70 protein-coding genes, 3 tRNA genes, 9 pseudogenes and 1 other annotated feature are annotated in these 90,769 nt (G+C 64.7%); of the genes and pseudogenes, 37 read left to right on the top strand and 45 right to left on the bottom strand.

Annotation, left to right across the window (positions count from 1 at the left end; genetic code table 11):
* The 4 genes and pseudogenes from ASF60_RS24935 to ASF60_RS23610 all read left to right on the top strand — a co-directional run.
* Positions 1-1,678: pseudogene (locus ASF60_RS24935) on the top strand (hypothetical protein); the annotation flags it as partial.
* A gap of 1,206 nt (positions 1,679-2,884) precedes the next feature.
* Entirely contained in the window at positions 2,885-3,100 is a 216-nt protein-coding gene (locus tag ASF60_RS11350; protein WP_156634023.1) for a hypothetical protein, read from the top strand.
* Between the two features lie 379 nt (positions 3,101-3,479).
* Entirely contained in the window at positions 3,480-3,935 is a 456-nt protein-coding gene (locus ASF60_RS24395; RefSeq protein WP_156634021.1) for a hypothetical protein, read from the top strand.
* Between the two features lie 1,494 nt (positions 3,936-5,429).
* Positions 5,430-6,641, top strand: a complete 1,212-nt coding sequence (locus ASF60_RS23610) for an HNH endonuclease signature motif containing protein (RefSeq protein WP_082507887.1) — start codon at positions 5,430-5,432, stop codon at positions 6,639-6,641.
* Positions 6,642-7,130: 489 nt separating this feature from the next.
* Here the strand turns inward: ASF60_RS23610 and ASF60_RS25610 are convergent, their stop codons facing one another.
* A complete protein-coding gene (locus ASF60_RS25610; RefSeq protein WP_056184479.1) occupies positions 7,131-7,331 on the bottom strand; it encodes a hypothetical protein in 201 nt (66 codons plus the stop codon).
* A gap of 47 nt (positions 7,332-7,378) precedes the next feature.
* On the opposite strand from ASF60_RS25610, the pseudogene ASF60_RS23605 reads away from it, so the two are divergent.
* From ASF60_RS23605 to ASF60_RS23595, 4 genes and pseudogenes are all read left to right on the top strand, one after another.
* Positions 7,379-7,845, top strand: a pseudogene (locus tag ASF60_RS23605) (IS5 family transposase); the annotation flags it as partial.
* Between the two features lie 79 nt (positions 7,846-7,924).
* A pseudogene (locus tag ASF60_RS23600) lies at positions 7,925-8,046 on the top strand (transposase); the annotation flags it as partial.
* Between the two features lie 30 nt (positions 8,047-8,076).
* Positions 8,077-9,179, top strand: a protein-coding gene (locus ASF60_RS11325) for an IS3 family transposase (protein WP_156634031.1) whose coding sequence is annotated in 2 segments (ribosomal slippage) — positions 8,077-8,338 and positions 8,338-9,179 — 1,104 coding nt in all. Because the reading frame shifts where the segments join, the coding sequence is not laid out codon by codon here.
* 614 nt (positions 9,180-9,793) lie between these two features.
* Positions 9,794-10,588 (top strand): ABC transporter permease, encoded by a 795-nt coding sequence (locus ASF60_RS23595; protein ID WP_082507885.1) that lies wholly within the window; start codon positions 9,794-9,796, stop codon positions 10,586-10,588.
* A 436-nt stretch (positions 10,589-11,024) separates the two neighbouring features.
* Here the strand turns inward: ASF60_RS23595 and ASF60_RS11320 are convergent.
* Both ASF60_RS11320 and ASF60_RS11315 read right to left on the bottom strand, forming a co-directional pair.
* Positions 11,025-12,006, bottom strand: a pseudogene (locus ASF60_RS11320) (IS110 family transposase).
* Positions 11,948-12,061, bottom strand: a sequence feature (AL1L pseudoknot). (Overlaps the previous pseudogene by 59 nt.)
* Positions 11,996-12,342: pseudogene (locus tag ASF60_RS11315) on the bottom strand (transposase); the annotation flags it as partial. (Overlaps the previous feature by 66 nt.) The pseudogenes ASF60_RS11315 and ASF60_RS11320, both read right to left, overlap by 11 nt.
* Between ASF60_RS11315 and ASF60_RS26155 the strand changes: the two are divergent.
* Positions 12,299-12,567 (top strand): annotated as a pseudogene (locus ASF60_RS26155) (transposase); the annotation flags it as partial. The pseudogenes ASF60_RS11315 and ASF60_RS26155 sit on opposite strands and share 44 nt — an antisense overlap.
* A 28-nt stretch (positions 12,568-12,595) precedes the next feature.
* On the opposite strand, the gene ASF60_RS11310 reads toward ASF60_RS26155, so the two are convergent.
* Positions 12,596-13,666 carry an IS630 family transposase gene (locus ASF60_RS11310; RefSeq protein WP_056184476.1) on the bottom strand — a complete coding sequence of 357 codons (1,071 nt, stop codon included), beginning with the start codon at positions 13,664-13,666 and terminating at the stop codon, positions 12,596-12,598.
* An 81-nt stretch (positions 13,667-13,747) separates the two neighbouring features.
* On the bottom strand, positions 13,748-15,343 hold the full coding sequence (locus tag ASF60_RS24385; protein WP_156634019.1) for a hypothetical protein: 1,596 nt from the start codon (positions 15,341-15,343) through the stop codon (positions 13,748-13,750).
* A gap of 500 nt (positions 15,344-15,843) precedes the next feature.
* On the opposite strand from ASF60_RS24385, the gene ASF60_RS23585 reads away from it, so the two are divergent.
* The gene (locus tag ASF60_RS23585) at positions 15,844-17,706 is read left to right on the top strand and encodes a polysaccharide pyruvyl transferase family protein (protein WP_082507884.1); all 1,863 of its coding nucleotides are present in this window, start codon (positions 15,844-15,846) and stop codon (positions 17,704-17,706) included.
* A 30-nt stretch (positions 17,707-17,736) separates the two neighbouring features.
* Here the strand turns inward: ASF60_RS23585 and ASF60_RS25600 are convergent.
* Positions 17,737-17,886, bottom strand: a pseudogene (locus tag ASF60_RS25600) (IS110 family transposase); the annotation flags it as partial.
* A gap of 213 nt (positions 17,887-18,099) precedes the next feature.
* On the opposite strand from ASF60_RS25600, the gene ASF60_RS26150 reads away from it, so the two are divergent.
* From ASF60_RS26150 to ASF60_RS23570, 8 genes and pseudogenes are all read left to right on the top strand, one after another.
* Entirely contained in the window at positions 18,100-18,405 is a 306-nt protein-coding gene (locus ASF60_RS26150) for a transposase (protein WP_082507883.1), read from the top strand.
* Positions 18,402-18,758, top strand: a complete 357-nt coding sequence (gene tnpB, locus ASF60_RS11305) for an IS66 family insertion sequence element accessory protein TnpB (protein ID WP_056184474.1) — start codon at positions 18,402-18,404, stop codon at positions 18,756-18,758. Before ASF60_RS26150 ends, tnpB begins: the two co-directional genes overlap by 4 nt.
* A gap of 137 nt (positions 18,759-18,895) precedes the next feature.
* Positions 18,896-19,803 (top strand): annotated as a pseudogene (locus ASF60_RS11300) (IS5 family transposase).
* Positions 19,800-20,138, top strand: a complete 339-nt coding sequence (locus tag ASF60_RS11295) for a hypothetical protein (protein ID WP_056184472.1) — start codon at positions 19,800-19,802, stop codon at positions 20,136-20,138. The pseudogene ASF60_RS11300 and the gene ASF60_RS11295 overlap by 4 nt, the downstream one beginning before the upstream one ends.
* Before the next feature lie 229 nt (positions 20,139-20,367).
* Positions 20,368-21,225 carry a hypothetical protein gene (locus tag ASF60_RS24380; protein WP_156634017.1) on the top strand — a complete coding sequence of 286 codons (858 nt, stop codon included), beginning with the start codon at positions 20,368-20,370 and terminating at the stop codon, positions 21,223-21,225.
* A 3-nt stretch (positions 21,226-21,228) separates the two neighbouring features.
* Entirely contained in the window at positions 21,229-23,202 is a 1,974-nt protein-coding gene (locus ASF60_RS23575) for a class I SAM-dependent methyltransferase (protein ID WP_082507882.1), read from the top strand.
* A gap of 3 nt (positions 23,203-23,205) precedes the next feature.
* Positions 23,206-24,075, top strand: a complete 870-nt coding sequence (locus ASF60_RS24375; protein WP_156634016.1) for a glycosyltransferase family protein — start codon at positions 23,206-23,208, stop codon at positions 24,073-24,075.
* A 16-nt stretch (positions 24,076-24,091) separates the two neighbouring features.
* Positions 24,092-24,865, top strand: coding sequence for a glycosyltransferase (locus ASF60_RS23570; RefSeq protein ID WP_082507881.1), 774 nt, complete (start codon positions 24,092-24,094; stop codon positions 24,863-24,865).
* A 315-nt stretch (positions 24,866-25,180) separates the two neighbouring features.
* On the opposite strand, the pseudogene ASF60_RS23565 reads toward ASF60_RS23570, so the two are convergent.
* Together ASF60_RS23565 and ASF60_RS11280 are read right to left on the bottom strand one after the other, a co-directional pair.
* Positions 25,181-26,175 (bottom strand): annotated as a pseudogene (locus ASF60_RS23565) (IS630 family transposase).
* 118 nt (positions 26,176-26,293) lie between these two features.
* Complete coding sequence (locus ASF60_RS11280; RefSeq protein ID WP_082507880.1) at positions 26,294-29,596, bottom strand: glycosyltransferase; 3,303 nt, start codon at positions 29,594-29,596, stop codon at positions 26,294-26,296.
* 569 nt (positions 29,597-30,165) lie between these two features.
* On the opposite strand from ASF60_RS11280, the gene ASF60_RS11275 reads away from it, so the two are divergent.
* The 9 genes from ASF60_RS11275 to ASF60_RS11235 all read left to right on the top strand — a co-directional run bounded on the left by ASF60_RS11275 (position 30,166) and on the right by ASF60_RS11235 (position 41,188).
* Positions 30,166-31,263, top strand: coding sequence for a hypothetical protein (locus ASF60_RS11275; RefSeq protein WP_056184464.1), 1,098 nt, complete (start codon positions 30,166-30,168; stop codon positions 31,261-31,263).
* A gap of 443 nt (positions 31,264-31,706) precedes the next feature.
* The gene (locus ASF60_RS11270) at positions 31,707-32,573 is read left to right on the top strand and encodes a carbohydrate-binding domain-containing protein (RefSeq protein WP_156634012.1); all 867 of its coding nucleotides are present in this window, start codon (positions 31,707-31,709) and stop codon (positions 32,571-32,573) included.
* A 336-nt stretch (positions 32,574-32,909) separates the two neighbouring features.
* Positions 32,910-33,158, top strand: coding sequence for a hypothetical protein (locus ASF60_RS11265; protein WP_056184460.1), 249 nt, complete (start codon positions 32,910-32,912; stop codon positions 33,156-33,158).
* Between the two features lie 489 nt (positions 33,159-33,647).
* Entirely contained in the window at positions 33,648-34,511 is an 864-nt protein-coding gene (locus tag ASF60_RS11260) for an outer membrane protein (RefSeq protein WP_056184458.1), read from the top strand.
* Between the two features lie 107 nt (positions 34,512-34,618).
* Entirely contained in the window at positions 34,619-35,611 is a 993-nt protein-coding gene (locus ASF60_RS11255; protein WP_056184456.1) for a catalase family peroxidase, read from the top strand.
* 275 nt (positions 35,612-35,886) lie between these two features.
* The gene (nhaA, locus tag ASF60_RS11250) at positions 35,887-37,128 is read left to right on the top strand and encodes a Na+/H+ antiporter NhaA (RefSeq protein ID WP_056184454.1); all 1,242 of its coding nucleotides are present in this window, start codon (positions 35,887-35,889) and stop codon (positions 37,126-37,128) included.
* Positions 37,129-37,246: 118 nt separating this feature from the next.
* Entirely contained in the window at positions 37,247-37,945 is a 699-nt protein-coding gene (locus ASF60_RS11245) for a TRAP transporter small permease subunit (protein WP_082507878.1), read from the top strand.
* A 189-nt stretch (positions 37,946-38,134) separates the two neighbouring features.
* A complete protein-coding gene (locus ASF60_RS11240) occupies positions 38,135-40,018 on the top strand; it encodes a TRAP transporter large permease (protein ID WP_056184452.1) in 1,884 nt (627 codons plus the stop codon).
* A 78-nt stretch (positions 40,019-40,096) separates the two neighbouring features.
* Entirely contained in the window at positions 40,097-41,188 is a 1,092-nt protein-coding gene (locus tag ASF60_RS11235; RefSeq protein ID WP_056184449.1) for a TRAP transporter substrate-binding protein, read from the top strand.
* A 67-nt stretch (positions 41,189-41,255) separates the two neighbouring features.
* On the opposite strand, the gene ASF60_RS11230 is transcribed toward ASF60_RS11235, so the two are convergent.
* The 4 genes from ASF60_RS11230 to ASF60_RS11215 form a co-directional block, all read right to left on the bottom strand.
* Positions 41,256-41,636, bottom strand: a complete 381-nt coding sequence (locus ASF60_RS11230; RefSeq protein WP_056184507.1) for a nitrile hydratase accessory protein — start codon at positions 41,634-41,636, stop codon at positions 41,256-41,258.
* Between the two features lie 14 nt (positions 41,637-41,650).
* Positions 41,651-42,328 carry a nitrile hydratase subunit beta gene (gene nthB, locus ASF60_RS11225; RefSeq protein ID WP_056184447.1) on the bottom strand — a complete coding sequence of 226 codons (678 nt, stop codon included), beginning with the start codon at positions 42,326-42,328 and terminating at the stop codon, positions 41,651-41,653.
* The gene (gene nthA, locus ASF60_RS11220) at positions 42,325-42,987 is read right to left on the bottom strand and encodes a nitrile hydratase subunit alpha (protein ID WP_056184444.1); all 663 of its coding nucleotides are present in this window, start codon (positions 42,985-42,987) and stop codon (positions 42,325-42,327) included. The genes nthB and nthA overlap by 4 nt, the downstream gene beginning before the upstream one ends.
* A 173-nt stretch (positions 42,988-43,160) precedes the next feature.
* Complete coding sequence (locus ASF60_RS11215) at positions 43,161-43,829, bottom strand: sigma-70 family RNA polymerase sigma factor (RefSeq protein WP_056184443.1); 669 nt, start codon at positions 43,827-43,829, stop codon at positions 43,161-43,163.
* Between the two features lie 281 nt (positions 43,830-44,110).
* On the opposite strand from ASF60_RS11215, the gene ASF60_RS11210 reads away from it, so the two are divergent.
* Positions 44,111-44,329, top strand: coding sequence for a hypothetical protein (locus tag ASF60_RS11210; protein ID WP_200940953.1), 219 nt, complete (start codon positions 44,111-44,113; stop codon positions 44,327-44,329).
* Between the two features lie 85 nt (positions 44,330-44,414).
* Here the strand turns inward: ASF60_RS11210 and ASF60_RS11205 are convergent, their stop codons facing one another.
* Entirely contained in the window at positions 44,415-44,738 is a 324-nt protein-coding gene (locus ASF60_RS11205; RefSeq protein ID WP_056184440.1) for a helix-turn-helix domain-containing protein, read from the bottom strand.
* A gap of 460 nt (positions 44,739-45,198) precedes the next feature.
* On the opposite strand from ASF60_RS11205, the gene ASF60_RS11200 reads away from it, so the two are divergent.
* Genes ASF60_RS11200 through ASF60_RS24370 form a run of 3 tightly spaced genes read left to right on the top strand, consistent with a single transcriptional unit; the run spans position 45,199 to position 51,648 of the window.
* Complete coding sequence (locus tag ASF60_RS11200; RefSeq protein WP_056184438.1) at positions 45,199-46,965, top strand: type I secretion system permease/ATPase; 1,767 nt, start codon at positions 45,199-45,201, stop codon at positions 46,963-46,965.
* Between the two features lie 18 nt (positions 46,966-46,983).
* The gene (locus ASF60_RS11195) at positions 46,984-48,330 is read left to right on the top strand and encodes an HlyD family type I secretion periplasmic adaptor subunit (RefSeq protein WP_056184502.1); all 1,347 of its coding nucleotides are present in this window, start codon (positions 46,984-46,986) and stop codon (positions 48,328-48,330) included.
* A gap of 39 nt (positions 48,331-48,369) precedes the next feature.
* On the top strand, positions 48,370-51,648 hold the full coding sequence (locus ASF60_RS24370; RefSeq protein ID WP_056184435.1) for a hypothetical protein: 3,279 nt from the start codon (positions 48,370-48,372) through the stop codon (positions 51,646-51,648).
* Between the two features lie 69 nt (positions 51,649-51,717).
* On the opposite strand, the gene ASF60_RS24365 is transcribed toward ASF60_RS24370, so the two are convergent.
* A complete protein-coding gene (locus ASF60_RS24365) occupies positions 51,718-52,128 on the bottom strand; it encodes a sigma factor (protein WP_244478396.1) in 411 nt (136 codons plus the stop codon).
* A gap of 390 nt (positions 52,129-52,518) precedes the next feature.
* Here ASF60_RS24365 and ASF60_RS11180 point away from each other — a divergent pair, with 390 nt between their 5' ends.
* Positions 52,519-53,040 (top strand): DUF1993 domain-containing protein, encoded by a 522-nt coding sequence (locus ASF60_RS11180; RefSeq protein WP_056184429.1) that lies wholly within the window; start codon positions 52,519-52,521, stop codon positions 53,038-53,040.
* Here the strand turns inward: ASF60_RS11180 and ASF60_RS11175 are convergent.
* From ASF60_RS11175 to xseA, 12 genes are all read right to left on the bottom strand, one after another.
* Positions 52,950-53,675 carry a hypothetical protein gene (locus ASF60_RS11175; RefSeq protein ID WP_056184427.1) on the bottom strand — a complete coding sequence of 242 codons (726 nt, stop codon included), beginning with the start codon at positions 53,673-53,675 and terminating at the stop codon, positions 52,950-52,952. The genes ASF60_RS11180 and ASF60_RS11175 overlap by 91 nt on opposite strands.
* A 289-nt stretch (positions 53,676-53,964) precedes the next feature.
* Positions 53,965-54,041, bottom strand: a tRNA-Met gene (locus ASF60_RS11170).
* 111 nt (positions 54,042-54,152) lie between these two features.
* Positions 54,153-55,394, bottom strand: a complete 1,242-nt coding sequence (trpB, locus tag ASF60_RS11165) for a tryptophan synthase subunit beta (protein ID WP_056184499.1) — start codon at positions 55,392-55,394, stop codon at positions 54,153-54,155.
* A gap of 199 nt (positions 55,395-55,593) precedes the next feature.
* The gene (locus ASF60_RS11160) at positions 55,594-56,238 is read right to left on the bottom strand and encodes a phosphoribosylanthranilate isomerase (protein ID WP_056184425.1); all 645 of its coding nucleotides are present in this window, start codon (positions 56,236-56,238) and stop codon (positions 55,594-55,596) included.
* Positions 56,239-56,263: 25 nt separating this feature from the next.
* Complete coding sequence (locus ASF60_RS11155) at positions 56,264-56,638, bottom strand: LapA family protein (RefSeq protein WP_056184423.1); 375 nt, start codon at positions 56,636-56,638, stop codon at positions 56,264-56,266.
* 37 nt (positions 56,639-56,675) lie between these two features.
* Positions 56,676-56,987, bottom strand: a complete 312-nt coding sequence (gene ihfB, locus ASF60_RS11150) for an integration host factor subunit beta (RefSeq protein ID WP_055959108.1) — start codon at positions 56,985-56,987, stop codon at positions 56,676-56,678.
* A gap of 46 nt (positions 56,988-57,033) precedes the next feature.
* Positions 57,034-58,017 (bottom strand): signal peptide peptidase SppA, encoded by a 984-nt coding sequence (sppA, locus tag ASF60_RS11145; RefSeq protein ID WP_056184420.1) that lies wholly within the window; start codon positions 58,015-58,017, stop codon positions 57,034-57,036.
* Between the two features lie 407 nt (positions 58,018-58,424).
* The gene (gene rpsA / locus ASF60_RS11140; RefSeq protein ID WP_056184418.1) at positions 58,425-60,155 is read right to left on the bottom strand and encodes a 30S ribosomal protein S1; all 1,731 of its coding nucleotides are present in this window, start codon (positions 60,153-60,155) and stop codon (positions 58,425-58,427) included.
* A 339-nt stretch (positions 60,156-60,494) separates the two neighbouring features.
* On the bottom strand, positions 60,495-61,205 hold the full coding sequence (locus ASF60_RS11135) for a DUF1013 domain-containing protein (protein WP_056184416.1): 711 nt from the start codon (positions 61,203-61,205) through the stop codon (positions 60,495-60,497).
* Between the two features lie 224 nt (positions 61,206-61,429).
* Complete coding sequence (locus ASF60_RS11130) at positions 61,430-62,374, bottom strand: ribose-phosphate pyrophosphokinase (protein ID WP_056097113.1); 945 nt, start codon at positions 62,372-62,374, stop codon at positions 61,430-61,432.
* A 148-nt stretch (positions 62,375-62,522) separates the two neighbouring features.
* Positions 62,523-62,750: a DUF4170 domain-containing protein gene (locus ASF60_RS11125; protein WP_056184414.1), complete on the bottom strand. Its 228-nt coding sequence runs from the start codon at positions 62,748-62,750 to the stop codon at positions 62,523-62,525.
* Positions 62,751-62,997: 247 nt separating this feature from the next.
* The gene (gene xseA, locus ASF60_RS11120; protein WP_056184498.1) at positions 62,998-64,722 is read right to left on the bottom strand and encodes an exodeoxyribonuclease VII large subunit; all 1,725 of its coding nucleotides are present in this window, start codon (positions 64,720-64,722) and stop codon (positions 62,998-63,000) included.
* A gap of 461 nt (positions 64,723-65,183) precedes the next feature.
* Here xseA and purD point away from each other — a divergent pair, with 461 nt between their 5' ends.
* A complete protein-coding gene (gene purD, locus ASF60_RS11115; RefSeq protein WP_056184412.1) occupies positions 65,184-66,467 on the top strand; it encodes a phosphoribosylamine--glycine ligase in 1,284 nt (427 codons plus the stop codon).
* Positions 66,468-66,477: 10 nt separating this feature from the next.
* Here purD and rsgA read toward each other — a convergent pair whose 3' ends face one another.
* From rsgA to ASF60_RS11085, 6 genes are all read right to left on the bottom strand, one after another.
* Positions 66,478-67,476, bottom strand: coding sequence for a ribosome small subunit-dependent GTPase A (rsgA, locus tag ASF60_RS11110; RefSeq protein WP_056184411.1), 999 nt, complete (start codon positions 67,474-67,476; stop codon positions 66,478-66,480).
* Between the two features lie 7 nt (positions 67,477-67,483).
* Complete coding sequence (locus ASF60_RS11105) at positions 67,484-70,216, bottom strand: valine--tRNA ligase (RefSeq protein WP_056184409.1); 2,733 nt, start codon at positions 70,214-70,216, stop codon at positions 67,484-67,486.
* A 106-nt stretch (positions 70,217-70,322) separates the two neighbouring features.
* Positions 70,323-70,940 carry a PopZ family protein gene (locus ASF60_RS11100; RefSeq protein WP_082507875.1) on the bottom strand — a complete coding sequence of 206 codons (618 nt, stop codon included), beginning with the start codon at positions 70,938-70,940 and terminating at the stop codon, positions 70,323-70,325.
* Between the two features lie 179 nt (positions 70,941-71,119).
* The gene (locus ASF60_RS11095) at positions 71,120-72,487 is read right to left on the bottom strand and encodes a TolC family outer membrane protein (RefSeq protein ID WP_056184405.1); all 1,368 of its coding nucleotides are present in this window, start codon (positions 72,485-72,487) and stop codon (positions 71,120-71,122) included.
* A gap of 295 nt (positions 72,488-72,782) precedes the next feature.
* The gene (locus ASF60_RS11090; RefSeq protein ID WP_056184403.1) at positions 72,783-73,433 is read right to left on the bottom strand and encodes a protein-L-isoaspartate O-methyltransferase family protein; all 651 of its coding nucleotides are present in this window, start codon (positions 73,431-73,433) and stop codon (positions 72,783-72,785) included.
* A gap of 330 nt (positions 73,434-73,763) precedes the next feature.
* A tRNA-Cys gene (locus ASF60_RS11085) sits at positions 73,764-73,837 on the bottom strand.
* Between the two features lie 369 nt (positions 73,838-74,206).
* Here ASF60_RS11085 and ASF60_RS11080 point away from each other — a divergent pair.
* A tRNA-Asn gene (locus ASF60_RS11080) sits at positions 74,207-74,282 on the top strand.
* Positions 74,283-74,527: 245 nt separating this feature from the next.
* On the opposite strand, the gene ASF60_RS11075 is transcribed toward ASF60_RS11080, so the two are convergent.
* From ASF60_RS11075 to ASF60_RS11015, 13 genes are all read right to left on the bottom strand, one after another.
* Positions 74,528-75,169: a DedA family protein gene (locus tag ASF60_RS11075; protein WP_056184401.1), complete on the bottom strand. Its 642-nt coding sequence runs from the start codon at positions 75,167-75,169 to the stop codon at positions 74,528-74,530.
* Between the two features lie 189 nt (positions 75,170-75,358).
* Positions 75,359-75,547, bottom strand: a complete 189-nt coding sequence (locus ASF60_RS11070; protein WP_056184399.1) for a hypothetical protein — start codon at positions 75,545-75,547, stop codon at positions 75,359-75,361.
* Between the two features lie 184 nt (positions 75,548-75,731).
* Positions 75,732-75,932, bottom strand: coding sequence for a hypothetical protein (locus ASF60_RS11065; protein ID WP_056184397.1), 201 nt, complete (start codon positions 75,930-75,932; stop codon positions 75,732-75,734).
* Between the two features lie 202 nt (positions 75,933-76,134).
* Positions 76,135-77,256 carry a branched-chain amino acid ABC transporter substrate-binding protein gene (locus ASF60_RS11060; RefSeq protein WP_056184395.1) on the bottom strand — a complete coding sequence of 374 codons (1,122 nt, stop codon included), beginning with the start codon at positions 77,254-77,256 and terminating at the stop codon, positions 76,135-76,137.
* A gap of 86 nt (positions 77,257-77,342) precedes the next feature.
* Positions 77,343-77,708 (bottom strand): DUF6867 family protein, encoded by a 366-nt coding sequence (locus ASF60_RS11055; protein WP_056184393.1) that lies wholly within the window; start codon positions 77,706-77,708, stop codon positions 77,343-77,345.
* A gap of 2 nt (positions 77,709-77,710) precedes the next feature.
* Positions 77,711-78,508, bottom strand: a complete 798-nt coding sequence (locus ASF60_RS11050) for an ABC transporter ATP-binding protein (RefSeq protein WP_056184390.1) — start codon at positions 78,506-78,508, stop codon at positions 77,711-77,713.
* Entirely contained in the window at positions 78,505-79,317 is an 813-nt protein-coding gene (locus tag ASF60_RS11045; RefSeq protein WP_056184496.1) for an ABC transporter ATP-binding protein, read from the bottom strand. Before ASF60_RS11045 ends, ASF60_RS11050 begins: the two co-directional genes overlap by 4 nt.
* 104 nt (positions 79,318-79,421) lie before the next feature.
* Entirely contained in the window at positions 79,422-80,792 is a 1,371-nt protein-coding gene (gene livM / locus ASF60_RS11040) for a high-affinity branched-chain amino acid ABC transporter permease LivM (RefSeq protein ID WP_056184388.1), read from the bottom strand.
* Positions 80,793-80,795: 3 nt separating this feature from the next.
* Entirely contained in the window at positions 80,796-81,713 is a 918-nt protein-coding gene (locus ASF60_RS11035; protein ID WP_056184385.1) for a branched-chain amino acid ABC transporter permease, read from the bottom strand.
* Positions 81,714-81,948: 235 nt separating this feature from the next.
* On the bottom strand, positions 81,949-82,362 hold the full coding sequence (locus ASF60_RS11030; protein WP_056184383.1) for an EF-hand domain-containing protein: 414 nt from the start codon (positions 82,360-82,362) through the stop codon (positions 81,949-81,951).
* 133 nt (positions 82,363-82,495) lie between these two features.
* Positions 82,496-82,960: a hypothetical protein gene (locus tag ASF60_RS11025; protein ID WP_056184381.1), complete on the bottom strand. Its 465-nt coding sequence runs from the start codon at positions 82,958-82,960 to the stop codon at positions 82,496-82,498.
* A 101-nt stretch (positions 82,961-83,061) separates the two neighbouring features.
* Entirely contained in the window at positions 83,062-83,442 is a 381-nt protein-coding gene (locus ASF60_RS11020; protein WP_244478395.1) for a hypothetical protein, read from the bottom strand.
* Between the two features lie 54 nt (positions 83,443-83,496).
* Entirely contained in the window at positions 83,497-84,156 is a 660-nt protein-coding gene (locus ASF60_RS11015; protein WP_056184379.1) for a hypothetical protein, read from the bottom strand.
* Positions 84,157-84,335: 179 nt separating this feature from the next.
* Here ASF60_RS11015 and ASF60_RS11010 point away from each other — a divergent pair, with 179 nt between their 5' ends.
* The 3 genes from ASF60_RS11010 (at position 84,336) to ASF60_RS11000 (ending at position 90,543) form a co-directional block, all read left to right on the top strand.
* Positions 84,336-85,004 carry a response regulator gene (locus tag ASF60_RS11010; protein WP_056184377.1) on the top strand — a complete coding sequence of 223 codons (669 nt, stop codon included), beginning with the start codon at positions 84,336-84,338 and terminating at the stop codon, positions 85,002-85,004.
* Positions 85,001-86,440 carry a sensor histidine kinase gene (locus ASF60_RS11005; RefSeq protein WP_082507873.1) on the top strand — a complete coding sequence of 480 codons (1,440 nt, stop codon included), beginning with the start codon at positions 85,001-85,003 and terminating at the stop codon, positions 86,438-86,440. Before ASF60_RS11010 ends, ASF60_RS11005 begins: the two co-directional genes overlap by 4 nt.
* Before the next feature lie 251 nt (positions 86,441-86,691).
* Positions 86,692-90,543, top strand: a complete 3,852-nt coding sequence (locus ASF60_RS11000; RefSeq protein WP_056184375.1) for an EAL domain-containing protein — start codon at positions 86,692-86,694, stop codon at positions 90,541-90,543.
* Positions 90,544-90,769: the final 226 nt, after the last annotated feature.

The following is a 90,769-nucleotide window of genomic DNA, read 5'->3' as shown; positions in this document are numbered from 1 at the left end:
CTACAGCGGCATGACCTCGACCTACACCGGGGGCGACCAGCTGGATGGCGGAGCTGGCTACGACGTGCTCGCGCTGACGGGCCCGGGCAGCTTCGACCTYGCAGGGCTTGCCCAGTTCACCGGCTTCGAGGAGGTGCGCTTCACCAACGTCACCTCCAGCTATGCCAGCCTGACCCTGCGCGACGGCGTGGATCTCAAGGTCACTCTCAGCGACGGCACCACCACGCCAGGTGGATCGACGGCCTTCCCGAGCGCGGGTGGGGTCTCGGTTACGCTCGGCACCGGCCGGGTCACGCTGCAGGGTGGGAACGAGAGCGACCAGATCTCTGCTAGCGCTCCGACCAAGCTGCAGGCAGGCAGCGTCATCGACGGCGGTGCGGGCTACGACACCCTGAGCCTGTCCACCCCCTACAACTCCGGCTCCACGCCCGGAGCCTTTCCCAGTGTCGACRCAGTCTACGACCTGACCAGCATCAGCCTCAGCCATGTTGAGAGCTTGAATGTATCGGGCGGTATCACAGGAGCCGGCAAGACCATCGTTAAGGTGGACGCTGCTACTCTGGCCGACGTCACCAGCATCAACCTGACCAGTTATACCTCTGGTGTAGAGCTGGTGGCTGATTCGCTGGGCAGTGTCAGATCGATCAATCTCAATGGCTCCAACACGTCTCTCACGACCACGGCTGCCAGCTTCGATCTGACGTCGAAAAGCATCTACGGCAGCATTGGCACCATCAAGAGCTCGAACGCGGCGGGGACCACCTTCACCGTCGATAGCGCGGCCACCGCTTACCTGGTGCAGGGTGGGGCTGGGCAGGACACCGTCGTCGTCAAAGGCCAGACGCTCACTGCGGCCCAGCGCGATCAGATCTTCACCGGGTCGGTCGAGACCGTCACCGACGCCTCAGGCACCTATTCAAAATTTGGATCCGGTACGGGTAATGTGCCCCCAAGGGGTGCGCCAAACACCACGATCTCACGAGTTGATTTGGATGGATCACACATCGTTGCCAAGTACGATGCCAACGGCATTCTTGGTAACGTCAGAAAATCTCATCTCGATGGTTCGTCGGAGGCTCAGGCCTACACCGCGGGTCTCTTGACCCGCGAGGTCGTAACCTATGCACCGGGCGGGACGGAGATCTCAAACACCAAGGTGTTCAACGCCGCTGGCCTGCTTACGAGCGAGACGCAGTTGCACACGGACCTGACCAAGGACGTATTCCTGTCGAACCTGACGGGTCGGAGCTACGTGGCCGAGCACGCCAGCTACAACACGGCTGGCCTGCTGGTGGAGGCGACGCGCACCCACACCGACGGCTCGCTTGATTACCACTACGTGCGGTCCAGCGAYGGCACCAAGACCACCGAGCAGTTCGATGCCGGCGGCATACTGAAGTCGCATGTGGTTCTGAGCACKGACGGTTCGTCGGAGGCTCAGGCCTACACCGCTGGCCTCTTGACCCGCGAGGTCGTGACCTACGCACTGGGCGGGACGGAGATCTCCAACACCAAGGTGTTCAACGCCGCCGGCCTGCTTACGAGCGAGACGCAGCTGCACGCGGACCTGACCAAGGACGTGTTCCTGTCGAACCTGACGGGTCGGAGCTACGTGGCCGAGCACGCCAGCTACAACACGGCTGGTCTGCTGGTGGAGGCGAYGCCGGCGGCATACTGAAGTCGCATGTGGTTCTGAGCACGGACGGTTCGTCGGAGGCTCAGGCCTACACCGCTGGCCTCTTGACCCGCGAGGTCGTGACCTATGCACCGGGCGGGACGGAGATCTCCAACACCAAGGTGTTCAACGCCGCCGGCCTGCTTACGAGCGAGACGCAGCTGCATGCCGACCTGACCAAGGACGTGTTCCTGTCGAACCTGACGGGTCGGAGCTACGTGGCCGAGCACGCCAGCTACAACACGGCTGGTCTGCTGGTGGAGGCGACGCGCACCCACACCGACGGCTCGCTTGATTACCACTACGTGCGGTCCAGCGACGGCACCAAGACCACCGAGCAGTTCGATGCCGGCGGCATACTGAAGTCGCATGTGGTTCTGAGCACGGACGGTTCGTCGGAGGCTCAGGCCTACACCGCTGGCCTCTTGACCCGCGAGGTCGTGACCTANCGGCGGCATACTGAAGTCGCATGTGGTTCTGAGCACGGACGGTTCGTCGGAGGCTCAGGCCTACACCGCTGGCCTCTTGACCCGCGAGGTCGTGACCTACGCCCCGGGCGGGACGGAGATCTCCAACACCAAGGTGTTCAACGCCGCCGGCCTGCTCACGAGTGAGACGCAGCTGCACGCGGACCTGACCAAGGACGTGTTCCTGTCGAACCTGACGGGTCGGAGCTACGTAGCCGAGCACAACAGCTACGACGGGAATGGCGAACTGGAGTTTGCGAATCAAACGAATCTCGATGGATCGCATATACAAACGGCCTACCAAATCGGGCAGACACTTGTTTCGACGGCAGGCGAAGCTGATACCTTCAAGAGTTACGCTGCTGATACGTTCGTCTTTATTTCGGGTTTCGGGAGGGATACGGTCACAAAGTTTCACGCAGGCTCGGGCAATGGCCATGACACGCTTTGGCTTGACTCTGCTCAGGTCTCAAATTTTGTGGAGATTCAAAGCCACATGACGGCTATTGGATCAGACACGCTGGTGAGCTTGAGCCCTGCTGATTCGATCCTGCTGAAAAATGTGCAGATTGCCTCACTGAAACTAGAAAACTTTCATTTTATCGATCACGGACTGTTCCATGTCTGATGCAGTTCATGGATTGTCTGCAAGACAAGAGGCCAGAAGCTGATGCCTGATGTAGCCCAACGACGGGTGCTGGCGCAGGTGACCTAGGGAGGGCCAGATCCAGGCCGGCACGGCGTGGTACGCTTGAAGGTGAAGGATCAGCCCGCCTGGGTCTACGCCAGCCCCGGCGTAAGCCTCGACGAGAGCACGCCGGGCCGCTCGATCAAGACTCTTGGCTTTGCCAAGCTGTGGGTGCGCCCGTGCTACCGCGAGCAGGATTCAACCGCCTCGGCGGCCTTGAAAAAACCTGTCCGCTGCTGCGAGCACGATCCGAGCGGGCTTGCCGCCTAGAGCAGCCATTGAGCTGCCGTGGTAGGATGAGGCTCGGATCGGCCAGAAGAGTACCCTGCCACGTTGATGGGTCAGCCGCTGGGAGCTTCCTTCGGCACCCAAGGATTATAGGTGTGACGAGCTGCCGAACCTCGACTTCTCTCGAGGAATGTTAGGCGCTATCGAGAATTCCGTCGTTGCCACTGACTCATCGGCAGCTAGGCTCTTCGCCAGAAGCAACCGGGATGTTGCCATTTCGTTCTTGCCTTCGAGCCACCTATGCGAGATGATGAGAGTGTACATGTTGCCAACGCCACGTCCGGTTTGGACGTTAGTTTATAACAGAGCTGAGTTCGGAAGCTGGTTGACCCACCAGACTGACAGCTGACCCGAGAATTTTATGCCACGCACGAGCCGAGTGGCGGCGGCAGTGCCGCCCGAGAAAACCTCACCAAGAACATGGCTTTCGAACCCTGCTGCTTGTCTCACCGAGGCGGACGTGAGGCAGAAACCCTCAAAGGGTGCTGGCGATAATATCCTGGAGGCTGCCGAGAGCGCGTTGATGCAAAAGGCCGTCGCAATGGCGCTTGGCGGTAACTCTACGATGATGCGGTACTGTTTGGATCAGCTCTCGGCATGGCGAATGCGGACCGCGGGATTTATGCTGCCGGAGATCACCAAGATGGAGGATCTTTCGAAGGCAACCTTGGGTATTCTGGAGGCTGCAGCAGCCGGTGTTATTACCTTTCCGGAAGCAAAGGAACTTTCAGGCCTCGTCGCTGTCCATGCTGAGGCGATGCGAGATGGCGATCTCGCTTTGCGAATAACCGAGCTTGAGGCGCGGCAGGCCCGATGAGTAGTCGACGCGCATTAGAGCGCCGCGTTCAAAGCTTAGAACAAGTGGTACGTGCGCAAGGTCGTTGGTTCATCATTGAGTGCCTCGATGGTGAGGAGGACAGTGGGCGGATCGATAGGATATGTAATCAATTAGAACTAGAATACGGGCCGATAAGTTCTGAAAAAGACCAAATAATAATCAGGCGCGTCTTCGGCAATGTCGGTTGTGTTTCTGATATCGTGTTGGTAGTTCCCATAGATATTTGATAAGAAAAATTCTGGAGAGCTGTGAGAACGCGGTCACTCTAGTTGGAATAGCTACGTTCCTGCATCTCGCCTTTGACGGAACCGAACGCCGGCTCCTCCCCCATTTTCGGGGATGAACTCGATACCCGCAACTTCCAATGCCTGCCGCAAAGCGGATATGGTGAGCCCATGAGCGCCAAGGTCACCAGGCTTCGCCTCTAGGCGTTTAATGGTTGGCAACGAAACGCCTGACGCGAGTGCTAGATCCTTCTGTTCCCACCTCATGAGGGCACGAGCCGCCCGCACCATTTCGCTGGTTAACATTCAATTCTCCCAATACCTAGGGTCTCAAATGATGCTTCAGGTATTGACAACGCCGACGGAGACGTGATACTCCAGGCATTGAATGCAGGAGGTGCTCATGTCATCCCGTCGATCAATTTCGTGGTTCTCCGCGCTTCAAAGCTTGCGAGCGGATCGCGAGCAGACATCTCCCGGAGAGCGACGCATTCGCCTACAAGCTGCTGCTTTCGCTAAGCTGGCTTTCCATCGCGCACAAGCGGCAGCCAGCGTTTGCCCTATGGTTGTCTCCGGGGCCTACGATCGACAAGCCATCATGCGTTTGGCTGCCGCAGCAGCGAAGGCACGGCGTACTGCAACTGGCGAGAATTGGCGCATATGTATCTCTGCTGCGCTTCAAGGAACCTGGGCCGCAGCCAAAGCTCTTCATCCATTTCTGGAACAGCAGCAGAGTTATTGCGTCGCGAGCACGGATAAAATGGCGGTTCGCGTCAGGCCGCGGTCAACGTCCCCAGCAGCGCGTCTGGAAAATTCTTTACAGGCTGTGGATGCATCATCCAAGCAATCGCCGCGGATGGCGTTGAGCCGCAAATCTCTCCCGCGGCCCATCCTACTGGAACGGGTCCCTAAGGCTACGTTCAGAGCAGGGCCGTTGCCACGAGCATGATCGGTAATCGAACGTAACGCGTGCCGCTGTCCACCTGTCGCGGCCGCCTGATCTTCTCACCAACCCCACTTAGCCGGAGGCTCACCATGCCCCACAGCAAACCGCGCCGGAGCGCGGCCGATCCCGCACGTCCAACGGTGGCTTCCTTGGGGCTCCAGGTGAAGCTCGTAGTCCGTGAGGACGATGAACAGCTCAGAGCGTTGATCGAACTATATCAGCAACTTCTCTGCGATTGGGAGCACCTATCCTATCAGGCACTGAAGGCGCTTGCGGACCGTCCGACTCTGAAAAGTGAGCGCCATGATGCCGTACGTCGCGCTTGAGGACGTTGGCACAACGCGACGCGGGGCTTTGTCGAGCCGCCGTCGGCTGCAAGCTTGGGAGCGGACGGGCGGAACGTGCGTGGTTTGCGATCGCCGCATCGACGGTGTGCGAGACCGCTGGATTGTCGAGCATATTCGGGCCCTCGAACTCGGTGGTCCGGATGAGATCCACAATCTCGGGCCGGCGCATGAGGCGTGCGGGCGTGAGAAGACACGTGATGATCACGCGCGGGCTGCCGAAGCAAAACGACAAAAGCTCCAGCATTTGGGTGCAGATGTCACCACGCGTCCGATGCCCGGATCACGGGCTTCTGCTCTCAAGCGCAAGGTCGATGGAACGGTTGTCCGTCGGGAGGAGCATACACGATCTCGCCCCCCTTCTGTGTATGTCGAGTCTAAACCGGGAAGCGATGAGGCTCAAGCATCTGCCGCAAAGCCGTTCGTGGTGGACGCCGTGACCAATGAGGCGGAACGCCTTTGTCCGCGGGGGATACTTTCGGATAAAGAGATCGCGGCAGGAGCGGTGGATCAAATGGCGAACCGAGGGACAGCGAAGGGAAAACTGGCAAGCCTGAGCCAAGGCGATGCATCGACTTCAGGAGACGTCCTACCTGCGATCCCGGCTCACCTCGACTTTCTGTTCAACGACCCTCCCCTACTACCAGGCGAAGATCCAGATCAGTACGAGACCCTCCTTCGCAGCATCATTCATGAGATCCACCCTGCTGACGTTATCGAGGCGCTCTGGGTCAAGAACATCACTGACCTGATCTGGGAGGCCAATCGAATTCGGCGCTGGCGGAGGCAAATTCTGGTCCAGGCTCAGCTGCAAGCAGCCGAGGATTTGATCCAGCCCGCCCTCCAGAATGCGGATCCCATGGGGTTGAACCAGTTCGTGGCGCCATCGGCTCATAGCCTCGCCTCAGGATGGATGGCTGGCCGCGCGGAGCAGCGGGCCCGAGTCGACGACCTGCTTCAAGGTCGGGGTCTCACTGCAGAGAACGTCGCAGCGCACGGCTTCCTATTGAATCTGCCCTCCATTGAACGCATCGACAGAATGGCTTTTCTGGCCGATCAACGTCGAGATGCACTCCTCCGAGAAATTGAGCGCAAGCGAGAAGGCTTCGGCCGGCTTGCTCGGAAAATTGCTGCAGACGTGCTTGACGTCGAGCGCCCCGGCGAGCGGTGAGCCATGCTCTTCGAATTTTGAGGCAGTGATGACGTCTGAGCGGGCCAATCATGCCAATCGCCGCAATTCCGTGAAGAGCACAGGTCCCCGGACACCTTCGGGGAAGGCGCAGTCGAGACAGAATGCGCGTAAGCACGGCCTCTCAATTGTCGATTCTAATCATCGAATGGAGGCGGAAATCGAGCGTTTGGCTGGGCTAATTGCAGGGAGACACGGGTGCAAAGTCGCCATCTTTGAGGCCGCTCGTACTGCCGCTGAGGCGCAGGTTTATCTCCAGCGGGTACAAGCATTCAGGACCGCGCTACTGCAAAGTGGCGTAAGGAATGGGGAATCGGGAGCCGAAGCAGGTCAAGGCGTACCAAGCAAATACCTGACGGAAATTTTTGCCCAGCTTGAGCGATTAGACCGGTATGAGACTCGTGCTTTGTCGCGACGGAAATTTGCGTTTCGCCGCTTTCTTGCGCTCGCTAATTGTTAGTCGATCCTGAATCACCGTGCCAGGAGGGCGGCCTGATCTTCCTTGGCGAGCTTGAGCAGATTCTGGCCGTAGGCGGCCTTGGAGAACAGGTTGCCGCGGGCGATGAGCTGGGCCTTGCTGATGAAGTGTGAACAGCGGGTCGACGTTTTAGCAGAGACGACGGCCTGTTCGGCCTTGAACCGTTTCCGCGTGCGGGCGATTTGCCCCTCCAAAATGAGGAGGAGCGATAATGGTGGGCACGGACTAGACGAAACTTGAGCTGCTTATCGAGGCGTGCCGGCCCAAGGGTAAGACCCACGCCGCAGGATCTGCGCCGCACGATCACGGGCATCCTCTGGCATCATCAGAACGGAGCCAAGTGGCGCTCGATCCCCGCCGAGCTGGGTCCCTTGGCGCGGGCGGCTCAGACCTTCATCCGATGGGTGCGTCTGGGGACCTGGGAATGGTTGCTGCTGCCTGCTCAGCGTACTGGGGTACAGCTCGGGATGACCTTCCTGGACGGCACCAGCATCCGCGCACATCAGAAAGCCGCGGGAGCTTGGCGAAAGGGGGGACACAAGCTGAGCGGGACAAGCGTGAAGCCTGGGCCGTTCGCGCGGTGGCTTTAGCAGCAAGGCCTGTGTGATCGCTGACAGGGTCAGTCGCGCTGTCGCCTTCATCCTGGCTCCTGACCAGGCTCACGAACTGCCCCATGCCATCCCACTGCTCGATCGACTGCCAAGCGTGCTGACCCTGACCCATCAAAGTGGTCCGCGCTGAGCGCAAGTTTTTCGGGCATCCTGAACCCTGAAGGAGGGTGGATGCCATGCCTCGCAAACGCTTCACGAATGAACAGATCGCCTTCGCCCTGCGGCAGGCGGAGAACGGCGCGACGGTGGACGAGGTCTGCCGAAAGATGGGCGTCTCCGAGCCGACGTTTTATCGCTGNATCCTGAACCCTGAAGGAGGGTGGATGCCATGCCTCGCAAACGCTTCACGAATGAACAGATCGCCTTCGCCCTGCGGCAGGCGGAGAACGGCGCGACGGTGGACGAGGTCTGCCGAAAGATGGGCGTCTCCGAGCCGACGTTTTATCGCTGGAAGAAGCAGTTCGTCGGCATGGGCGTGCCGGAGATCCGACGGCTCAAGCAGCTGGAGGACGAGAACAGCAAGCTCAAGCGGCTGGTCGCCGATCTGACGCTGGACCGCTCGATGCTGCAGGACGTCCTCAAGCGAAAGTGGTAAGGCCCGCCGCTCGCCGCGAGGTCGCCGGCCACCTGCAGGTGGTCTACGGCATCAGCGAGCGCCGGGCCTGTCTGGCCACCGGCTTCGGCCGTTCGTCCCAGCGCTACAGGAAGCGCTCGGACCCGCAGGTCGCGCTGCGGATGCGGTTGAAGGAGCTGGCTGCCGCACGGGTCCGCTACGGCTACCGGCGGCTGCATATCCTGCTGCGACGGGAGGGCTGGGAGGTGAACCACAAGCGAACCTACCGGATCTACAGGGATGAGGGCCTGTCGATCCGGTCCAAGCTGCCCAAACGCAAGCGGGCCTGGCGATATCGCCAAGGGCGACCAGCGATCGGTGGGCCCAACGAGGTCTGGGCGATGGACTTCGTATCCGACCGCATCTTCGACGGGCGTCCGTTCCGGATCCTAACGGTCGTCGATTGCCATACGCGAGAGGCGCTCTCACTCACGCCGAGAGCCAACTTCCGCGCCTTCCAGGTGACCGAGGCGCTCGCTGCCTTGGTCCGGCTGAGGGGGCGGCCCAAGAGCTTGCGGGTCGACAATGGGCCGGAGTTCGCCGGCCGCATGCTCGACCAGTGGGCTTACCTGAACGGGGTCGAGATCGACTTCTCTCGACCGGGCAAGCCGACCGACAACGCCTACATCGAGTCGTTCAACGGTCGCCTACGAGCGGAATGCCTGAACGCTTCGTGGTTCCTGTCGCTGGCGGATGCTCGCGAGCGCATTGAGGACTGGAGGTGCCACTACAACGAAGATCGACCCCACACGGCCCTTGGCGGCTTGACGCCCCGAGCCTTCGCCAACCAAGCTGTCACAGCCCGAGAACTTGCATAGGTCGTGGACCACAAACGGGGTCAACTCCAGCAAACTGATCCACCAAACCCGGCGAAGAGCCACTTTTCAGGGGGCAGGCCATGCAGAAGTAGGTGATAACCGACCGCGGCTATGCCAGCCACGCTTTTCGCGAGCAGATCGGGAAATAGGGTTCTCTCCCCGCGATTCTACCGAAGTGCAACAAGGCTCACGTCGCCTGTCCAGACCGAATCTACAGCAACCGCAACCCGGCCGAGCGGCTATAGACTCATTTAAAAGAATTCCCTAAAATCGCACCGCACTATGGGAAGGCGACCCCAAGTCTTATGGGTGTTCTTGCCCTCGCAGCGGCTCTCGACTGGCCTAAGAGCTAACAGGCCGTAGCCTGAATTGACTTGACTTTCGTACCATCGCCGACTTCTGCAGCCGCCATCTCGCTGCCTTCTGCGACCTGTTTGTGCAGGTGTAGCGCCCTTGTAAAACGGCCGGTTTGGTGAAGTTGGCTCTCCCTTGGATGGGCGGCACTAGGCTGCAGGCGAGCGCATCACGCCACAATTTCTGCTCCTTAAACCGGACCCGTAATTTCGTCCAAGTGTCAACCTACACCGTGACAAGCGCGCTCATCGGAACGGAAAATGCCATCATCAACTTTGCCGAAAAGCTCAAAACGTAGCGACCTTGGGGTTTATGCTGAGGTCATCAGGGCCTTAATGCTCCGTGACATGCGCACGCGCTTCGGTGGTTCTTATTGGGGCTATGTGGTTGTCGTTCTCTGGCCGGTGGCCCACATATTTCTGATGGTCGCGATTATGTTGTTCCGAGGCGTTCCATCGCCAATGGGTAATAGTCCAATACTATTTGTAGCGACAGGTGCGGTTCCTTCACTAGTATTTCAGTACACTTCACGTGAAGCGATGAAGGCAATCGTTGTTAATAGGCCATTGATGTATTATCCACAGGTCAAGGCCTTCGATATAATGGTGGCTCGATTCATCGTTGAAACCATTAAGGGCTTCCAAGGTCTTCTAATCGTTGTCGCGATACTTTTGTTCTTAGGTGTTGACCCCACGCCGGCCGATCCCGCAATGGCAATTGGAGGGTATTTTATGGCACTGCTTCTAGGGCTTGGTATGGGAGCAGTAAACATCGGTATCATGTCATTTTTTCCAGGATGGCTATGGGGATATATCGTAGTAACGATTCTCATTTATGCAACGTCAGGTGTATTTTTCTTGCCTCATATGCTTCCTAGCGAAATATACGATCTTATGAAATGGAACCCTATAGTACAAATCATTGAATGGGTTCGGCTGGCCTATAATCCTTCTCTTGGAGTAAGGGTAGACTATCCCTATGTTATTGGATGGGGATTAGGGTCTCTATGCGTTGGATTGTTAATGGAGCGAACTATCGTTCGCCGATATCTTTGATTCCATACTGTTGGGCGGTAAATAGATACGTTGCTTTGGCCAAGCTTGGCGAGCAAAAAGGTGATCCTCAGAGCCCTCCCTGATTGGGGTTCGTGAGGCAAGCGTCTCCCGATCGATGTGTCCTGGTCCCAATGTATCGCTCCCGCGGGGCACGCGCTTCGCTTCGCGGTCGGCGCGGAGCCGCAGCATGAAGGGGGGGGCAGGAGAGCGAGGCGTCTCAATCTGTTTCACGACCTGACCTGCTGTCGCGGGCCGGTTCGGGGCTCTTAACGAGATCGCCTCGCCCATCGTCCCCACGGGAACGATCCGGGTCACTCTTGGAGGTGAAGTCTGGCCTGCCAGCGTTCAGTTTGATCGGACCGGCGTGTCTGGGGCAGGCGGCGCCCGCGATGGCCGGCGCCTGCGCTTTACCAAAACGGAACTCGGTCGCGTTGCTCTACATCCGGTGCAGGACTACGGCGAGCTTGTGCGCAACCGCCACGCGGGCCCGCGCCATGCCACGATGCTTGACGATCTGCAGGCCTCAGGAGCGCAGGCTCGACCATTTGCGCGAGCGCGTCAGCAGAGAGTGCGCGGCCTCGTAGAGCGCGGTGCGGGCCAACTCGTCGCCGCAGCGGCTGACATTACCCTGGATGTCAGTCTCGCCTGACTGGTAACGGGATGGCGTCAGGCCGAGATGAGCGCCGACGTCCCGAGAGTGCCGGAACCGCTCCGGCCGGTCGATGGTGGCTCGGAGAGCGAGTGCAGTGATCGGGCCGACGCCCGGCACGCTCATCAGCCGCCGGCAGACCACCTCGTCCCGCACGATGACGAGAACCTGACGGGTCAGCCGGTCTAGCTGCTCCAGCATCGTGGCTAGGATCGCCAGCAGAGGCGTGACGAGCGGCAGGATCAGGGGATCGTCGCCGGCCAACTCTCGCACGCGCCCGGCAAAGGCGGCGCGGGCCGGGGTGCCGAGCTTGATCCCGCCCTCGGGCAGGATCGCCCGCACCACGTTCTCGATGGCGCATCTCATTGAGAACGGTGCGCCGCGCCAGCAGCAGCGAGCGCCAGAGCCTGGACTGCGCGACTTGACGTGAACCTGCCGGAACCAGCCTGTCCGCATGATCTGGGCGAGCGCGCGGGCATCGGTTGCGGTCGGTCTTGTTGGGCATCGTCTTCATGGTCGCGTTGGCAGACCGTGTCTCGATGCAGACCGCTTGCAGACCCGCAGCGCGCAGTTCATCGTGCAGCCACGCTGTGAGCGAGCACGCTTCCAGGCCGACACGCTCCAGCGGTGGGCCGAGTTCCGCCAGGCAGCCATGAGGGCGGAAGGCTCGGCTTTCGGCCCGCGTCTCCTTGATGATCCTGCCCATCTCGTCGACCAAGCAGAGCGCGGTCTCTTCCTGGGAGACGTCGAGTCCGGCAATGAACCGCAATGAACGCCTTCATCGTTTGAACGGGCGGTCGAGCTCCGCCATCGCAAAATACGCCGATGCCTTCCTCAGGATCTCGTTCGCCTGCCGGAGCTCACGAACCTCCCGCTCCAGCGCCTTGATCCGCTCGCGCTCGTCCGTGGTTGGTCCGGCCCGTACGCCCCGGTCGCGCTCGGCTTGCCGAACCCAGTTCCTCAGCGTCTCGCCCGAGCAGCCGATCTTCGCGGCGATCGATTGCATCGCGGCCCAGGGCGAGCCGTACTCGCCCTGGTGCCCCTGGACCATCCTGACCGCCCCCTCGCGGACCACAGGGGAGAAGGGTGGGATATGCTTCGTCATAATGGCTCCAGTCTCTCAGGAGTTGGAGCCTCCGAAAATCCCGGTGCGGTTCATCAGACACGTCAGCCCGATTTCGACAAAGCGGCTTACCGGGAGCGCACCAGGGTCGAGCGGCTGATCGGACGCCTCAAACAGTATGGCCGGATCGCGACCCGCTATGAGAAGCGGGCCACAAACTACCTCGCCATGGTCACACTCGGCATGACCATGCTCTGGCTCACATGACTTTGCAGAGACGCCCTAGTGCACTGACTCAGACGGATGGATCAGGGGATCGGCTGACGGCTGCGAGGATGCTGGCGGCGGGTTTGGTCCAGACGAAAGGTCTGGCGCGTCGGTTGTGCTCGGCGATGTAGCGTTTGATGGCCGCCTGCAGATCGACGACGCCGGTGAAGGACCCGCGTCGCAGCCGACGCCGCGTGAGTGCTGAGAAGAAGCCCTCGACGGCGTTGAGCCAGGAGGCCGAGGTCGGGGTGAAGTGAAAGGTCCAGCGCGGGTGGCGGGCGAGCCAGGCGCGCACCTTCGGATGTTTGTGGGTGGCGACGTTGTCGAGGATCGCGTGGATCGCCTTGCCGGGCGGGACGGCGGCCTCGATGGCGTTGAGGAAGCGGATGAACTCACCGTTCCGGTGGCGCTGCATGCAGCGGCCGAGCACGGTGCCCGCCAGGACGTCGAGGGCGGCAAACAGCGTCGTGGTGCCGTGACGGGTATAGTCGTGGGTCTGGGCGGTGGGATGGCCGGGGGCGAGCGGACGGTCGGGGCGGGTCCGCTCCAGCGCCTGGATCTGGCTTTTCTCGTCAATGGACAGCACGACCGCGTGGGCGGGTGGGTCCATGTACAAGCCGACCACATCCTCGACCTTGGCGGCGAAGGCGGGATCGCGCGAGCGTTTGAACGTGCGCAGCCGATGCGGCTGGAGGCGGTGAGCGTCCCAGATCCGCTGCACGGCACGTAACGAGATCCCCACAGCGCGGGCCACGGCACGGCCGGTCCAGTGGGTGACCTCGTCCGGCGGCTCTGAGCAGGTCAGCGCCAGCACCTCGGCCACCGTCTCGGTCGAATGGGGTGGTGTCCCGGGCGGACGTGTCTTGTCGCGCAGCAGACCTTCGACGCCCGCCTCGGCATAGCGCCGCTGCCAGCGCCACACGGCCGGGCGGCTGACGCCCGCTCGCCGAGCGACGTCTTGGACACTCAAGCGCTGGGCCGAGAGCAGGATGATGCGGGCGCGCTGGATATGCTTGAGCGGGCGCGATCGATCCTCGGCGATCACGGTGAGCCGGGTCGTGTCGGCTGCATCGAGAAGTACGCATACCGTCTGAGCCATTGCCCAGACTCGCACGTCTCACCGACTGAGTGAATCCTCCGTCCGCGTCACTGCACTAGGGCGCCGAATGGGGCACGCCAGTCAGTGGGCCGTCCAGTTGACGGAGTTGCAGAGCACAGTCGTCCACACAAGCCCGCCACCGACGACAGTCGCATTATAGGTGGGCGCATTGGCGTCATAAACTACACGGATGTGACCCTGCGTGCTTGCATTGCAAGTTGGCAGCTGGGATACGGCGCTTTGCTTTGGTCGCAGGTGTGAAAGATCTGTTGGAATTAAATAGCTCTGGCCAAATTTCTTGAACGGCAAGTGCCCGTTTATAACCATCCCGTCCGAACCGTCGTTCCACATCACGGTGTTCAAGCTGCCCAGGTCCGAGACCATCGGGATGGTGTTGCAGCAAGGGCTGTCGTCAGCTTTATTGTTCATCACAGAAACGTTGCCTGAACTGGCTCCGAGTTGAATCCAGGCGGTTGCACTGCCCTTGATGTTGAAGCTGTTTGAGGCAACCAGATCGCTTGCGCCGTTGTCAACGATGGCAAATGCGCCAGGAGCAGCTAGGTGGTTGCCAATGATGGTATTGAACCCGCATCCCGATCCACTCTTTAGGTCGAAGATCGGATAGCCCGCAATTGATCCTTCCGAGAGATTGCCGAGGATCGACGAGTCCCGAAGGCAGCCGAAGATGCTTTCATAGCCCCGGACGCCAAAGTGGTTACCCTTTATTGACATGAAATTATTGGGGTATTTGCCGAGCGTGCTGTCGCTTACGATGCCCCGGCCTATGGAAGTATCGATGAAATTGTCGGTGATGCGCCAGCTATTTGAGTTTGCGCCTGCATAGTTAGACTGCGTCGAATTGCCAATATAGAGGCACGACGAAGCCGAAAGGCTTGTTGCGGTTGCGGGATTGCTGCCACAGGCAATGAAAGCATTGTCGTGCACCCACCAGTCCCATGCGTTAATAGCAGAAATGCCGGGGCGTGCATTGTAGAACGAGACGTGGTCGATCTCGACGTTCCATGTACCCCGGCCGGGATTGACCTCTGGCGCCGAGACGACGGGCAGGTTTACGTTGCCGCCATCGAGCGCCAAACCTGTAATGCGAATTCCGGTCGAGGCGCCAGGCGAAAGACTGGCTGTTCCTGGCAAGAGGAAAATTGGGCCGCTTGACTGTACGCGCTGCAGCACGGTCGCCGCTTTATAGCCCGGGGCCTGTGCGGCGCCTTCTAAGGTAATGCCCGGCTTCAAGATAACGGTCGCCCCCATCTTAATTTTTGCAGACACCGTCGGCACCCGGATCGTGCAGCCGCTCGCCGGACAAGACGCTACGGCGGCCGTGAATGCTGGAGAGCTGTCGTTCGCTCCAGTCGCATCAAAGCCGGGGAAATCTGAGACCCAGACCTGATCCTTCGCTCGATCTACAAAAGATCTTGCCCAGCCGCGCGGATTGATGGACAGGGTCGAGACGTCGCTAACCGAAGCAGGCCCTTGCGTTTGCAGGCTGTCTGGCGAGGCAATCTGCTTGTTGCGCTGCGACCGCGAAAAAAGCGCACCTCCCGCTAAGATGATACGCCTCGTGCTATCAATCTGGCTAGGTTCAAGAGCCTGATCCGCGCGAGAGCTGCACGTAACCAGTGCAAGTGCGATGACGAACACTACGAGAATGGCAGGCATCAAGTGATCTTCGGACTAAAAAAGATGCACTCAGACTAAGGCAATCTTTTAAAGATTGCAATGATAAACGGTTGAAGCAGATATCGAAGCATGTGTTCCTTCATCAGCATTCACATAGGGCATTTACGTCGGATTTTTCGTGTTATAAAACGGCGCGATCCCATACCTACGTCATACTTCCGGAGGTGGGCTGGCGCTTGCTAAACGCCGGGCCGGGTGACATCCTTCTGTCTGCAAGCTGGTATAATTTCGCGTGTTTACACGTGACCTTCAGCGTAATTTGGCCGCTTAACAAAGTGTTATTGAGAGTCCGAGTTGCGGTTGCAGTGGAGAGGTCGATGACCGATTTAACCACATTAATTACTAATATATTTTATTAAAGTTGAGGGTTTAATTTTTTGATATAAGCTTTTAGAACGTAAAATAGGAATAATGTGCGAATTTTAATTACTGCTATATTGATAAATTTGTCATTATCAGACAGAAAAAGAGTATAGTTCATGAACAAAAAGCCTTCTCTTAAGGGAAATATAGAAGAAATGGATAGTAAGTTGAGGAACGAGACGGATCAAAATGAGCAATTATTCAAACAATCAATTCCCATAAAGTGGGGTAGCTTCGTTTATAATAACACCTTTAATCTTGGTGATGAAATTCAATCTATCGCCGCAAATAGATTTATTCCAAAAATAGATTATTTTATTGATCGGGATTATATCGCAGATTTTCATCCGCCTGCAGGAGAAAATGTCAGAATCGTCGCAAACGGTTGGTACTCTCACCGAGCGGAGAATTTATTCTTTCAAGATAGAGTTTGCCCTTTGCTCATTTCGGTCCACTTCAGCTCGCTTCAAGGTTTCGGGCCTTTAAAGTTGAGCGCTACCGACCTCATGAGGCATTCAGATTTTTTAGAGCATCTCAAGACTTTTCAGCCAATTGGAGCGCGTGACCTTCAGACGATGCAGATACTGCAAAAGGCAGGCATAGACTCGTACTTCTCCGGATGTTTAACGCTTACGTTAGAAGGAAATCCCAGCATAATACAGAAAGACCTGATTGTTTGTGTTGATGTACCAGGCGCGCTTGTTGAGTTCGTTGCCAATGCATCTAATAGCCAGATATTATGTGTAAGTGCTGTCGATATAACGGAGGGGGTCGTAAAAGAAAGGTTTGCTAAAGCCGAACGTCTGCTCGAGATTTATCAATCTGCGCGGTATGTCGTTACATCACGTCTGCATTGTGCTCTACCATGTCTTGCGTATGGTATACCGGTTCTACTAGTCGACCTCGCTCAAGATCAAGAAAGGTTTAGTGGTCTCCATAATTTAGTGAGGCATGCTAAACTGGATGAAATCTTACGGAAAAACGTAGACTTCGACTTTCGAAATCCTTCTCCTAACACAAATGACTATGTAAAATTGCGTGACCAACTAATTAAAAATGTAAAAGATTTCGTCAATGCGTCTTTCGATAAAACAATCTACGCTTCGAGTTCAATGCAAGATCAATTAAATACACTTGCGTCGATTAATCAAACTTTTCAGTATCAAATTGTTGAAAAAACCGGTGAGCTTGACCGCGCGCGTGAAACGTTAAAAGGTTTTAGTAGCGAGTTCATTGCAACTCGAGACTTATTGTCACAGAGGGATCTTCAGCTGGAAGAGACACGCAGTTTATTGACCCAATCTGCAATCGATCTGAGCGTTACGCGTAATCTCTTGGAGCAACGATCCGACGAGCTCGCTCAGACGCGCGATCTGTTGGTACGTTCTACCGATGACCTCAGTGTAACCAGAGGATTATTGTCACAGAGAAGTCTCGAATTGGATCAAACCCGTGCTTCGTTGGCGCAGTCTACAGGCGATTTATGTGTTACGCGTGAGCTTCTACAGCAACGATCCGACGAGCTTGCTCAAACACGCGATCTGTTGGTGAGTTCATCAGACGACCTCAACATAACTAGAGATTTGTTCTCGAAGAGAAGTCTTGAATTGGATCAAACCCGAGTTTTATTGGCGGATTCTACAAGAGATTTGTGTATTACACGTGAGCTTCTAAATCAAAAATCTGATGAGCTCGGTCAGGCGCGTGATCTGTTGATGGGCTCGGCCGATGATCTTAGTATAACCAGAAAATTATTGTCGCAGAGAAGTCTCGAATTAGATCAAGCCCGCGATTTATTAGCGCAATCAACGATCGACTTGAGTATTGCTCGTGAAGTTTTAGGGCAGAGGGACTTAGATCTAGATCGATACGATTCGATCATCCGGGATCTTGAATTCAGATTAGTTAATAGAGGTATCCTCGCATCGATAGGACGTTATGTCGTTGGAAAGCTTAAGCATGCTAACCTTATCAAATAAAAATCGTTTGGTCGGACCGGCGTGTCTGGGTCACGCGGCGCCCGCGATGGCCTGCGCCGGCGCTTTACCAAAACGGAACTCGGTCACGTTACTCCACATCCGGTGCAGGACTACGGCGAGCTTGCGCGCAACCGCCACGCGGGCACGCGCTATTCCACTGAGCTTGGCGATCTGCAGGCCTCAGGGTAAGCGGTGTTTGACAGCCCCTTTCGGCTGACGCTGTGACGCGAGACATTTGGAGCGGATTTGGGGCTCCGTCTCATGTCGATGTCAGGACGTATGGCTATGTCAGAACCGTTTCGACGACTGGAGCTATTTACTGGGGCGGGCCGGCGGCGAAGCTGGTCAGCGGATGAGAAGGCAGCCATCGTTTTTGAGAGTTAGGCGACGCGCGTGTCGATCAGCGCTGTTGCGCGACGGCATGGCCTGAGCGCCTCGCAGCTGTTCACGTGGCGCCGGCAAGCGCGTTGCGCGCCCGTGTCGTGCAGCCTGGAGGATGGGTTGCGGTTTATGCCTGCCCTGCTTACGCCCGAACCGCGCCAGCCGACGAGTGACAAAGCAGAGATTTCGACGCGTCGCGGGCCTGCATCCTGCACCGGCATCGAATTGGAGCTCGCGGGTGCCAGGATGCACAGCGGCTTTGATGCTGGGGTGGAGGCGATTGCGGCAGTGATCCGGGCACTGAAGGCCACGGCATGATCGGGCCGTCCGGTGCGGTTCGTGTGATGATGGCGACACGACCGGTAGACTTCCGCAAGGGCATGGACGGGTTGGCCGCCTTGGTCCGCGATGCGATGGGTGCGGATCCGTTCTCCGGCACGGTCTACGTGTTCCGCTTGAAGCGAGCAGACAGAGCCAAGCTTCTGTTCTGGGACGGGAGCGGGGTGGTCCTGGCGACCAAGCGCCTGGAGGCCGGGCAGTTCTGCTGGCCGAAGATCGAGGATGGGGTCGTTCGCCTCACGGCGGCGCAGCTGATGGCCCTGCTGGAAGGGCTGGACTGGAATCGTGTTCACTCAGCACGCACGGTCATCGCTCCAACGGTCGCAGAGTAAGCAAAAAGACTGGCTCTGGTGCTCTCGAACGATGGTAAGGCACTGGCAGACATGTTCTAGCAGGGTGTTGAAGAAGTCCGTGGCGTGACGGGGCTTGGCATGATTCACTCCGTCCCGGCAGCGGACGGGGAAGTCAGATGCGGGGCTTGGATCAACGTTCGGGGGCGCTGTTCTCGTATGTGGACCTGGAGGCTCGGGTCCGTGCGGATCATCCCCTGCGGAGCATCCGGCAACTGACGGACGAGGCGCTGGCGGCCCTGAGCGGGTCGTTCTCGGCGCTTTATGCGGCTCGGATGGGTCGTCCGTCGATCCCGCCCGAGATGCTGCTACGGGCCCTGCTCCTGCAAGCGTTCTACTCGATCCGCTCGGAGCGGCAGCTGATGGAGCGGCTGGAGTTCGACCTGCTGTTCCGCTGGTTCGTAGGACTGGGCATCGACGATCAGGCCTGGGATCATTCGAGCTTCACCCGGAACCGGGATCGGCTTCTGGCCGGCGATATCGCGGCCCAGTTCCTGGCCGCCGTGCTGGCTCAACCCCGCGTGAAGCGGCTTCTGTCCAGCGATCACTTCGCTTCACGGTCCTTCGGTTCAGCGTCGACGGGACGCTGATCGAGGCATGGGCCTCAATCAAGAGCTTCAAGCCCAAGGATCAGGGCGGCACCGATCAAGGGGAAGACCCGCCGCCCTCCGCCGGCGGGCGTAACGCCGAGGTCGACTTCAGGGGTCAGACGCGCTCGAACGAGACCCACGCGAGCACCACGGACCGAGAAGCCCGCCTCTACCGCAAGGGTCCGGGAATGGAGGCCAAGCTCTGCTTCCTCGGCCACACCCTGATGGAGAACCGCTCGGGCCTGATCGTGGACACCCGCCTGACCTCGGCGAACGGTCACGCCGAGCGGATCGCGGCCTTGTCGATGATCGAGCCGAGGGCGGATCGGCCCAAGGCGATCTCGGTGGGTGCCGACAAGGTCGGATGGGCCTTCACTCTGCCGGCAGCGGCCTATAACCTGGTCCGCTTGCCAAAGCTGCTTGGAGCTCTGGCGTGAGCGTCCTGGGCAAGTGGCGGATCGTCGAGCTACCCGGCTACGAGGACGACTATGCCGACATGGTCGAGCCAGCCTACATCCTCTTCGAGAAGGGTCGCGGCGAGTTCGCTTTCGGGTGTGTCACCGGGGCTTTCGCTGGTGGAGCCGGCCACGGGAGTGATCGTGCCGCCATTGCGTTCGACTGGAACGGCAATGACGAGCTGGACCCGGTCTGCGGCTTTGGATCGGCTGAGCTCCAGGCTGACGGATCGCTTCGCGGCGAAATCCGCGTCCATCGCGGCGACGAAATCCGCTTCATCGCCCGCCGTTGGCCGACTTTTTCAACACCCTGCTAGGCGAATGACCAAGGGAAGGGGATGCACGATCGCGATACTTCTGCATGCGTCGAAAACCTCGCAATAGCATCGAAAAGAGCAGAGGATGCAATCGATTAGGATCTTTTTTCTCGTAGCCCACTTCAGCCAAGCCGGCCAGGAAGGCGACTGGCGACTTGCGTCGCGAGTCTGCTATCCCTTATAGCGCTCCTTGCAGCCGACTGGGCAGCGTTCTCGAGATATGAAGCGAATGAACTCGCCGAACTGGTGCCATCTAGCGATTGAGAAGATTGTGACAGGCGGTAGGATCGAGATAATTCACCGTGCGACAATAACTGATAGCAAAGATCCGCTAAGTTCAAAGGTGCAATGCGCACAGGTTATTCTCGAATCCCGCTACCTAGAGCGAACCGTGAAAACGGTAAGTTCATCGGCATCTAATTCGGCGGTTTGCGAACAACGGTGGGCTTCAGCCCAACCTGTAAGCCGGAGCTGGTTTATTGCACGGATCCGCCAAAGTGATGATGCCGAAGAGGAGATTTATCCGTTCGTGGCGCCTCTTGGCAGCGATAACTTTACCGTCAGTGTCGAATTGGATCTATTAGCGTCCAAGTCAAGAGCGCTGATGTATATCGGCAGTCATCCGGATTTGATAGAAGCATTTGGTGCATCCCCTGAAGCAGCGCGGAACCATTATAAAGACAATGGACGTTTCGAAAAAAGAGTCATCAGCTTCGATGCGATGCGCTACGTCGCGTCACATGCCGACCTCCATTCTCTATGGCCAAATCTCTCAGGAGCTTGTGAGCATTTCATCAATCACGGCTACAGTGAAGGTAGAGCGCTCTACTTTGATCCGTATGTCTATCTAGCTAGTAATAAAGATTTAATTGGCCAGCTTCAGCCTACGCCTTACTCAATAACAGACCATTACATCGTTCATGGCTCTGCTGAAGGTAGGCGGTGTCGTTCTTTATTATGGGAAGATTATATTCATCTATATCCTGATGCCCTGAAAGATTTACCCCATACCGAAGCAGAAGTAGCGCGCCACTTCGTGCTCCATGGTTATTCCGAAGGCCGCCAACTAGCCTATCGTGAGGATTGAGAAATGGCCGCATCCGATAAAAGCTCCGGAACTCACCCGACATATCCAGCCTATGCTCCCCGCCTTGCGTTTTTCACGATGTGCAGAAACGAAGCATCGATTCTTGGGCCATTTATCGATCAAGTGTCCGAGTTTTTCGACATCGGAGTGATTGTAGACCACAGCTCGACTGATCGTTCTACAAGTCTAATCAAAGAAAATTTGCCATCAAAATTTGATTTGCATTATTTAAAAGCACGAGGATATCCACAGGCTGAACTAGCAACATTTTACACCAAACGAATATTCGACACAACTGATGCAGATTGGCTTTTCTTTCTGGATTGCGATGAATTTCTTCCATTTTCGAATCGTAGACAACTGAACGAGGCGCTTAGCGATATTGGCTCAGCAGATATCGCAACACTGCAATGGAAGAACATCGTACCTGTAAATTTAGATGGCGCAAATATATTTGGGGGTGAATTTGAAGAGGCAGCAGCGCTATCAAAGTATCCTAAAATTGCTGTGTCACGCTCTTTCTACGAGCGCGATCCGCAGCTTATAGTCACACAGGGGTGCCATCACGTAAATTCAACAAAACAACCAAAAGTTACAGAGCTTAGCGATAAGGGTTTGTACCACATACCAGTCCAGAGCAAACTAAGATTTTCCGTCAAAATAAAGTTTTCGGCAGATAAGCTTATCCGTGAGCGGAAATTGCTATCGCAAGGGCTGGGCTCACACTGGATCGATTATAAGAACTTAATTGCCCAGCAGGGTGCTGCGGGCTTCGATTTCAAATCTGCCGCCCTCTCCTATCCTGACGGCTTCATGAATACAGATGATAAATCTCGACCTTTGAATTTTAAATTCGATTATATTAGATCCGCATGGATAGAGAACTACGACGCCATAATATCAGATCTATATCAATCTGAGTTGCCTGGTGAACTTTCCACTAACTTCGTAGTCTACGACGAAAGTGGCGTAATCTTCACAGCTTCAGATCCCTCGATCTCTGAATTTAAGAAAATAGCCGGAGATGTTGAAGATGGCTCTCCGCATATCACTGGCAAATCCGATCGACTTTCAACGCTTTTTGGTGAGACCTACTCAGATTTGGTAGAGCCTCTCTTTTCGTTACCGATGAAGCTGCCTGTGACAGCCTGGGCAGGCCATATTCCTTTCCTTTTTGTTCTCTTTCGTATGTTGCGCCCGCGCAGTTATGTAGACTTAGGAGTTCATAATGGCGCCAGCTTAATTGCTGCTGCGACGGCTTCTAAAGCTTATGATGTGAATACAGAGCTTTTTGGTGTTGACACGTGGCAGGGTGATCCTCACGCAGGCTTTTATGAAGGAGATCAAATATATAACGAGCTTTCAGAATTCACCTCCCGACAATTCGGAAAGAAAGTTCGCCTGGTTCGCAAGTACTTCGATGACGCAGTCGGATTGTTTGCTCCAGGCTCGATCGACTTATTGCATATTGATGGACTGCATACCTATGAAGCTGTCAAACACGACTTTTTGACTTGGCTTCCGAAAGTTTCTCCCGATGGCGTAATAATGTTCCACGACACCGCGGTCCACGAGCGCGGCTTCGGTGTTTTCCGCTTGTTCAAAGAGCTTCAATCTGAGTTTACCACTATCGAGTTTTTTCAATCTCACGGACTCGGTATTATTTTTATGGATCCGAATTGTCAAAAGCTGAAGCAAATCCAGAACCTAATCCGCAATCCAGACGCAATGGCGTTCTATCAAGCTCTAGTTTCAGATGTAGCAAGTCTATTACGAGGAAGAATGGAGCATCTTACCGAAATCAAATCGGTTGCTCATCTACATGCAACTAAAGATCATTACCAATTACTTGCGTCAAAAAATTCGGAGCGTGCTAGTATTCTCGAGCGTGAGCTTCGATATTCGCGACTTGCCACTCAGGCTTTGCAACTCGAGGCTGCTCACGTCAAAGACACGAAATATGTGGGGCTTCGCTAATAAATGAAGGCAGTCCGCATTGGCGTAGTTGGTCATTTTGTTTGGTTCGCCAATCACTTCCCAGAGGGATGGCGGACTGACTCAAATGTTCTGTGTCTCGATGTTGATGAGGGTGACTATAGTTTTTTAGTCCACCTCATCAATTTTCGTCCTGATATCACTCTTTTTTATCGTCCTGAGCTGTATCCGAAACGGTATATTGATGCGATATCGGGACTGAAGATAGGAATATTAAGTGAGCCAGTCCCTGCAACGATAAACGAACAGCTTTTAACATCGAGCGAGACCGATCTTCGTATGCGGGTCTACTCGAATATGAATTGGGACGCTTATCACAAGCTGATTTATTATGATGTGAGCAAGCGAGAGACTATAGAACGGCTGGGGTGGCCGATAGACTCATTTCATCCGCTGCCGATTGATACGGATTTATTCAATCCAAGACGGAGAGATCGACCAATAGATGTGTGTTTTGTCGGTAAGGCAACTGCTCATCGTATAGAAGTATTGGATTTTCTACGATTAGCGCCTGTTAGGTTTGTTTGGGTTGCGCACGGAACAAGCGGCCGCGAACTTGCTTGGCTCTTTCGTCGCTCGAAGGTGGTTATCAATATACACGCTGATGCGCTGCCTGCACTTGAGCCACGAATTCTTTTGGCAGCAGCTTGCGGCTGCATTGTATTATCCGAGCCGATCCCAGGCGAACCCTGGCCTTTTAATGATCGCGTGCACATTTTCGGATCAGATTTCGGGATGCGGGAAATAAAGAAAGCTATAGCTGAATTCGAAAGTACTGTTGAGGATGTCATTTTGAGCGAGCGGCATCTTCAGCTGAGCACTAGAGGTTTAATTCATCGCGAGATGCGGGACTAGAGCGGGGCGCTTAGAGATGAGTTTTACGGAAGAGAGCGTACGGCTTCCTGTTATCGATGCTGTTGTCTGCTGTGTTGACGATGAGCGCTTTGCGTCTTTTTCTGGTGACTTGCGCTCTCAACTTGCAGGCTTTGGTCTCCGAGACATCATACGTATTTCCGATGCTGCTGCTATGCATGATGGTTACAATAGGGGAGCTGAAAAGTCTGACAGTGAGTGGCTATTATTCTGCCATGACGATATCCGTGTATTAGCCATCAACCGGGAGTCTTGGACTAAGGCTATGGCGGAATCCGATCTTTTTGGGCCGTGTGGAACGAATTTGCTGCAAGGTGCAAATTGGTACGAGTCCGATCCAAATCATCTTTATGGAAGTGTAGTCGCGCCCCGATCATCTAGCGACGGATTCGAGCATCAAGTATTCGGTAAAACACGATCTTTAGTTTCCGGCGCTCAAGCAATCGATGGTTTATTTATGATGTCTAGAAGGAGTGTCTGGGAAAATATCAAATTTTCTTCTGATTTCACCGGATTTACGCTATATGATATCGATTACTCTTATCGTGCTCACTTGCGTGGATACAGGGTGGCAATATTAGCAGATCTTCTTCTTCTCCATTATAGTCTTGTCTCAGAATTTTCAGCGGTGAAGCTTGCGCATTGGAAATCAAATCAAGAAAAGTTCTTAGAAAAGTTCAATTTCAGGCAGCGTGGATCGAGTTATGTTAAGCATAGCACTTCACCATACGAAGACGTGAATTTGTTGCATCCTCGTTTCACGACGGGCTGAACAGCTTAGCTGTTGTGTGAGTGGTGGGTATCGAGGGTGTTTGGAAATTGCCTGACACTCACCGACAGTCCCAACGCAGATTCCGGCACCCGCCTGCCCGCTATCCGTGCCAAGCTTGCGTGGGACAGTCTGCCTTAGGCAACCAGTTGGTTCACGATCCGATAGCAGCGGCTTGAAAGGAATGACGCCGACCGCGGTCAGCCATCGTGCGTGCTCGCGCTGGAGATGCGACCAATACCGGATTAAATCTGAGCTCGTATTGACCCGCTTTACAACGCGGCAGGAGCCGTGACCCATGGAAGCTACCTTTTGACCTCAAGCACCCTGTCGCAGCAGACTAGAGCCTGGCCCCGTCAGATGATCATAGCCATTGTATCCAGCCGCGGTGAGAGAGTTGCGGCATTCCTTTGGTTTGAAGGCAGCGAAAGCATTCTGAACCGCGATGGTTAGATTGTCGGTGGTTCGCGCTGCAGCGGTCCGAAGGAGGACCATCGTCTTGGCGAAGATCTGTTTGATGGAGTTGAAGGCGGGGCTGTAGGGTGGGAGATAGAGCACCCGTGCACATCCACCGCCTCGATGGCGTCGTGTGCTCCGGTGACCTTGTGGGCGTTCAGATTGTTGAGGATGACGGTGCCGGTGGGGTTGAGCGCCGGAGCCCGTGTGTCGGTGACGGAAGAGTAAAAGCGCATTCCGTTCGTCGCTCCCGTGATGGTGACCTTGGCGATCAGTCCCGAGGCACATAGGGCGGCGGTGATGGTGGTGGTATTGTCATGGCCTTGCAGCAGGGCGATCCGGCAGCGCTGACTGCCCGGATCACGACCGCAGCGGCGGATCATCTTGGTCGTGGCGCCCGTCTCATCAAGGAAAACCAGGCGATCTTGATCGAGGTCGGGTTGATGCTCGAACTAGTCCTCGCGCGCGGCCCTCACGTTGGGTCGCGCTTGCTCTCCCGCGGGGACAGCCGCTTCAATGGGTGAATTCGTGCCGGATGATGAAGCGCGACAGGCTGCTCGTGCTCGCCTGAACGCCGCGTGCTCCCGGAGCCGGTCGCAAAGTTCGCGTGGGAAGGAGGGAGGGTGGGCCGCGTTGATCTGAAGGATCAGCGCCACCTGCGCTTCCACGAGCTTTGAAGTGCGGTCATCGCCCATGGGCCTGCGGGCGACCCGTCACTCCCGCCGGAGGCACGCGTGCCAGCGGGTCGCGCTCGCCGATCCCACGCCGAAACGTTGGGCCGTCTTACGACGCGTTGCACCGGCTTCGATGGCCGCCACAACACGCTTGCGCAGATCGACTGACAAGGCTGAAGGCATGGCAATCCTCACCCAAAAGCCGGTTGAAGGAATCACATCCGACCCAGGCCGCCTGCCCCAACCGATTCAACCTGCCAGGGCACGGCTCTAGCGGACCGGAAGCGACTGCAGATGTCCATCAGTCAATGTCGCCTGAGGAGCGGAACCATCGCGCGGCACCAGCATCATGCAGGTCAGCTTCGATCGTGTCGCTCATCAACGTCAGAGGGCGGTCCCACGGTTCGATCAGCACATCGCGGTGCAGTACATTCTCGTTCCAGCAAGACGCGTGCTCGTGAACTTTTTGAACAAGCAAAGGTATTAAGTTTGCGGTTCCAACTTCAAACTCACGATGTGCCTCGATGTCGGAGGCAACGACCGGTAAACCCATAGCACGGGCTTGCCCGATACACAGATTGTATCCTTCCCATCGTGAAAGGCTGACGAAAAGATCGGTCGCTGCATAGAGCTCGGCCATCTCCGCGTCGGACACATTCTTGAACACAAGGATTCCTATCGCGCTCACGTAGGCTTCATCAGAAGCATCTGCGCGGCCGGCCAGTACGAAGAGTGGTGGGGCACGGTGTGGGTCAGCATGGAACTGCGCTTCGGCGGCAAGTTCCATATAGCTGTCGATACCTTTGTAGTGACGCTCAGCTTCGCCAAAGCGCGCGACGTTGAAAACGACGAAGCGTCCTTCGAAACCGAACTTTCTCCGCAGTTCCTTACGCTGTCGTGACCAGTCATCGGACCAAGTCGAGAGATGGCTGTTGCCGTTTCGGATGACGATCGCGTCTTTCCGGTATTGTTGATCCTTGATGGTCTGCGAAATCGTGAAGACCCGACGCGCCAGCGGGGCGCAGAGCCGCTTTTCCCAATCAATGGACAGCCGCCCCTCTGCGTCGGGAAAAAGGTGCGGCGGCGGTTCGCCGTGATCGACGAAGTAGACGAACGGTCGGCGCCCGAGATACCGCGTGATGGAAAAGAACGGCGGCGTGTGCGCGATGACGCAATCGATGCCCGCGGTGATCGCGAAGGCAGCCGCGTCCCGTTCGTTCAGGCAGTCGACGCGCTCACAGCCGGGATAATCGATGTCGTGGCTGGTCTTCGGGCCGCCTACGAAGACGTGCCATCCGCGGTGACGCAGAAAGGCCGCCTGTTCGGCCACCACCATGGCCACGCCGTGACCGAGACCATGGACACGACTGAGAAGCAGGACGCGCGGCTGTCCCGGCGCGCTTCTCCGCCAGGGTCGGATTGAGCGCGGCGGGGTCGCGAGCTTGCCGATCTGCTGGAGGGACAGGTTTGGATTATAGTAAGGGTCGTCCTGGAAGAGCGCCGGATACCGGTCGCGGACGTAGATCGCCTCGCGGTTGTTTCTGGCCTGCTTGATCGCCGACTGATCGAAGCCGCGCGACTTCGACTCATGATGAAACAGCAGCGCGTCACTCACGTAGAGGTTCCGATAGCCGGCTTGACGTGCGTCGATGCACAGCTTCACATCATTGAACGCCACCTTGAGCGCGGGATCGAACCCGCCGAGTTCTTCAAACAGGTCTCGGCGGATCGCCAGGCAGGCTCCTGTGACGGCCGACATCTCGCGCGTCACGTCGAAGGCATCGGCCTCTTCGTGATCGAACCCGACCAGCCGATGAGCGCCAACTCCCTGAATGCCGAGCACGACGCCGCCATGCTGGATTGTGCCGTCCGGGTATAGGAGTTTCGCTCCGACGACTCCGACGTCCGGAAGCGCGGCGAGCAACACGAGTTGACGAATCCAATCGCCCCGAATGACGCTCATGTCGTTATTCAGGAAAATGAGGATGTCACACGCTATGGCGGCGGCGCCGGTATTGCAGATCTTGGCGAAGTTGAATGGACCGGGAGCCGGAACGATCGTGGCTGTCTGTTCTGCCGAGAGCTTCGTCAGGTAGGAGCTCGTCTCCGCCTCGACCGAACCATTGTCGACGATGACGATGTCGAACGCTGCGGCAGGATAGTCTGTCTTGGTCAGAATACTGTCGATGCACTCCTTGAGCAGGTCGACCTGGTCTCTCGTGGGAATGACGATTCCGACGCGGGGCACATCGGCCGGCTCAAGGTTCGCCGACGGAGCGTCGGTTTGCACGGGAGCGCCCTGCCGGATCGGTTCGTAGAAGGGCTCGGGGCTGCGCGCCGGAGCCGTGAGAACGTGTGAGAGAATCAGAGGGATGTGGACGACCTGTCGTGCATCCGCGTCCAGGAGCAGGTCGGCACCGGTCTGCTCGAGGGAACCTGTCCGGAGAAGGCTTCGCAGCAGAAGCTCGGGCGTCTCGGAGGTGACGCGCAGCGCGATCACCGACCCGGCATAGGGGGTTCGGCGCATGAATTCCGGAGACATCGCCGGCTTGAAAACCGGATGGGATCGCGTGCCGGCTCGGTCGCAGTGATCGTGGTCGGCATAGGCACCGATCACACCGTCCGATTCCAGCGCCAGCGCGAAGACGGTGCTGGCGTGCGGTCGCAGAGTCGAGGCGCCGCTGCAGAGCAGGAGCAGGTCGCCCTCGGACAGGGCCTCCACGACGGAGGCAACGTCGGCCACGAAGTCGATCTGTCCCTGCTTGGCATGCTCGGCCTTGCAACCGTTCCAGGCTGCGTCGCCGATGCCCGGGCCGCGCAGGAAACGGACCTGGACGTCCAGCCCGACCTGGTTCTGATATCCGGCGATGATCGCCCCGATGTGCCCGAAGCCTTCGGCGTCGAGACGGTGGAGACTGGTTATGCGGGACGCGACGATGGCCTTGGCGTCCTCCGCAATCCTGCCGAGATCGTGTTGGGACAGGGTGTCGAAGGCATCGACCCAACGCTGATATCGCGGCGGACCCTTCGCGACGTTCCCCTGCCGTTGCCCGATCCGCAGGTAATGCTCGATCGGACTCCGGGTGAACGTCGAAAACTCGGGATAGGTCTCAGCGTAGTAGTCGCTCTCGAAGTCAGGGCCGGGATCGCGACCTTCGACAGCTCCGGCGACGACGAAATGGTCAAGAGGGACGATCCCGGCATTGGCCAAGTCCCGGTTGGTGGCGAGATAGAAGGTCTCATCGAAAAGACCGCTTCGTTTCAGCAGGTAGGTGAAGGTTGTGGCATCATCGGAGAGCCATGACGGACGTTCGTGATCGCCGTTTGGTGCCGACAAAGCGTGGAGGAAGGGTGCGCGTCGCACCTCCTCGGAATCTGGATGGGCTGCCACATACCGGGCTGTACTGAAATTCGGCCCAGGATCGCGATGCTCGAAGATCCCATACTCACAGAAGTGACCCAGCGGACCGGACTTGAATTTCGCGACTTCAGGGTAGGCTTGGACGTACCATTCCGGATCAAACAGATCGGAGTTTTCAACTGCCGCGACAAGGGTTGGGTCAACGGGCGGCTTCGACGCACGTTTTCTTCTGGCAAAAAACATCAAGAACGCACCCTGGAATTCGCAATCAGCTTCGATGACTCGATGGTCGGCGTTATTCGGTTCTTCGTCCGGCCGCGCGAGACATGGACGAGATGTGCATCGGCAAGAACCTTGTCGGCATTCCCCGGTCGGTCCGCATCCCTGGGTTCGGTCATTCTGAGGCGTAGGCGCAGAGATGTCTCTTCCGTGCACGGTTCGAAACGAATCTCTCAGGGGATCTGGTCAACTCGGTGGCGTTTGAGGGCCGCCGATTTCCCCCGTATGAGGATCGTTCACTGCGCGCGGTTCGGGCGACCGTCGCCCGCTCTTGCCATAACGCCCGGAGGGTTTGAAGACCGGCGCAAATCGGGCGCAGTTTGGAAGGCCTTGTAGTTTTGAAATTCCGGGTCATGACGGCGTGTCTCCGCTTCGGAAAGGGCCACCGATCCGAGATCACGCTACACGACGGGGCCTGTTTTCGCCGCCGAGCAGGCTGCCCGATGTCGGGCGCCCTGCGCTGGCATTAGGGAGCGGAGCCGCCGCGACATGTCATCGTCATCGGTCTACGATCTTGAGTTCATGGACGTCGAATGAAAGCAATCTACACGGCTCGCGGCGATGGCCTTGGCACTCGGATGCTCTCGGCGCTCTATGCCCGCATTCTGGCGCAACAGGTCGACCTGCCGCTCAAGGTGATCTGGCCGCCGCTGGGCGGCGCGAGCATTTATGCCGATTATGGGCTGATGCATCCCAGATATCTGCTCGAGATCTTTGCCGATCGAGCCATGTTCACTGCCCCCGATCCAGCTCTTCGCGGCGAGATCCTGACCAGTGAAGAGACCGCGCACATCAGGCTTCGAAGCCTGTATTACTCCAGAGATGCGCTCGCGGGTCTGAGCCGTGAGGAGCTGCTTGCTGCCCCGGAGGAGTCCGAGGAGCTGCTCTACGATTTTCCAGGTCCCCTCATCGCCTTCCTGTCCACCGAGATCGACCTGGGGAGCGCTCTGGCCGCCGCGTGGTCGGCGGTGAACTGGAGCGCGCCGGTCCGTGACGCCGTCGGCCTCGTCGGCAGGCGCATCGACCTTCCGACCTGCACCGCTGTTCATGTCCGCCGAGGTGACATCCTCGATGTGGTCAATCGCGGCGACCTGGAGCATCTCGTCCATGACGGGATGGTTCAGATCCTGCAGCGCTACACGCCCATGAAGGCGTTCTTCCGGCAGATCGACACGTCGAGTCTCTCGGGCGACATCCTGGTCTGTACGGAGGACGAGGATGTGGTGCGTCGCTTCGGCGACCGTTACGGAAGAGCCCGCGTTGCCTCGAGCGTCGGACTCGATCTGACCGAGAACCAGCGGGCGGCGACGGATCTGCTGCTTCTCTCGAAGGCTCGGCAGATCTTTGCGCCGGCCGTCAGCTTCTTCTCGCATTGTGCCGCCGCCGTCAGCGGAGCCCGCCTCACGAACACGGCCTGGGACCTTGAGGCGAGCATCGAAGAAATCCTGGCGTTCGTCGATCGGAGCGACACCGCGCGGTTGCGGCAGGTCTCGGCCATCGCTTACGCGGCCGCGAGTCATCTCGTCGCCGCGCAGGACCGCGACCTCGCGCTTCGGTTTCGGGCCCAGGCCTTCGACTTCGACGCGGCCTTGTGCGGCCGCATCCTGGGCGAGCACCAACCCGCCGCTTGATCCGTTGCGGCCTGCGCATGGCGTGTTCGGTGCTGGGTCGGCGCTGGCGCGGCCGTTCGTCCGGATACGGTGCCCGGCCGCCGATGAAGAGCGATCACGCCGGCCGGCGACGCATCGGCCTGCGAGAGGTTGGCATCACGCCGCTGATCTCCAGCAAGCGTGGCCGCAAGCGCTGAATCGAATCTGACAGGCACTGTGAGCGTACGGCGAGGTGATCGCCAGCCGCCCCGGACTTCCGTTGACGTGCCACGCGCGACGGCACGCCTATCCGCAGATACGCCGCAGCGATCTCCCTGGTCGCCGTCATCACCATTTGGTGTCGAACCGATCCAAAACCTCGTTTCAAGCTTGCAAAAAATTAATATTAAGGAATACCGTACTCACGATGATCAACTTGAGCCCCAAGCGTAATCGGGCTCGCAAATCAAAGGTTGTATACTGCCATGGCAGATACGTTTACTTTCCGTGTTTCGGAAGATAAGTTTCAGTTCCAGGCCGATGCAGAATTCGTGATTAAAATAAACGGCGTGATTTATGGGGATGTGCTGACCGCCACGGCGTCACATACTGCAGGCCGTTTTCAGGATTTCAGCTTTGCCGGCGATTTCAGCAATGCTCAGCAGATTTCCGTCACGTTTCTGAATGACATTGCTAACACCACAGGCGGCGACCGGAACCTGTATGTTGATAGTTTCACGTACAATGGCGCCACGGTGAGCGGCGCAAGCGCCTCCTATACCAATGGTGGCCAGTCTGGCGGGAGCACGGGTCTTTACAAGACCTTCGATACGGCAGCGTTCAATGTCAACGGGTTTGGGGGCAACACCGAAGTCGCTACGTTTACGGCCGAAGGCGTGAACCGGTTTTTCAACATGCAGACCGGCGGGCACTTCTTCACGATCTCGGCCGGGGAAAACGCACAGGTGCTGTCCACCCGTCCTGATCTGCGGCCCGAAGGCATCGGCTTTGGCGGCTTTGCCACGGACCAGGGTGCGGCGACGGAGGAGGTCTACCGCTTCTTCAATACGAAGACCGGCGGGCACTTCTTCACCACGTCGGAAGGCGAGCGTGACCAAGTGATCGCCACCAATCAGGACTACAGGTTGGAAGGCGTGGGCTTCTACGATTTCGTGGTGGACAAGGGCGCGGCGACGGAGGAGGTCTACCGCTTCTTCAACACGAAGACTGGCGGGCACTTCTTCACCGCCTCGGAAGGTGAACGCGATCAGGTGATCGCCACCAACCAGGACTACAGGTTCGAGGGGATCGCGTTCTACGCTCCGGACCATGCGGGCACGTTCGTCGTCTAAGCCGGGGACGCGATACCTTTGACGGGCCGGCGGGCGTGACGGCCGCGATGGCGCGCGATTGTCACGCTGCCGCGGCTTCCCGGCGACGGGCGGACTCGATGATGCGAGCCTGTGCCGCTTCCGCAATCGGCCGGACGTCAGTCCGGCCGATTGGGTTTGAAATCCAGGGTTCGGCGGTGCGGGCAACCTTTGCCTGACCGGTCCGTCCGTTACTTCACCCTCGGGAACGTACGGGTTTTTGCTCCATCCCCTCCCCTTCCTGCCCGAACGTGCAACGGTTATCGCTGCGCCGGCGTTCTCGCCTCCGACCCGCATCGGTCGAGGTCGTGGGAGCAGATGACGATGGGACGTTTCGGGTTGAGCTTGGTCCTGGTGGCCGCTGCTACCGGTACCGCAATGGCTGCACCGATGGGCGCCGAGGATAAGGCCGTGCTGCAGCAGCAATGCGCCGGCGACTTCACCACCTTCTGTGCCGGGCTGCCGCCCGAGGATGGTCCCGAGACCCAGGCCTGTTTCCAGAAGAACATGTCGAAGCTGTCGCCGGGATGCCAGAACGCGATCCAGGCCTACAAGAAGAAGGGCTGAGGCGGCGCCGGGGCCCTGGGCGATCGTCCAGGGCCCCGCGCGATGGTCCTGCCAGTCTTCGCGTGGGCGATGTTCGAGGGGGCAGAGCAGTCGAGCGCATCCGGACAAGGCACGCCCGGCCGCCGTCCCGGGAGAGAGCCGACGCGGGTCGATCCATCCTGATCAACCTCCCGCTGCACTCGGTCTGATCTTTCCCGGACAGGTTTGAGAAGCATCTGTCAGAGCGACGAGGGGACGCAAACCCTATTCGGTCCGTCTGCGGATAGACTTCGGGATTTAATCCCGCTTCACGAAAATGTCATGCCGGATCGTAAGCACGGTTTTATGTTGCGCCTAAACCACGATCACTAGCGAAAGCGTGCGATTGACTGGTAAGTCGCCGCGATAGGCGTCGTCAGATCTATGCAGGCTCTTCGGGTGAAAGGTATGTCGGGTTTGGTCGGGCGCCGTCCTGCCAGCCCGGACGTCCTGAATAGGAAAGCCCTCGCGATGCTCAAGACGCTGCTCCTTGCCGGCAGTGCCGCTGCGCTTCTCACCAGCGCTGCCGCGGCCGCCGATCTTCCTCGCCGGGAGGCACCCCCGCCGGTGTTCACGCCCCTTCCGGTGTTCACCTGGACCGGCGCCTATTTCGGCATCAATGCCGGCTACGCCTTCTCCGAGGATCAGACCGTCCGGACGATCGGCAACAATGGTCCCGGCGCTGCGCCCGTCGCGGCCCCCTTCAACACCAGCACGGTCGGCAACGTAGCCTCCCTGCGCCGCACGCCGGCGATTCGCTCGGAGCAGGAGGGCTTCACGGGCGGCGGACAGGTTGGCTATAATGTCCAGCTGACGCCCGGCTCGGGCTTCGTCATCGGTCTTGAGGCGGATGCGGCCTACACCGACCTGTCCCGCACCCGCTCGTACCTGAGCGCCCTCAACGATCCCTCGACCTTCCGTCAGAGCCTCGATTTCCTCGGTACCGTGCGCGGTCGCGTCGGCTACGCCTTCGACCGGTTCATGATCTATGGAACCGGCGGCTTCGCCTACGGCAACGTGAGCTACGACGCGCAGTTCTTCGGCAACGCCGCGGCCCGTCCCCTGGCCTATGCCGGCACCTTCAGCGACATCGAGACCGGCTACACCTATGGCGGCGGCATCGAATACGCGCTCGCGACCGACAGCATGTTCAATGTCTTCCGGTCGAGCGCCGTGACGATGAAGGTCGAGTACCTGCGCTACGATCTCGGCTCACGGAACGTGCTGGTCAATTTCACCGGCGCAGCGCCCGTCAACGGCTCCTACACCAGCCGCTTCACGACGGAGGGCAACATCGTCCGCGCCGGTCTGAACTACAAGTTCAGCGGCTTCTAGGCCCTCATCCGAGCGGGCCGCCGAGAGCTGATCCTTCCAGGGTTGGCCCTTGGAGGCCCGCTCCGGCTCTCCCCGAGACCAATCGTTCCTGCGAGGCTGGCGATACGATGACATCGAACCTGTTCCGTCTCGGCTGCGTCGCCGGTCTCGCCTGGGCAACGACTGCGGTCGCCGAACCCGAGACGCAGGCCATCGTGGATGCCCTCTTCAAGGCCGGCGGCAACCAGCCGAACGTGCGCGGAAGCGGAGCCAAGGGCGTGTGCGTCCGAGGCAGCTTCACGCCCTCGGCGGAGGCGTCGGGCCTGTCCAAGGCCCCACACTTCAGCAAGGACGGCACCGGGAAGCCCCTGCCGGTGACGGCCCGCTTCTCTATGGGGGGTAGCAACCCGAAGGTGTCGGACAAGGCCAAGCCGGTGACGCGCGGCTTCTCCATGCGGATCGGCGACCCGTCGGGCGACATGGTGTTCGTGTTCATCTCGGCGCCGGTCTTCGGCACGAAGACCCCGCAGCAACTGCTCGATTTCGCCACCGTGCGGGCGCCCGGGCCGGATGGCAAACCGGATGCCGACAAAATCAAGGCGTTCGCGGCGGCCAACCCCGAGACGACCCGCCAGGCTGCCTGGTTGAACGCGCGCCCGGTGCCGGCGAGCTATGCCGGGGTCGATTACTGGGGCGTCCACGCCTACACGCTCACCGACGCCAAGGGGACGGCGACCGTGGCCAAGCTGAAGACCGTGGCGACCGCCGGCCAGCTCGGCCTCTCCGACGACGAGGCCAAGGCCAAGCCCGACGCCTTCTACGCCGACGAACTGAAGGAGCGTCTCGCACAGGGGCCGGCCAGCTTCGACCTTGTGGCCGTCCTCGGCGAGGCCGGCGACCCGACCGCCGACCCGACGGCACAATGGCCGGAGGCGGATCGGAAGTCGGTCAAGCTCGGCACCCTGTCGATCGCCGCCCTGGAGCCGGCGGCGACCTGCGACGGGGCCACCTTCGATCCGGTGGTCGATCTGCCCGCGGGCGTGGCCGGCCCCGCCGACGACCCGATGTTCGCCATCCGCTCGCCGGCCTACGCGATCTCGCTGTCGCGGCGCACGAACTGAGATCCGGCCTCGCGAGACCGGTATCCAGAGACGCGCCCGCCGCGAATGGCCCTCCAAGCTTCGGCAGCCGAGAGTCGCCTTCACCGCAGCGTCGGGTCGCCCGCTCTTTTCGGGCGCCCGGGATGCCGGGCCTGCGCATCCGCGTGGTCGATGGGCGCGACGGGTTGCGGGATACGGTCTGCCGATGCCATAGAACCCTTCGGGTGCAGGGTCCGGAGGGTCGGACCCGCAGGCTTCAGCGCTGGTCGGGCCGCCAGCGACGGAGACCTGCGCCCATGTCCCTGCCCGCGCCCCTACCCACGCCTCTGCCGGCGCCGCGTCGCTTTCGCCCCGCCTCGGTCCTGCGCAGCTTCCTGACCAGTGAAGCCAGCGGCGGGATGATCCTGATGGCGAGCGCGGCCCTGGCCCTCGCCATCGCGAATTCCGGCTGGTCCGACGCGTACTTCGCCGTCCTCAAGACCTATGTCGGCGGCCTCAGCGTGCTGCACTGGGTCAATGACGGCCTGATGGCGCTGTTCTTCCTGCTGGTCGGCCTGGAGATCAAGCGTGAGGTTCTCGACGGGCGCCTGCGGACCTGGCCGGACCGCATCCTGCCCGGCATTGCCGCGCTGGGCGGCATGGTCGCCCCGGCCCTGGTCTACGTCGCGGTCAACCGGCACTCGCCCGAGACTCTGCGCGGCTGGGCGATCCCGACCGCCACCGACATCGCCTTCGCGCTCGGCGTGCTCGCCCTGCTGGGATCGCGCGTGCCCGTCTCGCTCAAGATCTTCCTGACCGCGCTCGCCATCATCGACGACCTCGGGGCGGTCCTCATCATCGCGGCGTTCTACACCGCCGACCTGTCGCTGCCGATGCTGGGCGGCGCGGCACTCGTGTTCGCCGTGCTGTTCGGGATGAACAAGGCCGGGGTGAGCCGCCTGACGCCCTATCTCGTCCTTGGCGCCGTGCTGTGGTTCCTGGTGCTGAAGTCCGGCATCCATGCCACCATCGCGGGGGTGCTGCTGGCCCTGACGATTCCGCTGCGCCTCAGCCTCGGCGAGCCGGACGATCCGACCTCGCCTCTGCACACGCTGGAACACGCCATCCACCCGTGGTCCGCCTACCTCGTGCTGCCGCTGTTCGGCTTCGCCAATGCGGGCGTCTCGTTCGCGGGCATGTCGGCCGGGATGCTGCTCGATCCGGTGACGCTCGGCGTGGCCCTGGGCCTGTTCGTCGGCAAGCAGGCCGGCGTGTTCGGGGCGATCCTCGCCGCGGTCAAGCTCGGTCTGGCGCAGCGCCCGGCCCATGCCGGCTGGTGGCAGATCTATGGGTTGTCGCTCCTGTGCGGCGTCGGCTTCACCATGAGCCTGTTCGTCGGCCTGCTGGCGTTTGCCGGCCGACCCGAACTGGAGGCCGAGACGAAGATCGGCGTCCTGCTCGGCTCGGGCGCCTGCATGCTTACCGGGGCCCTCGTCCTCATCCTCGCGGCCCATGCCCGTCGCGATTCGGATGCCGGGACGCGCGAGGCCGCGGTTTAGACGCGGGCGCATGTAACAAAGACTGTAAAATCTCTCATCGCGTGCTGAACTCGGCCCAGCTTCGCGCTAGGAAGCAGACGTAAGGGCGTCGAACAATGACCCCACGAGGAGGACGCCCATGCTCCGCTTGAGCCACTGGATCGACGCGCTGAACGAGCGCATCGGCAAGCTCGCCGCATGGGCGATCGTGGCTGCGGTGATCGTGTCCACTCTGAACGCGATCGTGCGCAAGCTGTTCGGCACCTCCTCCAACGCCTGGCTCGAATTGCAGTGGTACCTGTTCGGCGCCGTGTTCATGCTGTGCGCCGCCTGGACGCTCAAGGACAACGAACACATCCGCATCGACATCGTCTCGAGCCGCCTGTCGAAGCGCGGGCGCGACCTCGTCGACGTGTTCGGGCACCTGTTCTTCCTGCTGCCGTTCCTGGCGGTGATGATCTGGCTGACGACGCCGTTCTTCCTGAATTCCTTTAACTCCGCCGAGGTCTCGACCAATGCCGGCGGCCTGCTGATCTGGCCGGCCAAGGGCCTGATTCTCCTGGGCTTCGTCCTGCTCGGACTGCAATGGCTCTCGGAGCTGATCAAGCGCCTGCTGATCCTGTCCGGGCGGATCGAGGATAGGACGAACGCGGGCGGCCACCACGCCGCCGCGGAATCCGAGGCCGAGCGCCTCGTGGCGGAACTCGCGGGCGAGCCGGCAAAGGCCGCCTTCGCGGCCGATCCGCAGGCGGGTCCGAAGCCTGCACCGAACCTTGCGTCCAAGTCCGTGCCGAAGCCTGCGTCCAAGTCCGTGCCGAAGCCCTCGCCGAAGGCCTGACCGACCGACACCCCGGCCCCCAGTCCTCACACGCATCCCAGTCCTGGCACCCACCCCAGTCCTCGCACCCACCCCAGTCCTCGCACCCACCCCAGTCCTCGCACCCACCCCAGTCCTCGCACCCACCCCAGTCCTGGCACCCACCCCAGTCCTGGCACCCACCCCAGTCCTCGCACCCACCAAGGTCCGATGTTCGCCGAGTTGATCGCCCACAACCTCGCGCCGATCATGTTCGCGACGCTCGTCGTGTTCCTGCTCCTCGGCTACCCGGTCGCCTTCGCGCTCGCCGCCAACGGCCTGCTGTTCTTCGTGGTCGCCGTCGAACTCGCGCCCTACGCACCGGACACGATCAGCCTGTCCTGGCCGTTGCTGCAGGCCCTGCCGGAACGTGTGTTCGGAGTCATGTCGAACGAGGTGCTGCTCGCGGTCCCGTTCTTCACCTTCATGGGGCTGGTGCTGGAACGCTCCGGTATGGCCGAGGACCTTCTCGACACCATCGGGCAATTGTTCGGGACCATCCGCGGCGGTCTCGCCTACGCGGTGATCTTCGTCGGCGCGCTGCTGGCCGCCACCACCGGCGTGGTCGCGGCCTCGGTGATCTCCATGGGGCTGATCTCGCTGCCGATCATGCTGCGCTACGGCTACGACCGGCGCCTCGCCACCGGCGTGATCGCGGCCTCGGGCACGCTGGCGCAGATCATCCCGCCCTCCCTGGTGCTGATCGTCATGGCCGACCAGCTCGGCCGCTCGGTGGGCGACATGTACGAGGGCGCCTTCGTCCCCGGTCTCATCCTCTCGGCCATGTATGCCGGCTACGTCCTCCTGGTCACCCTGATCTGGCCCAAGGCCGCCCCCGGCCTGCCCAAGGACGCGATCGGCTTCCGGGAGGAGAACGGCGCCCGCGGCGTCTGGCAGCTGGGGGTCCTGGTCCTGTTCTCCGCCGCGATCGGCATGGCGGTGATGACCCAGACCGGCACCAAGGGCGGAGCCGATTACGTCATCCTGACGATCTGCATCGCCACCGTGGTCGCCCTGGTCTGCGCAGTGATGAACCGCTTCCTCGGCGCGCAGCGCATCGTCCCCTCCGGGCTCCTGGCCGCGGGTCTCGTCGCGCTCAGCCTCTATCTCCGTGCCATCGATGGCGGCACCTGGGGCCTGCTCGCCGAACTGGCCGCGGCGGGCGCGCTCTATGCCCTGGTCGTCGGGCTGGTCGAGCGCCTGACCGGCCTGCGCCTGATCTCGCGCATGGCCCAGCAGGTCACCTTCGTGATGGTGCCGCCGCTGCTGCTGATCTTCCTCGTGCTGGGGACGATCTTCATCGGCATCGCGACGCCGACCGAGGGCGGCGCCATGGGGGCGCTCGGCTCCCTGGTGCTCGCCGGCATCAAGCGGGTCCTCGACCGCAACCCGGCGCGCCTGAACGTCGGTCTCGTGAAGCAGGCGACGGAATCGACGGCCAAGCTCTCGACCTTCGTGCTGTTCATCCTGATCGGCGCGCGCGTGTTCTCGCTGACCTTCTACGGCGTCAACGGGCACGTCTGGGTCGAGCACCTGCTCACCAGCCTGCCCGGCGGCCAGATCGGATTCCTGATCTTCGTCAATATCCTGATCTTCCTGCTGGCCTTCTTCCTCGACTTCTTCGAGCTGGCCTTCATCATCATCCCGCTGATCGGGCCGGCGGCGGACAAGCTCGGCATCGACCTGATCTGGCTCGGGGTGATGCTCGGGGTGAACATGCAGACCAGCTTCATGCATCCGCCCTTCGGCTTCGCCCTGTTCTACCTGCGCTCGGTCGCCGCCAAGGTGCCCTACCTCGACCGCGTCACCGGCAAGCGCATGGAGCCGATCACCACCGGGCAGATCTATTACGGGGCGATCCCGTTCGTGATCATCCAGTGCATCATGGTCGCCCTGGTCATCCTCTTCCCCGGCATGGTGACGCACTACAAGTCGAGCGGCACCAAGGTGGATCCCGCTGCGGTTCAGCAGCAGCTCGACAACCTGCAGGGACTGGGCGCCGGCTCTGGCGACGATGCGCCGCCGATCGATCTGGGCCCCCCGAAGATCGAGTGAGCAGGCCCGCAGGCTGATCGGTTCGGAGAACCGCACCCGCGTTCACAGAGTGCGACCCGGAAACACACGGAGGAAACCATGAAGAGACGCGAATTCCTGAAGAATGCCGGGCTCGGTGCGGTCGCCGCGGGCACGGTCGCCGCACCTGCCATCGCCCAGTCGGCGCCGGAGGTGCGCTGGCGCCTGAGTTCCGGCTTCCCGAAATCCCTCGACACGATCTACGGCGCGGCCGACGTGCTCGCGAAGTTCGTCTCGGATGCCACCGACGGCAAGTTCGTGATCCAGCCCTTCGCCGCGGGCGAGATCGTCGGGACCTTCCAGGCCGCGGATGCGGTCAGCAACGGCACCGTCGAGATGGTCCATACCGCCGGGTATTACTATGTCGGCAAGGATCCGACCTTCGCCATCGGCGCCGCCGTTCCGTTCGGCCTGAACAGCCGCCAGCAGAACGCCTGGCTCTACCACGGCGGCGGCAATGAGATCGTCAACGAGTTCATGGCCAAGCAGAATATCTACGCGCTGCCCGGCGGCAACACCGGCACGCAGATGGGCGGCTGGTTCCGCAAGGAGGTCAAGACGGTCGCCGACCTGCAGGGCCTGAAGATGCGCATCGCCGGCATCGCCGGACAGGTCATGGCCAAGCTCGGCGCGGTTCCGCAGCAGGTCGCGGGCGGCGACATCTACCCGGCACTGGAGCGTGGAACCATCGATGCCGCCGAGTGGATCGGCCCCTACGACGACGAGAAGCTCGGCTTCAACAAGGTGGCGCCGTTCTACTACTACCCGGGCTGGTGGGAAGGTGGCTTGACGCTGCATTTCTACATCAACAAGGCCAAGTGGGAGAGCCTGCCGAAGAACTACCAGGCCATTCTTCAGGCCGCCGCCATGGCGGCCAATGTCGACATGCTGGCCAAGTACGACGCCAGGAACCCGGCCGCTCTGCGCCGCCTCATCGGCACGGGGGCGCAATTGCGGCCCTATTCGAACGAGATCATGGAAGCCGCCCTGAAAGCGACCAACGAGGTCTACGCCGAGATCTCCGCAAAGAACCCGGACTTCAAGAAAGGCATCGACAGCCTGCGCGCCTTCCGCGGCGAGGAATATCTCTGGTTCCAGGTCGCCGAGTATACCTATGACGGATTCATGATCCGGAACCGAACCAAGAACTGACCCCGGATCGGGCCGACGCGCCCATCGCGACGCAGCGATCGAGTTGTCCCGGGTCCTGATCCTCCGGTCAGGACCCGGGACGCTTCGCCACTCCAACCTCACGATCCTGCGCCGCAGCGGCGCGGGGATCGTTCGCCAGACGGATCGGCTCGCCGTGCGGGGTGGCGGCGGCGGCCCGTGCGAAGGCGTCCCGGCGCTCCGCGAGGCGTTCGGGCGCGGCGATCCCGCGCGCCGCGAGCAGGCCCTCGAGGGTCGCGAGCCAGGCGGCATAATCCGCCCCCTGCCCGGTCCGCCGCGTCTCTGCCCCCAGGGCCTCGGCCCATTCCGTCCAGTCGAACAGCCCGCGATCGTGAAGCGCCACCACGAGGGCGAAGGCCTGAGCCTCCCAGGGCTCGGCGAAGACCGGGGCGGCCGCGTCGTCCAGGGGGATCCGGTCGGGACCCCTCATGCGGTCGGCATCCCTCATGCGGTCGGCTCCGAAGCGACGGGTTCCAGGTAGCTCTCGAACGCGTTCACCGAGACGGCGTGGCCGGCTTCGGCTTGATCTCCCCACAGCTCGCGGCCGGAGAACCGGACGGTGTAGAGCCATTGCGGCGCCTCGCCGGCGAGCCGCGCGTTCGTGTCGGGAAAGACGAAGCCGCCATGCACCGTTTCGACGGTCCCGAGTCGGCCCCGCACGTAGCGCGGCAGGCGCGTATGTCCGACCGGATGGAAGTTCCGGGCGCGGACGCGGTCGCCCACCGAGAAGCGCGCGGGCTCGGGAACCGGCCGGTCGCTCGGGAAGCCGCGCCCGAAGAGCGGCGCCACCTCGGGTCCCCGAAGCACGCGCTCGACCGGGGCGGCCGGCGTCGTGATCGTGCCGGTGGACAGTTCCTTCGCCGTGGCGAGGCCGTGGGCCTGGACCTGGCGCTCCAGGGCCTTGAGCCAGATCGCGTAATAGCTGGAGGTGAGGTATTCGCCCGGCGGCAGCGCCTCGCGGGCGGACCGGCTCGCATCGAGGGTCCAGGCGCGGCAGAAGCCCATGGCCATCGCGAGGCCGAAGACCCGCTTCTCCCAGGGGGCATGGAAGCGCGGCTCGTCCGCTTCGGCCGCCACGGGACCGAACCCGTGGAGGCCGCCGAGATCCTGGCCCCCGTTCATGCGCCCACCTCCGGCAGGCCGGTGCCGATCATCGCATCCCGGGTGACGAGGGCCGCGAGCGCCGCCTCGTCGAGGGCTTCCGTCCCGGCAGGGCGCATCGGCAGCACCATGTAGCGAAGCTCGGCGGTGGAATCCCAGACCCGGATGCGCTGGCCGGCGGGCAGGGTCAGGCCGAACTCGGCGAGCACCGCACGAGGCTCGATCACGGCCCGCGCGCGGTAGGGCGGCGACTTGTACCAGACCGGCGGCAGGCCGAGCACCGGCCAGGGATAGCAGGAGCACAGGGTGCAGACGACGAGGTTGTGCGTCTCGGGCGTGTTGGCGACCACCACCATGTGCTCGCCGCCGCGCCCGCCGACGCCGAGTTCGCGCATCGCCGGGGTGGCATCCGCGAGCAGGCGCGCCCGAAAGTCGGGATCGACCCAGGCCCGCGCCACCACGCGGGCGCCGTTATGCGGGCCGACCTGGGTCTCGTAGGTCTCGATCAGCGCATCGAGGGCGGCCGGGTCGACGTAGCCCTTTTCCACGAGGACGGATTCGAGAGCGCGCACCCGCAGCTCCATCGGCGAAAGCGCGCTTCCGTGATGGGCCGCATGCGGGTGGTCTCCCTGAGAGTGGTCCGAATGCGGGTGGGCATCGTGATCGTGGGTTTGCGCCATGCTCAATCTCCGGGCTGCACCTTACGGGCAGAATCCGCGACCGTCATGATCCGCGACCGTCATGATCCGCGACCGTCATGATCCACGCCCGTCATGCGCACTCCACGATCGGCGCCTCCCGGGTTCGCGCGCTGTCCCGCCCGTGGCGAGCCCGGCAACGATCGCCGAGGCGCTCAGGCCGAGAGCCGCTCCTCCGACAGGCCGAGCGAACCGGCCAGGAAGGCGCGCGCGCGGCTGACCCGGCTCTTCATGGTGCCGGTCTGCGTGCCCACGAGGGTGGCCGCGGCCTCGTAGGTCAGGCCCTGGCCTGCCACGAGCAGCAGGGCCTCGCGCTGCACGGGCGGCAGCTTGGTGAGGACGGACCAGACCTTCTGCAACTCGATGCCGTGCTCCTGGGAGGGCAGCGCGATCATCTGGGCGGCCGCGGCCCCATCGGCATCCTCGACCTCGCGCCGGGCCTTGCGGCATTCGGTGTAGAACTGGTTGCGCAGGATGGTGAACAGCCACGCCGTGAAATTGGTGCCGGGCTGAAAGCGGTGTTGGTGCGTCCACGCCTTCAGCACCGTCTCCTGCACGAGATCGTCGGCCCTGGATGGCTGCACCGCCAGCGACTTGGCGAAGGCGCGCAGGCCCGGAAGCGCGGCGATCAGGTCGTCGCGGAAGGTGGAGGTCGCGGCCGGACTCTGCCGAGACAGAGTCGCCTGGAGCTGGTCGATGAGGTCGAGGAGGCGCTGGGGCGGCGCGTCGTCCAGGCTGGCAGCGTAGAAGGTCTGCAACTCGCGGCTCAGGTGGTCGCGCAAGGCCGGGGGCAGGCCGGGCCGGGTGTCGGACACGGCATCCATCCGGCACGCTACGACCTTCCGACCCGAGGGCCTCTCACCACCTGGCACCATGGCCTTCTCCTCTGCCGCCCGCGACACCCTCCCGGGGTGTACAGTGAATACAATATGGCACTCTCAGGCAACTCTCAAGATCGGACTTGGTCCGGAATCGACCAGGAGGAACCGCCTGCGACCTGGGTCGGTCCCGCTGCCCCTGTGCCGATGCGCCCCTTTCCACCTCAGGGCGCGTGGCTTATGGCTCGCGCATGCCACGCGGTGTGTCCTACCGGATCGAGGACAGGTTGGACGGCCTGTTCGATGTCGTCGTCACGCTCGACCCGGGCAAGGTCTTCCGGCGTGCCGGCAGTGCCTCACGCGCCGAGATCGATCAATGGATCGAAGATCTCCGGGCGCTGATGGCGGCAATCGGTGCCCCGGTCTCACCGGCCGACACCGCATCGATCGAGACCCCCGGGGTGGTTTCGAACGCCGTCCACCCGGCGAACGATAGAGACAGCTGAGGGGCTGGCTCAAGCGAGGCCCTGTCTTAAGCGCCGAACTGGCGCGAGGTCCGGTGCGCCCCGGAGGGCCGCAGGCCGGGATGCCTCAGGCGTCCGCTGGCCCGGCCGTCTCGTCGCTCTGGAACAGGATCCCGTAGGTAATCGGATCATAGAACCGCATCAGGCTCTGGACGAGGTCCTTGGGATCGACGTCGAGCGCTTCGGCCCAGGCGCGGTAGCGATCGGGCGGAATCCGTCCACGCCCCGTCTCGAGCTGGGAGATGAAGGTGTAGTACTCGGCGCCGACGAGGTTCGCGAGCTGCCGCTGTGACAGGCCGCGCGCCTCGCGCAGCTCCTTGAGATAGCGCCCACCCTCCCGGCGCAGTTCCAGCACGCCCTCGGAATCCAGGCGTTGGTGATGAGCGTACACGAGAGGCGGCCTTCCCGGATGCGACGGCTGAGCGACGCTCAGCTTGTACAGTGAAGTTCATATAGGTGAACACCGGCCGCGAAGTCCAGACGTTAACGCTGTTGGCCGAAAACCGCCGCCGCCCGTACGCCGGGCGGGTTCGTGGACGCGCAACGGGTTCCTGGGCAAAATACCGGTTTTCCGGCAAGGTGCTTGGAAAGATTCCAGTCTGCGCTATGGTCCGCTCAAGCGTTCGCACTCGGACCTGGCGTAGAGACGGAGTCGATGCACCGGATGCAGTCCCAGGGTGCGCTGACGAAGGACCCGGCTTTGCTGAGCGGGATACGTCGGCCGAGTGTGGAGCGTCCTGTGCAGAACTCGGGCTCGGAAGTGTTCACCGTCGCTGTCGTTGCGAAACGTCTTCGCCAAATTTCTCGGCGGCCCGCTCCCGTCGTCGCTTCCCGCCCGGTGAGCGCGCGCGATGAGCGATGACGCGGTGCGATCGATTCTGGGCAACGGCCTCCGGGCGATGCGACCGGTGCTGGCGACGGCCGTGCTGTTCGGCTTCTTCATCAACCTGCTGCTCTTCGTCAGCCCGCTCTACATGCTTCAGATCTACGACCGCGTGCTGCCCAGCCGCAACGAGACGACGCTCGCCGGCATCACGCTGATCGCCGCCTTCGGCCTGGCCGTCTACGCGGCGTTGGAGATGCTGCGGTCGCGCCTGCTCGTGCGGGGCGGCATGATCTTCGATCAGCAGATCGCGAACCAGATCTTCGATGCGGCCCATCGCGGGACCTTGCTGAGGCCGGGCGCCCAGCACGAGACCGCCTTGCGGGACGTCGACATCCTGCGCGAATTCCTGACCGGGAGCGGCATCCTGGCCTTCTGCGACCTGCCCTGGACGCCGATCTTCCTCGTCGCCTGCTTCGCCCTGCATCCCTGGTTCGGCTGGATGGCCTTCGTCGGCGGCGGCACCATCCTGGCGCTGACGCTGCTCAACGAGGTCGCCACGCGACGCCCTCTCCAATCCGCCAACCAGGTGTCCCGCGTCGCTGGTCAGCAGGCCGGGGCGACCTTCCGGAACGGGGAGGTGCTGCAGGCGATGGGCATGCTCGCCGCCATGCGCACCCTCTGGCGCTCCCGCCACGACGAGGTGCTGAGGCTCCAGGCCCGGGCGAGCGACCGGGCCGGCATCATCATCGCGGCAACGAAGTTCATCCGCCTGCTTCTGCAGATGCTGGTCCTCGGCGCCGGCGCCTACCTCGCCATTCACCGGGAGATCACGGCGGGATCGATGATCGCCGCCTCGATCATCATCGGCCGCGCCCTCACGCCGATCGAGGGGGTGGTCGGCAACTGGAAGAGCTTCACGGGCGCCCGGGCCAGCTACCGCCGCCTCGCCGCCCTGCTCGCCGTGGCCGGCCCCGAGCCGCGCCGCCTCGCCCTGCCGCGCCCGCGCGGATTCATCGAGGCCACCGCCCTGTCCGTGGCGGCACCGGGCGCCTCCCGGCCGATCCTGAGCGAGGTGGCCTTCACCTTCGAGGCCGGCAGCGTCGTCGGCATCATCGGCCCCAGCGCGGCGGGCAAATCCACCCTCGTCAGGGCGATCACGGGCCTCTGGCCCCTCCTCGCCGGCAGCGTGCGCATCGACGGCTCGGACCTGCGCCATTGGGACCAGCAGGAACTCGGCCGCCACGTCGGATACCTGCCGCAGGACGTGGAGTTGTTCGAGGGAACGGTGGCGCAGAACATCGCGCGCTTCGATGCCGGCGACGATGCGGCGATCCTGGCGGTGGCTCAGCGCGCCGGTTGCCATGAGCTGATCCAGGCGCTTCCCGACGGGTACAACACGGTGATCGGACAGGGGGGACACGGATTGTCGGGCGGCCAGCGCCAGCGCATCGCCCTGGCCCGCGCGATGTACGGCGACCCGAGCCTGATCGTTCTCGACGAGCCCAATGCGAGCCTCGACCAGTCGGGCGAGGTCGCGCTGATGCGGGCCGTGGCGGACCTGAAGGCGGCCGGGACCACCATCGTGATCGTGACCCACAAGCTCAGCCTTCTGACGAACGCCGATCGGGTGCTGGTGCTGAATGGCGGCACCGTGCAGACCTTCGGACCGGCCGAACAGGTCCTCGGGCAGATCGCCGGTCCGCGCGCGGTGCCCACCCGGGTGCCGGCATCCGGCAGTGCCGCGCTGCCCGAACCGTGTCGCGCCCTCGACGCGCAGCGGAATGCGGGGTGAGCGATGGCCGAGGCCCGGATGACGACCCCGCTCGCAGACCCCGTGCTCGTGTCCCCGGCCCGCGCCCGCAATCCGGCCGGGATGACCGACTGGCGCTGGTACGCGGCGGCCGGTTACACCCTCATCCTCCTGACCTTCGGCGTCGTCGGGACCTGGGCGGCCTTCGTGCGGCTCGACCGGGCCGTCATCAGCCCCGGGGTGATCGTCGCCGAGGGCAGCCGCAAGAGCGTCCAGCATTTCGAGGGCGGGATCGTCCAGGCGGTTCTGGCGAAGGACGGGCAGGCGGTCCGGGCCGGTGATATCCTCCTGCGCGTCGACCCGCTGCAATCCCGTGCCAGCGCGGACCTGTTCCGCAGCCAGCTCGATGCCGCCCTGATCCTGGAGGCCCGGCTTCGGGCCGAGCAGGACCAGGCCGCCGAGCCGGCGCTGCCCCCCGAGATCCTGGAGCGGCGGACGGACGGTCCCATCGCCCACATGATCGCCGACCAGGCCAGCCAGCTCGCGGAGCGGCAGGCCTCGTTCCAGCTCCAGCTCTCGCTCACCGAGGCCAAGGTCACGCAGCTGAACACGGAGATTTCAGGCCTCGCCGTCGAGAAATCCGCGGTCGAGCAGCAGGTCGCCCTGATCCGGCAGGAATTGGAAGGCCTGCGCAGCCTGCGCGAGAAGGACCTGATCCCGCTCTCGCGCGTCCTGATGATGGAGCGTGAGCGGACGCGTCTCGAAGGCGTGATCGGGCGCTCGGTCGCGGAGACGGCGAAAGCCCGGAACGGCATCAACGAGGCCGGGATGCAGGCCGCGCAGCTTCGGCAGAAGCGCCAGGAGAACCTGACGGCCCAGCTGCTCGAGACGCGCCAGAAGATCGTCGAGCTGCGCGAGAAGCTGGTCGTGGCGCAGGACGTCCTGCGCCGGCACGAGGTTCGCGCGCCCTCCCCCGGTGTGATCCAGGACCTGAAGGTCTACACGATCGGGCAGGTGATCCGCTCGGGCGAGCCCCTGATGGAGATCGTGCCCACGAGCGACCGACTGGTGGTCAGCGTCCAGTTCGCGCCGAACGACCTCGAATCCGTCCATGCGGGAATGCGGGCGGAGATCAAGTTCCCGGCCTTCCAGAGCCGCCGGATGCCGGCGATCTTCGGAAGCCTGACCACCGTCTCCCGCGACCGTCTGATCGACGACCGGACGAAGCAGGCCTATTTCGCCGGCACCATCGAGATCGACGACCGGGCGCTGCCGGACGACGTGCGCCCGCGCCTGATCGCGGGCCTTCCCGCCGAGATCGTCGTCTCGGCGGGCGAGCGCACGGCGCTCGACTACCTTCTCGCGCCCTTCTTCGACGCAGTGGGACGCGCCTTCCATGAACGATAGGATCGGGTTGATGGTGACGTGCGCGCAGGTGAGGTCCCGATGAGTGCGGTCATCTCGTTGTTCCCGCCGGCTTCGACGCGCCGGGGCGGCTGGTCGCAGCAGGAACTCGCGGAGTTCTACCGGGTCGAGGCGGCGCTCCTGCGGGCCGGCCTGTCCATCGCCAGCGAGCAGGGCCTGAGCGACGAGGGCGATCCCTGGTTCGTCTTCTGCCGCCCGGACGGCGACGAAATCATGCATTTCGCCCGGATCGACGGCAGCTACCTGATTGCCTCGGAGGCCCTCGACGGTCTCGCGCGCGGGCGGGATTTCCGCGCCCTCATCAATCACGTCGCCCAGCGTCATCCCGAGCTTCTGCCGATCCCGAGGGCCGGCGATGGCACCCGCCTCGCCGTCCATCCGGCCGCCCTGCTCGCCGCGCTGGTCGCGGCCGCGGCCTTGAGCCTGTCGCCGGACGACGCCTTCGCGAGCGAGGGGCCAGCCCCCCTCCCGGGCCTCGCACCGGCCGGGAGCGCGGGACCCGACGCGCATCTCGGCTCGCCGGACGTGACGCGAACCGGGACTTCCGAGGAGCGGGACGGCCATCGCAAGCACGCCGACGCCATCCTGCTCTCGGCCATGATCTTCGCCGCCAACGCGTTCACTCCGGATTCCGCCGAGGCCCGCACCGGCCCGGATCTCCTCTCCGGAGCGTCGGCGGACGGCGCTCCCGGGTTCGGAAGCCGCGGCGAGTCGCTTCAGGGTCCTGTGGCCGACGAAGCCGGACGGGCCGCGACCTCGGGCGGACCGCTTCCCGCGCGCGCGGGCGGACCCTCGGGCAGCGGCTCCCCTGTGGCGGCCGTCGAGGCCGGCGGCGCCCCCGGGCGCCACCAGGATCTGCCGGAGCTGGCGAAAGCCCCGGGCCCCCAGTTCGGCCGGGACTTTGGCCAGGATCTGGGCCGCGAGGCGGATGGCCTGGCCCGACGACAGGCCGCGCCGGCCGGCGACGCGTCGCGGACGTCGCTACAGGCCGAGACCAAGGCGTCTTCCGGTGCGACCGAGGCGGATGCGGCGCACCGCACCGCGACGTCGGGCGCGCCGGGACCGGCCTCGGAGGGGGCCGCCGGCGCCCCGGCGGCGGCCGCCGGAGCGGAACCGGGAACCGGGCCGGTCTTCTCGCTGGAGACGGCGACGCACGAGGGCTACGCTCCGGCTAAATCCGCGTCGGCGCCTAAGGCCGCGACGGGCAGAGGCCCGGATCGCTCCGAGACCGCTTCTTCCCAGTCCGTATCTTCCCAGTCCGTATCTTCCCAGTCCGTGGCCGCGCAGACCGAACGGGGCGAGTCGGGCCGCTCCGATGGGTCATCGGAGAAGCGAGGCTCCGGCTCGGACAGCCGAGGCGAAGACTCGGACAGCCGTGGCGCCGGCTTGGACAGCCGTGGCGCGGACTCGGAGCATCGCGGCGAAGCCTCGGACAAGCGGGGCACCGCGTCGGAGACGGGCAGCGCGACCGACCCGGCCGCCGCAGGGCGGGGACAGAAAAACGCGGACACGGGTCGGTCCGCCCCGACCGCCGACAGCCCTCATTCGCCGGACCGCGATAACGGCTCGTCCGGGTCGTCGCAGCAGGCGGGTTCCAAGGCACCCTCCTCGTCCTCATCCTCATCCTCCGGCGACCGAGATACGCCCGACGCCGCATTGTCGAAGACCGCCGAAGCGGGTTCGAGCGCCGAGCGGAACGCCGCCTCCGACAAGCACATTGCCCAGGACCCAAGCCACAGGCAGGCCGCCTCGGCAGCCGAGTCGGAGACCGGATCGTACGCCCAACCCGACACGGGTGATCGGACATCCGCCGAGGCGGGCCAAGGCCAAAGCGAAGGCCAAGCCGGGTCCGCCCGCAGCGCGGGCGGCGGAGCGTCCGAGCGTGGCGCTTCCGGCAATGGCCGGGCCGAGGCTGGCCGGGCCCAGGCTGGCAGTGCCGGCGATGGCGACCCGGACGGCGTGACGCTGCGCGGGTCGGAGGCGCACGCCAGCACCGGGTCCGAGGCGCCATCGCGCGGTGCACCCGGTTCGGCCGGGGCGGCCCACGCGCAGGCCGAGACCGGAGCGGCCGCCGACGCCGCGACCGCCAATTCTGCCAAGGGCGAGCGAGCGGATGCACACCCCTCTGGCAGCCACGCCGCACCGATGGCTGCCGAAGCGTCGTCGCACGCCAAGGTCAAATCGGCTGGGTCGGACTCGTCATCGGCCGGTTCCGCGACCGGCGACCCGGAGGAGCGGCATACCGGGACGATGGCGGACGGCACGGCATCTTCGCACGCACCGGCGGAGTCTTCGTACGCATCCGCAGCATCTTTGCATGCATCGGCGGGGTCTTCTCACGCTTCGGCAGGCGCTTCGCACGCATCGGCGGAATCGTCGCGTGGATCGGATGGCGACCACCCGGCCCCCGCCGGTCCGTCCGGCCATTCGGAGGCTGCAGCGAGAGGCGCCGAGGCTCCGAAGGCCGATCCGGCTTTCGCCACGGCGTCACCCGCCGCCGGGCACGGCGCCGACGAGGGGGCGGCTTCGACCCAAGACGACCTTGCCGCGCACGGCCACAGCCACGCGGCCACACCGAGGACGATGCCGTCGGAGGCCGCGTCCGCGCATTTCGCTCCGGAGGCAGAACTCGCTTCGGAGACGGGACCCACACCGCCGGCTCCGGCGGGTCAGGCGCCGGGCGCCAGCGCCAAGGCACCCGGTCACCTCGACGATTCGGGCTCGGGCGCCGGCGCGGCGCAGGATGCCACCCTCACGGGAACCGGCGACACGGCTGCCGACCGGGGGGCTCCGCACCCCGTGGCGAGATCTTCGGCGATCGACGGACACGGCCAGGGCGCATCGGGGACGGCTCCGGACCAGCCGGCCGCCGCGGACCCCGCGCCCGAACCTGCAAGCCCCAGGTCATCGGCACAAGAAGACACCGGCAAGGCACCGGGGCACGACACCGGCAACACGGCAGCCCACAGCCCCGGCGACGCGGCGGCCCAAGACACCGGCAAGGTGCCGGTGCAAGACACCGGCAAGGTGCTGGCGCAAGACACCGGCAACACGGCAGCCCACAGCCCCGGCGACGCGGCGGCCCAGGATCAGGCGTCTCACCTCAAGGACGCGAATCCCCCGAAGCCGCTCGCCGCCAGCGTCGATGACGGCGGCAACCTGGTGTTTTCCGCCCCGAGCCCGGATGCGCCGTCGCCGGCATTGGGCCACGCGCCACCGGACGATCTCGGACACGCCAAGATCGGGCTGGTGGGCATTCAGGATCACGGTGGGGCGCACCACCTGGATTTCCACACCTGACCGGAACGGTGGGACACCGTCGCCTCAGCCGCTTCCGACAAGGGGCGTGGTGCCGTGCTCCGCGCCGCGTCAGCTGCGATGCTGGTCGCGCATGAGGGTGATGGCCCAGGCTTTCAGGTCGGTGCCGGGCGGAAAACGGTCCTGGTCCTGCCAAGCCTTCAGGAGCGTCTCCTGCACGAGGGCTTCCGCCCCACCGGTCCCTCTCGCCAGCGCATGGGCGAAGCGCCGGAGATCCGGAAGGAGTGCGAGAAGGTCGTGGCGGAAGGTGTCCGGCTGCTGCCGGTCGTACGCGTCCAGGGCGGTCGTCAGCCGGGATACGCGGGCCTGGAGATCGTCCGGCATCCGGACGCCGAAATCGGTCGCATAGAGCCGGCGTAAACCGGCGCCCAGACCCAGGCGCAGACCCGCACGGAGGGGCGGCCGGCGGTCCGGCTCGTCCTGGAGGCGCGCCGCGGAGGCTTCACCGGGAGATTCGGACAAAGGATCCGATTGGGACGCCATGGCCGACCCGGTACTCCATCGTTCCCGATCCATCGTACAGTAAGTTTATAATAGATGTTCGCTGTATGGCTATCAAGGCCCAAGGCCCAAGGCCCAAGGCCCAAGGCCCAAGGCCCAAGGCCCAAGGCCCAAGGCCCAAGGCCCAAGGCCTTGGGCGGTCAGGGGGCATCCGAACGGCAGGAGGTCTCCGGTGCGGCGCTCGGTTCAGGCTGCGGCCCGAGCTTCGTCGACAGGTGCGCCGTCGACGGGCGATGCGGGCGCTTCCGGGTTCTCCAACGGTCAACGCGGCCGCTCACGGCATGTGCGGCCGCTCACGGCATGTGCGCGCGCTCACCGCGTCCGTTGGAGCGGATGCCGTAGCCATCCCGGATGAGCATCAGCATCCACGACGTCAGCGTCCCGATCTTCGTCAATGCGCTTCGCAGCATGAGCGCGTGGCTCGACAAGGCGGCCTCGGAAAAGCCGGAGGCCGAGCTACTCCTCGGGCGGCTCGCACCCGACATGCGGGCCTTGCCGGCGCAGTATCAGATGGCCTCCGACAGCGCGAAGAACGCCGTGGCGCGGCTGGCCGGAATTTCGGCGCCCGCGATGCCGGACACCGAGGCTAGTTTCGCCGAACTCAAGGCACGCTGCGCCAGGACCATCGCCTTCGTCGAGAGCATCGACCCGGCGGCGCTGGCGTCGGGCGCGGACCGCACGGTCGAGCTGACATTCCCGAACGGCACGGGATACCGCTTCACGGGGCAGGCCTATCTCACCGGGTTCGCGCTTCCGAACTTCTTCTTCCACGTCACCACCGCCTACGGAATCCTCCGCAGCGCCGGGGTGAGCCTCGGCAAGCCCGATTTTCTCCAGCATCTCGGGCCGCCGAACATCAAGGCCGCGCCGTAGGCGCGCGAGGTCCCGCCCCTCCCTCGGTCCCCGGGAGGATGGGCGCCGGTCAGAGGCGAACTGCCTCGCGGTAGCCGCTCGATCGAACCGGCGAACGATCGCAGGTCGCTGGCGAGCGGTTCGGAGAGGGGGCCGCCGACCCGGATCATGCGGCCGGCGACGCGCCCGACGCTTCCGAGGTGGGAGCCGAAGACGGCGCGCGGGAAGTGCAGGCGGATCTCCTCGTAGGCGCCCGGAAGTCCGGACACGCAGGGTCGGTCGAGGGCCGTGAAGTCCAGGTCTCCCGCTTCGAGGATCGCACCGCAGGTCCCCTGCTCATGATGCGCCCGCCCGGCTACGAGCAGGTTGACGCAGACGTCGTCGAGACCGTCGGCTCGGACATGCCGGTCGTGCCGCTCGATCTGGACGCCGCTGCTGCGGGTCTGCATCAGCGTGCCGTGGGACGAGACGGCAAGGAGGCGGTCGGCCGCGAAGCTCGCGAGATCTTCCGTGTCGGAGGCATCGACCCATGCCGATGCCGTGCTGCGCCAGTAGTCGAACGCCTGTCCGGGGTCGACCTGTCGCGTCGTCTGGCGCTGAGCGAAGATCCCGGTCGTCTCCAGCCGGTCGCGTGTTGCGGAGCTTGTGCGGCGCATGTGGACATGGGCATGTGGACATGGGCACCCCCCTGGATCAAATCGCGTGACCCGGTCGCCCCGAACAGCCTCGATCCTGGTTCCTCGATCCTGGTTCCTCAATCCCTGGCCCCCGCCCCTCACGGCCTGTCCGGCACGCCCTCCCGGAGGCCGCCCGGGCAGGCCGTGCGACGGCGGCGCGGGACTGCGGCGCGGGACTGCGGCGCGGGACTGCGGGTAGTGGGCGCAAGAGAACGTGGAGCGGCTATGAAAAAGCCCGCCAAGTCACTGACTTGGCGGGCCAAATTCATGGTAGCGAGGGACGGATTTGAACCGCCGACACAAGGATTATGATTCCTCTGCTCTAACCAGCTGAGCTACCCCGCCAGACCGCGACCGCCGAAGATCGGGGCCGCGATGAGATCGGCGGTATAGGGAACCCCGCCGTGGGGTGTCAACGGGGTCGGCCCCGGGAAAATGGCCTGTCCCGTCGCCCCGTCAGAGCCGGGTCCCGAAGATTTCGGCGACCTGGGGAATGTCCTTGTCGCCGCGTCCGCAGAGGTTGACGACCAGGAGGTGATCCTCGGGCTGCTGCGGTGCCAGTTCCCGCACCTTGGCGAGGGCGTGGGCCGGCTCCAGGGCCGGGATGATGCCCTCCAGCATCGAACACAGCTTGAAGGCGTCCAGGGCTTCCTGATCCGTCGCCGAGAGGTAGGTGACGCGGCCGGCCTCGTGCAGCCAGGCGTGCTCGGGGCCGATGCCCGGGTAGTCGAGGCCGGCCGAGATTGAGTGCGCGTCCGCGATCTGGCCGTCGCCATCCTGCAGCAGGTACGTGCGGTTGCCGTGGAGCACGCCGGGCTTGCCGCCCGAGAGCGAGGCCGCGTGCAGGCCGCTGGAGATGCCGTGGCCGGCCGCCTCGACGCCGTACATCTTGACCTCGGGATCATCGAGGAAGGGGTGGAACAGGCCCATGGCGTTGGACCCGCCGCCGATGCAGGCGACGAGGGAATCCGGCAGCCGGCCCTCCATCTCCAGCATCTGCGTCTTGGTCTCGCGGCCGATAATCGACTGGAAGTCGCGCACCATCGCCGGATACGGGTGCGGGCCCGCCACGGTGCCGATGCAGTAGAAGGTGTCGGCGACGTTCGTGACCCAGTCGCGCAGGGCCTCGTTCATCGCATCCTTCAGGGTCTTGGTGCCGGATTGCACCGGCACCACCTCGGCGCCCAGCATCTTCATGCGGAACACATTGGGCGCCTGACGCGCGACGTCGACGGCCCCCATGTAGACCACGCATTTCAGGCCGAAGCGGGCGCACAGGGTGGCGGTGGCGACGCCGTGCTGGCCGGCGCCGGTCTCCGCGATGATGCGCGGCTTGCCCATGCGGCGGGCCAGCATGATCTGGCCGAGCACGTTGTTCACCTTGTGCGAGCCGGTGTGGTTCAGCTCGTCACGCTTGAAGAAGACCTTCGCCCCGTGTCCGGGGGCCGCCTGCGCGCGCAGGTGCTCGGTCATGCGCTCGGCGTAGTAGAGCGGGCTCGGCCGGCCGACGTAATGGGTCAGATGGCTGTTCATCTCCGCCTGGAAGGCCGGGTCGGCCTTCGCGGCGGTGTAGGCGGCCTCCAGGTCGAGGATCAGCGGCATCAGGGTCTCGGCCACGAAGCGTCCGCCGAAGATACCGAAGCGGCCGCGCTCGTCCGGGCCGTTGCGGAACGAGTTCGGAGGGGGAGCGATGGTCACGGGCATGATCCTCGGAGTGACGGAGGCATGCAGGACGGATGCATGCGAGACGGGCGGATGCGTTTGGCCAACGCCTAGACCCGCGCGGGGGGCGGCGACAATGCGGCCAACACGTCGATCCTTGAAATCAAGGGTTTTTCGACCCGATTGCAAGGCCGTCGACGATCAGAAGTGCCGAGTCGTCGAAGATGCCTGAGCGTCAGGCACTCCGGGCGGCCGCCACGAAGGCGGCGATGCGGGCCGGCGATTTCTCGCCCGGCCGGATCTCGACGCCCGACGAAACGTCGACGGCGCGGGCACCCGTGCGGACGAGCGCGGCCGCCACGGTGTCGGGCGTGAGACCGCCCGAGAGCATGTAGCCCGCCGGCAGCGTGGCCCCGTCGAGCAGGCTCCAGTCGAAGGCGTGGCCGTTCCCGCCGGGCAGGTCGGCGCCGGGGGGCGCCTTGGCGTCGAGGAGAATGCGGTCGGCCGCGCGCGCCTGCGCCGCCACGGCGTCGAGATCCGCCGCGGTGGCGACGCCGATGGCCCGCATCACCCGGCGGCCGGTGGCGGCGCGGATGGCCGCGACCCGCTCGGGCGTCTCGCGGCCGTGGAGCTGGATCCAGTCCGGATCGAAGGCCGCGACGGCGGCCGCCACCAGGGCGTCGTCGGGGTCGACCAGGAGCACCACCCGTTCGGTCCGGCCCTTCGCCTGAGCGGACAAGGCCCGGCCGGTCTCGAGATCGACGTGGCGGGGGCTCTTGGGGAAGTGCACGAAGCCGACGAGGTCGGCCCCGGCCTCCAGGGCGGCGTCGAGGGTCGCCGGGGTGCTGAGCCCGCAGATCTTGATCGCGACGGCGGACATGCGGGCGGGGAACCGGGGTTCGGCCTCAGTGCGGCGCCGGCAGGGCGACGCGGTCGGAGGCGTTGCGGTAGATGCCGTTCGGACCCTCGTTGGTCGGCGGCGGGGCGTAGGTCTTGAGGCGCGCGGTCTCGCTCTCCAGGCGGCGGATCTCGCGGCGGCGGGCGGCGCTGGTGCGGCGGGTGCCCGCCTGCCCGAGCCAGGCGCCGCAGCCGCCCAGGAGCACGCCGATCGCCACCGCGATGAACAGCAGCAGGTAGAGCGGTAGCGCCGCGCTGAACACCGGCATGTCGGGCGAGACGGGATCAAACGACACCCGCACCACGTCGCGGTTGGCCACCGCGAAGGCCACCACCAGGACGGCGACGGGGAGCAGCAGCAAACCCTTGAGGAAGCGGATCATCGAGAGGAACTCCGAACGGTTGGGACGGGGCGGCGGGTCAGGAAGCGGCGGCCTCGCCGTCCCCGATGCCGGCCTCGTTGAGGCGCAGGCGCATCTCCTTTCCGGTCTTGAACACCGGGATGGCCTTCTCGGAAACGGCAACGGCCGCACCCGTGCGCGGGTTGCGCCCGCGTCGCGCATCGCGGCGCTTGACCGAGAAGGCACCGAAGCCGCGCAGCTCGACCCGGTCGCCCCGGGCGAGCGCGTCCGCGATGGTATCGAGGATCGCGTTCACGAGGGTCTCGACGTCGCGCTGGTAGAGATGCGGGTTCTGCTCGGCGATCTTGAGCACGAGCTCCGACTTGATCATGCGAGGGCCTTCACGAAATCATGCACGAAAGACGGGGCGCGGACCCTCAGCGGGCCGCCTCGGCGGGGCCGGGCCGCCACAGCACCAGGAGGCCGCCCTGAGCCAGCCCCGCCGTCTCGTCGCCGACCTGGCGCAGGCGGGCGGCGAGGCCGTCGAGCCCGATCAGATCGGCCCCGAGGCCGAGGGCCGACCACAGGCGGAAATCGCTCTTCTTGGCGGGTTCCCAGTCCAGCACCGGCAGGTTCTTCTCCACGCCCTTCTGCGACTCGAGCCAGGCGACCGCCTGCCGCTCGCCGCCGAGGCCGTCGACGAGCTTCAGGGGCACGCTCTGGCGGCCGCTGAACACCCGTCCGTCCGAGACGGTGGCGAGTTCCGTGTCGGACATCTTGCGCCGGTCGGCCACCAGGCCCTTGAACCACCCGTAGGTGTCGCCCACCACGGCGGCGAGCGCCGCGCGGGCCTCGGGCGAAGTCGGGGTGAAGCCCGAGGGCTCGGCCTTGAGCGGCGCCGACTTCACCGACTCGACCTTGACCCCGACCTTGTCGAGCAGGCCCGACAGGTCCGGATACTGGAACAGCACGCCGATGGAGCCGACGAGCGCGGTCTCGCGCGCCACGATGTGGTCCGCCGCGATCGCCGCGATGTAGGCGCCCGACGCCGCCGTGCCGTCGACGAAGGCCACCATGGGCTTCTTCTCGGCGAGCGCGCGCAGGTTGCGGTAGAGTTCCTCGGAGCCGGTGGTGGTGCCGCCCGGCGAGGAGATCGACACCACCACGCCCTTGACCGCGGCGTCGTCGCGCACGCGCTCGATCAGCTTGGTGGTCGATTCGCTGCCGGCGATGAAGCCGCCGATCGAGATCCGGGCGATCTGCGGGCGCAGACCGCCGAGGCCGAAGGTGTCGCCGCTGCGGACCCGCAGGCCGACCGCGCCCACGGCGACCACGAGGCCGCCGATGCCGAGCACCCGCCAGAGGGACAGCTTGCGGCGCAGGCGCCGGCGATCGATCAGAAGTTCGGCATCCGCGGCCATGCGCTGGTTCTGCTCCCTCGCGCCGGCTGAACCGGCGGATTGTTTTTCAGGCCCGGGTTCGGATGCGGGACCCGCACCGACTCGCCTCCGCGCGTCGGGCGATCCTTGTCCCACACTCCCCGCCGATTTGCACCAAGCCTTTGTCGCGTCACGCGTCCTTAGGGCAAACCCCGGGGCAAACCATCCTCGGTCCGTGTTCTAGCGCTGCCCGGCCCGGACCCACAAGAGGGCAGGTCGCGGGGCCTGCGGGGCGGCGTCTGGCCGGGGCGGTCGCGCCTGTCGCGGGGGCGGCCGGCCATCCGGCGACGGGGCGCATACGAAGACGCCCGCGCGGGAAGCGATCCCGCGCGGGCGTCGAAGAGAGAGACGGATGCCCCGGTCCCGAAGGACCGGGGCACGCGCTAGGCTTAGTCCTGCGACTCGTCCTTGTCGTCGCTGGTGCGGGCCTTCTTGAAGGCCGCGCCGAGGATCTCGCCGAGCGAGGCACCCGAATCGGTCGAACCGAACTGGGCCATCGCCTCCTTCTCTTCGGCCATCTCGAGGGCCTTGATCGAGAGCTGGACCCGGCGCGCCTTGCGGTCGAACTGGATCACGCGGGCGTCGAACTTCTCGCCGGCGGCGAAGCGCTCGGGGCGCTGGTCGCCACGGTCGCGGGCCAACTCGGCCCGGCGGATGAAGGTCGTCAGGTCGGTGTCGACGATCTTCACGTCGACGCCCGAATCCTTCACGTCCACCACTTCGCAGGTCACGATCTGACCCTTCTTGAGGTCACCGGCTTCCGTGAAGGGGTCGCCGCCGAGCTGCTTCACGCCGAGCGAGATGCGCTCCTTCTCGACATCGACGTCGAGAACCTGGGCGCGCAGCATGTCGCCCTTCTTGAACTCCTCGATGACCTGCTCGCCGGGACGGTTCCAGTCGAGATCCGACAGGTGGACCATGCCGTCGACATCGCCGTCGAGGCCGATGAACAGGCCGAACTCGGTCTTGTTCTTGACCTCGCCCTCGACCTCGGAGCCCACCGGATGCTGCTGGGCGAAGGCCTCCCAGGGGTTCTGGAGGGTCTGCTTGAGGCCGAGCGAGATGCGGCGCTTGACCGGATCGACTTCGAGGATCTGCACTTCCACTTCCTGCGAGGTGGAGACGATCTTGCCCGGGTGGACGTTCTTCTTCGTCCAGGACATCTCGGAGACGTGGATCAGGCCTTCGATGCCCGGCTCCAGCTCCACGAAGGCGCCGTAATCGGTGATGTTGGTCACGCGGCCCTTGAGCTTGGCGTCGACCGGGTAGCGCTGGGCGATGCCCTCCCACGGATCGGCGAGCAGCTGCTTGATGCCGAGCGAGATGCGGTGGGTCTCGTGGTTGATCTTGATGATCTTGACCTTGACCGTCTGGCCGATGGTCACGACCTCGGACGGATGGTTCACGCGGCGCCATGCCATGTCGGTGACGTGGAGCAGGCCGTCGATGCCGCCGAGGTCGACGAACGCACCGTATTCGGTGATGTTCTTGACGACGCCGTCGATGACCTGGCCTTCCTCGAGGTTGGCCACCAGCTCGGAGCGCTGCTCGGCGCGGCTCTCCTCGAGGACGGTCCGGCGCGACACGACGATGTTGCCGCGGCGGCGATCCATCTTGAGGATCTGGAACGGCTGCGGGGTACCCAGCAGCGGGGTGACGTCGCGCACGGGGCGGATATCGACCTGGGAGCGCGGCAGGAACGCCACGGCGCCGTCGAGATCGACGGTGTAGCCGCCCTTGACCTGGTTGAAGATCGCGCCGGTGACGCGCTCGTTGGCCTCGAAGGCCTTCTCGAGCTTGACCCAGCTCTCCTCGCGGCGCGCCTTGTCGCGCGAGATGACGGCCTCGCCGAGCGCATTCTCGATGCGGTCGACATAGACCTCGACCTCGTCGCCGACGGCGAGTTCGCCTTCGCGGCCGGGGCCGTTGAATTCCTTGAGAGCGACACGGCCTTCCGTCTTGGCGCCGATGTCGATGACGGCCACGTCCTTCTCGATCGCGACGACGCGACCCTTGACGACGGACCCTTCGGTGATCTCGTGTTCGAGGAAGGACTCCTCGAGAAGAGCTGCGAAATCGTCGCGGCTCGGGCTACGCTGTAGGGCGTTACCAGCAGTCATTCTGTCTCCTGACAGGCCTCATCGGGAGGCCGGCATCGGCGGCTCGTGTGACGGGACACCCTCGACGTCGCCGCCCGGGGTCCTGGACCCGACGGGCTCAACCTCCCGAAGGAGGGCCGACGCATTCTCAAGCGATGGTCGAGAGCGGTCCTCCAACGGGGACGCGGCCCGGCAGAACCCTGCCGAGACTCGTCGATTCCGATCGGAGAACGGCGGTTGCATAGCCGATTGCCGGTCATCCGGCAACTGGCCAGGCGCCCGGGCCGCTTCGGTCTCGGAAACGAAAAATCCCCGCGGCCAGGCTGCGGGGATCGGTCGGCACGGCGCGTACGGGACGTGTCAGTCCTCGTCGTCGTCCTCGGTGCTGCGCATGCCCTTGAGCTTGGCGAACACCGAATCGGCGTTGAGCTTCTCGTCGCGGGCGGTGCGGTGGTGCTCGTCGGACTCGGTGTAGTCGGTGGCGGTCGAGACCTCGGTCGGCAGCAGCGTGGCGCCGCCGTCCACCGGCATGTTGGCCGGACGATCCTTGGCCGAGCGCTGGACTTCGAAATCGAGGTCGATCTGCGTGCAGAGGCCGAGGGTCACCGGGTCCATCGGCTGCAGCGAGGCGGAGTTCCAGTGGGTGCGCTCGCGGATCTGCTGGATCGTCGACTTGGTGGTGCCGACGAGGCGGATGATCTGCGCATCCTTGAGTTCGGGGTGGTTGCGCAGCAGCCACAGGATGGCGTTGGGCCGGTCCTGGCGCCGCGACAGGGGCGTGTAGCGCGGACCCTTGGTGGTGCGCTTGACCTCGGGCAGCTTCACCTTCGAGACCGCGACCTTGAGCTTGTAGTTCGGGCTCTTCTGCGCCTTCTCGATCTCGTCGCGGGTGAGCTGGCCCGTGGTGATCGGATCGAGGCCCTTGATGCCGGCCGCGACTTCGCCATCGGCGATGCCCTTCACCTCGAGGGGGTGCAGCTTGCAGAAATCGGCGATCTGCTCGAAGGCCAGCGAGGTGTTCTCCACCAGCCACACGGCGGTGGCCTTCGGCATCAGCGGGCCTTGGGACATCGGGCTACTCCAACAGGTTCGGGCGGGACGGGTCATCGGGGCGCCGCCGACAGGGCGTCGCTCGCTCCGGCCCGAGAGTGGCCGGCAGCATCCCGTCTCAACGCTGCAATAGGGAAGCGCCGTCTATACAGGTTTCCGTGGGGTCAAGGCAATTGCGATCCGCTGCACCCGCAGGATCGGGCACGGCCGTGAAAGCGGTTCGGGATTTCTCCGGGGGCCGCGCCTCAGGTGAACAGGCTCGACACGCTCGATTCGGTCGCGGTCCGGCCGATGGCCTCGCCCAGCAGGGGCGCGATGGTGGCGACCCGGATGTTGCGGGCGAGCTTGACCGCCTGCGTCGGCTGGATCGAATCGGTGATCACCAGTTCCTTCATCCGCGAGGCGGCGATGCGCGAGACCGCGCCGCCCGAGAGCACCCCGTGCGTGATGTAGGCGGAGACGTCCTTGGCGCCGGCGTTGAGCAGGGCTTCGGCGGCGTTCACCAGCGTGCCGCCCGAATCGACGATGTCGTCGACGAGGATGCAGGAGCGGCCCTCGACCTCGCCGATGATGTTCATCACCTCGGATTCGCCGGGGCGCTCGCGGCGCTTGTCGACGATCGCCAGGGTGGCGTCGATGCGCTTGGCGATGGCGCGGGCGCGGACCACACCGCCGACGTCGGGCGACACCACCATCCAGTCCTTGGGGTCGAGCCGCTCCTTGATGTCGCGCACCTTCACGGGAGCGGCGAACAGGTTGTCGGTCGGGATGTCGAAGAAGCCCTGGATCTGCCCGGCATGGAGATCGAGGGTCATGACACGGTCGGCGCCGGCCTCGGTGATCAGGTTGGCCACCAGCTTGGCCGAGATCGGCGTGCGGCCGGAGGTGCGCCGGTCCTGGCGGGCATAGCCGAAATACGGGATCACCGCGGTGATGCGCCGGGCCGAGGAGCGCCGCGCCGCATCGATCATGATGAGCAGTTCCATCAGGTGATCGTTGGCCGGGAACGAGGTCGACTGGACGATGAACACGTCCTCGCCGCGCACGTTCTCCTGGAGCTCGACGAAAATCTCCATATCGGCGAAGCGCCGGACCATGCACTTGGCCAGCGGCAATTCGAGATAGGCCGCGATCGCCTCGGCCAATGGCCGGCTCGCATTGCCGGCAATGATCTTGATCGAGGACTTCATACCGGGGTCTTCATCTCGCGATCCTTGGGGGGGCGTCCCGTCGTCGCTTCGGGCAAGCCCTCGCTGTCGCGCTCATACCAGCCGCGACCGGGGCGTCACAATGCCTTCACGCAGCCTTCACCTGGATTACGAGGCCAGGTCGCGGGTCTCAGGGCTCGAGCAGGCTGTGCAGGTGCACGATGAAGTAGCGCGTCTGGGCGCTATCAACCGTCGATTGTGCCTTGGCCTTCCAGGCCGTCTGCGCCGAGGCGTAGTCGGGAAAGATGCCGACGATGTCGAGATCCTTCACGTCGCGGAAGTTCACGCCGTCCAGGTTCTCCAGCTCGCCTCCGAAGACGAGGTGGAGCTTCTGTGCGCTGTCGATCGTCGTCGTCATTCCGCCTCTCCTGCCGCCTGGCCGCGGCCGCATCCCGCCGGGTGTCCCGCGAGGCGGGCTCCCGATCGGGCTAAGTCCCCGATCAGGCAAAATCCCCGCAGGCATGCGCCATGCCGTGCTGCCGGTGCGGTCGCAAACCCCGCCCGGTTCGTCAACCCGCTGCGGGTGCCGCGGAACACGCAGGTCCTCCCCGGCCGACGCATGCCACCGCCGGCGTTGCGCCCCGGCCACCGCTCCGGTCATCCGGTCAGAGTTCGAACAGGGTCCCCTGCCGGGTCGCGGCGGCGACCTCCGGCTGCGGCTCCTGGGCGGCGCCCTTCTTCCGGGGCGGGGCCCGTTTCGCGGCGGATTTTCGCGGCGCGGGGTCCAGGCCCGCGTCGGCCGGGTCCGGTGCGCGCGGGGAGCCCGAATCGCCGTGACCGTGACGAAACCCTCGTTGTATTTCATCGCGTCGCACGTCGACGAATCCATCGGCGAATTCGAGGGTCATCGCCGGCGTGGCCTGCGCGGCGATGCGGACCGGCCGGCCCTCGGCGTCCCGCACCAGGGCGTAGCCCCGGGCCAGCACGGCCCGGTAGCTCAGCGATCCGAGCAAACCCGCCAGCCCGGCCAGCCGGTCCGCCCGGCGCTCGGTCAGGCGGTCCCCGGCCTGGACGAGGCGGGCCTGCAGCGCGCCGAGGCGGTCGCGGCTGCGCGCCTGCTCCGTCCGGGCCCGCCCGAGGGTACCCTCGCGGGCCAACACGAGGCGACGGCCAAGGTACGACAATCCCTCGCCTTTTCGCGCCACGTCATGGCGCAGCGCGGCGCCGGGCCGCTCGCCGATCCGGGCCAGCCGGCCCTGCGCCTGCGCCAGAGCCAGGGTCGGCGGGTGCCGGGCGAAGCGCTCCACGAGGCGCGCCACGCGGAGCCGGAACACCCGGGCATTGCCCGCGAGAGCCGGTCCGAGCCGGGCCTCGGCGAGGTCGAGGCGCTGGCGCTTGCCAGCCAGGAAGGCGTCGACATCCGGCATCGCCCGCACCAGGGCGCGCAGGTCGCTGCGCTCCCGGTCGAGACGGCGCTGAACCGCCTCGCGCTGGCGCCGCCCGAGGTCGACCACCTCGGCCACCAGGTCGGCCCGCACCGGAACCGCCATCTCGGCGGCCCCTGTCGGGGTCGGTGCCCGCCGGTCGGAAACGAAGTCGATCAGGGTGGTGTCGGTCTCGTGGCCCACCGCCGAGATCAGCGGAATCTCCGACTCCGAGGCTGCGCGCACCACGCATTCCTCGTTGAAGGCCCACAGATCCTCGATCGAACCGCCGCCCCGCGCCACGATGAGGACCTCGGGACGCGGGATCGCGCCCCCGGGCACCAGGGCGTTGAAGCCCCGGATCGCCGCCGCGATCTCCTCAGCCGCCCCCTCGCCCTGCACCCGCACCGGCCAGACCAGAACGGGCCGGGCGAAGCGGTCTGCGAGCCGGTGCAGGATGTCGCGGATGACGGCGCCGGTGGGCGAGGTCACCACCCCGACGATGCGGGGCAAGTAGGGGATCGGCCGCTTGCGCTCGGAGGCGAACAGGCCCTCGGCCGCCAGCACCCGCTTGCGCTCCTCCAGCAATGCCATCCAGGCCCCGATGCCGGCCGGCTCCAGGGTTTCGATGACGATCTGGTAGGAGGACTTGCCCGGGAAGGTCGTGATCCGGCCGGTGGCAACGACCTCAAGCCCTTCCTGAGGCCGCTGCCGCAGGCGGTTGAAGGTGCCCTTCCAGACCACCGCATCGATGCGCGCCGAGCCGTCCTTCAGCGAGAAGTAGGCGTGACCGGAGCTGTGCTGGCCGCGAAAACCCGAGATTTCGCCGCGCAGCCGAACATGGCCGAAGGCATCCTCCAGCGTTCGCTTCAGGGCGGAGGCGAGGTCGCCGACCGACCATTCGGGCACGTTGGACACTGGGCCGGACGATGCGGCAGCTTTGGCAGGCGGAGGGGGTACGGCCATGGCGGCGGACGCTAGGCCCGGCATAGCCCCAGGTAAAGTAGGTAGCGCGTTCGCCGCCGGGTCACATCAGAATCGACAGGATCACCAGGACGGAAGCGACTGGAACAGCGCAGATCGCCAAGGCCATCCGCCAGATCGGCAGTGCGTCGAGGCTGTGATTGTCGTTGCACGCCCGCACCGGCACACGGCCCCGTGTCAAGTAATGTGAGGCACTGACGCCTCGGGTCGGAGGCGGCGCCATCAAATACGGAACGGATTTGCGACAGCCTGGCATGATTGTCACAACGTGACTCCGGTTCGTTCGTTCCACGCCAAAGGATGAGAACCGATGCCATTGGATCTCGGTTCTGCGGCGAGAGTACGGCCCTCCCCCCCTTCCGCAGAGCGCTTCCCGTGTACATTGACGGTCTTAGCGGTAAATCGGCCTTTTCAACGAACGGCTTTTGGGGAACATCACCCCCATGAACATCCTCCTCATCGGCTCGGGTGGGCGCGAACACGCCCTGGCCTACGCCATCGCCAAGAGCCCCCTCTGCAGCCGACTGTTCACCGCACCGGGCAATCCCGGCACGGCTGATTTCGGTGAGAACCGGCCGGACCTCGCCGTCTCCGATCATGCGGCGGTCCGCGCTTTCTGTGAATCCGAGCGCATCGGCCTCGTCGTGGTCGGGCCGGAGGCGCCCCTGGTGGCAGGCCTCGTCGACGACCTCCAGGCGGCGGGCGTCCGGGTGTTCGGCCCGACCCAGGCCGCCGCGCAGCTCGAAGGGTCGAAGGGTTTCACCAAGGATCTCTGCGCCGAGGTCGGCATCCCGACCGCCGCCTTCGCCCGCTTCCAGGCTCTCGAGCCTGCTCTGGCCTACCTCGCCGAGCACGGCGCCCCCATCGTGGTGAAGGCCGACGGTCTTGCCGCCGGCAAGGGCGTGGTCGTGGCCGAGACCCGGGATCAGGCGGAAAGCGCGGTGCGCGCCCTGTTCGAGGAGCCCGGCGCCGAGATCGTGATCGAGGAATGCCTGTTCGGCGAAGAGGCGAGCTTCTTCGCCCTCTGCGACGGCACCCGTGCGGTGCCGGTGGGCACGGCCCAGGACCACAAGCGCGTTTTCGACGGGGACCGCGGCCCGAATACCGGGGGCATGGGCGCGTATTCCCCGGCCACCATCCTGACGCCGGCCCTGGAGCAGGAGGTGATGGACACCATCATCACTCCGACGCTGGACGGCATGCGCGCGCGCGGTACCCCCTTCACCGGCATCCTCTATGCCGGTCTGATGCTGACCGCCGATGGTCCGAAGCTGATCGAGTACAACACCCGCTTCGGTGACCCGGAGGCCCAGGTGCTGATGCCTCGCCTCGCCTCGGACCTGGTGCCCGCCCTGCTGGCGGCCTGCGAGGGCGACGTGTCCGGGATCGCCCTCGAATTCGACCTGCGACGCGCGGCCCTCACGGTGGTCATGGCGGCGGCGGGCTATCCCGGCACGGTCCTGCGCGGGTCGGAGATCCGGGGCCTCGCCGCGGCGGGCCAGAGCGACGACATCCTGGTGTTCCAGGCCGGCACCCGTGCTGAGGACGGGCGGCTCTTCGCCGATGGCGGCCGGGTGCTCGCCGTCACCGCGCTCGGCGAGAGCATGATGGAGGCCCAGGCCCGCGCCTACGCGGCGGTGGCCCGGATCGACTGGCCGGAGGGCTTCTGCCGCCGCGACATCGGCCGCCGGGCCGTAGCCCGCGAGGTCGCGGGCGGCGGGATCTGACCGCCGGCCGTCAGCGCCGCTTGTTGCCGCGTGGGCCCGTTGGAACCACTGTGTTGCCTCGGTTCTCGGCCCGCAGGATACGCCAGCGTGCGACCCGATCCGGATCGAGCTGGCCCTCCGCCACGGCAGCCTGAACGGCGCAGCCGGGCTCATGGGCATGGGTGCAGTCGCGGAAGCGGCAAGCCGGGGCCAGTTCGGTGATCTCGGCGAACAGCGTCTCCAGCCCCTCGGCTGCGTCGCCGAGCTGAAGCGAGCGGATGCCCGGTGTATCGATGACCCAGCCGCCCCCCGCGATGGCGTGGAGCGAGCGGCTGGTGGTGGTATGCCGCCCTTTGGCATCGTGTTCCCGGATGCCGCCCGTTGCCTGCGGTGCCGCGTGGTCCGGGCCCGCCAGGGTGTTCACGAGGGTCGACTTGCCGACACCCGACGAGCCCACCACCGCGACGGTCCGGCCCGGACCGCACCAGGGCTCGAGATGTGTCGCCGCGTCGGGCTCACGGGGGTTCACCAGAACCACGGCAAGGTCCCGCTGCAGCGCCATGGCCTCGCGACGGTAGCGCTCCGCATCCTCCGCGACATCCGCCTTGGTCAGGACGATGACGGGCTTGGGTCCACCCTGGTTGGCCAGGGCGAGGTAACGCTCCAGGCGGGTCGGATTGAAATCCGCGTTGCAGGAGGTGACGATGAAGAGCGCGTCGACATTGGCCGCCGCGAGCTGCGGCGCTACGCTGCCCTCGCGCCGCCGCTCCAGCACGGTGCGCCGCTCCAGGCGGCGGCGCAGCATCTGCGTGCCCGCTTCGACGAGAACCCAGTCGCCCACGGCATAGTCGCCGGTGTTGGTGTGGACCGGCAGCATGAGCTTCGCCGGCCCTGCCTTGGAGAGGGCACCCATGCGGGCGCGATGCACGGTGGCGACGCGCTGTGGCAGCAAGGCAGCCTCGTCCGTGCGGCACTGGTCCGCGAAGAATGCGGACCAGCCGAGTTCGGCGAGGGTGTGGGCGGTCTTCACGACGCCCTCAACCGGCGAGACGCGTCAGCGCCTCCGTGATCTTCTCCAGGCGGGCGGCCTCCCCGTCCCGGCGCTCGCGCTGCTCGTCCACCACCTCATCGGGCGCACGGGCGAGGAAGTCGGCATTGCCGAGCTTGCCCTCGATCTTGGCGATCTCGGCGGTGGCTTTCGCCGCCTCCTTCTTCAGGCGCGCGACCTCGGCACCGAGATCGACGATGCCCTCGAGGGGCAGGGCCGCCACCGAGCCGCGCACCAGCAACTGCACGGAGTTTTTCGGCGCTGCCTCCGCGAAGCGGATCTCGGAGAGTCGTGCAAGACGCACCAGAGTGTCGCCCCAGCGTGTGGCGCGGGCCCGCAAGGCCTCGTCGGCTCCCACCACCACGAGGGGAATCTGGGCCGCCGCCGGTACGTTGGTCTCCGAACGTGCCGAGCGGATCTCGGAAACGAGATCGACCAGCCAGCCGATCTCGGCTTCCGAATCCGAATCGTTCAGCGCGGCGAGGTCGGGCCAGGGCGTCAGGGCGAGGAGGCCGCGATCCGCGATGCCCTCGCCCTTGATGGCCCAGAGTTCCTCGGTGAGGAACGGCATGAACGGATGCAGCAGCTTGGCGATCTGGTCGATCAGGAACGCCACCGTCGCCTGCGTCTCGGCCTTCGCTGCCGCTGCGACGCCCTCCCCCTGGAGGACGGGCTTGGCCAGTTCCAGATACCAGTCGCAGAAGATGTTCCAGACGAACCGGTAGGCCGCCGCCGCCGCATCGTTGAAGCGGTAGGCCTCGAGGGCCGCCGTCACTTCGGCGACCGCCCGCGCGGCTTCGCCGAGCGCCCAGCGGTTCAGGGTCTCGGCGGCGTCCTCGGGCCGGTAATCGGGGCGCAGCATGCAGCCGTTCATCTCGGCGAAGCGCGAGGCGTTCCAGAGCTTGGTCGCGAAGTTGCGATACCCCTCGACCCGGTTGACTGCGAGCTTGATGTCCCGCCCCTGCGCGGCCATCGCCGCGAGCGTGAAACGCAGGGCATCGGCGCCGTACTGGTCGATCAGGCCGAGTGGGTCGACGACGTTGCCCTTCGACTTCGACATCTTGGCGCCGGAGGCGTCGCGCACCAGCGTGTGGAGGTAGACCGTCGAGAACGGCACCCGATCGGTCACGTGCAGGCCGAGCATCATCATCCGGGCGACCCAGAAGAAGATGATGTCCTTGCCGGTCACCAGCGTGTCGGTCGGGTAGTAGCGCGTGAGTTCCGGCGTCTCGTCCGGCCAGCCCAGCGTCGAGAACGGCCACAGGGCGGAGGAGAACCAGGTGTCGAGGACGTCCTCATCACGACGCAGGGCCACCGACGCCCCGCGCTTCGCGTCCGCCCGTGCTTGCGCCTCCGCTTCGCTCGCCGCGACGTAGATGCCGCCAGCCTCGTCGTACCAGACCGGAATCTGGTGGCCCCACCAGAGCTGGCGCGAGATGCACCAGGGCTCGATGTTCTCAAGCCACTGGAAGAAGGTCTTCTCGTAGTTCTCGGGCACGAAACGGGTTTTCCCGTCGCGCACCGCCTGCAGGGCGCGCTCGGCCAGGGGCTTCACGTTCACGTACCACTGGTCCGTGAGGTAGGGCTCGATGACCACGTTCGAGCGGTCGCCGTGCGGCACCGCATGGGTGTTGGGCTCGATCAGCCGCAGGCGCTCGCGTGTTTCCATCAGGGCGACGACCCGCTTGCGGGCCTCGAACCGATCGAGGCCATGCAGGGCGAGGGCTTCCGGCTCCGGGTTCGCATCGGCTAGGAAAGCCGCGTTACCGTCAAGACTTATGCGAGCTTCCGAATCCAGAATGTTGATCGGCGTGCAGCCGGCTCGGCGGCCGACCTCGAAGTCGTTGAAGTCGTGCGCTGGCGTGATCTTGACCGCACCGGTCCCCTTCTCGGGGTCGGAATAGGTGTCGGCGATGATCGGGATCAGCCGTCCGACCAGCGGCAGGCGAACCCGCTTGCCGACGAGGTGGGTGTAGCGCTCATCATCCGGATGAACCGCGACGGCGGTGTCGCCCAGCATCGTTTCCGGCCGCGTGGTGGCGACCGTGATGACCTCCCCCGTCTCCGCGCCGGCCGCGTCGACGACCGGGTAGTCGAAGTGCCAGAGATGGCCCTTCACCTCGATCTGGAGCACTTCGAGGTCCGAGATCGCGGTCTGAAATTTCGGATCCCAGTTCACGAGGCGCTTGTCGCGGTAGATCAGCCCCTGCGCGTGCAGGTCGACGAAGGTGCGTGTGACGGCGCGGACCATCTGGTCGTCGGGCGCGCCCGAGAGGCCCATGGTGAAGCGCTCGCGCGACCAGTCGCAGGAGGCGCCGAGGCGCTTCAACTGGTTGACGATCGCCCCGCCTGATTCCGCCTTCCAGGCCCAGACCTTCTCGACGAAGGCGGCCCGGCCGATCTCGCGCCGGCCCGGCTCCTGTGCCTCCGCCAGACGACGCTCCACCACCATCTGGGTGGCGATGCCGGCATGGTCGGTGCCCGGCTGCCAGAGCACGTCACGCCCTCGCATCCGCTCGAAGCGGCAGAGGATGTCCTGGAGCGTGTTGTTGAGGGCGTGCCCCATATGGAGGCTGCCGGTGACGTTCGGCGGCGGGATCACCATGGTGAAGGGCTTCGCCCCGGCCCGCTCGGGTCGCCCGGCCTTGAAGGCACCGCCGGTTTCCCAGGCGGCGGCGATGCGCGCCTCGACGGCGGCGGGGTCGAAGGTCTTGTCCATCATGGGCGGGGTCGGTTCACGTGTCGGAGAAAGCGGAGGTTGGCCCGCTTTCAACCCGTCACGGCCCCTGCGTCAACTCGCGAGTCCGGTCATTCGACCGGAGCGGTCCTCAGCGGCCTCTGGCCACGCGCTCGATCTCGGCCCGGACCAGCCGTTCGACCATGCCGGGCAGGTTCTCGTCGAGCCACCCCTTCAGCATCGGTCGGAGCATATCCTGCACCAGATCCTCGAAGGTTCGGGCCTGGCTGCTCATCACGGTGTGCGAGAGCATATGAAAGGCCTGCGCGACGCTGGCGTCGGTAACGGCCGAGGTCAGCCGTTCCGTCGGCGTCGGGACGGGCTCCGGATCGGGCTCGCGGATGGCGGGCTGCGGCGCGGGGCGCGGCGGCTCGACGGGTGCGGCGGCACGGATCGGCGGAAGAGGTTCGGGCTCCGGCTCGTCGTCATCGAAGGAGATTGCATCGAAATCGATCTGCCCGTCCTCGATCGGCTCCTTGCGGAACGCGATCTCGGGCTCCTCGATGGGGGCCGGCCGGCGCACCGGCTTGGCCACATCGGCGAGGTCCAGCACGTCGTCGTTCTCGGGCTGGAGCACGGAGGGTTGCGGCGGGCTCACCTCGGCCTTGGCATTCTGATCGTCGGCGATGATGCGACGGATCGAGGCCAGGATCTCCTCCATGGAGGGTTCCTGCGTCTTGTCCAACACCTTGGGGCTCGCTGCACTCATCCGGACGACGCTCGGGATCTGGGATGGACGGTTGATGACGGGGGCGAGTATTTCACGCTCCCGTCCCGATACAAGCGCTGGCCGCCGCGCGACGCGGGATAAGCCCGCATCGCATCCAGATATGCGCAGCAGCCGATCCGCTCCGGCGGGCTGCTGCGCTCGCGACCGGTTTTCGGAGGTCAGCGGCCGTCGGGTGTGCGCACGCCGTACCAGAGGTCCTTGACCTGATCGAAGTGTTCCTTCGGGCTGTACACCGCGACGGGCAGCGCGGTGTAGCGCACCGTCAGGCGGCCGACGGCCTGGACCACGCCGTAGGAGAAGATCACCCGATCGCGCTGGGCGATGATGAGGTTGGTGCGGGCGTTCAACAGTTCCTGTTGCGCGTTGAGGACGTCGAGGGTGGTGCGCTGGCCGACGCGGGCCTCCTCACGCACGCCGTTCAGCGCCACTTCGTTTGCCTGCACCTGCGCCTGAGAGGCGATGACCTGCGCCTTGGCGGCTTCGAGCCGGCCCCAGGCGGTGACGATCGCCGAACGGACCTGATCGCGCGTGTCCTCGGCGTCGAGCCGGCGCTGGCCCACGGTCTCCTTGGCCTGGCGAATCTGCGAGTAGGTCTGGCCGCCCTCGTAGAGCGGGATGGACAGGCGACCGACAATCGAGGCGCTGACCGCGTTGTCGCCCGGGAACTGGTTGTCGTAACGCTGCTGCACCGAGCCCTGAAGGCCGGCGGTGGGATACAGCGCGCCTTCGAGAACCTTTACCTGAGCCTCGGACACATCGACGAGATGCAGTGCCGAGAGAATCTGCGGATGCTCCTTCAGGCCGATGTTCAGGGCGGTATCGAGGCTTGACGGGACGAAGCGGTCCAGCGGCCGACCGGGCGCGAGCTGGCGCGGCTCGACGCCGATATAGCGGCGGTAATTGCCGATGCTGGCACGCAGGGTGGCCTCGGCGCCGCTGACCTCGGAGCGTGCGCCAGCCAGGCGTGCCTCGGCCTGGGCGACGTCGGTGCGGGTGACTTCGCCGACGTTGAAGCGGTCACGTGTCTGACGCAGCTGCTCCTCGAGCACCTCGACGTTGTTGCGGCGCAGTTCGAGGTTCGCCGTATCGCTCAGAACGAACATGTACGACTGGGCGGCATTGAACAGGGTGTTCATCTCGGTGGCGCGCAGCGCCTCCCGGACGCGGAGTACGTCCGATTCCGCCTGACGGGTCTGGTTGTCGGTGCGAAAGCCGTTGAAGAGGGTCTGGTTCACCGTAAGGCCCGCGCCGCCCGGCCGCGTGACCTGGTTGAGCGGGATACGAGATGTTCGGCCGTCCGTCTGCGCAAGGCCGATATCGGCGTCGAGGGTGACGGTGGGACGATAGCCGGACTTGGCCTGCGCTACGGTCTCGTCAGTCGCACGCACGCCGGCGCGGCCCGAATTCAGAGTGGGATTGGCCGCGTAGGCCCGCGACAGGGCGCTCTCCAGCGTTTCGGCACCGGCCGGGCTCGCCACGGCGAGGGCCAGCACGGCGAAGCCGATCGGCCGAAGCCTCGTGCGCATCGCAGGTTTCGAATCTCTCACGCTCGTCGACCCTTGCGGTTTCTAGATGAACCGGACGACCATACGAGATGGTCACCGCGCCACAGCGCGAATCCGGATTGCCCGCCTCAGCGCGGAGAGTAGCCGACCTTGGCCGGCAGAGCACCGGGTGGTTCCAGTCCGCCGCACGAATCCGTGTGCGGTGCCGTAAAAAAGCGACACTACCCAGGGTTTGGTGCCGATTTAATACACAACCAGGAGAATTTCGAGCGGGCGTCAGGAATGCGAGGCGTTGCGGCTCTTCGTCAGGCGCGAATCAAAACGCGAAATCGGCCTCGGCCGCGAAAGCACCGAGGGCTGGCAGGGCGGCATCGAAGAGCGGACGCGCACCGAAGGCCTCTCCGGCGCGGACGAACAGAGTCGCCTTGGCGGCCCGGTCCTGCCCCATCACGCAGACGAGGCGACCGCCATCCTTCAATTGGTCGAGCAGGGCCTGTGGGCGGGTTTCCACCCGGCCGTTGACTAGGATGGCGTCGTAGGGCGCGGACTGCGCCGCCCCCGCGTCGAGGGGGCCTTCGACCAGTGTGATGCTGCCCTGGCCCGCCAGACGCTCGCGGGCTCCGGCAAGAAGGTCCGCATCGGATTCGAGGGCCACCACCTCGGCTCCGATCTGTGCCAGGATCGCGGCGGCGTAGCCGTAGCCGGTGGCCACGTCGAGCGCCGTCTCGCCGGGCTGGATCGCCAGGGCCTGGACCATCCGGGCCAGCAGCATCGGCGCCGGCATCGCCCGACCCGAGGGGCCAAGCCGCAGGGTCTGGTCGATATAGGCGAAATCCTCGCGCCCGGGCGGTACGAAGCGCTCGCGGGCGATCTCCTCGAAGGCGTCGAGGACCGGGACATCGTTCACGTCGAAGGTCCGCAACTGACAATCGACCATGAGGCGTCGAGCCTGCGCGTAATCGAGCATGGTAGCTGTCTTCCTCGACCCTGAGCCGACGCCGGACGCCGGTCTATCCCTCCGGGCGGCCCGAGCGGCCACGCCGAAGCTTGCGGGTTGTCGGGGATCGATTGCCAAAACGCAAGGTTCTCGACGCCCCTGCCCGTCCGACGATCCGAGACGGTGCGATCCGGCTTCGCCGGCGTCATTCCGTCTCCGGGGACGCGCGACGAACCGCTCTTGCGAGAACCGTTCGCGGAAGAACCCTTCGCTTATGAGCCTGGGCTCGGCTTTCCCACGTGGGAGGGCGACCCGGATCTGGACGTGATCGCGAAGCTCTATGAAGGGGGAAATCGACTTTGGAGGCCTCGGAGGGAATCGAACCCCCGTGCAAGGATTTGCAGTCCTCTGCGTAACCACTCCGCCACGAGGCCTCTGTCGCGCGACCCCGAAGGGCCCGTTTGGCGACCCCCGTCCGGGCGGCCGGCTCGGGGAGAGGCGTCTCTAGCAGAGCCCGCCGCGTGAGGGCAACGGCCTTTGGACGATCTCCGCAAATTAGGAGGCGGTCGCTTTCGCGACTCGGCCCAAACCGCTTCGACCCGGTGCTGCGATCCACCGCTTCCAATCCGACGCGGCCCCTTACCCAAGTCGCGGGCCAGATCGCGGGCCAGATCGCGGGCCAAGGCGCGGGAATTTCAGGCCGCGCCCCGGGGCACCGGCCAAAAAATGTGACGGAATCGTCAAATCACCGGTCCGGACACCCTTGCGTCCCGGCGAAGCGCTGTGTAGACCCCCGATCGCGGTCCCCGATAGCTCAGTTGGTAGAGCAAGCGACTGTTAATCGCTTTGTCGCAGGTTCGAGTCCTGCTCGGGGAGCCAATCTTTCTTCAAGACTTGGCTGTACTCTTGACGAGGCAGCTATAGCGGTTGAGCCGATCGTGAGATCTGGCCCTGCATACTCGCAACAGTTGGTTTGAAGCGCCCATCGCGTGCGCCACCGTTGCGGTGTTTCCGTGAACCCTTTTCTCTCTGTCACGCGTCTCGCGCTCGTCCTTTGAACGACGAACCTCGCCAGCCCCGAGAGCCGGCGAAGTTGGTTTCAAAGGCGCTCGAGCTCGCGTCGATCAGGTGAGTGGGCCCGGAATCGCGCTCTCCGCCTCTGCGAGCAGGCGCGTTTCGTGTTTGCGCACGAACAGCCAGAGGGCGAGGCCGCCGAAGATCACCACGGCGAGCAGGCCAAGGCCCACGGGACCGGCGATATGCTCGATCGAGCGGCCACAATAATACGATCCCAGCCCCATGATCGTCGCCCAGGCGATGCCGCCGAGACCGTTGAAGACCAGGAAGCGGCGGGCGTCGAGCTTGTTCACCCCGGCCAGCACGGCCGCGTAGGCCCGCAGCATCGCGGTGAAGCGGCCGAAGAACACGATCTTTCCGCCATGCTCGCGAAAGAGATACTGGCCAAGCTTCAGCCGCCCGTGATCGAGGGCGATGAGGTGACCGTAGCGGAGCAGGAGCGGCATGCCCCAGCGTCGACCGACCCAGTAGCCGAGGTTGTCGCCAAGGATCGCGGCGGCCGCGGCGGCCAGGATGATCAGGCCGATCTGCAGGTGGCCGGTGCTGCCGGCATAGACGGCCGAAGAAATCAGGATGGTCTCGCCCGGCAACGGCACGCCAGCGCTTTCCAAAGCGATGACGACGAAGATCGCAATGTAGCCATAGCTCGCGATCAGGTCTGCAATTGGAAGATTTGAGAGAAACGACATCGGCATTCCCGGGTGGTGCGATGGGCGCACTGTGCGCGGGAACGTGGCGGGATCGGGGCTGACACGGGGCACCACAGGCCTGGAAACCGCCGAATCCTTTGGGACGATCCGGATGCGAGGTGCCCCTCGCCCGGTCGGAGGCGTCCCGCAGCCACCGCGCATCGCGTGCTCGCAACGGGACGCCGTGGCTCAACCGAAGGAGCCGAAGCCCTCGAAGCTGTCGCTGTCGAAGGTGGAGGGCGGTTCACACGCGACCGGATTGGAAGCGATGTCGTCGGCGGGCGTGTCCGGCTTTCGGGAGAGGGTTTGCGGGAAAATCTCGTCAGAGACAGATGCGAGCGGCGAGTCGGGGCGATCGTGCTGCACGTCTTTGGTCATCCAGGCTCCTCAAGCAGCGTGCCGCGGATAAGGCACAGCTTGGGGTACCTGAGGAACACGGATTCGTGAATCCTGCCGCTGCCCGGTTCCGGCGCATCTGCCATGCGGTAGCGGGATGACGCGACCACGCATCGGAGAGATCGCGGCGGGGGCCGCGATCGAAGATCCGGCAGCGGGTTTGTGGTCAGGCGTTCTTGCGCGGCCGATGGCTTGGGTCGATCCCGCCCTCGGGCGTGGTCTCGTTGTCGACATCGCCTTCGAAGGTCGAATCCGCCGCGATGTCCTCCGGGTCGCGCCCCGTCATGCCCTTCGATGCGCCGATGCCAGGATTGCCCTTGAGATCGGCATCGCTCGGGACATCGGTCTTCAGATGCTTGTTCGACATGTCTGCTCCCACTGATGAGGGCTCGGCGCCTTGTCCGGCGCTTCGCGATCGTTCTCAGCCAACCGGCCGGCGGTGGGCGCCGTTCCCGGCGGATTGGGTGCGCGCGTGGTCGCGGGGGAAGCGTGGTGTCGATGGTCGGCCCTGAAAATAGGAGAGGCCGGGGGATGCGTTCCCCCCGGCCTCCCCGTCGGTGCGTCCCGGCCTACGGCTGTTCGTTGCCGGCGTAGTTGATGGAGCCGTCGGCGCCCTTCTTCCACATGTACATCACGTAGTCCGGCCGGGTGATGTCGCCCTTCTTGTCGTACGAGATGTCGCCGATCACCGTGCTGAAGGGCTTGCCCTCGTGCATGTAGGCGGCGACCTTCTGGCCGTCGGTCGACTTCGTCGCCTTCATCGCGTCAGCCAGGATCTGCATGGCGGCGTAGGAGTAGAGCGTGTAGCCTTCGGGATCGAAGTTGATCGCCTTGAAGGCGTCGACCGTGGCCTTGGACTTCGGATTCTTGCGGGCATCCGGCGAGAAGGTCATCAGGGTGCCGTCGGAGCCCGGGCCCGCCACCTGGGCGAACTCGCGGTCGGCGATGCCGTCACCCCCCATCAGCGGTGCGTTGAGGCTCTGGTCGCGCATCTGGCGGATCAGCAGGCCCGCCTCGGTGTAGAGGCCACCGAAATAGACCACATCGACATTGGCTTGCTTCAGTTTGGAGACCAGAGCCGAGAAATCCTTTTCGCCCGGGTTGATGCCCTCATAGAGCACGTTGGTGCCACCCTTGGCCTTGAGGGCCTTCAGGGTCTCGTCGGCCAAGCCCTTGCCGTAGGGGGTCTTGTCGTGGACGAAGGCGATCTTCTTGCCCTTGAACTTGTCGGCGAGGTAGGCGCCCGCCACCGCGCCCTGCTGGTCGTCGCGACCGCAGGTGCGGAAGGTGTTCCAGTTGCCGCGCTCGGTATACTTGATCGCCGTGGAGGCCGGGCTGACCTCGACGATGCCGGCTTCCTGCAGCACGTCCGAGACCGGGATGGAGACGCCCGAGTTGAAGGCGCCGACCACGGCCTTCACGCCCTCGGAGGCGAACTTGTTGGCGACCGACACGCCCTGCTTCGGGTCGGAGGCGTCGTCGCCCACTGTCATCACCAGCTTCTCGCCGTTGACGCCGCCGGCCTTGTTGATGTCGGCGATGGCCTGCTGGGCCCCGGTCTTGATCTGTGCACCGAAGGCGGCGTTCGGGCCGGTGACGGGAACCACGACGCCGATCTTGATCTCGGCCTGAGCGGCGGTTGCCGCCAGCATCAGGCTGAGGGCGACACCGGCTGAAAACAGTGACTTCATGCTCGTTTCCCCTCTTCAGGCGCCGGACCGGGCGTTCGCTTCGCCGGTACGGTCGCCAAAACGCGGTGTGGTCTCGCGCCGCGCCGTCACGGCGTCGGCGCGCTCGTCCGGTCCCGCCAGCTCAGCGGTCCGGTGCGCTCGTAGAGCCAGGCATATTGCCGGGTCATCTGTCCGGTGCGGGTGTAGCGATAGGCCACGGCCCCGATGGCCAGGACAACCACCGCGTCGACCAGATAGGCCGGAAGCGACAGCAGCGGGTCCTCGAACAGCGCGTAGTGCAGGAACCGCGTCACCGCCGCGATCAGCAGCAGGGCCAGGGCGCAGTGCCAGAACGGGCGCCAGCCGCGGGCGAGTCCGCTGCCCGTCATCCAGGCGGCACCGCCCCCCATCGCCACGGTAATCAGGAGGAAGATGCCCAGGGTACGCAGATCGAGGCTGAAACCATCGGCCATGCTCAATGCGATCCCCCCTCGAGGTAGGCGGCCTTCACCTGCGGGTCGTCGAGGAGCGCCTGACCGGTGCCGCTCATCGTGACCGCCCCCGTGACCATGACGTAGCCGCGATGCGCGAGCTTGAGGGCATGATAGGCGTTCTGCTCGACGATGAACACGGTCAGGCCCTCGCGGGCGTTGAGGTCGCGCACGGCGGAGAAGATCTGCTTGACCACCAGGGGCGCTAATCCGAGCGAGGGCTCATCGAGCATGAGCAGGCGCGGCCGGCTCATCAGGGCACGGGCGATGGCGAGCATCTGCTGCTCGCCCCCCGACATGGTGCCGCCGCGCTGATCGATGCGCTCCCGCAGGCGCGGGAACAGGGTGCACATGCGCTCGAGGTCCTCGGCGAAGTGCTTGCCGCCGTTGACGGCCGCGCCCATCTGCAGGTTCTCGCGCACCGTCATGCGGGAGAAGATGCGCCGACCTTCGGGCGATTGGGCCAGGTTGAGCCGGGCGATCTCGTGGGTCGGCAGCTTCGTGATGTCCTGGCCCGCGAAGGTGATGGTGCCTTCGCGCGCCTGGGGCTGGCCGAAGATGGTCATCATCAGGGTCGACTTGCCGGCCCCGTTGGCCCCGATCAGGGCGACGATCTCACCCTCGTGCACGTCGATGTCGACGCCCTTCAGGGCGCGGATGCTGCCGTAATAGGCCGAGACGCCGCGCACGCTGAGCAGCGGCGCTTTCGCGCCCTCCCCGTCGGTCTTCCCCGTCCGGGCGCGGGTCTCGTCCACCAGCACGTTGATGCCCGCGACGCTCATGCCGTTGTTCCCGCCAGACCGACTTCCGCTTCCACCGCCGCCACCTCCTCGTCGTCGACGCCGAGATAGGCCGCGATCACCCGGGTGTCGTTGCGGATCTCGTCCGGCGTGCCGTCCGCGATCTTGATGCCGTAGTCGAGCACCACGATGCGGTCGGAGATCTGCATCACCACCGACATGTCGTGCTCGATCAGCAGGACCGAGGTGTCGTACTCGTCGCGGATCATCCGCAGCAGGGTGTTGAGATCGGCCGATTCCCGCGGGTTGAGGCCGGCCGCCGGCTCGTCGAGGCAGAGCAGCACCGGGTCGGTGCACATGGCGCGGGCGATCTCCAGGCGGCGCTGGTCGCCATAGGGCAGGTCGCCCGCCGGCTCGTCGGCCCGGTGGGTCAGGCCGATGCGTTCGATCCAGCCGGCGGCCTTGGCGATGGCCTCATCCTGCGCGCGGCGATAGCCCGGCAGGCCGAGGATGCCCGCGAGCGAGAAGCCGGAGGCCCGCATCAGCGGCTTGTGCATGGCCACCAGCAGGTTCTCCAGCACGGTCATCTGCGGGAACAGCCGGATGTTCTGGAAGGTGCGGGCGACCCGGGCGAGGCGGTTGACGTCGTGGCCCGGCAGGCGCTCCAGCAGATAGGTCTCGCCACCCGCCTGCGACAAGCGGATCATGCCCTCGGTCGGCTTGTAGAAGCCGGTGATGCAGTTGAAGACTGTGGTCTTGCCGGCGCCGTTCGGACCGATTAGCGCGGTGATGTCGCCGCGCCCGACCTTGAACGACAGGTCGCCCACGGCGGTGAGGCCGCCGAACCGCATGGTGAGGTGGTCGACCACCAGGATCGGGTCGGCCGGGCCGCCGGAAATCGCGGCCGGCGGCGCGTCCTGCAGCGTGGCGACGCGGGTGGTTCCGGTGGCGAGGCTCATGCGGTGCGCCCTCCCAGGCGGACCGAGGGCGAGCGCTCGGAGATCAACCCGCGCGGGCGCCAGACCATCATGCAGACCATGGCGAGGCCGAACAGCAGCAGGCGGTACTCGTTCGGGTCGAAGCCCTCGCCGAATACCGCCTTGAGGAAGGTGAGATTACGCAGCAGTTCCGGCGCGCCGACCATCACGATGGCGGCGATGGCGACGCCGATCTGGCTGCCCATGCCGCCCAGCACCACGATCGCCAGAATGATCGCGCTCTCGAGGAAGTTGAAGCTCTCGGGGCTGACGAAGCCCTGGCGCACGGCGAAGAACGAGCCGGCGAAGCCCGCGAACATGGCGCCGAGCGCGAAGGCGGTGAGCTTGGTCATGGTGGTGTCGATGCCGAGCGAGCGGCAGGCGATCTCATCCTCGCGCAGGGCCTCCCAGGCGCGGCCCAGCGGCAGGCGGCGCATGCGGAGCGTCACCAGGTTGGTGATCAGCGCCAGGGCGAGGATCAGGTAGTAAAGGAAGACGATCCGGTGCATCGGGCTGAAGCTCAGCCCGAAGGTCTGGGCGAACCCGCCCTCCCCGGCCGTGAACGGGATGCCGAAGAAGCTGGCGCGGGGGATCGAGGACAGGCCGGCGGCGCCGCCGGAGAAGTCGACCCAGTTGATGAGAACGAGGCGGATGATCTCGCCGAAGGCGAGCGTCACGATGGCGAGGTAGTCGCCGCGCAGGCGCAGCACCGGGAAGCCGAGGAGCACACCGAAGGCGGCGGCGAACAGGCCGGCCAGCGGCAGGCAGATCCAGAACGAGAGCCCGAACACCGTGGAGAGCAGCGCGTAGGAATAGGCGCCCACGGCGTAGAAGGCGACGTAGCCGAGGTCGAGCAGCCCGGCGAGGCCGACGACGATGTTCAGGCCCCATCCGAGCATGACGTAGGTGAGGATGAGAATGCCGAGATCGATCCAGTAGCGCCCCTCCGACAGGCCGCCCGAACCCAGGGCGGCGAGCAGCGGCAGGGTCAGCGCGACGGCGAGCGTCACCGGACCGAGCACGCGGCCGGCCCGCCTCGCGACCGGCGCCGCATCGAGGGTCGCGAGACGGTGGACTTCCCGCCGGCGCGCGACCTCGCCGAGCAGCAGGCGCTGGCCGAGGCGCAGCACGAACACGGCGAGACACAAGCCCGCGACGACGCCCCAGCGGCCGGTGAGTTCGAGGCCGGTGCCCTGCCCGAGATCGGTGCGGTAGGCCACCACGGGAATGCTCAACCCGAGCGTCACCAGGGCGAAGAGGGCCGAATCCTTGAGCATCTCAGGGAGCGCCGCGCCGGAGCGCCGGGCGACGGTGGGGGCCACCGCGCCGATGGTCGATCCTGTGGCCATGGTTCAGACCTTCTCGACTTCGGGGCGTCCGAGGATGCCGGATGGTTTGAAGATGAGCACCACGATGAGGATGAGGAACGCGGCCACGTCCTTGTACTCGATGGAGAAATAGGCCGACCAGAAGGTCTCGATCAGCCCGATGATCAGCCCGCCGAGGACTGCGCCGGGAAGCGAGCCGATACCGCCGAGCACCGCCGCCGTGAAGGCTTTCACGCCGGGCACGAACCCGTCCGAGAACGAGACCACACCGTAATAGAGGAGGTAGAGGGTTCCGGCGACGGCGGCGAGGGCGGCGCCCAGCACGAAGGTCAGCGAGATGGTCCGGTCGACGTTGATGCCGAGCAAGGCCGCCATGCGCCGGTCCTGCTCACAGGCGCGCTGGGCCCGGCCGAACGAGGAACGCTGGACGAGGTACCAGAAGCCGGCGAGCAGGAGCGCCGTCGTCGTCATGATGATCGCCTGCTTGTAGGACAGGGTCACGGTGTATTGCTCGTTCTGGTAGAGCACGATCACGTCGCGGACGAGGGGTGGAACCGGCTTGTTGCGGGCGCCCTGCACCACCTGGACGAAGTTCGACAGGAAGATCGAGACGCCGATGGCCGAGATCAGCGGTGCGAGGCGGAACGAGCCGCGCAAGGGACGGTAGGCTACCCGCTCGATGGCCCAGCCCCAGAGCGCGGTCAGGATCATCGCCAGGACCAGCACGACGAGGAACACCAGGGCGACCGATGTGAGTCCGAGCCAGGTGGTCAGGATCAGGAAGAAGATCAGCGCGATGAAGGATGACAGCATGAAGACGTCGCCGTGGGCGAAGTTCACCATGCCGATGATGCCGAAGACCATGGTGTAGCCGAGCGCGATCAGCCCGTAGATCGACCCGAGCGTCAGGCCGTTGATGAACTGCTGGGCGAAAAATTCCATGTACCGGCCTTCGTTTCGACGCCGCGGCCATTCGCGAATGAGATGTGAGAACGGGGATAGCATGTGCGAATGGCATGCCAGCCTGGAATGTTCTGAACAAACGCCTCCGGTCAATCCTCACCTCGGCGCGACGCTTGAGCCTCCCCGATTCCTGAAACGCGAACGGCCCGGCGCGTGGAGCGCCGGGCCGTCGAACGGAAGCGTCGGAGTCCGGTGCCTTCGGCACCGGTCGGACTTACTTGAGCAGCGAGACCAGGGCCTTGCCGGCGGGGGTCTTCAACTCCTTGGCGTCGAGGGTGCCGTCGTTGTCCGGATCGGCGGCCTTGAAGCGGGCCTCCACGAGGGCGAGGTACTCGGTCTTATCCAGGGTACCGTCCGAATCCGGATCGGCGGCCTTCAGGGCCTTCTTGCTGACCCGGCCCTTGAGCTCCTTGGTATCCAGAGTGCCGTCCTTGTCGGATTCCAGCTTGTCGAACAGCGCGCCGGCCACGGCCTGGGCTTCCTTGAGATCGATGGTGCCGTCGTTGTCGGTGTCGACCATCGTGATCACCTTCGCGGCGCTGGCTTCCTTGGCCGAAGCCGGGATGGCCAGGGGAAGCGCGAGGGCGGCGGCACCGAGGATGCCGGCGAGACGGGACAGGTTGGACATGCAGAGAACTCCGTATCAGCAATAACGATTGCCAATCTATCACGCCGAAACGGGTCGGCGAAAGATTCATGTTGCAACGCGGTATCGCTTCCAGGCTGCTGGTCCCGCTCCCGCCCCGCCCTATGGCGGGCGATCAGCCGGTTGCGGTGGCGCCGTTGGATATCGTCTTGGTCTTGCGGATCACCCCCGCGAAGGTGACGTGCGCCTCGAAATGCCCGCCGTCCTTCCGAGCATGGATTTCGAAATGCTTCGGCTTGCGCCGGGCCTCCCCGTCGACCTGATAGCCCGCCTGCTGCAACGCCGCGAGAGCGAGCGCCGGATCGGCCTTCCCCGCATCTCCGTCCTCGGGACGAGACCGGGGGATGCGGTGCCGCGTGCCGTCCGGAGCCGTGATGGCGCTGGCCTTGATCTCCGAGGGTTTTTGCTCGCCGGTTACCGCGATGGCATCGCCCGGCTTCAGGGTCACCGCTGCGCGGGCGAGCGCCTCGGCGCCCTCCGGGCCGAGATCCACGAGGACGCGGCCTTCGGGGCACTCGAGTGCGAGGCGATGGCCGAACAGGGCCCAGATGGTTCCGTGCGTGCTGCGTGATGGGGACATGGGCTGATGGTGCTTCCTTGAGATTGGGGGCAAACCGGGATGCAGGCAGGCCGAGATGCGGCGGCTTCGGGAACCGCCGCACCGGTCCTGGGGTGCGGGGATCAGCGGGCCTCAGGCTTGGCAGTCTCAGGCTTGGCAGTTTCCGGCTTGGCAGTCTCCGGCTTGGGACCTTCGGGCTTCGAAGGGTCCGGCTTCGGTAGTGCGGCCAGGCGGTCGAGCATCTGCAGGGTGAGATCGGCACAGGCCCTCATGGGCTCGTCGTCGGCGCATTTGACGTCGACGGCGGTTTCGCCCCGTTCCAAGCGGAAATGCGCGGCCTTTGGCGGCGGCGGCGGCGCATCGGGTCCGCGACGAGGGCCGCCCGGAGGCGCACCGGCCTCCGGTCCGGGGCGCGGACCACCGGGCGGCGGGGCCGGCTGGGCGACGGCCGCGCCGGCAACGAGGATCGCGGCGGCGGCGAGAAGGGCTGTGGTCTTCGTCATGATGGAGGTCCTGTCCGGGGAGATCGAAGGGTGGGGAATGGTGTCACAGGGCGTTCAGAACACCCGCTTTTCGCGGACCTGACCGTCGAAGCCGACATGGAGTTGGCGCTCGCGCCCATCGCTGCCGCGTGCGGCGACCTCGAGGTGACGCGGCCCCCGGCCGGTGACCCGAATGTCGGAGTAGCCGGCCGCCGCGACGCCGGCGGTCAGGGCCGGCACGTCGGGCTTTGCCCCGAGGCCGACCTTGTCCTTGGCCCAGTCGAGGGTTCCGGCAGGCGGGCCGCCGGCGGGGCCGACGCGGACTTGGCTGCCATCGGCGCGGGTGATGAGCAGGGCGTGAAGGAATCCGTTCTCGAACCGGCCCTGCACGGTGACGGCCTCGCCCGGCTTGACGAGGGTGCCTCCCTCTCCCTGGCGCCCGGTTTCCACCAGTGCCTTGCCGGTCCCGTCCTGCATCACGAACTTGTTGCCGTAGATCTCGGCGACGTCGCCCTTGGCGGCGATCGAGCCCGAGGCCTTCAGGGCGGAGATCGCGGTGGGCGCCACCGGCGTCATCACCGAGGCGCCGGTCTGGGCCAGCGACAGGCCGACCGCGCCGAAGGCGAGGGGCGCCGCGATGGCGCCGACGACGAGGCCGCGGCGCGAGCGCTTCGGGGCCGGGGTGAGGGTCGGCGTGGGGCTGGCAGGTGTGCTGCTCTGCAGAGTCTCGGTCATGGTGGCCTGTCCTTCCGGGGTTCGACGGTGGCCCTCTCGGGTTGACGGCGTTCTAGGCCGGGGCCTCCAACCCGATCTGAACCGGACGGTTCAGCCCCCGTTAAACGACGCGGCTTAGGCCGCTCCCGCACGCCTGCCCTGCCCTCGCTTCCCGCCCTTCCATCCCCGGACCCGACTCCATGAAACTCCTGCTGGTGGAGGATGACGCGCCGCTGGCCGCCGAGATCGCCAAGGCGCTCCGGGCCGAGAACTTCGCCCTGGACCACGCCGTCAATGGCGAGGACGCGCAGCATCTCGGTGAGACCGAAACCTACGACGCCGTGGTGCTCGATCTCGGCCTGCCGAGGCGCGACGGCCTCTCCGTCCTGCAGGCCTGGCGCATCGCGGGGCTCACCGTCCCCGTGCTCATCCTCACGGCCCGGGACGGTTGGAGCGACAAGGTCGCGGGCTTCAAGGCGGGTGCCGACGACTTCCTGGTCAAGCCGTTTCGGGTCGAGGAACTGGTGATCCGCCTGAGGGCTCTGGTACGCCGGGCGAGCGCGCATGGGGCGTCCCGCGTCACCTGCGGTCCCCTTTCCTACGAATCCGGCCTCGGCACCTTTGAGCGCGACGGCCTGCCCCTCAGGCTCACCGGCCTCGAATGGCGGGTCCTGTCCTGTCTGATCCTGCACAAGGACGGGGTGATGCCGCGCAGCCAGCTCATCGAACGGGTCTATGACGGCGATGCCGACGTTGATTCAAACTCGGTCGAGGTCATCATCACGCGCCTGCGCCGCAAGATCGCCCCCGCGCGGATCGAGGGCGTGCGCGGCCATGGCTATCGGCTGCTGCCGGGCGATCCCGCATGACGCCGCCACCCTCGGGGCGGGGTCCGCGGCCTGCCGGGCTGACGAAGCCCGCTGCGCCGGACAAGCCCAGTCCACCTGCAAAGCCCGCCGGGCTTCTCCAGCTCGGGTCCCTCCAGCGCCGGCTGCTGCTGGCCGCCCTGGCCTTCGTCACCCTCGCGCTGGTGGTCGCCGGCCTGGCGATCGGGGTGATCCTGCACCGCTTCGTGCGGGCGCAGCTCGACAGCCGACTCGACAGCCAACTCGTCGCCATCGCGGCGAGTTTGGAACGCGGCCCCGGCGAGCACCTCCGCCTCGACCGCACCCTCGATGGCCCGCCCTTCGACCGCCCGCGCTCGGGCTGGTACTGGCAGGTCCGGCAGGGGCGCACCACACTGCGGGCGGACTCCCTCGAAGGGCGCGACCTTCCCGTACCGGATCGGCCGGCACATGATCCCGACCCGGACCGCGCCCAGCCCGGCGACGCGACCGGTCCCTGGGGTGACGCGCTCATCCTGCGGACGCGCGTGCTGCCGGCTGAGGCGGGCCGTCCGCCGGTGATTCTCGTCGCGTCCGCCCCCGCCCAGGCCCTCAACGGCCCCTTGCGCGAGGCGGGCCGTGCCCTCGCCGCCATCCTGGGCATCCTCGGACTCTGCCTCGTGGCCGGTACCGTGGCGCAGGTTCGCCTCGGCCTGCGCCCCCTGGAGCGCCTGCGCCGGGACATCGCCGAGGTCCGGGCCGGCCGGCGACCCCGCATTCCCGGCCAGCAGCCCGCCGAGATCCGTCCCCTGGTGACGGAGGTGAATGCTCTGCTCGACCAGAACGCCGCCAACCTCGAACGGGCGCGCACCCATGTGGCGAATCTCGCCCATGGCCTGAAGACGCCGCTGGCCACCCTCACTCTCGCCCTGTCCGACCGAACGCGCGACCCGGATGGCGGTCTGGCGGCTCTCGTTGCGGCCATGGATCGGCAGGTGCGCCATCATCTGCGGCGCGCGCGCACCGCCGCCCTCGGCGGCGCGACCCGCGCCAGAACCGATCTCGCCGGCCCCCTGTCCGACCTGCGCACCACCTTCGGCCGGCTCTATGCCGAGAAGACGCTGGTCATCGATCTCGATCTTCCGGAGGGACTTGCGGCGGCCTGCGACCCCCAGGACATCGACGAGATGCTGGGCAACCTCATCGACAATGCCTGCCAGTGGAGCCGCGGCCGGGTCCGCATCGCCGGACGGCCCGCCGAGGCCGGCGTCACCCTGACGGTGGAGGATGACGGCCCCGGACTGGATGCCGCCGCCGCCGCGCGGGCGATCCGGCCCGGCGGGCGCCTCGACGAGAGCGTTCCGGGCCATGGCTTCGGTCTGTCGATCACCACTGAACTCGCGGAACTCTACGGCGGAGGGCTCCAACTCGGACGCTCTGATCTCGGAGGCTTGAGCGCCCGGCTGCAACTGCCGGCCTGATCCGGCCCCGGAGCGATCCTGGCGAGAGGCGGATCGGGCCCGTGCCCACTGCCAATCCGGGCGCGCCCGTATAAACGAACGTTAAAGGCTGCTGCCGCATGATCGGACGTCGGCGACTCTGTAGGGGGCTCCCGCAGGTCACCGACGGCGATCATGCCGCTGCGGGAGCCTGTCATCGACACCGGCTTCTGCAGGCATTCGGGAGACACGCGGATGTGCCGCGGGCCGCGGGTCGGCGAGAGGGAAGTGACGTGCCGAGCGCCCCCGTCGAGACGCAGCGTCTGGCGATCCTGAACGATCTGGGGCTGCTGGAGAGCCCGCCGGAGGCGCATCTCGATGCCGTCTGCCGCATGGCCTGCGCCCTGTTCGGCGTGCCCATCGCCCTCGTGAACCTGGCGGGCAGCGAGACCTACACCCTGAAGGCCCGCTGCGGCATCGCCGAGAGCGGACCCCTACCGCGCGCTGGCGCCTTCTGCGACCGCACCATCCTGGGAGAGCCGGGGGCGGTGCTGGTGCTTCCCGACCTCCTGGCCGATGCCGAATTCGCGGTCAGCCCCCTCGTCACCGGGGCGCCCCATGCCCGCTTCTACGCCGGCGTTCCGCTGGTCCTGTCGGATGGCCTGCCGCTGGGCACGCTCTGCGTGATCGACACCGTCCCGCGCGACGATTTCGATGCGGTCAGCGCGTCACGCCTGCGCGACCTCGGGACGATCGTCGAGGCTCACCTGCGTCTCACCGCTGCCCAGCGCGCGAGCGAGGCCGAGCGGGCCGAGCGCCACCGGGCCGAAACGCTGCTGGCCGCGAAGGCCGCCGATCTCAAGCTCGTGGTCAGCGCTCAACGGATGACCGAATCCGTCGCCCATATCGGGTATTGGCGCATCCATCCGAAGACCCGCATGGTCTCCTGGTCCGAGGGCGTCTGCGGCGTCTTCGGACGTCCGATGCCGCCCGGTGGCGAGATCCCCCTGGAGCGCCACCTCGGCTACTATCATCCGGACGACCGTGCGGCGGTGGCCGCGCGCATCGATGCGGCCCTGGACGAGGCGGGACCCGACAGCGCGACCTACCAGGGACGGGCGCGGATCGTCCGGCCGGACGGAAGCCTGTGCCACGCCATCGTCCAGGGCGTCGCCGAACGGGCCTTGGCCGGCGGGCAGGTGGCGCTCTACGGCCTCATCCTCGACGTCACCGACCTCGTCACGTCCGAGGCCCAGCTCCGCGAAAAGGATCTGCGCCTGCGCGCCATCCTGGAGAATATGGACCAGGGGCTGGTGATGCTCGATGCCCAGGGTTGCGTGCGCCTGCTCAATCCCCGGGCGCAGCAGCTCCTCGCGCTGCCGGACACCGTCCTGCGGGAATCCGCGCTCCTGTCCGAGATCCTCGCCGTCTTGTCCGGACGGGGCGACCTCGCCGCGGCGGTCTTTCCGGAGGCGCCGCCGCGGCTGCGCGACGCGGCAGGTGCCTGGGCGCCGCTGCGATTCGATTGGCGCCGGCCCAATGGTGCGACCCTGGAGGTTCGGGGCGTGACCCTGCCGGATGGTGGGATCGTCCACACCTTTACCGATGTCACCGAGCATCGCGCGGCCGAGGCCCGGACTCAGGACGGCGAGCGGCGCTACCGGCTCCTGGCGGATTCCGTCTCCGACATGATCGTCCGCCGCAGCGTCGCCGCGTCGAGCGAGGGGGATGCTCCGAGCCTGGATGTCCCTGCCCGGGATGTTCGCACCTACGTCTCCCCCGCGTCGCAGGACCTTCTCGGCTACACCCCCGAGGAGATGGTGCGCCTTCCCTTGAATGACTCGCTCCATCCCGATGACAGGGCCGCCACGCTAGGGTTTCTCGAGGGCTTCCGGACCGGCCGGACCGAGCGCGGGCGCATCACCCATCGCCTTCGGCACCGGGATGGGCGCTGGATCTGGATCGAGGCCCAGACGCGGCTCGTGCGCGACGCGGCCGCGCGTCCCCACGAGACCATCACGGCCGCGCGCGACGTCAGCGAGCGGATGGCGGCCGAGCAGGCCCTGCGCCTCGGTGAGGCGCGTTACCGGGCGCTTGCCGATTCCCTGCCGCAGATCGTCTGGGTGGTGTCCCTCCGGGACGGGGAGGCCACCTACGTCAACCAGCGCTTCGAGAACTTCTACGGCCCGATCGGTTCGGCGCGCGCGGCCCGCCTGGCCTGCAACCATCCCGACGATGCCGAGCGGATGGAGCAGGCTTTTCGCGAGGCCTCGCGGGAGGGCGATCCCTACGAGGTCGAGGGACGCCTGCGCCGGCAGGACGGCGCCTATCGCTGGCACAAGCTGGTGATGCTGCCGATCCGGGAGGACGGCGTCGTGGTGGGCCTGCTCGGGACCGCCCTGGACATCGACGACATCGTTACGGCACGCAAAGCCCTGGAGGAGACCTCGAACCTGCTGCGGCTCGCCCAGGAATCGGCGGGAGCCGGCCTCTGGTCATGGGACCTGAGGGAGGGCATCGTCCGTCTCTCGGCCGACAGCGCGCGGATGTACGGCCTGCCGGTCAAGGACGGGCAAGCCGCCGACGCGCCGGTCGAGGTCGCCGTGGCCGAATGGGACGGCTGCATCCATCCGGACGATGTTCCCGTCCTGTACGGACACATCTACCGCTCCCTCGCCGACGGCACTTCCTACAGCTGCGAGTTCCGTCTGGCGGTGCCGGACGGGGCCCCGCAACGCTGGCTGCAATCCTTCGCCCGCATCGTTCGGGATACGGAGAGCGACGATCCCCTCCGGGTGGTGGGGCTCACCATGGATATCACCGAGCGCAAGCTGGCCGAGGGCCGCATCGCCCACATGGCGCTGCATGACGGGCTGACCGGGTTGCCGAACCGTCTTCTGTTCAAGGAGCGCCTGAACCGCGAACTCGCCCGCGCCGACCGGCGGACCGACGGCTTTGCAGGCTTCGCCGTGCTGGCTTGCGACCTCGACCGCTTCAAGGCGGTCAACGACACCCTCGGTCACCCGGCCGGCGACGCCCTCCTGCGCGTCGTCACCGAGCGCCTGAATGCCGTGGTCCGGGTGGGCGATACCGTCGCCCGCCTCGGAGGCGACGAGTTCGCCGTCATCCTGGTCGATCTCGACGATCCCCAGGCGGCCGGGCTCGCCGCCCGGCGCATCATCGAATCCCTCGAGCAGCCGGTGGATCTCGACGGCCACCGCGTCGGTATCGGCGTCAGCGTCGGCATCGGCCTCGGCATCCAGGACGGCGTCGACGCCGATACCCTGTTCCGGAATGCCGACATCGCGCTGTATCGAGCCAAGACCGCGGGGCGCAACACCTACCGGTTCTACGAGGCGGCGATGGATGCCGCCACCACCCAGCGCAATCTGCTCGAACTCGAGATGCGGGAGGCGGTCCGGGTCGGAGGCTTCAGCCTGGTCTATCAGCCGGTGCTTCATCTCGACAGCGGCACGGTCCGGGGCTTCGAGGCCCTGTTGCGGTGGCCGCATCCGGTTCGTGGGATGATCGCGCCGGGCGAATTCATTCCGCTGGCCGAAGAGTCCGGGCTGATCCGCCAACTCGGGACCTGGGCCCTGCGTCAGGCCTGCATCGAGGCTGCTTCCTGGCCGGGCGACATGCGCATCGCAGTCAACGTGTCCGCCGTGCAGTTCGGGCAATCCGCCTTGGAGCAGAGCGTGATCGGGGCGCTGTCCGCCTCCGGGCTGCCCGCGCGGCGTCTGGAGCTGGAGATCACCGAGAGCGTGTTGATGCAGGATGCCGAAGCCGTGATCGCCTGCCTTCACCGCCTGCGGGCGCTCGGCGTGCGCATCGCTCTCGACGATTTCGGCACCGGCTACTCCTCCTTGAGCTACCTGCGACGGTTTCCATTCGACAGGATCAAGATCGACCGGTCGTTCGTCCGAGAAATCGCCGATCCGGGCACGGCTGCGATCGTTCGGGCGGTGGTCGGCCTGGGGACCCAGCTCGGCGCCAGCATCACGGCGGAGGGTATCGAGACCGACGAGCAGCTGGCGCGGGTGCGCCAGGAAGGCTGTACCGAGGCGCAGGGATTTCTGATCAGTACGCCCCTGCCGGCAGACGAAGCGAGGCGCTTCCTCGTCCGCTGCCGCGATGCCGCCTGACCGGGCTGTCGCTTTTCCGTCATATCGCTGTTGACAGGCTCTGGGTCTGTGGGTATACCCCATTCATCGGCGAGCGGCCAAGGCGATTGGCGGCTTGCTTTTGCATCTCCTGACTGTTGATGGGTTGTCGCCTGGTGATCTGGGCGGTATTTCTGTCTGTTGTTGGTGTTCTTTGACAAGTGAATCTGAGAAAGAGAAGCGTGGGCGGCGATTATTGTCCTTGCGG

The organism is Methylobacterium sp. Leaf113, from assembly GCF_001423325.1.
Lineage (GTDB): Bacteria > Pseudomonadota > Alphaproteobacteria > Rhizobiales > Beijerinckiaceae > Methylobacterium.
The sequence above is the reverse complement of the archived record's forward strand: the minus strand, read 5'-3'. Positions and strand labels throughout refer to the sequence as shown.

Coding starts and splice junctions, on each gene's coding strand:
- ASF60_RS24395 (WP_156634021.1), top strand. CDS start 3,480: ATGCCACGCACGAGCCGAGTGGCGGCGGCAGTGCCGCCCGAGAAAACC.
- ASF60_RS23610 (WP_082507887.1), top strand. CDS start 5,430: ATGATGCCGTACGTCGCGCTTGAGGACGTTGGCACAACGCGACGCGGG.
- ASF60_RS23595 (WP_082507885.1), top strand. CDS start 9,794: ATGCCATCATCAACTTTGCCGAAAAGCTCAAAACGTAGCGACCTTGGG.
- ASF60_RS11310 (WP_056184476.1), bottom strand. CDS start 13,666: ATGGCTCAGACGGTATGCGTACTTCTCGATGCAGCCGACACGACCCGG.
- ASF60_RS24385 (WP_156634019.1), bottom strand. CDS start 15,343: ATGCCTGCCATTCTCGTAGTGTTCGTCATCGCACTTGCACTGGTTACG.
- ASF60_RS23585 (WP_082507884.1), top strand. CDS start 15,844: ATGAACAAAAAGCCTTCTCTTAAGGGAAATATAGAAGAAATGGATAGT.
- tnpB (WP_056184474.1), top strand. CDS start 18,402: ATGATCGGGCCGTCCGGTGCGGTTCGTGTGATGATGGCGACACGACCG.
- ASF60_RS24380 (WP_156634017.1), top strand. CDS start 20,368: ATGAACTCGCCGAACTGGTGCCATCTAGCGATTGAGAAGATTGTGACA.
- ASF60_RS23575 (WP_082507882.1), top strand. CDS start 21,229: ATGGCCGCATCCGATAAAAGCTCCGGAACTCACCCGACATATCCAGCC.
- ASF60_RS24375 (WP_156634016.1), top strand. CDS start 23,206: ATGAAGGCAGTCCGCATTGGCGTAGTTGGTCATTTTGTTTGGTTCGCC.
- ASF60_RS23570 (WP_082507881.1), top strand. CDS start 24,092: ATGAGTTTTACGGAAGAGAGCGTACGGCTTCCTGTTATCGATGCTGTT.
- ASF60_RS11280 (WP_082507880.1), bottom strand. CDS start 29,596: ATGTTTTTTGCCAGAAGAAAACGTGCGTCGAAGCCGCCCGTTGACCCA.
- ASF60_RS11275 (WP_056184464.1), top strand. CDS start 30,166: ATGAAAGCAATCTACACGGCTCGCGGCGATGGCCTTGGCACTCGGATG.
- ASF60_RS11270 (WP_156634012.1), top strand. CDS start 31,707: ATGGCAGATACGTTTACTTTCCGTGTTTCGGAAGATAAGTTTCAGTTC.
- ASF60_RS11265 (WP_056184460.1), top strand. CDS start 32,910: ATGACGATGGGACGTTTCGGGTTGAGCTTGGTCCTGGTGGCCGCTGCT.
- ASF60_RS11260 (WP_056184458.1), top strand. CDS start 33,648: ATGCTCAAGACGCTGCTCCTTGCCGGCAGTGCCGCTGCGCTTCTCACC.
- ASF60_RS11255 (WP_056184456.1), top strand. CDS start 34,619: ATGACATCGAACCTGTTCCGTCTCGGCTGCGTCGCCGGTCTCGCCTGG.
- nhaA (WP_056184454.1), top strand. CDS start 35,887: ATGTCCCTGCCCGCGCCCCTACCCACGCCTCTGCCGGCGCCGCGTCGC.
- ASF60_RS11245 (WP_082507878.1), top strand. CDS start 37,247: ATGCTCCGCTTGAGCCACTGGATCGACGCGCTGAACGAGCGCATCGGC.
- ASF60_RS11240 (WP_056184452.1), top strand. CDS start 38,135: ATGTTCGCCGAGTTGATCGCCCACAACCTCGCGCCGATCATGTTCGCG.
- ASF60_RS11235 (WP_056184449.1), top strand. CDS start 40,097: ATGAAGAGACGCGAATTCCTGAAGAATGCCGGGCTCGGTGCGGTCGCC.
- ASF60_RS11230 (WP_056184507.1), bottom strand. CDS start 41,636: ATGAGGGGTCCCGACCGGATCCCCCTGGACGACGCGGCCGCCCCGGTC.
- nthB (WP_056184447.1), bottom strand. CDS start 42,328: ATGAACGGGGGCCAGGATCTCGGCGGCCTCCACGGGTTCGGTCCCGTG.
- nthA (WP_056184444.1), bottom strand. CDS start 42,987: ATGGCGCAAACCCACGATCACGATGCCCACCCGCATTCGGACCACTCT.
- ASF60_RS11215 (WP_056184443.1), bottom strand. CDS start 43,829: ATGGATGCCGTGTCCGACACCCGGCCCGGCCTGCCCCCGGCCTTGCGC.
- ASF60_RS11200 (WP_056184438.1), top strand. CDS start 45,199: ATGAGCGATGACGCGGTGCGATCGATTCTGGGCAACGGCCTCCGGGCG.
- ASF60_RS11195 (WP_056184502.1), top strand. CDS start 46,984: ATGACGACCCCGCTCGCAGACCCCGTGCTCGTGTCCCCGGCCCGCGCC.
- ASF60_RS24370 (WP_056184435.1), top strand. CDS start 48,370: ATGAGTGCGGTCATCTCGTTGTTCCCGCCGGCTTCGACGCGCCGGGGC.
- ASF60_RS11180 (WP_056184429.1), top strand. CDS start 52,519: ATGAGCATCAGCATCCACGACGTCAGCGTCCCGATCTTCGTCAATGCG.
- ASF60_RS11175 (WP_056184427.1), bottom strand. CDS start 53,675: ATGCGCCGCACAAGCTCCGCAACACGCGACCGGCTGGAGACGACCGGG.
- ASF60_RS11160 (WP_056184425.1), bottom strand. CDS start 56,238: ATGTCCGCCGTCGCGATCAAGATCTGCGGGCTCAGCACCCCGGCGACC.
- ASF60_RS11155 (WP_056184423.1), bottom strand. CDS start 56,638: ATGATCCGCTTCCTCAAGGGTTTGCTGCTGCTCCCCGTCGCCGTCCTG.
- ihfB (WP_055959108.1), bottom strand. CDS start 56,987: ATGATCAAGTCGGAGCTCGTGCTCAAGATCGCCGAGCAGAACCCGCAT.
- sppA (WP_056184420.1), bottom strand. CDS start 58,017: ATGGCCGCGGATGCCGAACTTCTGATCGATCGCCGGCGCCTGCGCCGC.
- rpsA (WP_056184418.1), bottom strand. CDS start 60,155: ATGACTGCTGGTAACGCCCTACAGCGTAGCCCGAGCCGCGACGATTTC.
- ASF60_RS11135 (WP_056184416.1), bottom strand. CDS start 61,205: ATGTCCCAAGGCCCGCTGATGCCGAAGGCCACCGCCGTGTGGCTGGTG.
- ASF60_RS11130 (WP_056097113.1), bottom strand. CDS start 62,374: ATGAAGTCCTCGATCAAGATCATTGCCGGCAATGCGAGCCGGCCATTG.
- ASF60_RS11125 (WP_056184414.1), bottom strand. CDS start 62,750: ATGACGACGACGATCGACAGCGCACAGAAGCTCCACCTCGTCTTCGGA.
- xseA (WP_056184498.1), bottom strand. CDS start 64,722: ATGGCCGTACCCCCTCCGCCTGCCAAAGCTGCCGCATCGTCCGGCCCA.
- purD (WP_056184412.1), top strand. CDS start 65,184: ATGAACATCCTCCTCATCGGCTCGGGTGGGCGCGAACACGCCCTGGCC.
- ASF60_RS11105 (WP_056184409.1), bottom strand. CDS start 70,216: ATGATGGACAAGACCTTCGACCCCGCCGCCGTCGAGGCGCGCATCGCC.
- ASF60_RS11100 (WP_082507875.1), bottom strand. CDS start 70,940: ATGAGTGCAGCGAGCCCCAAGGTGTTGGACAAGACGCAGGAACCCTCC.
- ASF60_RS11095 (WP_056184405.1), bottom strand. CDS start 72,487: ATGCGCACGAGGCTTCGGCCGATCGGCTTCGCCGTGCTGGCCCTCGCC.
- ASF60_RS11090 (WP_056184403.1), bottom strand. CDS start 73,433: ATGCTCGATTACGCGCAGGCTCGACGCCTCATGGTCGATTGTCAGTTG.
- ASF60_RS11075 (WP_056184401.1), bottom strand. CDS start 75,169: ATGTCGTTTCTCTCAAATCTTCCAATTGCAGACCTGATCGCGAGCTAT.
- ASF60_RS11070 (WP_056184399.1), bottom strand. CDS start 75,547: ATGACCAAAGACGTGCAGCACGATCGCCCCGACTCGCCGCTCGCATCT.
- ASF60_RS11065 (WP_056184397.1), bottom strand. CDS start 75,932: ATGTCGAACAAGCATCTGAAGACCGATGTCCCGAGCGATGCCGATCTC.
- ASF60_RS11060 (WP_056184395.1), bottom strand. CDS start 77,256: ATGAAGTCACTGTTTTCAGCCGGTGTCGCCCTCAGCCTGATGCTGGCG.
- ASF60_RS11055 (WP_056184393.1), bottom strand. CDS start 77,708: ATGGCCGATGGTTTCAGCCTCGATCTGCGTACCCTGGGCATCTTCCTC.
- ASF60_RS11050 (WP_056184390.1), bottom strand. CDS start 78,508: ATGAGCGTCGCGGGCATCAACGTGCTGGTGGACGAGACCCGCGCCCGG.
- ASF60_RS11045 (WP_056184496.1), bottom strand. CDS start 79,317: ATGCGGTTCGGCGGCCTCACCGCCGTGGGCGACCTGTCGTTCAAGGTC.
- livM (WP_056184388.1), bottom strand. CDS start 80,792: ATGGCCACAGGATCGACCATCGGCGCGGTGGCCCCCACCGTCGCCCGG.
- ASF60_RS11035 (WP_056184385.1), bottom strand. CDS start 81,713: ATGGAATTTTTCGCCCAGCAGTTCATCAACGGCCTGACGCTCGGGTCG.
- ASF60_RS11030 (WP_056184383.1), bottom strand. CDS start 82,362: ATGTCCAACCTGTCCCGTCTCGCCGGCATCCTCGGTGCCGCCGCCCTC.
- ASF60_RS11025 (WP_056184381.1), bottom strand. CDS start 82,960: ATGTCCCCATCACGCAGCACGCACGGAACCATCTGGGCCCTGTTCGGC.
- ASF60_RS11020 (WP_244478395.1), bottom strand. CDS start 83,442: ATGACGAAGACCACAGCCCTTCTCGCCGCCGCCGCGATCCTCGTTGCC.
- ASF60_RS11015 (WP_056184379.1), bottom strand. CDS start 84,156: ATGACCGAGACTCTGCAGAGCAGCACACCTGCCAGCCCCACGCCGACC.
- ASF60_RS11010 (WP_056184377.1), top strand. CDS start 84,336: ATGAAACTCCTGCTGGTGGAGGATGACGCGCCGCTGGCCGCCGAGATC.
- ASF60_RS11005 (WP_082507873.1), top strand. CDS start 85,001: ATGACGCCGCCACCCTCGGGGCGGGGTCCGCGGCCTGCCGGGCTGACG.